This is a genomic window from Candidatus Pelagibacter sp. HIMB1715 (genome assembly GCF_052047595.1).
GTDB lineage: Bacteria > Pseudomonadota > Alphaproteobacteria > Pelagibacterales > Pelagibacteraceae > Pelagibacter.
In genome coordinates, this window is the sequence record NZ_JBNAJY010000003.1 from 1 (window position 1) to 115,343 (window position 115,343).

Sequence of the window (115,343 nt, forward strand, 5' to 3'; positions counted from 1 at the left end):
TATTCTAAAATTATCTATTCCAATATTTTTTGCTAATCTTGCAATTCCATTAGTTGCAATTATTGATACATCTTTAATGGGTAATTTAGGAAATGTTTCCTATTTATCTGCAACTTCTGTTGCAGCAAATTTATTTTCAATGATTTTTTGGAGCTTTGGATTTTTAAGAATGGGGACCGTCGGTATGGTTTCTCAAGCAAATGGAGCAGAAAATTATAAAGAAATTCTAAATATTATTTTAAGAAATTTGTTATTTGTAATTATTCTTTCTATTGTCTTATTTTTTGCTCAGAATTTGATTCTTAAGATAAGTCTTCAAATATTTGATCTAAATTCACAAACTACTACTTTTTATAAAGAATATTTTAAAATTAGAATTTATTCAGCTCCTGGAGAACTTACTCTTTATATAATAACAGGTCTTTTTGTTGGATTACAAAAAACAAAAATTTCAAGTATTGCAGTAGGTTTTTTTTCAATATTAAATATTATACTTAGTATAATTCTCGTAACTCAATACAATTTAAATATTAAAGGTGTTGCTTATGGAACTCTTTTTTCTGGGATAATTACCTCTACTGTATTTTTAATTTATACTTTTTTTTATTTAAACAAGCTTACAAAAATTAATTTTATAATAAGGGAAATTGTTGATCTAAATAAATTAAAAAATATTTTTGATATTAATTTTAATATTTTTATTCGAACTATATTGCTTACTTTTTCTTTTTTGTGGTTTACATATCTCGGATCAAAAATTGGAGAAGAGTACATCGCTGCTAACGCGATTTTAATTAATCTTGTTTTTCTATCCGCATTTATTTTAGATGCTTATGCATTTTCAACTGAAGGCATTATTGGTTATTCTTTGGGCAAAAAAGATAAAAATTTATTTAGTTCTATTGTAAAAAATTCATTTATTTTAAGTTCAGTAACAGGCTTAGGTATTTCTATTGTCTATTATTTTATTCATAAGAATGTGATTTATATGATGTCTGATATTGATTTAATAAGATCTTTAAGTTTAGATTATTCAATTTGGATGATTATTTTGCCTTTTTTTGCATCTTTTTGTTATCAATTTGACGGTATTTTTATTGGAGCCTCTCAAACAAAAGAAATTAGAAATGCTATGTTTTTTTCTGTTTCTTTATATTTATTAATTTCTTTAGTTCTCACAAATTACATTTCTAATGATGGGGTATGGATATCGTTAACGATATTTATGATCTTGAGAGCTTTGTCTTTATATTTTTATTTAAACAGGATTTATTTAAGATTTAATGGCAACTAATACCAAATTTCTTTAATCTCCAATAATTATAAGGCCATGGAGTTAAAAAACCAACAATAAGCATTATTGGCACTACCCACCACGTTAACATTGCTCCGCCAGTTAGAAGATAATCTGTTAAATTCATTGCAACTTCCATGCTTACCATAGAAATAAAACTCATTCCAAAGGCGGTTTTTAATGCATCTTTAAAAGTAAAGTTCTGTTTAAGTAAAATAATTGTCTCTAAAATTATACTTGTAATTAGTCCATTTATAATTGCTAAAGTCATTATTGCAAAAACAGGCCACGGAATTCCAGTCAATTGAAAATACAAAATTGTACCAAAGTCACCAATCGCACATCCTAATAAACACCATGCAGTATTTTTTGCACTTCTTCTCCAAGTGTGCTTACATGACCAATTCAATGTTGCAACTGCGCTCATTACTTATTCATATTAATTTGAAATTCATACAGATCAAGTGGCCAGTAAGATTTAATATAAGCTAAGACGCTATCTATATCTTTATCTGACAATTTATCTCCAAAACCCATCATTTTTCCCTCATAATTTTTAACCAATTTAGCCAACCCATACTTTATTATAGCATGCAACGTTTTATCGTCATGATGCCAGGTATGACCAGTACCATTTAATGGAGGTGCTTTTCTATGTCCATCATCATCTAAATCTTTCCAATTTTTTGCTCCTGATAAATCTATCATATGACATGAAACACAGTTTTGGTTATAAACTAGTTCTCCTCTTTTAATCATAAGTGAAGAGTCTGTTGTAATTGGAAAATGATTATGAGCAAGTGAAACGTTATTAAAAAACAATAATAGGAAAATTATTTTTACAAGATTCAAAATATTTATTTTCATCATATTAATTAATTTCTAATCCTTTTTTTTTCCATTTTTCTAAACCACCAATTAAGTGAAAGCAGTTAACAAAATTATATGATTTAGAAATCTGAACTGCCAAAGTAGATCTGTGTCCATGAGCACAGTAAAAAAGAATTTTTTTATTTTTTAAACTATCTTTATTTTTCTCGATGTAATCATGCATGGAAGGAAATGGGACTATATTACTGTTATCTAGTTTACCTTCTTTATCTATTTCATTTTGTTCTCTTAAATCTATCAGAACTGTGTTCTCCTCTTTTTTAATCTTGTTAAACTCCTCTGGCTCAATTCCATTGTTTACTTTTTGACGGTTTAAATCAATGCCCAACTTAAGATTACTTGGAACTGCAACATCCATCATTTTGGGATCTGGTAAATTTAAATTGTTCATAATATCTACATACTCTTCAACTGATTTTACCTGTAATCTTGGATTAAATTGTCTCTCTTCTAAAATGGTGCTTACCATTTCTCCTTTATAATCATGTGCTGGATAAACTAGAGTTTGATCAGGTAGTTTTAATAATTTGTTAAATATTGAATTATAAGAGTCTTTAGGATCACCGTTTTGAAAATCTGTTCTACCTGTACCTCTAATTAATAATGTATCTCCTGTAAAAACTCTATCACCCATCAAAAAACTAAAGCTCTCAGAAGTATGACCCGGAGTGTATAAAGCTTTTAGATCGATTCCATCTATTTTGATTATCTCTTCATCTGATACTCTCATTGCTACTACATCAGCAGGTGTTTTATTGCCCATAACAGTTACACAATTAGTTTTATCTCTTAGTTCGGCAATTCCAGAGATATGATCTGCGTGAATATGGGTATCTATCACCTTTACTAATTTTAAATCTAATTGATTTAACAAATTAATATACTGATCAACTTTTTCTAATACTGGATCAATTATTAAAGCTTCGCGTCCTCTTCCGGATGCAATTAAATATGTATAAGTGCTAGAAACACTATCGAATATCTGTCTAAAAATCATTTTATATAAATATCAAAAACCAATAAGAAATTAAACCAGACAAAATAGTTGCGATTATATTTCTTGAAAAATAACCAACAATTACAGCAACAATTGCAGCAAATATTTTAGGGTCATCCATTTCAATGAATTCACCATAATCATTAATAAAAATTCCTGGAAATATTATTGCAGGAAACACTGCTGATGGAACATAAGCTAATACAGCTTTTATTTTATCTCCCAACATGTCTCTACTCACTAAAGCTACCATCGTCATTCTAGTGAAGTAAGTTAATATTCCTGCAACAATAATTGACAACCAAGTCATTTTATTTTTTTAACCTCAATATTAAAGCTGCAACAAACAAAGCAAGTATAGGTGAAATAATTATATAGGATCTAAATGGAGCATCATAAAATAATAATGAACTCAACCCACACACAATCATTACAATTAGGTGATCAATTTTTTTTAAATCTTGTATTACGATAGCTATAAACGTAAGTGGTATTGCAAATTTTAATCCAAGTTCCTCTGGTACAAATGAACCTAAAATGATTCCTGACAATGTAGCAATTTGCCAACAAACCCACATTGTACAGCCTGTACCAATCAAATGATAATGTAAGTACTGCTCTGATTTATTTTTTTTAAAAAATTTATTAGACTCAGCAAATCCTTGATCAACTATGATATATGAAATTAATAATTTTTTTATTAATGATAATTTTTCTAAGTACTCTGATAAAACTGCTCCATACAAAAGATGTCTTGAATTAATAACACCAACAGATGTTGCTGCCACTAATCCAGATGCACCACCTGATAATAATTGTAAAAAAACAATTTGTGACGCACCGCCAAAAATTATTATAGACATTGCGTAAACTAATAATGGGTCAAATCCTAATTCAACACCGATAGCCCCACAAATTATTCCAAATGGAACTACAGACAACATATGAGGAGAAATATCTATCATTCCTCGGGTAAATAATTGTTTTTTAGTAAGCATTTAATTTGGTTCTATTAAAAACAAACTATGTGATCAATGTTAATTGGACGTTTAATTCCAAATTTTTCATCAATTTCATGTTGATGAACATGATGTGAGTGAACAAAAACAGGGATTAATAAATCACTATTTGTCTTTAAAGTATAAATAAAATTAGTTCCTCTAAATTTTCTATCTACCACTTCTAATTTTAAATTACTTTTATCATCATGTTCAAGGTCTTCTGGCTGTAACAATAATTGAACTTTAGAACCCTTTGGGTAATGTTTAGTAAAATTGCCTTTAATAGTTCCTAAATCTTCATTTTCTAAAGTATTTTCATCTGTAACTTTTGCCGGAATTAGAATACCTCTATTTAAAAAGTTGACTACATCAATGGAGCTTGGGAAGTGATATACATTATAAGGATCATCAAATTGTTTGAGTTCACCATCTAAAATAATTCCACATTTATTACCCAGATAAAAAGCTTCATAAGAATCGTGCGTAACAATTATTGTTGTAATTTTTAAATCTTTTAAAATTTGCTTTAATTTTACTTGTATTTCCTCCTTAAAACTTTGATCAATATTCGATAATGGTTCATCTAATAACAATAAGTCTGGATTTGAAAGCAAAGATCTGGCTAAAGAGGCTCTTTGCGCTTCACCAGAACTAATTTCATGAGGATATTTATCTAAAATTTTTTCTAAATGAAGAAATTTAACAATTTCTTTTAAATTTAAACCTTTTTTCTTCTTTTTATTTCTCTCAGCACCAAAATTAATATTTTCCAATACATTATAATGAGGAAATAGAGAGTTATCTTGAAACGCTAAAGATATATTTCTATCTTCAGGCTCAGTGTGGTAATCCTTGGATGAAATAATTTTATTTTTTAAAATAATTTTACCTGATTGAATCTTTTCAAGTCCAGCAATAGTTCTTAAAATTGTAGTTTTCCCAATTCCTGAAGGACCAAGTAGACAAACTACGTCACCTTCATTTTCAATATTAAATGAAACATTGGTTACTTTATTTTTAGAGCTTGCCGCAAAAGTAACGTTTTCAATTTCTAAAAAATTATTCTTCATATTTAATTATCCCTAACCATATACTTCGATGTAATTAAAATAAAAACGCTTGCAATAACAATTAAAATTATAGAAGGTGCTGCAGCAGCTTCTAATAAATCTTGAGATGCAAATATATGCGCTTGAGTAGCAAATGTTTCAAAATTAAATGGTCTCATAATCAGTGTCATTGGTAATTCTTTTATTATTTCTATAGATAACAATATGCCAATTAATAATACAGAATTTTTAAGATAAGGAACATGAATATTTAAAAATGTTTTCAATTTTGAATAACCTAATAGATATGCACTTTCATCTATTGAATAATTTATCTTTAAATATCCAGATTTAATTCCATTATTAGCTAAAGAATAAAATCTTACAAAATAAACAATGACTAATCCTAATATTGATCCAATAAAAATAGGTTTTATTTCAAAAAAATAAATTATATTTTTATCAAACCAAGATATGAATGTAATGAAAGCTACAGCTAAAATTATACCTGGTACAGCATAACCAGTAATTGAAAATGTTGTTAGAGCATTTAAAAACTTATTCTTGCTAATTCTATTTCCATAATTTGAAACAAAAGATAGAAAAATTAAAAGAAATCCAGATAAAAAAACTAGTATTAGGGTATTTGAAAGTAATTCAGCAATATTTAAATCTATAAAATGTTTTGGAAATTTTATTGTCCAATAAAACATTTGTAACACTGGAAATAAAAAGCTTAAAAAAAATATTAATGAGCAAAAAATTATTGCTATTAAAGATTTATTTCCATTTAATTTTTTTAAAGTTTTTCTTTTAAAATTTCCTTTAGCTGGGGAATGATATTGTGCTTTTTTTCTAGAAAAATTTTCTAAAAAAAATAATCCAAAAATAAATATTAAAAGAAAAAATGATATTCTATTCGCTAGAGCCAGATCATCAAAAGAAATCCATGCATCATAAATACCCGTGGTTAAAGTTGATATTCCAAAAAATGATACAGCTCCAAAATCAGATAGAGTTTCCATTGCAACTAAAGACAAACCTGCAATAATTGCTGGTCTTGCTGAAGGTAAAATAATATTAAAAAACGTTTTTTTGTCTGAAAATCCAAGGTTTTTACCTAATTCAATTAAATTTTGAGATTGATACTGAAATGAAGCTCTTGTTAAAACATAAACATAGCCAAATAAAGAGAAGGAAATTGAAATTATAGCACCCAACATTCCATCAAATTTAGGAATAATTTCGTTAAAATTACCATCTCCAAATAAATTTTCTAAAATTGAAAAAGCTGTTCCATAATTTTCAAAAAAAGCAGTGAGTGAATACGCGTATATATAAGCTGGAACAGCAAATGATAATATTAATGCCCATTTAAAGAAACTTACCCCTGGAAAATCATAAAATGAAACTAAGTATGCACAACCAACTCCAATTACCAATGTAACCAAGATTACTCCCAATAAAAGAAATAATGAATTAAAAATATATTCAAATAAGAAAGTGTCTTTTATTATTGAAAAATATTCTCCCGTTGGTTTAAAAAAACTACTAAATACAGTTACGATTGGTATAGCAACAATTATAGAAATAAATAAGGAAGTTAAAAACCAAATATTAATTTTATGACTCATTTATTTCCAGCCAGCTTTCAACATTATCTCTAAGGCATCAGCTTGGTTTTTTTGATAATCATCTACTTTAGTTGTTAAATCTTGTTTAAAATTCATTCCCATTTTTTGAACTATTGGATGAGGCTTAACACTTTCTAGCATTGGATATTCAAATGTATTATTTACAATGTGCTCTTGTGCTTCTTTTGTTAAAAGAAACTCTAATAATTTTTTGGCATTCTGAGGGTTGGGAGAGTTTTTTAGGATGCCACCACCACTTACATTCATGTGTGCTCCTCTATCATTTTGATTTGGGAAAAAAGGTAATACTTTTAAAGCAGCTTTTTTTTGATCCTCTCCTTTTTGGCCTGATAACATTAATGCATAATAATATGTGTTTGCTATAGCTAGTTCAGCCTCTCCTGCTGCAACAGCTAAAATTTGTGCTCTATCATTTCCTTTAGGTTTTCTTGCAAAATTTGAAACTAAATTTTTAGCCCATAGTTGTGTTTGATCTTTTCCATTATTTTTTATCAAAGATGCTACGAGGGATTGGTTGTATATATTGTTTGATTTTCTTATAACAATTTTTCCTTTCCATTTTTTATCAGCTAAATCTTCATATTTAATTCCATTTAAATCTTCCAAACTGATTTTATTTGGATCATAATAAAAAATTCTTGCTCTCTTTGAAATTCCTGTCCAATTTTGTGACCTAAAGTTTGAAGGTACTGCTAATTCAATAGCTGGTGTCATTGAGTTTTGAAAAAAACCTTTAGAGTCTAAATCACCCAATCTTCCTGCGTCTGACGTTATATACAAATCTGCTTTGGAGCTCTCTGCTTCCTCAATTATCCTTTTTTCAAGTGCTTTGTCTTTTCCAGAAACAACATTTACTTTAATTCCAGTTTTAGCAGTAAACTGCTCATATAATTGTAAGTCAGAATCATAATGCCTTGCGCTAAAAACATTTACCTCAGCCGCATAAGAGAATTTTGCAATAAATATAAAAATTATTGTAAATAAATTTAATTTTTTAATCATAATTTTGCGAATGAGAATTATTCTCAATGAGAATGATTATCAATCGCATAATTTATGAAATTATGCAAGAAAATTAGTTAAATTTAGAAAAAATAAGGGAAATTTATTTCCAATCACCAATCTTGCTGAATAAGAAATTTCTAAATGCTTGAACTCTAGCAGTATTTTTTAATGACTGAGGATAAACAAAGTGTGCTTCTGTTATAGGCCCTTCTACTTTCGGAAGTACTTTAATTACGTTGTTCGAATTTGTTACCAAATATTCAGGAAGTGCAGCCAATCCTACCCCTGACTCTACTGCTAACAAAAGCCCCATTACACTATTTACCTTCATGATTGATTTTCTTTTTTTACCATCATGCATTCCAATTTTTAATGCCCAATCTGGATTATAAACTGGAGAAGGTGCTCCTTTTCCAAACGAAATAAATTTATGTTTATTTAGATCATTTATTGTCTTTGGCATTCCATTTTTTTCTAAGTACTTATTTGATCCATAAATATAATATTTAATATCAACTAGCTTTTTTTGAATATAGTTAAGCTGTTTTGGTCTTCTCATGAAAATTCCAATATCAGCCTGTCTTGTGCTTAAATCTAGTTCTTTATCATCAAATACTAATTCAATTTCAATCTCTGGATTAAGTCTCATAAATTCTTGAATTCTAGGCGTTAACCAGTGAGTACCAAAACTTCTTACTGTTGTTATAGTTAATTTTCCTGTTGGTTTATTTTTTTGATCACCTAGAGATGTTTCGACTTCTTTTAACTTGCTTATTACTTCGTGTGCAGTTTTAAAAACATACTCGCCATTTTCTGTAAGAGTTAATCCTCTTGCATGTCTTTCAAATAGTTGTACTTTCAAATCTTGCTCTAGTGACTGTATCTGTCTACTGATTGCAGATTGGCTAAGATTTAAATTTACAGTAGCATTTGTAAAACTTCCAGCTTCTGCGACTGCATGAAAAATTTTTAATTTATCCCAATCCATTATTTATTTACATCCACTAATACTCTTCCAGAAATTTCACCTTTTAAAATTTTAGGATAAGTTTCAATTAGCTCCTCTAAACCCACTGTTAAAACTGATTTTTCAAGCAATTCAAAATCAATTAATTTTGAGGCTTCACCCCACATAAATTCTCTTCTTTTTATACTGCAATTTGCAGAATCCATTCCCCAAACCTTAATTCCTCTTAACATAAATGGAAGTAAATTTGTGTTAAGTTCATTGCTATTTGCATTTCCACATACTGCTATAATTCCATTAGGCTTTGTTTGTGCAATTGCGTTTGCTAAAATTTTTCCTCCGACAGTGTCTACTACTCCATCCCACAACCCTTTATCTATTGGTCTTGGATCTTTATCAAATTCAGCTCTATTTATAATGTTTTTTGCTCCTAAAGATTTTAAATAATCTGACTTACTCTCTTTTCCAGATACTGCAGTTACATTGTATCCTAATTTTGTTAAAACCATTATTGCAACACTTCCAACTCCTCCCGTTGCCCCTGTTACCAAAACATCATTAACTTTTTCTCCAAGCAAAATACTTTCTCTTGCTTGAATTGCAAAAGCACTCATTAAAGAAGTTAAGCCTGCAGTACCTAAAATCATTGCCTGCTTACTGCTTAAGTCTTCAGGTTTTTTCACCAAAAAATCTGCATTGACTTTTGCTATCTGAGAATAACCACCAAAAAATACTTCTCCAACTCTAAAACCAGTTAATATTACTTCATCACCTGATTTAAATTTTGAATTTTCACTTTCAATTACTTTTCCTGAAAAATCTATTCCTGGTATGTGCGGATACTCTTTTACTAGTCTTCCACCATTCTTTAGAATCATTCCATCTTTAAAATTTAAATCAGAATATTCTACCTGAACAGTTACATCCCCATGTTTTAAAAAACTTCTATCTAAAGATTTTACTTCTCTAGAAAAATTTTCACCTTCTTGATTAAGAACTATTGCTTTGAATTGATCAGACACTTTAATCTTTTAGCGTAGTGCTAATAAATCGTAAATATCTATTTTGAAAACTTAAATCTTCTTTAAATTGACCTAAATAATAATTTGTTACCGTAGTTGCTTGTTCTTTTTTAATTCCTCTCATAGTCATACACTGATGAGTTGAATCAATTGTTACTGCAACACCTTTTGCATCTAATGATTCCATTAAAGTATTTGCAATTTGCATTGTAAGTCTTTCTTGAGTTTGAAGTCTTTTAGAAAATACCTCAACTACTCTTGCGAGTTTACTTAAGCCTACAACTCTTTCTTTCGGAATATAAGCAACATGAGCTTTTCCAATAATTGGTGCCATATGATGTTCGCAATGACTTTGCACAGAAATATTTTTTTGAACAACCATGTCATCATATCCCTCTACATCACCAAAAGTTTTATCCAAAATTTTATCTGGATCTTCTTTGTAACCTTTAAAATATTCTTTAAATGCTTTAACAACTCTTTTTGGAGTTTCTAATAAACCTTCTCTATTTGGGTCTTCACCCATCCATGTTAAAATTGTTTTAAAAGCTTCTTCAGCATCTTTGTCTGAAATTTGCTTATTTTCATTTAACTTGCTATCAGTGTCTTTTACTAATTTCATAGCGCCTTTTTATACAGTAATTACCTAATTTTAAAATATTTATTATATCTAGATATGTGCTACATAATCACATTCTATGTTCAAAAAAAGAGAAAATATCTACGATATCGAGGAAGGAAATCTTCTTTCACCAAAATTTGATAATGATGGCTTAATACCTGTCATTACAATGTGTTCAAAAACCAAAGATATTTTAATGCACGGCTATATGAATGTTGAAGCATTAAAAAAAACAATTGAAACCAAAGAAGCTCACTACTTTAGTAGATCTAGAAAAGCAATCTGGCACAAAGGTAAAACAAGTGGCTTTACTCAAAAAGTAACTGAAATCAGAATTGATGATGATCAAGACTCAATTTGGTTAACAGTTGATATAGGAGACGGTGCTAGTTGCCATGTTGGATACAGATCATGCTTTTATAGATCTATTCCTATGGGACCAATTGATAATGGACGTAAAGTAGAAATGGAATTTCTTGAAAAAGAAAAAAAATTTGATCCTGAAGAAGTTTATAAAGGACAACCAAATCCTACTAAGATTTAATGAGTGAAAAACAAAAAAATGTTCTAGGCGAAGATCTAGAAGAATGCTCCAATGATCCATTAACAGGTTGGTTTCGTGATGGTTGTTGTAACACTGACGAGAATGACCATGGACTTCATACAGTTTGTGCTAAAGTTACTACCGAATGCTTAGAGTGGATGAAAGAAGCAGGTAACGATTTAATTACTCCACATCCTGAATTTGGGTTTCCAGGTTTAAAAGATGGAGATGGATGGTGTTTGTGTGCTAGTTGGTATGCAAGAGCAGTTGAAGCTGGTAAAGGATGTCCAATATTTCTAAAAAGAACCCACGAAAACACTCTTAAATATGTACCTATTGAAACTTTAAAAAAGTTTGCAATAGATTTGTCCTAATTTACATATTTCCATATCTTGGTCCACCACCACCTTCTGGTGTCACCCAATTTATGTTTTGTGAAGGTTCTTTAATATCGCAAGTTTTACAGTGAATACAATTTTGCGAATTAATTACAAACTTATTAACATCATTTTCTTTCTGCACTTCGTATACTCCAGCAGGACAATATCTTTGTGCAGGTTCATCAAATTTTTCTAAAGTGTATTTGATTGGTAAATCAGGATCTTTAAGTTGTAAGTGGACAGGTTGATTGTCAGCATGGTTAGTTCCTGTAAGATAAACTGAACTAGTTTTATCAAAAGTTATTACATTATCGTACTTTGGATAATCAATTTTGGGCATTTGACTTGCAGGTTTTAATGTTTCATGATCTGCATGTTTATGTTTAAGAGTGAACGGAAGTTTTCCTCTGAACAAAATTTGATCAATACCTGTAAAGATAATCCCCAAAATTAGTCCCCAACTAAAACTAGGTTTTACATTTCGAGCCTCAAATAATTCTTTATATAACCAACTTTTTTTAAATTTATCTTCATAATTAGATAAATCTTTATTTTCTTTTAAGTGTTCATTAATAGTTTCAGCTGCTATCATTCCACTTTTCATTGCGGTATGAGAGCCTTTAATTTTAGGCATATTTAATGTACCGGCATCACATCCTACTAATAATGCACCTGGCATAAACATTTTAGGTAAACTTTGAAATCCTCCCTCAATTAATGCTCTTGCGCCATATGAAATTCTTTTTCCTCCCTCTATTATTTTTTTAATTGCTGGATGAGTTTTAAATCTTTGAAATTCATCATATGGAGATAAATGTGGATTTTTGTAATCCAATCCTATTACATAGCCTAAAAACACTTGTTTATTTTCAGCGTGATACATAAAGCTTCCACCGTAAGTATTGTTATCAAGTGGCCATCCAGCTGTATGCATTACTAGTCCTTCTTCATGATTTTTTTCCTCTATTTCCCAAATTTCCTTAAAACCAATTCCATATTGCTGGGGATCTTTTCCTTTACTCAGTTCAAATTTTTGAATTAATTGTTTTCCTAGATGACCTCTGCAACCTTCAGCAAATACTGTTACTTTTCCTAAAAGCTCAATGCCTGGTTCAAAACTATCTTTTTTGTTGCCCTCTTTATCTATACCCATATCTTGGGTAGCTACTCCTTTAACAGAACCGTCATCGTTATATAAAATTTCACTTGCTGGGAAACCTGGAAAAATTTCTACACCCAAAGCTTCTGCTTGTTCAGCTAACCATCTACATAAGTTAGCTAAACTAATAATATAATTTTTATGATTTTGTTGAACTGCTGGCAAAAGCCAAGTTGGCCAACTTAAAGATTTTGTTTTTCCTAAAAATAAAAATTTTTCTTTTGTTACTTTTGTTTTAATTGGCGAGTTAAGTTCTCTCCAATTAGGTAATAACTCATCTAGAGCTCTTGTTTCAAAAACATTCCCACTCAAAATATGAGCTCCTATTTCTGAAGCTTTTTCAAGCAAACAAACATTCAAATTTGAATCTAATTGTTTTAATTTAATTGCAGTCGCTAATCCTGATGGGCCACCACCAATGATTACAACATCATATTCCATAGATTCTCTAGACATAATCTAATTTTTAACTGTAAGGATTATTTTTGTATAGTGTTTAATTTGTTCAGCTCTTCCATGAACTGAGGCAAAGCTTCAAAGAGATCTGCTTCAAGACCATAATCAGCAACGCTAAAAATTGGGGCCTCACCATCTTTATTAATTGCAACTATAACTTTACTTTCTTTCATGCCTGCTAAATGCTGAATTGCTCCTGATATTCCAACAGCTATGTATAAATCTGGCACAACAACTTTTCCGGTTTGTCCAACTTGGTGATCATTACTTATATAACCTGCATCAACTGCTGCTCTCGATGCTCCAATTGCTGCACCTAGTTTGTCAGCAATCTCTGTAATTAATTTAAAGTTATCTCCACTTTGCATTCCTCTTCCACCTGATACAACAATTCTTGCAGTTCCAAGCTCAGGTCTGTCAGATTTAATTTCTTCTCTTTTTATAAATTTTGTATTTGAAAATTCCTCAGCAGCATCAATTTTCTCAATTGGCGCTGAACCCCCTGAACTTTCACAAGGATCAAATGAAGTAGGTCTTATTGTAACACATTTTTTAGCATCATTACTTTTGACTGTTGCAAAAGCATTTCCGGCATAAATTGGTCTAACAAAAGTATCAGATGATAATACTTTTATAATGTCGCTAACTTGTGAAGTATCAAGATGAGCTGCAATCCTTGGCATTAAATTTTTACCAAATGTATTTGCTGAACAAATAATATGGGAATAATTTTCTGCTAACTTAACCACAACTGGAGCAAAATTTTCTGCTGTAAAATTTTCATAGTGTGGTGCTTCAACGCTTAATACTTTTTTAATTACTGGAAGTTCTGATAATTGTTTTGATGCCTCTGCACTATCATTTCCAATTATCACAGCATGAACTTCACTATCAATTTGTGAAGCAGCTGTAGCCGCATTTAATGTAAATGGTCTTAACTCTTTATTATTATGCTCTGCTATAAGTAAAACTGCCATTATATTACCTTTGCCTCATTTTTTAATTTTTGAACTAATTCTGCTACATTAGCCACTTTAATGCCCGCTTTTCTTTTTGGTGGCTCTTCTACTTTAATTTGCTCTACTCTTGGAGAAGTATCAATACCTAGATCAGATGCAGAAATTTCTTCAATTGGTTTTTTCTTTGCCTTCATAATGTTTGGAAGAGAAGCGTATCTTGGTTCATTTAATCTTAAATCACAAGTTACAATAGCAGGAACATTTATTTCAATTGTTTCAAGTCCCTCATCAATTTCTCTAGTAACTTCTAGTTTATTTTCTTTTACATCAATCTTTGATGCAAAAGTTGCTTGTGGCCAATTTAATAATGCGCTCAACATTTGACCTGTTTGATTACAATCATCATCAATTGCTTGTTTTCCCATAAAAACTAAATCTGGTTTTTCTTTTTCAACAACTTTTTGTAAAATTTTTGAAACAGCTAATGGCTCTAGTATTCCATCTGCTTTCACATGAATTCCTCTATCTGCACCAACTGCTAAAGCCTTTCTAACAGTTTCTTGAGCTTTTTCTTCACCTACAGTTATTGCAACCACTTCAGTTGCCTTTCCTGCTTCTTTAATTTTTACTGCCTCTTCGATTGCATTATCATCTGGTGGATTGGTTGACATTTTTACATTGTCTGTAACTACACCAGTGCCATCCTCTTTGACTCTGATTTGAACGTTGTAATCAATAACTCTTTTTACTGCTACTAAGATTTTCATTAAGCTCTCAACAAATTATTTTCTGAATCGTATGGACTTTCATCTAAAACGGTAGCGTCATACATTTCACCCAATATATCAACTTGTAATTTGTCACCCACATTAGAACAATCAGGTTTTACCATTGCAAGAGCAATTGATTTATCTAATCTAAATCCAAACTCGCCGCCTGTTGCTCTTCCAACAACTTTACCGTCTTTAAATATAGGATTATTTCCTAGAACATCTGCATCTTTAGTATTGTGAACTTCTAAAGTTACTAATTTGTTATCAAAACCTTTTTCTCTCCATTTATTAAGTGCCTCTAAACCAATAAAGTTTCCTTTATTTGGATGAATAAATCTATCTAGTCCAGATTCGTATGGAGAATATTCAATCGACAATTCTGTTCCAACCAACTTGTAAGATTTTTCAACTCTTAAACTATTCATTGCTCTGATACCGAATGGTTTAATTCCTAAATCTTTACCAGCTTCCATTAATTTATCAAAAATATGATTTTGATACTCGATTGGATGATGAAGTTCCCATCCAAGTTCACCAACAAAATTTACTCTCATGGCATTAACTGGTGCATATCCTATATTTACATTTTTTGCTGTAAGCCATTTAAAGTTTTCATTAGAAAAATCATCTGTTGAAACTTTTTGCATTAGTTGTCTTGCTTTAGGGCCAGCAACTACCAATACACCTGTGCTATTTGTTAAATCTTCAAAAATTACAGATCCATCATCTGGCATCCATTTTTGGATCCAATCATGATCTAATCTTAAATTTGCTCCAGCTGATACTAAATAGTAACTATTTTCAGCTTCTTTCATAATTGTAAATTCTGAATGCACACCACCTTTGGTATTTAATGCGTGGCATAGATTTATTCTTCCAATTTTTTTTGGAAGTTTGTTTGCAACTAAATAATCTAAAAATTCCTCTGCTTTAGGTCCTCTTATTCTGCATTTTGCAAAAGCAGTCATATCTAAAAGACCAACATTTTCTTTTACGTTTTGACATTCCTTTTTAATTGCATCAAACCATTTTGATCTTCTAAACGACCAATCATCTTTTTGTTCCATCCCATCTGTTGCAAAAAAATTAGGTCTTTCCCATCCAAATTTTTGTCCAAAAACTGCTCCTAAATTTTTCATTCTTTCATAACATGGAGCTGTTCTTAAAGGTCTTGCTGCAGGTCTTTCTTCGTCTGGATAGTGAACTATAAATACATGGCTATAAGCTTCTTCATTTTTAGCCTTTAAATAAGATTTTGTTGCATAGTTTCCATATCGTCTTGGCTCAACACCCAACATATCAATTGTTGGCTCACCATCAACAATCCATTCAGCAAGTTGCCAACCAGCACCACCTGCTGCAGTTATTCCAAAACTGTGACCTTCATTAATCCAAAAATTCTTAAGTCCCCAGGCAGGTCCAACAATTGGATTTCCATCAGGTGTATAACAAATTGCTCCATTATAAACTTTCTTAACTCCAACTTCTCCAAAAGCTGGAACTCTATGTATTGCTCCTTCAATATGTGGAGCTAATCTATCTAAATCTTCTTGAAATAATTCGTATTCAGAATTCTTTGATGGTCCTTCTACATAACATGCTGGTGCACCGTCTTCATAAGGTCCTAAAATTAATCCACCCGCTTCTTCTCTCATATACCATCTACTATCGCTATCTCTTAAAACTCCCATTTCTGGTAAACCGTCTTTTTTTCTTTGTTGAATTAAAGGATGAGGTTCAGTCACGATATATTGATGTTCAACAGGAATAACTGGGATATCTAATCCAACCATTTCACCAGTTTGTCTTGCAAAATTTCCAGAACAAGAAATTACATGTTCACACTCTATTGATCCTTTATCTGTTTCAACAATCCATCCATCTTTTGTTTGTCTCATTGATAGAACAGTTGTGTTTCTATAAATCTCTGCTCCCCTATTTCTTGCACCGGTAGCTAAAGCTTGTGTTAAATCTGCTGGTTGGATGTATCCATCTTCTGGGTGTTGAATTGCTCCAACTAAATCATCTGTATGACATAGAGGCCAAATTTCTTTTACCTGTTGTGGAGTTAAAAATTTTACATCTACTCCAATCGTTCGAGCGACACCTGCGTACTGATGGTACTCATCCATTCTATCTTTAGTACTTGCTAAACGAATATTTGAAACAACACTAAAGCCAACATTTTTTCCAGTTTCTTCTTCTAAAGTTTTATATAGATTTACTGCATACTTATGTAGCTGACCTACAGAGTAACTCATATTAAATAACGGCAATAAACCTGCTGCATGCCAAGTTGAACCTGAGGTTAATTCTTTTCTCTCAACAAGGACTACATCAGACCAACCTTTTTTTGCTAAATGATAAAGAGCACTGACACCAACCACTCCACCACCAACTACTACGACTTTAGTTTTTGTTTTCATTTCGTGATTCCTACTAAATTTTTATTAGTAACGAAACAAAAATGTATCTGTGGATAATCAAATTGAGCTACCAAGTGGAATTGGACTTGAGACCATTGTGGTCAACCAGCAATCTTTTAAAACTCCTTCGTCTGTATATCTTTCAACCTGCCAATTGAACTTATGATAAATTTTGTCCTTATCTAAAATGATGACCTCAAATTGGGCCCATTTGTCACTACTACCAAGCTCAGTGACAGTGTGGCTTAGATGATTAATCATCATTTTATAGGAGGCTCCTTTGATCATTCGCTTAAAATTACCTAGGGGACCTGTTACTCTTTTATTATTCGGGTGAGCAAAGGTCCAGGTTTGCTCTATCCCTCTATCTTTATATTCTACATCATTTTGTTTGAGACCATTAAGTTGAATTTCAACAACTTCTTTTGGAGTAATATTTTTATTTGGGTTTATCAACTCTGAATATGAATAAACAGTAGTTAACAATAAAATTAATAAAGAGCTAAATATTATTCGCAGTTTTTCTAACATCTTCTAAGAACTCTTGTCTTTTTGAGTCGCTTACAAAAGGTACTGCAAAATATCTTCGATAGGTAATGTTATATATGCCACACATATGAAATACCCCTCTTTTAAGTCTTCTAATCGGTAAATTTAAAAAAAATGTAGTGATAGCTAGTCTCGGTGAACCATATGTGCAAAAAATTACAGCTTTCTTTTTTCTTAAATTACCAATTGGATAACCATAGTTTCCAACTAGTTGCTTAAATCTAAATGCCCATGGTGGTGCTAACACTTTATCAATCCATCCTTCAACAATTGCCGGCATTCTAAAATTCCATATTGGTGCAACTAATACAATTGTATCACTCTCTTCTATTCTCTTACGATGATCTAAGACTTCAGCGCTTGGGTCCTCGCCAGCAAATACAGGATCAAACTTTTCTTTGTATAAATCCACAACGTCTACTTTGTTACCTTTTAATTCAGAGTGTTTGATAAATTCATTTTTAATTGCTGCATTAAATGAATTGTCATTATAATGACCGTAAACTAGGAAAATTTTTTTCATGATTTTTAATTAACAAAAAAATTTAAAAAAACTATAAAATTATTCTTTATTCTGAAGTTTTGTACTTACTGTTGTTAATTATATAGACAAATAAAATAGGTAAAATTAGTGTTAATAAAGTTACAACAATTAATAATATCCCAAGTTCTGAATAATCAGCAGTAGTTTGAATTTCACCAGATACTTTATCTTTTACTTCTCTGGTTACTGTAAAAATTTGATTTAAATATTTTGTTCCTAAAGCACTTGCTGAAAGAGCTAAATTTGTAAAAGAAGCAAATACTGCAAAAAAAGTTGCTTTAAGATGTGAAGGGGCATTTTTAGCAATCCAAGCCAATAAAGGAATCATTGATACCTGACCTAATGGAGACTCTAAAGCAGTATTAAGTATCGCTATAAATTTAGCATCAACCACCCCTCCAGTTATTGAAGCAGTCCAATTATGAAATCCATAATACATTCCTACACTTGGTAAAAATAAAACCGCTCCAGCTATACTTAATACGACAATAATTTTTGCAATTGAGTTATTGGCCATAAATGGTCTCAATAAAACAATTCCAGCCAATGTTAAAATTGATGCTAGTAAAGATAAAATTGAAAAGAACTGCTCATTAAAACCAAGTTCATCAATTTCAAACCACGTCAGACCAGGACCTGGACCAGGCATTGCTCTAAATATAAATATAATTACTGCAGTACCAACAATTGTTAACCTTAAATTCTCTGGCAACTCTTTGATGAGTTTAAACATCAAAAATAAAATTATGACAACTGAACCAATAAAGACTATCTCTTGTGCAAAAGGAACTTTGAAGGATCCTATAGATAAAGTGAAAATAACAAATATTAAGCTTCCGCCAAGGATCCACCAATTAATTTTAGTTTTTTCAGATCCTCTTTCCTCTTTAAATTCAAGTCCTTTAGATTTTAAATTTTGAATTTTCTTATTCCTTAAATATTTTGCTAAAAATACTCCTAAGATTGAAACAACAGGAATAACTAACGCATACAAATAAATTTTACCGTATAGAGCAATTTTAGCAGCCTGTTCTAGGCTGTCTACATCTCTAAATAAAATTACATTCACCAACGCAACTAAAACAGTGCCTCCAATAATTGCAAAACGACCAAGGGTTTGCATTGTTGTATGCATAATTTTAACTTGATCTTTACTGTAATCATTTCCACTCTCATCAGTTAATGGCACAGCTTCAACAGTCATAGCATCAGCAACAACATCTTGAATTACATAACCAACAGGTGCTAAAATTACGCTAATCACAAACCAAGTCTCAACTGTGAAAATTTCAGACATGTCCTCTGTATGAATTATAAGTCCATACATAATCAGCAAACTTAAAGCGATTAAAGAAGCGCCAAAGTAAACCATATAATTTTTTCTATCCCATATAAGATCAACCAAATGTCCTAAGGGCATTTTTAATGCCCATGGAATTCCAGCCCAAAACCCAAGTCCAGCTAAAAAGGCTGCAGATAAATTTAAGTAGTCTTTAACAAAAAAAGTTCCAACTATTCCAGTTAATCCAGAAATACCAGCTGCAACATAAACCATCAAAGGGGGCAAATAAGTCCATTTAAATTGTCGACCTAAATCTAAAAAAGTGCTGTCTAAAAATTTTAAAACTTTATTCATAAAAATTATTTCTACTTATTATAAACAATTAAGAAAAATTATAAATTTATCTTGAGGAGCTTAAATTGAATGATTTAACTAAGTAAAATCCTACAAACATTGAAACAACAAAAGTTATTGAGTAAATATTCAATAAAGCAACAGAAGTTATAGCTGGACCAGGACATAATCCTCCTAAACCCCATCCAGCACCAAATAAAGCTGAACCTAATATTAATTGATTATTAATTGTTTTGTTATTTGAATAATTAAATTTCTCTGCAAGTAGTGGTTTTTCTTTTTTCTTAATTATATGAAACAAAGGAGATGAAACAGCCAAAGCTCCCATCATCACAAATGCAAGAGAAGGATCCCAATTTCCAAATAAATCCAAAAAGCCTAATACTTTTGCTGGATTAACCATTTCAGATATCACTAAACCGATACCAAATATTATACCTGAAATAAGGGAAGCTAATTTGTTCATAATAAATTTTTTATAAATACAGTTAATATTCCAATAATCATAAATGTAATTGTTGCAATAATTGATCTTAAAGAAAATCTTCCAATACCACTTATACCGTGGCCACTTGTACAGCCACCACTGATCCGTGTTCCGATTCCAACCAACAAACCTGCTGCTATCATCAAGACATAAGAATTAGAAATACTAATGTTAATTCCTCCATTAGAAAATAAGGAGTAAATAAATGGTGCAATAATTAAACCTAATAAGAATAATAAATTATCAAATTTATTTTCTTTCTCTGTTAACGCATTACTTGCGATACCACTAATTCCAACTAAACGACCGTTCAGTAAAAAAAATACCACTACTGCTAATCCAATTATCAATCCGCCAGTAAAGGCTGGAATTGGTGTAAAGTTTACTATGTTCATAAAATTAATTACTCAAAACAGGAAAAGCCTGTCTTACTTTTAAAAAAAATTTTTGATATTCCATTTTGGTACATTTGTTCTCTACATATTCTATATTATTTTTTTCTACAAGTGACTTAGCATTTTCGTCTCTTATTCCAAGTTGTAGCCATAATACTTTAGCGCCAATTTTCACAGTATCTTCAGCTATTCCAAAAGCTTCTTTTGAAGGTCTAAAAACATCTACAATGTCTATAGGATCTTTAATCTCTGTTATCGAAGCATACACTTCTTCACCTAAAATTTTTTTACCCTTAGCTGATGGGTTAACTGGATAAACTTTATAACCATACTCTTGCATATATTTCATAACAATAGTTGAGGGTTTTTTTAAATCATTACTTACACCAATCATTGCTATAGATTTAGAATTTTCTAAAATCCTCTTTATGTCACTCATTTTATTATTTGTTTTCTTTTTTAATTTGTTCCTCGCAGAATTTTCTTGCTTCTTCCAAATCAGTAATTTTAGTCTCAGATAATTTTTGACTTCCAGCAATACAAGCATCCACTGCTCTTTTAAAATTATGATCTTTAAAATTTAATACAAAGTACATTCCAAAAATAATAAATAAAATAATGAGTATATTTTTTTTATTCTTCATTATTATTTATGTTTCCAATTTGGTTTTCTTTTTTCTAAGAAGGCCGAGATACCTTCTTTGGCATCCATTGCCATCATATTAATAGTCATCATTTTGCTAGTGTACGCATAGGCTTTTCTTAAAGGCATTTCTAATTGTTTATAAAAAGCTTGTTTTCCAATTTTAATGGTCAAATTTGATTTAGATGCAATTTTTTTTGCTACTTTTAAAACTTCATCGTTTAATTTTGATTTAGAAAAATGATCATTTATTAAACCAATTTCTTTTGCATAATTTGCTTTGATAGGTTCTCCTGTTAAAAGCATCTCCATCATTGGTTTACGATTAATTTTTCTACTAACCGCCACCATTGGTGTGCTGCAAAACAATCCAATATTTACACCAGGTGTCGCGAATAAAGCGTCTTTGGTGCTATATGCAAGATCACAACTTGCAACTAACTGACAGCCTGCTGCAAAAGCTGCGCCATGAACCTTGGCAATAACTGGTTTTTTTCCCTCAACAATTTGCAACATAACCTTTGAGCAAAGATTAAATAACTTTTGATATTTATCTTTATTCTTAAGACTTCTAACTTCTTTTAGATTGTGACCAGCGCTAAATCCTTTACCTGCACCCTCTATAATTATTACTTTAGTTTTTTTATCAGCATCTAATTTTTTTAATGATTTTAATAAATCGGAAAGATTTTTAAATGAAAGAGAATTATATGTTTTTGGTTCATCAATTATAATTGATGAAATCTCAGAATTAATTTTCTTTATTTTAATATTACTAGTCATTTAATCAGTTAATCCATCGGATCGAGCCTGATTTCTTTCTATATGAATTGGTAAAACTTTACCATAAATTGCTTTTGAGTGTTCTGGGGTATTTACTCTATAAGGATCTAAGACATAAGCAGGAATACACATATACCTAGATTTTTGACCTTCTACTTTTGTTACTCTGTGCAAAGTAAATCTTCCTTTAAAAATTTGAAGATCTCCTGGTTCTAACTTAAGCTGCCTTACTCTTGATCGATCTCCTTCTAAAACTTTTTTAACCTTATCAAAATTTTCATTTCCTGGTGCTCTAATATTTGGACAATATTCAAAAACACCTCCTTTTTCGGGTTTCTGAATCATTAAGCTTAGAGTGAATTCACAACTATCAAAATGCCAAGGAAGAATTCCATCTGGTTTCATAACATTGTACGCATGACAAGCCAAAGGGTCTGCCCATCTATAAATAGGAGAAATACCTAAACATGCAGAAACAAATTTTAAAAGTTCTTCAGTTTCATAAAGATATTTCATTTCTGAATTTTTTGGAAAACAATCTGAATTTAAATATCCATTATACCTTTCCATAAAATTTCTCTTTGGATGTTTTTCAGGTAAACTTGGATCATCTTTAGCATAAAGATATGCATTGATGCTTTCTTTAGACATATAAACTTCATCGAGTTGTTTTTCCAATTCTGTATTCATTACCTCTAAAGATTTAGGTAAAATAAAATTTGGAATAGTTGAACAACTATATTGGTCTAATTCTTCCTTACATTTTTTTACTAAATTTTTAATGATTGGAGAATTTAAATCGTGAATAGGATATTTTTTTAAATCGACAATAGTTTTTAATCTATCGTTCATTAAATGTTATTTTAATTTACCCTCTTCTCTCATTTGAGCTCTAATTTTAGTAGCTGAAATTTTTTGAGTTTCTTCATCTAAAACTATTTCCTCAATTTTGTAACCAACACCTCTTCCGTAACAAATATTTGTAATATTAGGAACCAACATAATTTTAAATTGACCTTCAAATTCAGGATTTAATCTTTCTTCAATATTTTTTTTTACAGTTTCAAAATCAAATGGATTATCATCAACACCTTGTACGTCTCTTATTTGGATGCAAACTTGTCCCGTTTTTTTTATTATCTCTTTAAACAGTTTATAGTGTCCATCATGAAAGGGTTGCCATCTTCCCAACATTTGCGCTGTCGGTTTTTTATTATCCCATTGATATGTCATTTTTTAATCTCCTTAATTATTAACGGTGCCCATTTCTTAGCATCCTGAGTTGTTACATGGTAGTCAAAGTTTTTTGGATTAACAAACATTTGGTTTGTATCTTCAAATCTACCTTTCTTTATTGTATCTACCCAAATTCTAAAATCTGCTGGAAACAAGCTTCTTGCCTCTGGTGTAGGAGCAACAAAGTCTGCAATTACATAATGACCCTCAGCTTTTAATTTTAGAGCAAATTCAGCCATTCTTTTAGCTTGCCTTACTCTACCTTCCTCTGAAAAATCCCAATCATCAGCTGCTTTTCTAACTTCATCAGCATTTAATCTTTTAGCATTTAAATGAGGTGCCATTTCATTTGCTAAAGTTGTTTTACCTGCACCAGGTAATCCCATTACTAAAATAATTTTCATTAAATATCTTCTAACGGATGATGGGACATTAATTCAAGTCCATTTTCACCAATTAGGTATTGTTGCTCAAGCTTAACACCTTCTTTGCCACCTACTTTACCTATATAGCTCTCAACTGTTATTGTCATATTTTTTTGAAACGTTCCACTACGTTCACCACCATCTGTTGGATATCTAATTGCAGGCCACTCATCACAAAGACCTATTCCATGTACCATTACAGAGTATCTATTTGGGTAGTAATCTTCAGGTAAAACCCATGATTTATCTGTGAATTCTTTAAAAGATAAACCATCTTTAATTAGTCTTGAATTGTAATCTATTTGTTCAACAGCCATTGAATATAATTTTTTTTGTTCCTCATTAAATTTATTACCAACTACAAATGCTCTAGAAATATCTGCACAGTATCCATAAGTTCCTACCATGTCTGTGTCAAAAGCAACTAGTTCACCATCTTGAATAACTTTGTTTCCACATTCTTGCATCCAGGGATTTGTTCTTTCTCCTGATGCTAATAATCTACACTCAATCCATTCACCATAATTTTCTATATTTGTTTGATGAAGAATTGACCATAATTCATTTTCTGTCATTCCTGGTTTTAATTGTTCTCTCATTTTAACAATGCCCATTTCAGCAACATCTATTGCTGATCTCATACATTTAATTTCTTCAGATGATTTAATTACCCTTGCTTGTTCTAAAATTAATTTAGCATCAACCACTTGAATTTGTTCTTTATTTAACGCTGAAACTGCAGGACCATTTAAAACATCAATGGCAATTTTTTTTGATTTAAAATATGATTTAGACAAATCTTTAACTTCATTAATCCATTTTTTTAATTGCTCTTCAGATTGATCACCGTTACTAAAATAATCCCAAGTTATTGCAGGTCTCAATTCATCTATAAGATTAAGATGTTCAGATAACTTTTCACAATTAAAATATTCGTAAAGAATTACAGGACCATTAACAGGAACAAAACAGTATCGAGTTAAATTATGCATATTATAAACACTCATATTTACTGTGTCTAATGCATATCGAACATTTACTGGATCAAATAAAAAGCAAGCTTCTAAATTATTTTTTTCTAATTCTTTTCTAACTCTATCTAAACGATATGATCTAAGTTTATCAAAATCTATTTCATCTTCTCTTAATCTTTTTTTGGTAATAAAATTCTGTTTTGGTTTAAATTCTGGAGCTATTTTTCTACTAAATCTCATTTTGTAACTTTATAAATTCCTAACCATGCGTTTACATTTTTACTAGCAATGTAATCTGATTTAAAGAAATCTTTTTCTTCCCACAATTTGTTCTGTTTAAATTGATCTATTTTAGTATTAAAACTATATTTCTTAAAAATACCCTCATTTATAGTGAAACCTATATAGCCACCTGATTTTGTAATTCTTAAAAACTCATCTAAAGCATTATTTTTGACATGACCAAATGTGAAGGTTCCAACACATAATACACTGTCATAAGTATTATCTGCTTCAGGAATCTCTTTGTTTAAATCTAATTTACTTAATTTTTTGTAAAGATTTTTTGGAACTGAATTTAAAAGATCTTGAGACAAATCTATTCCATGAAAATTATTAAATCCAAATTTCTCTAATTCTTGAGCAACTAACCCAGTACCACAACCCGCATCGAGTATTAATGCATCTTTATTTTGCTGATGTTTTTTAAATGCTGCAGCTGTTTCTTTTGGACCTGTATAGTTCCAATCAATCATGTCTTTATTATATCTGTTATTTTCAGCCCAATCTGCGTAATAACTCATCACGTCTTCTGTTTTGTCTAATTTATAAATGTTTAAATTTTTAGATACGTCTTTATCTTGATCAGACATTAACTTCTCATTTTTTGACCACTTGGATCATAAAGTGGTTCTTTAATTATTGAGCAATTAAACAAATCTCCATTTATTTCTACTTGAACTTTATTTTCAGATTTAATTTTATCCTGATCAACAAAAGTAAAAGCGACACTCTTATTTACAAAATGTGCAAAACCACCTGAAGTAACATAACCTATACTTTGATCTCCATTCATAACAGCTTCATTATTTGTTACATCAATATCATTAGTTTCAACAATTAAAGGTATAAGTTTGTTTGAAGAGTTTTCCTTTTGTGCACTTTCTTTACCTATAAATTCTTTATCCCAATTGATAAAAACATCTAATCCTGTTTCTTTAGCAGTAAAATCTGGTCTATAATCTAATGTCCAAGCTCCCCAATTTTTCTCAAGTCTCATCGACATTAATGCTCTTCCACCAAAGGGTTTAATATTAAATTCTTTTCCAGCTTCAACTAGTTCTTCGTATAATTTTAATTGATAATGAGGTGCTACATATATTTCGTAACCAAGTTCTCCAGTAAATGAAATTCTATTTACTAATGCAGGAACTCCTCCAACAAACATTCTTCTAGAATCTCTAAATTTAAATTTTTCATTTGAAACATCATCTCTTACTATTTTTTCTAAAACTTTCCTTGAGTTAGGTCCTGCAATTGATAATCCATGAAACTCATCAGATCTATTTTTATAATTTAAATTAAATTTATCTAAGTGACTTTCAAACCAACGTCTATGCATTTCTTGAGCAGCACCAGATCCAAATACCATAAATTCATTTTCGTCTAAACAAGCAACTGTTAAATCTCCACACAATTTTCCTCTATAAGACAACATTGGTGATAAAGATATTCTTCCAGGTTTAGGAAGTCTTCCAGCCATTATGTGATCTAAAAATTTTCTCGCATCAGGTCCTTTGAATTCATGTTTTGAAAAATTTGCAACTTCAATCAAGCCAACATTTTCTCTTACATTAATAACTTCTTTTGAAACATAATCATGCGATCTTGATCTTTTTATCGTTGGTTCTTCATGAGCATCTTCTTTATTATTTGCAAACCACAAAACATTTTCTAATCCAAAACTATCTCCCATGACAGCTCCTTGATTAACAAAACGATCATAAAGTGCTGTTGTTTTTTGTTTTCTTCCTTTTGGTAAAGTTTCATTAGGAAATGTCATAATAAATCTTCTTTCATAATTTTCTGAAGATTTTATTGTTCCATATTGAGGAGATGCATAATCTCCAAATCTTGCAACATCCATTGCCCAAACATCAATTGAAGGTTCACCGTCAATAATCCATTCAGCAATACATTTTCCAACACCACCCCCTTGGCAAAACCCAGCCATCACACCAACTGCAACCCAATAATTTTTCATTCCAGGTACCGGACCAATCAATGGACTTCCGTCTGGACCAAAAGTAAATGGTCCATTAACTATATTTTTTATTCCTGCCCGCTCTAATGCTGGCATTCTCTCAAACCCAATTGCTAATCGATCTTCAATATTATCTAATTTTGGCTCCAATAACTCATGTCCAAAATTCATTGGTGTGCCTTCAACTTTCCAAGGAGTTGATTTTGGCTCATAAGTTCCAAGCAACATTCCCTTACCTTCTTGTCTAAAATAAATATTTCCTTCAAAATCTGTTCCGATAGGCAGTCTTTGATCACCCATCGCTTCAATTTCTGGAATAGGTTCAGTGATTAAATAATGATGCTCCATGGGCTGAACTGGAAGATTTAATCCTGCTAATTGACCAACTTCTCTTGCCCATAAACCACCTGCATTAATTACTATTTCAGCATTAATGTTTCCTTTTTCAGTAAATACATCCCAGGTTCCATCTTCTTTTTGTTTTGTGTCTTTTACAACAGTGTGAGTGTAATATTTTCCACCATGAACTTTTGCGGCTTTTGCAAAAGCATAAGTAACTCCTGATGGATCAACTTCACCATCAATAGGATCCCATAATGCTAGCAAGTATCTAGACGGATCAATTAACGGATGTTTCTTTTTTACTTCTTCTAAAGAAATAAACTCTTGATCAAGCCCCATGTATCTTGCTTTTGATCTTTCTCTCTTTAAATAATCAGCCCATACTTCGTTTGATGCTAAGTAAAAACCTCCACTAGGTTTAAATCCTGTTGAATGACCAGACTCTTTTTCAATCTCTTTATATAAACCAATTGTGTAAGCCATCATCCGAGAGATATTTGGATCAGAAGAAATAACATGAACATTTCCAGCAGCATGCCACGAAGAACCTGATGTTAATTCATTTCTTTCAAGTAAAATACAATCTTTTAATCCAAATTTTGATAAATGATAAAGAATAGAACATCCTACTACACCACCACCTATGATTACAACTTTGGCATGCTTTTCCATTAATATTTAATTTCCTTATTTACTTTTTTTAAAGATTTATCTGTACCATGATGAAAATGTTTACTCATGTCTGGCATGTATTTCATTGAAATTGGTTTTTTTCCAATTGCAACAGACATTTCTCTGACATGATGAGCTTCGGCACCACAACATATACCAATAAAATTTATTTTATTTTCAACACACTCTTTTGCAAATTCTGCCATTTCAAATCTGTTACAAAATAAATTATCTAAAGCTACGGGAAATGCATTCCCACCAGGAATACAATCACAACCATGATCAGTAATATTTAAAAAACCAGGTTCTTCCTCAGTGGTTCTGTAAGGAACTGGAAGCCCTGACACATGACAAGAAACTTTGTCTCTAACTTTTTTTAAAAGTTTCATTGTCATCTCTGGTCCTCTGTAACAATTTAATCCAACTACATCAGCACCTAGATCTTCCATCATCTTACATGCATCTTCAGCACTGTGTCCTTCTCTAGTTTTATCACCTCTTGGAATTGCAAAATTACAAACTGCAATTAGCCCAGCGTCCTTAATTGCTTTTAATGCAATTTTCATTTCATCAGTCCAACTAATTGTTTCAGCAATAACAAAATCAACTCCAGCTTCTTTTGCCCAAGCAACTTGCTCCTCATACATTTGTTGGCACTGCTTATGAGTGTTTGCATCACCAGGATCAAATACGTTTGTGTTTGCAACATCTCCACAAACCATCAAATCTAAATCTTTAAATTCAGCTGCAGCATCTTTTGCAATTTTAAGAGCGCCTTTTTGCATTGGCTCTAACAAGTGTTCTTTGCCAATTATTCTTAGTTTTTCTCTATGACCATAATAAGTAAATGCTTGGACAACATCTGATCCAGCTCTGATAAATTCTCTATGTAATTGGGTTACTACCTCTGGATGCTCTAAAACAACTTCAGGAACAAATGGACCTGCTGAAAGATAACCTCTTCTTTCCATTGCAAAAAGGTATCCTTCTGCACACATGATAGGACCCTCATTTAACCTTGTAATTAAATCTTTTTTCATAATTTATCCTTTCATTTTGTTAAATTTGTTGCAACCCATTTGTGAAACATCAAAGTAGGTGTATCCATTACAGGTGAAAAATTTCCACCATTGTAAGCTGGTGAACTTCGCCCTTTTTGCATTCCTTCAATTGCAGTTACATCTTCGTTCATAACTTCTTGCCAAAATGCAAAATTTTTTTCTCTAATCCCTTTAAACTCATCGCTCGAAGCGCTTTCGTCTCCAATATAATATAATTCAAAATGCTCTTTTGTCTGATTATTTGAAATTGGTTCTAACCAAAATGCATAAAAATGATCTATATGAATTCCTAGCATTACATTTGGGTATAATGATACATATTCAGATTTTTCAGATACATCACTTGGCCAATTTGGAAAACATTTAAATTTTATATTCCCATCAAACTGTTGTGAATATTTATCACTTCCTTGTCCTGAAAAATTAAAATTTTCATCCTCTATGTGGTAATGATCTGAAATATTTGAAACTCTATTCAGCTCTGGATGTATCCAGGGCAAATGATAGCTTTCGCAATAATTTTCAATAGCAAATTTCCAATTACTATTTACGGTCATATTAAAGTAACCATTGTCAGAAGCATGTCTTATTAGTTGTTGATCTTTTTTAGAAATAAACTTAGACCATCTATCTTCTAAAGGTTTAATAAATTCCTCAAATGGTTTTGCGTTAGAATTTATGTTGATGAAAATTAAATCCATCCAAACTTTTGATTTTATTTCTTTTAGGTTGCTATTATTTTTATGAAATCCTTCTACTTCATGTTTTCCTAATCCTCCTATATGAGGTGTAACAGTTAATTTACCATTAAAATCATATGACCAGGAATGATAAGGACATCTTATTACATTTTTTAATTTACATTCTTGGTCAACTAATTTGAAACCTCTGTGACTACAAACGTTATGAAAAACTTTTATCTCATTATCTTTGTTTCTGACTATTAATATTGGAATATCTAAAAGATTAAATGGCTTTGCATCACCAGGATTTGGAACCGAGCTTGCAACACCAACCATCGTCCAATTATTTTTAAAAACTTTTTCTTTTTCAAATTCTAAATAATCGTAATTCAAATAACACTCATTAGGTAATCCATGAGCTTTCTCTATAGGATTTTTAACAACTTCTATTTTTTTAGGATCTAAGATGTCTGATAATTTTTTATTTAAATTCATAAACCTCCTTTAATTAATTAATTAAAAAATTAATTTAGGGTTTAAAAATTACGACTCTCTAATAATGATTTGCTGAAAAACTGTTTTACAATTTAAAATATAAACAAACTCTTTGAAAAAAAAATTTGCTGAAAATTTCATATAAAAACCATAACTAAATTTAATACATAATTAAAGACAATTTGACTTCAACTTATAATTGAATTTAATTTGCAATATTTCTCTCAATATGTTCAATTTGATTTTTAAATGAATCAAATATTGGGAGATATAATGAAAATTAAAAGAATACTTCTTTCCCTAGCCGTTGTTTTTGGTCTTACTTCTTTTGGAAGTGTAGCTAATGCTGCTTGTGGAAATATAACTATCGCTAATATGAACTGGGCCTCAGCAAACTTTATGGCTGAAGTTGATAAAATTATATTAGAAGAAGGTTATGGATGTTCTGTAGAATTGGTTCCAGGTGCAACAATGCCTACATTTACATCTATGCAAGAAAAAGGTGAGCCAGATGTTGCTCCAGAATTTTGGGCTAACGCTGCAATAGTTGCTTTGAACAAAGCTGTTGATGAAGGCAAAATGCATTCAATCAACAAAGCTCCAATCACTGGTTTAGGTGAAGGTTGGTGGGTATTACCTGCAACTCTAGAAAAGCATCCTGAACTAACAACTGCTGCTGCAATTTTAGAAAGACCTGATCTATTTCCTCACCCAGAGGACCCTTCAAAAGGTGGCTTCCACATTTGCCCTCCTGGATGGAACTGTGAATTAAGTAACAGAAATCATTTTAGAGCCTGGGGCATGGAAGAAAAAGGTTGGGCAATTGTTGAAACTGGTTCTGCTGCAGGACTTGATGGTTCAATTGCTAAAGCTGCTGAAAGAGGAGAAAATTGGTTTGGTTACTATTGGTCACCAACAGCTTTAATCGGAAAATATGATATGAGAGCTGTAGACATGGGTGAATGGGGTGGTAAAGACAACTGGGACAACTGTATAGTTTTACCAGAACAAGAATGTGCTGACCCTAAAAAAACTTCATGGGTTAAATCAGAAGTTTTCACTATCGTAACAGATAACTTCAAAAACACAGCTGGAAGTTCTGGTATGGATTATTTCAAAAAAAGAACTTATCCTGGTCCAGTGATGAACGGTATGTTGGTTTGGATGGGTGAAAACCAAGCAGAAGGTGCTGATGCTGCAATTGAATTCCTAAAAACACAAGAGAGTGTTTGGTCTAAGTGGGTTTCAAGTGACGCTGCTGCAAAAATTAAAAAAGCACTTTAATAAATAAAATTATCGAACCCGTTTAAAAACGGGTTCGATTTTAAAAAAAATTTATGGATTTCTTTACTAAAATTCCAGTAATGGATAGGACAGCCTTAAGAGAGTTAAAAAAAGGTATTGATTTTAGCTTTAAAGAATTTTCACGAGCGTATGGTGATGGGATAGAAGGTTTTTTTGATCCCCTATTATATTTTTTAATTTGGCTAGAAAAACTTTTAGTAAATAGTCCTTGGCCAATCGTTATTGCAGTCTTTGCAATATTAGCATGGATAGGTTCAAGAAGTATAAAATTAACTATTGGAACGATTGTTTGCTTTTTGATAATTGGTTATTTTGGTATGTGGAAAAACTGTATGGCTACAGTTGCCATTATATCAGTTTCGACTTTAGTTTGTATTGTAGTTGGGATTCCAATTGGAATTTTAATGTCTAAATCTTCAAGAGCAGAAAAAGCAATTTTACCTATATTGGATATGATGCAAACTATTCCAAGTTTTGTTTATTTAATTCCAATTATTATGTTGCTCGGTATAGGAAAAGTTCCAGGGCTTTTAGCTGTTTGTATTTATGCTTTACCTCCAATTGTAAGACTAACTAATCTGGGGATTAGAGAAGTAGATAAAGAAACTCTTGAAGCAAGTGAGGCATTTGGAGCAACTCCAATGCAGAAACTTAAATCTGTTCAAATTCCATTGTCACTTCCAACAATTTTTGCTGGGATTAACCAAACAATTATGATGGCCTTAGCAATGGTTGTGATTGCATCTATGATAGGTGTAAAAGGTCTTGGAGTGCCTATTTTACAAGCAATTTCTAACCAATATTTAGCATTAGGAATGATGAATGGTTTAGCAATTGTAGCCTTAGCAATTATCTTCGACAGGGTCACTCAGCAGTACGGGCAAAGAATTCAAAAGCACAGAGGTCAGCTTAAGAAGTAACTTTGGCTCAAACGAATTTTCTAGACTCATATTTCAAAATCAATAAAGATCCGAATTATGAATTTTTCTTTGGAGATAGGTCCTAAAACAGATCTTGAAACTGTACCTCCATTAAGTGATGTCTATATCACTATGCTTCCAGGAGGAGATTATAAAGAAACTGCAGATAAAGCAGCAGAGCTTGTAAAAAAAGGATTTAATCCAGTTCCACATTTTCCAGCAAGATCTATGGGAGATGAAAATGAGCTTAAGGATTATGTTACACGATGTAAAGATGCAGGAGTTAAACAAGCTTTAATTATTGGAGGAGGAAGAGAACCTCTTGGAAAATTTGATAGTTCATTTCAACTTTTAGAAACAGGTTATTTTGAAAAAATGAAAATAGGAATAGCTGGACATCCTGAAGGGAGTCCTGATATATCCGACACAGATTTAGAAAAAGCAATGATAGATAAAAAGCCTTACGCTGATTATATAGTAACTCAATGGTTATTAGATCCTCAGCCTATTATTGATTTTATTTCTAAACAAAGCGTACCAGTGCATGTTGGAATCACTGGGCCCTTAAAAATATCTAGCTTAATTAAATTTGCTAATATTGTTGGGGCAAAAAATTCCTTAAACTTTCTTAAATCTAATTTTAGTAAGGCGTTAGATTTATTGAAACCTAAAGACCCTAATGATTTAATTGGGAAAGTTAAATTGCACACTGATAACTTCCACATTTATACATTCGGCGGCTTGAAGGAAACTAACAAGTGGTTGAGGGAGAATAGTTATGTCTAATGAATTTGACTATACTAAATTAAAACATGTTACTTCTGTTGATCAGTCAGACAGAGAAGTACCATACAACTTAAGACAAAGTGGGCCAACAAAAGTTGAAATGTTAATTTCAACAAGGGTAAGAAAATCACCTTATTGGCATTTATCAATGCAGGCAGGTTGTTGGAGAGCAACTGTATACAATCGTATTTATCACCCAAGAGGTTATGTAAAACCTGAAGATGGTGGTGCTATGGTTGAATACGATGCTATCGTAAACCATGTAACTATGTGGAACGTTGCTGTTGAAAGACAAATAAGAGTTAAGGGTCCAGATGCAGAAAAATTTACTGATTATGTGATCACTAGAGATGCAACTAAAATTTCACCAATGAGAGCAAGATATGTAATTCTATGTAATGCATATGGTGGAGTTTTGAATGATCCAATTCTTTTAAGAATTTCTGAAGATGAATTTTGGTTTTCATTATCAGACTCTGATATTGGTTTATATCTTCAAGGTGTAAACGCAGATGGAAGATTTGATTGTAAAATTGAAGAAATTGATGTGAGCCCAGTTCAAATTCAAGGTCCTAAATCAAAAGCATTAATGAAAGATTTATGTGGAGATCAAGTAGATTTCGATAATATGCCTTTCTACGGATTAGCTGAAGCAAAAGTTGGTGGAAGAGATGTTGTGATTTCACAATCTGGTTTCTCAGGAGAAGCTGGTTATGAAATTTATCTAAGAAACTCTACTTTATATGCTGAGGATATGTGGAATGCTGTACTTGAAGCTGGAAAAAAACACAGCTTAATGGTTATTGCTCCTGCTCACCACAGAAGAATTCAAGCAGGAATTCTTTCATGGGGACAAGACATGGATCAACAACACAATCCGTTTCAATGTAATTTAGGTTATCAAGTTTCTTTGTCTGGAAAAGGAGAATGGAACAAAACTGCTGATTATGTTGGTAAGGCTGCATTAGAAAAGATGAAAGAGGAATTAAAAGCAGGTAAAAAACCATACAAACTCCAACTAGTTGGTATGGAATTAGGTGGTAAACCTATTGATAATTATGCACCTGACTTTTGGTTAGTTTCTCCTGAAAGTGGTGGAGACCCAGTAGGGTTCTTAACGTCACCATGGTGGCATCCTGAAAAGAAAACAAACATTGCAATGGGATATGTTCCTTTTGATGGAACATTAAATGCAAATGGTTTTCCAAAAGGAAAAGTAGGAACTAAATTCAAAGTTCATCTACCTGCAGAATATTCAGAAACTCCAGGAACACCTGTTGATGCTGTGGTAGTGGATATTCCATTCAAAGAGTCTTTCAACGCAAACACAAGAGAAGTTGTAAAAGGCTAAATTTATTTAGGGGGAGTTATTTAAACTCCCCCAAATTTCAATGACAAAAGGGTTTTTAATAGCAATTTGCATTATTATTGCGATTGCTTTAATAGTATTTCCATTAATTGTTTCATATAAAGCTCAAAAAAATAAAAGAGATAAAAATTAATGTTTGGTGAATTTTTAAATATAGTTTTCAAATCAATAAAATTAGATAAAACACTTTATTCTGATAACAGAAATTTTGGTGAAGCTTCCATATATTTTGCAGGCTTAATAATGATTTTAGATGGAGTTGCTGGCGCAGTAGCAGCTAACACTGTCATTAAAACAGCAATAGGAATGTCGGGTTTAACAGCAATAGTTACTTGGTTAATATGGGCGATCTTTATTTTTGTGATAGGTGTTAAACTTTTTCCAGATAAACAAACAAAAGTGTCATTTAAAAAAGTTTTAACTGCAGTTGGTTTTGCTCATGCTCCTGGTTTATTAAGATTTTTTGCAGTTACTCCAGATTTAATGATACCTATAATTTTTCTCACTCAATTTTGGATTTTTGCAGGTTTAATCATTTCAACAAAAGAAATTTTAAATTTAAAATCTAATTTTAAATCTTTTGGTATAGTCTTATTATCTTTTTTGATAATAGCTTTTCTATCACTCACGTTCGTAATGAGTAGAATGAATATGCTTCCAACCAATCAGATTAGCTAGATTGGGAAAATAGTTTTAGAAACTCTACACGATTTACAAATTTTAAAGCCAGTTAAAATTAAATTTTGAGATACACTCTCATCCTCTTCTTTACACTCATCACAAATATTATTTAAATCTTCACTGTTATCTTGATCCTTAATTTCATCAAAATTATCAGTCATTATCTGTTAGGCCTGCACCTGCCCCACCTTGTTTTAAACTCTCAGACTCTTCAACAAAAGTATCTTCAGATAATTTGTACAAATTCTTCCACTCTTCCTCAGAAAAGTTATCAATATTTTCTAGAAAACTGATCTCTAAATGATTTGCAATAGACGGAAATTCGTTATTAGGAATATTAGAATAGATATTTAAATTCAGATTTAAAATAAGTTCTTTTTTATCAAGATTTATATGAATTTTTTTACCAATAATTTCTGATGCTCTACTTACAAAAGCTAAAAATATTGAAGGATAAGCAACATTATTTAATTCAATTTTTTTTAAGAATTCTAGAGATTTTGATTGATCTAAAAAACTAACTCCAAGAATAATTGGACAATAAGATTTTGCTGGAGGTTGATTTTTTTCTAATATTAAATTTAAATTTTGAAAACTATTTTCTTTCCTTTGAGAAAAATATTTATTTATATGCTTAATACCTGGAAGACCAAAGGACTCTAATAGTCTTACGCACTTTGCTGTTTCTTCAGCAACTCCCCATGAATATCCGCTAGCTTTAGTTGCTCTTTTAACAGTGGTTTCGATTTCACTTAATGATTTCATGTTAAATTTTAGTTTTATAAACCCACTGCTCATCATAATTTTTTAATTCATGAGGTAATGGTGCTCCTTGAAACATACAAATTCTTAACCACTTGTCAGATCTTGGGTCAAATTTTAATGCCCCAAAGAAAGATAACTTCAATCTCAACATATCAATAGGCATTATGTTTTTACCAATTGTATTATCTTGAATTTCTGAATAAGGAAATTTTTCAACTATAAAAACCCGTCTAATAACATGTCTTAAATCAGAGTTTTTTATTAAAAAGTCAGATACGGTTTGACTATTTTTAGAAACCAATAATATTTCGTAAAGTTTTTTTATATCCCTAGCTATGGCTAAAGGTTGTTCTAATTCTGAACCATGTTCTTCAAATCTATCAGCTAATCTTGGCTCTTCTTTATTTTTTGAGATAAACCAAAAATTTTGATTATTTTCTTTTTTTTCAAAATTTATTTCTAATATATTTGGATATTTTTTCTCAATTATATTTCTTAAATCTTCAACAGTCCTATGAGTTGGTATGTTAAAATATTTTTCTTCATCAGAGCTCATTTCTTTTACTAAAGGTTCGGTTATTTCACTATATGGTTCCATCATAATGGATACTATGTATTCAATACATTCTTCACATGTTTCTTTCTCAAGCCACTTATAAATACTGTTGAAAGGATATTCTCTTGTAAAATCAAAATCATTCTCAATAAATTTCAAAAATTTTTGAACATCTTTTAGTAAATTATTAATTTTATTTTTTTGATATTCACTATCAGTGTTCCAACTTGTAATGTTTGTTAGTGATTTTTTTACACAATCAATAAAAAGTTCACTATCCTTTTTATTTACATTTTGAATTTCTCTAATTTTTTTTAAAGCTATTTCTCTACTTAAGATCCAGTTATTTAAAAGTGTTGGATGATTAACAATAAAAGGTGCCATTCCTAATCCAGTAGAATTTCCAATACCTAGATTTTTAGAGATTCGCTCGTCTAGTTTGACTGCTTTTTTCGGATTTTTATGATAAGCGACATGATTTACTTGGTCAAAAGTAAACTGTCTTACAAGATAAACCAGCATCATTTCTAATCTAAATGGTCCGTTAATTTCCTCACGATTTTTTATTCTAAACCTATCTGCTAAACCAAATTTACCAGATCCATAAACAGCAGTAGTTCTGTATAAATAACCAACTTTTGACAATAAATTTAAATCTGGTTGTAACCCTTGACTTAAACTTTGTGTTACATGATTAAATAATCGTACAGATTTATTCGCTCTTGATAATGTAAGTTCTTTATAAGAAAGTCTTCCAACTTCTTGTTTGGGAACTTCATTTTTCAATCTTTCAATATCTTTTTTACCTGGTACTCCATCATGAAGAGTAAAAGCCGCATCCCATTTAGTAGCTATAACTCTGTCTGATCTTTCCTCATCTTTAATATGATTTGCAAAACAAACTAAAGAATAAACTCTTTTGTCTTTTTTAAACGAATATACTGCCTCACCATAACCATTTTCATCTAAATTAAACAAATCTTGTTTATACTCCCAGTCTTTAAATTCATTCAAAAAACTTCTTAAAAAAGATAATTTAGATTGATGAAAAGATCCCAAACGAGATAATTTCATAATAGTATTTGGATCTCTTAGTTCTACTTGCATAACTTAAATTGATTTATAAAAATTGTACCAATTATTTCCTAGTATCCCATGTGTCTCATCATCTGAAAATCCAATCTTTTTGAGACCTTTTTCTATATTTGCAAATCCTCTTGTGTCTTCAAACCAGTCAGGTTGTTTTGGAAAGCCTGGTTTATTTTTTGATCCTTCTCCGTAATTTTTAGTTTTGGTCCAAGTACCATTTCTCATCCACTCAACTACACTGTCAGGTTGATCAAGACAAAGATCAGACCCTATACCAATTTTACTTGCTCCCATAATTTCTGCAGTCTTTGCTACCATTTCACAAAAACTATCAAGAGTGCAATTAGTATTATCTTTCAAGTGATGTGGATATAATGATAAACCTAACATTCCTCCACTATCACTTAGCATCTTAAGTAAATCTGAAGACTTGTTTCTTTTTGCAGCATGCCAAAAAGAAGGGTTTGCGTGAGTAATCGCAATTGGTTTATCACTTATTTCAATAGCATCCATTGTGCTTTTTTCTGCAGAATGAGACATATCAACAACGATGCCTACTCTATTCATTTCTTTTATTGCTTCTCTTCCAAAATTAGTTACTCCGCTATCAATTTTTTCATAGCAACCAGTAGCAAGAAGAGATTGATTGTTGTAAGTTAGTTGCATAAATCTGCATCCAAGTTCATGAACTTTTTCAACCAAACCTATGTCATCCTCAATTGGTGAACAATTTTGAAAACCAAAAAATATTGCAGTTTTGTTTTCAAGCTTTGCTTTTTCAATATCTTTAAAATCTTTTCCCAGAAATATAAGATCAGAATTTGCTTCGAAAATTTTTTCCCACTTATTTAATTCTATTAGTAGTTCATCATAATCTTCATGATAAACTATGGTTACATGAACTGCATCTAAACCTGCAGCTCTGTTTGTTTCAAAAATTTTTCTAGACCAATTGCAATATTGCAAATTATCGATTTTAAAATTCATAACGAAATAAGATTAATCAATCTAAATTGAAATACTATTAATTTTATTGAAATTTTTGATTAATTTTGAAATAAACAAGAGAGCCATTTTCATGAAAAAAAATACTAATAAAAAAGTTTCAATAGTTATGGGTAGTCAATCAGACTACAAAACTATGCAATTAGCAGAAAAAACTCTTAAACAATTAGGTGTCTCGTTTGAAACTAAAATTGTTTCTGCTCATCGTACCCCAAAGAGAATGTACGATTTTGCATTAAAGGCAGAAAAAAATAATATTGGGGTAATTATTGCTGGAGCTGGTGGATCAGCACATTTGCCGGGAATGATTTCTGCATTAACTCAAATTCCAGTTTTGGGTGTACCGATTGAAAGTAAAAAATTAAAAGGTTTAGATAGTTTACTTTCGATTGCTCAAATGCCAAAAGGGATTCCTGTCGGTACTTTAGCAATTGGAGAAGATGGCGCTATTAATGCTGCATTACTTGCAGCTGAAATAATGGCTATTAATAATTCTTCGATCAAAAATAAGTTAAAAAGTTGGAGATCAAACCAAACTAAATCTGTTAAAAGAGCTCCAAAATAAAATGTCTAATATTACTCTTGGGATTATTGGTGGCGGCCAATTAGGAAGTATGCTTGCAATTGCTGCAAAAAAATTAGGGATAAAGATAATAATTTTTTGTGATGATTTGGAAGCACCAGCTCAAAATTTTTGTGACGAATTTATTGGTGCAAAATATGACGATAAAGAAAAAATAAATGAATTTGTAAACAAAGTTGATATCGTAACTTATGAATTCGAAAACATTCCATATGAAACATTAAATGATATCAACAAGTTAAAACCAGTTTTACCAAAACCTTCGGTAAATAGATTAATTCAACATCGATTAGCAGAAAAAGATTTTGTAAATAAATTAAATATAAGAACAACTAGATACGTCTCAGTTGAAAATCAATCTGATATTGATGTCCTTGAAGATTTTTTACCAGGTATAATTAAAACTACAACATTAGGTTATGACGGTAAAGGGCAACACCCTGTCTCATCATCAGAAGAATTAAAAAATCTTAAATTAGATTTATCAAGAGGATATATTTTAGAAAAATTGGTCAAACTTAAAAAAGAGATATCAATTATCATAACTAGGTTTAGTAATAATAAATATGAAATCTATGAACCTATAGAAAATACCCATGAAGATCAGATCTTAAAACATTCTAAAATACCTGCAGATATAAATGAAAAAATATTTAATCAATCTAAAGATTGGGCAATACTTATTGCTGAAGAACTTAAATATGTTGGTACTCTATGTGTAGAATTTTTTATAGATAGAAATGATAATCTTTATGTAAATGAAATTGCTCCAAGGGTTCATAATTCTGGACATTTAACAATTAATGCTTTTAATGTAAGTCAATTTGAAAATCACATCAGAGCTGTTTGTGGACTTGAACAGATACCTTTAAAAAAATTATCAAATGCAAAAATGATAAATTTACTAGGAGATCAAATATCTCACTATAGAAATTCTCCAAAACTTAAAGATAATGAATTCTTTTTTGATTATTTAAAAAAAGAAATTAAAGATAAAAGAAAAATGGGTCATATCACTATTCTGGAATAATATGTTAAAATCAATTGAGGGAAATTTTGATGATCCAGAAGTTCACAAGCTTTTAACTAAGCATTTTGTTGAGCTTAGAGCTGCCTCACCAGAGGGAAGTGCTCATGTTTTAGACATCCCTGGTCTTAAAGTTCCATCGATTAAATTCTGGAGTTTATATAACAACGATCAATTAATGGGATGTGGTGCATTAAAATTTTTAGATGAGGGTCACGGAGAATTTAAATCAATTAGAATTCATGACAATTTTAGAAAAAAAGGACACGGTGTTATTGTTATTAATCATTTAATAAGTGAGGCAAAAAAATTAGATATTAAAAGATTAAGTATTGAAACAGGTGCTGGAAATTTTTTTATTCCTGCTAGAAAACTCTTTAAATCTTGTGGTTTTGAGCCTTGTGAACCTTTTGCTCATTATAAAGAAGATGTTAATTCTGTTTATTTGACTAAATTGATTGCTACAGATTGACAATAAGATCGAATAATTTCTCTATTTTGTTGACAAAACCCATTAAAATCTAAAGAAAGCCAAGATTACTTAATTATAAATTTTAAGTAATAATTAATATAACAAAAAGTAAGAAGAAATAATATGAGTCTAACAGGTAAAGTAAAATGGTTCAATCCAACCAAAGGTTTTGGTTTTATTGAAAGAGAAGACAAAGAAAAAGATGTGTTTGTACATGTTTCAGCAGTTAGAGATGCTGGTATGAACGGTTTAGATGAGGGTCAAGCTTTGACTTTCGATGTTGAAGATGGTCCTAAAGGTCCTTCAGCAGTTAACTTAAAAACTGCATAATTTCACACTTCCTATTGGCTGAAAAAATTTTATTTTTTAATAAACAATTTTATTCAGCCAGTACCAAATCTTATAAAAAACAACTTTTAGTCAAAAAATTTAATTATATAAGTTGTATTTAAAATAATAAAAAATTTATGATCGGAATTTTAGGTGGAATGGGTACTCAAGCTGGTCTTGATTTTTGCAATAAGCTTGCAGTACTTAATAGAGGTAAAATTGATCAAGAATATCCTTTATTTGTTCTGTATAACAAATCAAATATTCCGGGAAGGCCAGAGTCTATAGGTACTCAAACAAAAAACTTATCAAATCTAAATTCAAATAAATCTAATAAAACAAAATATAATAAAGTTTTAAAAAGTCTTCTTGAAGGCTGTAAGTTATTAGAAAAGAATAAATGCAAATTTATTGTTATCCCATGTAACACAGCACATTATTGGTTTGATGATCTACAAAAAAAAATCGGTATTCCAATTATAAATATGCCAAAAGAAGTTTTTAAATTTACAAAAAAGAACTGTAAAAAAAATTCAAAAGTTGGTTTATTGGCCACTGAAGGTACTTTAAAAACTGGAGTGTATAATAAATTTTTTGACGAGACCTATCAATTGGTTAATCCATCTGAAAATCTTCAAAAAAATTCAGTAAATAAAGCAATCAAGTTTGTAAAAATGGGCAATGTTAGAGCTGCTGAAAAAGCTATTAAACCAGCTATAAAATATTTGCTAAAAATGAAGTGTAAAAAAATAATTTTAGGTTGTACTGAGTTACCAATTGCAATATTTGCCTTTAAATCATTCAAGAATATTAAATCTTCAAAAATATTTTTAGATCCAAATTTAATTCTTGCTCACTCTGCAATGCAGAAACACAAAAGATAAACAGTGACATCTAAAATTGATAAGCCCTACGTTTTAAGAGTTGCTGAACTAATATATTCTAAAATAATTGAGATAAAAAACCAAAATCCTAAAGTTAATAACATCCAAGCATTCGAGATTTTCATGACAACAAAAGATTATGATTTTATTAGCTCAGGAGAATTTCATGAAAATTGGATATCTGAATTAAAAGATAACAATTTTATTGATAAAATTACTGGTAAGAAAATTAATGAAGAAACATTAAGACTTTTAGACATTCAAAAAGATTCTATGGTTAAATTTTTGCTTAAAATACCAAAATTGTATTATACAAAAACTCATTTCCCTTTGGAATTGTCTCAAAGAGCCTTTAATCATCTTTGGAGAGTGTGTGAAAGTTACGAAATGTGGTGCAAAGAAACTAAGCAAAAAAATTTGATTAAATTAAATTTAATTGATTAAATTTAAATTTATTAATTACAGTGATTAAGGTATTCCCATTTATATTTATTTTACTTTGGTCATCCGCATTTATAACTACAAAACCAATCATTGATTACAGCGATCCTTTTGCTGCATTAGCCTTTCGATTTGCACTCGTAGCATTTGGTTTTTTAATTTTTTCTATCTACTCAAGGCAGAAAATAATTGTAAGTAAGAAAAATTTTTTACAATCTTTTTTCAGTGGAGTTCTTTTTCATGGATTTTATTTAGGAGGTGTTTTTTATTCAATTTCTATTGGAATGCCTACTGGCCTTGCTGCTTTAATTGTAACTCTTCAGCCAATACTAACTAACGTATTAAGTGGACCAATACTTAAAGAGAAGGTTTCTATTAAACAATGGATAGGTGTTTTATTGGGATTTGTTGGGGCATCATTGGTTCTCGGTTTTGAAATTGGGTCAAAAATTCCAACTGCTGGATTAATTGCAACCATTATAGCTTTGATAGCAATAACAAGTTCAACTCTTTGGCAAAAAACAATAAGCAACAACCTGCCCTTATCAGTAAGTAATATGAACCAAGCACTTGGGGGTTTTTCGTTTCATTTATTAATTATAATTTTTTTTGCTGATCCTTACATTGAATTTTCAAAAACATTTATAATTGCAATGAGTCATCAAATTTTTTTAGTGTCCTTTGGAGCATTCACAATACTTATGTTCTTAATTAAAAAAAATTCCGCAAGCAAAACAGTTTCGATATTTTTTTTAATTCCTCCAACATCTGCGTTCATGGCATGGTTATTTTTAAATGAGAAATTATCTAATTTAGATCTTTTAGGATTTTTTATAGCTACTATTGGTGTTTATATTGCTACTAGAGATAAATAATTACTTTGCAATATATCCAAATTCTAAAGATGCGTCTGTTATTGAGTGATAAAGAGATTCGCCAAAACTTCTTAATCCAAATATTCTAAATTTATCTGGATCATCATTAAGCATATCAATAGTTACTGACATTCCGTTATAAGTAGAATTTAAACATTGATTTTTTTCTAGCTCACCAAAATTAAATGGGCATCCTTTTTTTAAAACTTCCTTAGCCTCCTTACCTTCAATTTCAATTATTGCTTTTGAATGAGATACGTCTGTTATTGCAAATTCATTATCATTAAATTTTTGCTCTATTTCATTTAAAGTGTCCTTTTTCTTAGAAACTAAAATCCAATTTCTTGGACCGTTCCAAAGTATTCTTGTGTTATCATTGGAGGTAACTATAGATGGATTATCTCTTAAATTTAGGCCATCTACCTGCATATTGTCTAATGATGATTTTGAACTTTTATACTGAACTATCTGTACTATTAATAAATTAGTAGTTTCAGATATTGAAAGTAAATTTTTATCATCTTTACCTTCAAAATCTCCAAATTGACCTTTTGCATGCACATTATTTAAAGCTGAAATTAAACTCATGATCTAACTCTTTCTCCTTTTGGATCAACATAATGTGATGAAACTATTTCTACTGGAATAACTTTGTTTTTTAATGGAGACATTACAAATAATTTTTCTCCAATCATATTTTTTCCATCTTTTAATATTGCTAGTGAAAATGGATTATCATGCTCAACACTCCAACAAGAGGCTGAGATATGACCTAATTTTTTATTCGGCAAAGGAGCGTTAGCGTCTTTAACTAAGTGTGAACCTTCTGGAATACTAGTTTTTTTATCCAATGGAACAACGCCTACAATTCGCTGTCTATCTTCAGCTACAAAAGCTGCTCTCTGTAATGATCTTTTTCCAATAAAGTCTTTCTTTTTACTCAATAACCCTTCTAATGCATTGTCGTAAGGAATTGTTCTTCCATCTAATTCAGAACCTGCAACATGCCCCATTTCAATTCTAAGTGTAGACAGTGCTTCAGTTCCATATGGTTGAATTTGAAACTCTTCTCCAAGTTCAATTATTTTTTCCCACATAAATCTTCCGTTATCAGACTCAACATTAACTTCGTAAGCTAATTCACCTGAGAATGAAATTCTGAATATTCTAGCTTTAACACCAAATAAATCACCCTCGACATACCCCATAAATGGAAGACCTTCATTAGATACATCTGTTTTAGGAAACAATTTCTGTAATAAATCTCTTGATTTAGGACCAGCTATGGCAGCTCCCGCCCATTGCTCAGTTGTTGAAACTACATTTACATTAAGTTCAGGCCAAACAAGTTGCAAATAATACTCTAAATGCGAAAGCACATTCGCTGCTTGAGCAGTAGTTGTTGTCATGTGATAGTGGTTTTCTGAAATTCTAGTAGTTGTACCATCATCCATCACTATCCCATCTTCTCTTAACATCACTCCATATCTTGCTTTTCCAACAGGTAACTTCAACCATGCATTTGTGTATACTCTGTTTAAAAATTCAGCAGCATCAGGACCTTTAACGTCGATCTTACCAAGAGTTGTTACATCACAAACACCAACATTTGTTCTTACATTTTTCGCTTCTCTCTTTGAAGCTTCGAACAAAGTTTCGTTTCCTCTTTTATAGTATCTTGGTCTTAACCAAACTCCTGCATCAACAAAAACAGCGTTATGCTCTTCATGCCAATTGTGAATTGGAGATTTTCTTGTTGGTTTTGAATGCTTTCCTACTTCTCTACCAACAATAGCACCTATTGAAATAGGTGTATAAGGAGGTCTAAAAGTTGTGTGGCCAACAGACGGAACAACTTTATTTTCAATCTCAGATACTAATTGTAATCCATTTAAATTACTTGTTTTTCCTTGGTCTGTTGCCATACCTAAAGTGGTATATCTTTTTACATGTTCAATTGATCTATAACCTTCTCTTAATGCAATCTCTACATCAGAAACAGCAACATCATTTTGAAAATCTAAAAATCTTTTATAACTTTTACCTTTTGGTAATGGAACACACCAAAACTTATCATGTTTAGAATATTTTTTTTCAACTACATTTGGAATAGATATTTCGTTATCTTTCTCAGTAATTTTTTTTGATAATTCTTTTCCTTTTTCAAATGATGTTTTTAAAGTTTCTTCTAGTGTAAATACACCATTAGCAGCTCCCAAAGTTGTTTCATTTTGTTTTGAAACTCCTGGAACAAACGCGTCTATCTCTTCATTAAATTTAGTTTTATTTCCTGATTGTGATGCCAAATGAATTGTAGGTGTCCAAAATCCAGAAACACATATACAATCACAATTTATATTCTCTATTTTACTAAGTGTTTTCTTGTCTTCAGAAATAGTTGCCACATCAGCTGATTTTACTTTTTTATAACCTTGTGCTGCAACTACTACATATGAATTTTTAATATTAATTCCTAAATTTTTTGCTTCATCAATAATTTCTGATTGTGGATTTGATCTTGAATCTAAAACTATAGGCTCAACTCCATGTTTTTTAAATTCAATTGCAGTTTCATAGCCACTATCATTGTTTGTAAATACTAAAGGTTTTTTTCCAACTAAGACGCCATAAACTTTTAAATATTCTTTAGCTGCAGATGAAAGCATTACTCCAGGAGTATCATTGTTTCCAAAAACAATTGGTCTTTCGATTGATCCAGATGAAATTAGAACTTCTTTTGCTCTAATGTACCAAAGTCTTTTGTTTGGATGGTATTTTTTAGTTTTAGGTAAATGATCACTAACTTTTTCAGACATTACCAACATATTGTGATCATAGTATCCAAAAACTTGAGATCTATTTTTTACGGTTACATTAGGCATCTCTTTTAATTCTGAAATAATACCGTCCGCCCAATCTTTTCCAGATTGGTTACCGATATTCACATCACTCGTTAATAATGAACCGCCATATCTTGGTTTATCTTCAGCTAAAATAACTTTGGCTCCATTTTTGGCTGCAGAATAGGCGCTCGCTAAACCTGATGGTCCAGACCCAGCAATTAAAAGATCACAGTACTCGTATTTATGTTCGTATCTCTCTTTATCGTGTTTTGTTGAAGCTACACCTAATCCAGCTGCTTTTCTTATAAATGGCTCATAAATTTTGTACCAAAAGCTTTTTGGCCACATAAAAGTTTTATAATAAAATCCAGCAGGTAAAAATATTTTTAAAAAATTGTTTATAGCTCCAATATCAAAGTTAACACTTGGCCAACAATTAACACTGTTTGCCTCTAATCCTTCAAATAATTCTTGTTCAGTTGCTTTAATATTTGGCTCCGTTTCACCATTTCTATAAAGTTGAACAACTGCATAAGGTTCATCAACTCCTGCACCAAAAAACCCTCTGGGTCTGTGATATTTAAAACTTCTACCAACTAAATGAACACCATTTGCGAGTAAAGCTGAAGCTAATGTATCACCCTCATAACCAAAATAAGATGTACCGTTGAACTTAAAAGAAATTTTTTTATTTCTATTAATTAAGCCACCTGTTTCTATTCGATAACTCTGAGTCATTAAGCAATTTCTTCGTTAGCTTTATAAGTTTTAAAAATTTCATGTGTTGCAGTATCTCTTTCAACTTTTATCCACTGTCTGCAACCAGATAAATGCTGCCAAAGTTCTAAATGTTTTCCTCTAGGACTAACTCTATTGTATACGAAGTTATCCCATTCTTGATCTGTAACTTCTTTATTTAGTTCTGGTCTTTTAACAGTAGCATCTCCACCATAAGAAAATTCATTTTGAGATCTCATTCCACAATGTGGGCATTTAATATGTAACATTTATGAAATCCAAGTTTTTGTACCAAGACCTTTTTCATCAATAAGATGACCAGTACTAAATCTGTTCAAACTGTATCCTGCATTTAATTCATGAACTCTATCTTGAGCAATAGTATGTGCAAATGTCCATCCTGATGCTGGAGTTGCTTTAAAGCCTCCATAACACCATCCACAATTTAAATACAAACCATCAATATGAGTTTTATCAATTATTGGTGAACCGTCCATTGACATGTCCATAATCCCACCCCAAGTTCTTAGCATTTTTAATTTACTTAAAAATGGCATCATCGCAATTCCTTCAGTTAAAACATGTTGTAATGTTGGAAGATTACCTCTTTGAGCGTAACTATTGTAACCATCAAGGTCTCCACCCATTACCATTTCACCTTTGTCTGATTGACTAATATAAAAATGACCTGCACCAAAAGTTACAACTTTGTCTAAAATTGGTTTCACTGGTTCAGAAACACAAGCTTGTAAAAGATGAGTTTCAATTGGCAAAGTCATATTTAATTTTTCTGCTAAAATATTTGTGCTACCAGCAACGCATAGACCAACTTTCTTTGCCTTAATATTTCCTCTCGATGTTCTTATCCCTTTTATTTTTCCTGCAGAAACATCAAAACCTGTAACTTCACAATTTTGAATTATATCTACCCCCATAGAGTCTGCTTGACGTGCATACCCCCAAGCAACTGCATCATGACGAGCAGTTCCAGCACTTGGTTGCATCAATCCACCAAAGATAGGAAATCTTACGTTGTCTGAAAAGTCAGCCATTGGGATTAATTCTTTTACTTCTTCTCTGTTTAAAAGAACTGCATCAATTCCGTTTAATCTCATCGAATTTCCTCTTCTTGCATATGCATTCATTTGTGCATCTGAGTGTGCAAGATTAATAATTCCTCTTGGAGAAAACATTACGTTGTAATTTAAGTCCTGACTCATCTTTCTCCATAGATCCATTCCAAACTCACTGAAAAGACCATTTTCATCATGCATGTAGTTTGATCTAATAATTGTAGTGTTACGTCCAACATTTCCACCGCCAATCCATCCTTTTTCAATGATGGCTACTTTTGTAATTTGATGTTCTTTAGCTAGATAATATGCGGTAGCTAAACCATGACCACCACCCCCAATGATAACAACATCGTACTCTTCTTTAGGATTTGGATCTTTCCAAGCTAAATCCCAATTTTGATGACCTGTTAATGCATTTTTAACCAAGCTAAAAATAGAATACTTTTGCATATTTGAATTTTATATTAATGAATTTAAATAGTTCTTATTTTTTTTATATATATATTTTAGAAGTTTCGAAAAATCTCAAATAAGATAATTATTATGCAAAAAAATTTATAATAAAGGATAACGAATGAGCGAAGTAAAATCAGATATACAGATAGCTAGAGAAGCTAAAATGCAACCAATAAATGATATTTTAGCAAAGATAAATGTACCTGATGAAAGCTCTGCGTTTAGTCCTATGGGCAGACATATTGCAAAAATAAATTTAGAATATTTAGAGCAACTAAAAGACAAGCCAGATGGAAAATTAATTTTAGTAACTGCTATTACTCCAACTCCAGCAGGAGAAGGAAAAACTACAACTTCGGTTGGATTAAATGATGGTTTAAATAAAATTGGAAAAAAATCTATCGTATGTCTTAGAGAACCAAGCTTAGGTCCTTCTTTTGGTATGAAAGGTGGTGCAGCTGGTGGAGGTTATGCTCAAGTCGTTCCAATGGAACAAATAAATTTACATTTCACAGGTGACTTTCATGCAATTACTTCAGCTCATAATTTATTATCAGCGTTAATCGATAATCATATTTATTGGGGAAATAAACTGGATATCGATGTTAGAAGAATTGTTTGGAAAAGAGTTATGGACATGAATGATAGATCGTTAAGATCCATAAATATAAATTTAGGTGGTGTAGCAAATGGTTTTCCTAGAGAAGATGGTTTTGATATCACAGTTGCATCAGAGATAATGGCAATCTTTTGCTTATCAAATGATTTGGAAGATTTAGAAAAAAGAATTGGAAATATCACTATTGGGTACACTAGAGATAAAAAACCAGTTTATGCGAAAGACTTAAATGCTCAAGGTCCTATGACAGTTCTTTTAAAAGAAGCTATCAGACCTAATGTTACACAAACTTTAGAAAACAATCCTGCAATTATTCATGGTGGTCCATTTGCGAATATTGCTCATGGTTGTAACTCAGTTATTGCAACAAAGACTGGTTTAAAATTAGCAGACTATGTTGTAACCGAAGCAGGATTTGGTGCTGACCTTGGTGCAGAAAAGTTTTTAGATATTAAATGTAGAAAATCAAATTTAAAACCGAGCTGTGTAGTAATTGTTGCAACTATAAGAGCTTTAAAAATGCACGGTGGTGTTGCTAAAGATGATTTAAAGAATGAAAATGTTGAAGCTTTAAAAAAAGGGTTGGTAAATTTAGAAAGACATATTCAAAATGTTAAAAAGTTTGGTTTACCGGTAGCAGTAGCAGTTAATCATTTTATAAAAGATACTGATAATGAAGTAAAAGCACTTATAGATTTTTGTGATAATTTAGGTGTTAAAGCAAGTCTATGTACTCATTGGGCAAATGGTGGTGAAGGTACAAAAGAATTAGCAGCTCATGTTTCAGAATTGTGTGAAAAAGATGAAGCTAAATTTCAATTTTTATACGAAAGTAAAACACCTTTGTTTAAAAAAATAGAGACTATTGCAAAAGAAATTTATAGAGCAGATGAGGTGATCGCTGATACAAAAATTAGAGATCAACTTAAAAACTTTGAAGAAGCTGGATATGGTGATTTACCAATTTGCGTTGCTAAAACTCAATACAGTTTTTCAACAGATCCAAATCTTAAAGGAGCACCGACAGGTCATGCGTTACCAGTGAGAGAAGTAAGGCTATCATCAGGAGCAGAATTTATTGTGGTTATTTGCGGTGCCATCATGACTATGCCTGGATTACCAAGAGTCCCAGCAGCTGACTCTATTAAACTTAATGAAAAAGGTGAAATTGAAGGGTTATTCTAAGTTAAGATAATTTAACCAATTCTCTAATTCCCTCATTCTGGAAATTTTATCTAATTTTTTGTTTTCTATTTCTATATTTTTAATGTGATCATCAATATGATTTTGGTCTTCAAAAGCACCACGTTCAATAAGTCTATCTTTTCTAAAAATAATTAAGTTTATCATTTTATTGTAAGTAATTTCTGGATGATACTGAAGGCCCCACACATCACAATTTCCAATTTTAAAATTTAAACCTTGAACTTTATTTATTGGGTTCGAAGCTAGCAGTTTCGAATTTTCCGGAAGAGTTACAACTTCATCAAAATTAAATGCTGGAGTATTAAACTTTTTATTTTTGTTTTTATATAATGGATGATTTAAACCATTTTCATTAATTTCAATATCTCTTGCAATCCCTCGGTGTGACCCCTTCTCAGCTTTTTTTACTTCACCACCAGCGGCAGTTACTGCAACTTGCATCCCCCAACAAATCGCTAGAACTTTTTTAATTTTTTTCTGACACTCTTTCATAAATTCTATTTGTCTTAAAATTTCAGGTGTCTTGTTATAAATATTTAAACTACTTCCACCCCAAATAAGACCATCATAACTTTCTAATGGATCAATATTCTCGCTTATATTTTCATCTGAAGATGGATTAACTACATCTATATTTAGTTGATCAGTAAAATGAGAAAGACTATGTTTTAAGCTTTCAGTATGAGTTTGAATACCTGCTTCTGTAAAACTTTGATTTTCCTCTTGTAAATTACCTTCTACTACCAAAATTTTCTTCATTAAAATAATTCTCCTGAAATACTTTTTTTATACATCTCTTTTAAATCATCTTGTGTTATTTTTTTTGGATTGCCTCCTGTAGATGGATCTTCAAATGCCATTAAAGAAAGTTTTTCTAAATCAATTTCATTACAATCCATAACATCTGAAAGTTTATGAGGTATGTTTAATTCTTTACGCAAATTTAATATCCATTCTAAAAAGCTTTCAAATGTACTATTTAGATTAAGATAATTACAAATAGATATAATTCTGTTTTCAATAATTGATTTATTGAAAGTTAAAACATAAGGCATAAATATCGCGTTACTTAAACCATGATGTACATCAAACTGTGCATTTATCGGATGACTTAGAGAATGTATTGCACCAAGACCCTTTTGAAAAGCAGTAGAGCCCATGCTAGATGCCGCTAACATTTCAGATCTAGCTTCTATGTTCTTACCATTTTTATAAACTTCTATTAAAGAATTTTTAATTAATCTCATACCCTCAAGTGCAATTCCATCTGCCATTGGATGAAATCCAGGTGCACAAAAAGCCTCAAGATTGTGAGCAAGTGCATCCATTCCTGTTGCAGCTGTTATTCTTGGTGGAAGATCTTTGGTTAAATTTGGATCTAAGATTACAATAGAAGGTAAAATTTTTGGATGAAAAATTATTTTTTTTATTCCTGTTTCTTCATTAATGATGGCTGAAGCTCTTCCTGTTTCTGAGCCTGTTCCTGCAGTAGTTGGAACCGCTATAATTGGAGAAATTTTATTTCCATCAGCTCTTGTCCAATAATCACCTATATCTTCAAAATCCCATATAGGTCTTTTTTGACCGCACATAAAAGCTATCCCCTTTCCAACATCTAATGCACTACCTCCACCAAAGGCAATTACTCCATCGCAGTTTTTTTCTATATATAAAGAGACCCCTTCCATTACGTTTTTTCCAGTTGGGTTTCCTGAAAATTGTGAAAATACTTGTAAATGATCAAAGTCATTTTTTAATTTTTCAATTACTTTTGAAGTCATTGGAAGATTTAAGAGATCTTTATCGGTTACAAAAAGTGGACTTTTAATTTTTAAGCTCAAAGAGGCGTTTGCAAGATCTTCTATTTTACCTGCTCCAAACCAAATAGTAGTGGGATAATTCCAATTCATATTATTTATAAAGAATATATTTATTTGATTAATTAATCACTTAAAAATTAATTATTTATTAAATCTAAATATAATGCAGCAGACCAAGAAAAATTATTAGCTCCATAAGGAGTTCCTGATTTACAACTGTAGTATTCATGAAAATCTTTTTCATGTATTAAATCCAAAGTGTGTAATTTTATTTTATTGGCAAATTCAGGATCTTTTTCTAATAATCCTTTGTATAAGATCCAATTACAATTAATCCAAACAGGTCCTCTCCAATATCTTATCTCCTCAAAATATTTGCTATCAGGCTTTATTGACGAAAAGAAATATTTTTCATTCGAATTATACTTTTTTAAACTTTGAATTATCGAATTATTAATTTCTTTATTTTGAATATCTGCAAACAAAATAAAATAATTTGTAATAGAGGGGATTTCTAACGATTGATTATTTAAAATATCAAATGAGAAAAATGAATTATCACCTTTGTTATATAAACTAATTAATTTATTCTCTGTTTGTATTATTTTTTTTTGTATTGATGTGCAGTCAATATTATTATTTTTTGCAATATAGACTAGATCTTTGCAAGCTTTCAAAAATAAAGAATTAAAACCTATATCAGCGACATTAAACATTGAAATATCATAGAGTTTTTCAGGATTATATTTTTCATTTCTAAACTGATTTAAAAGAGTAATGTAACAATCATAGTCCCTTTTAAGTGGTCGTACATCACTACTTGAAACATCCAAATCTCTTCTTTTGTATTCAAGATTTTCCTCAATTAAAATTTTACTTAAAGGAAAATCCCATAAAGGTGAATTATCTGTACCACTTTCCCAAGGATGCAATATTGACACTAAACCAGTATCATTTGGGTCTCTATATTTATAAAACCATTCTAAATATTTTTTTGTTTTTTTTATTAAGTTCAAAATTCTTTCCATTTCACTCGAACTAAATTCATTCTTATCTAAAATTAATTTTAAAATACTTGAGACTATAGGAGGTTGAGTTATACCAGATGATGGAATTTTGTTACCACACTGCCAAGTATTGTGATTAGGAAAATAATTTTCATCCTTTTGATGAAATAAAATATGAGGAACCATACCATCTGACCATTGTCCTTCGAACAACTTTTCTAACTCAACTATTGCGTATTCTTTATTAAAATAAGAATAACCGAGTGCTATATATGCTGAGTCCCAATTCCATTGAGCTGGGTATAACTTATTATTTGTAGGCAGAGTATATCCCTCACGCCTATTATTTAATAAAATATTTTCAGCTTCTTTTTTTAACAAACTCATTAACCCTTAACACTCCCTGATGTTAATCCACTAACTAAATATTTTTCAAAATAAACAAAAATAAATAAAATTGGTAAAGTTACAACTACTGAACCAGCCATTAAATATTGTCTTGGCGTTTCAGCTCCTACATTTAAGAACTGTATTGCTCTTGATAATGTAAATGAGCTAGGACTGTCCAAAAACATTAGTGAAAATAAAAATTCATTCCAAGCAATCATAAATACATATAACGCTACAGAGGCAATTGCTGGTAAACTTAAAGGTAAAATGATTTTAACAATTATTCCAAACCAATTTTGTCCATCCATTATACCTGCTTCTTCAAGTTCTTTTGGTATACTTTTGAAATAACCTTGGAGCATATAAATTGCCACTGGCAGTGTTGTGGCCGTATAAATAATCAATAATCCAAATACAGAATTTCTTAAACCTAACTGACTAAAAACAGTGTAGAGAGGAATTACGAGCACTATCGCAGGAAACATATATATAATTAGAATAGATGTAGACAAAAAATGTTTTCCAAAAAAGTTCAATCTTGCAACGGCATAAGCTGCTGGAATCCCAAGTAATAAAGTAATTATAACCGTACCTACTGACACAATTGAACTGTTAAGCATGTACCTGCCAAAATTATATTCAGTAAAAACTACAATATAGGATTTGAATAAGGTTTTTATATCTTGTGTTAAATCAACACTGAAATCTAAAGGATTAATTAATAAAAGAGCTTGAGTTTTGAAACTTGTTACTAACATCAAGTAAAATGGGAATAAAATTACAAAAGAAAAAAAAATTATTCCAAATAAAGTTAAAAAATCAAAAAATATAATTTGTGCTGAAAAATCATAACTAAAATGTTTTTTGTTATAGCTAGATAGCTTATTAACAAAAAATAATAGGATCAAAAATGTACCTATATAATGCCAAATAGGCAAAGAACTATTATTAAAATAATCAATCAATACAAACACAGATGCTAATAAAATCACTTTAGATAATTTGTTTAACTTTTCGCTTAACAAAATTGAAATAATAGAAATTATAATTCCACTTAAAAAATAAAAATTGAAATTTAAAGTTTTAAGTTCAATTCCTTGTAATGTAGAAAGAATTTTCCAAATAGAAATTAGAGAAAATAAAAAAAATGAGGAAATTGTACTGAAAGTGATAATTGATTTAACTCTCATTGGCTCTCTTTCCTATAAGTTTAAAATAAATTAACATGAAAAATAAAAGCAACATTACAATCACCATCGATACAGCTGATCCCATCCCAATATTTCCTATCGAAAATCCCTGTTCATAAACATTAATTGGAAGTGTTCTAGTGCCTGATGCACCACCTGTTAAAAGAAAAATATCTTCAAACTTATTAAAATTCCAAATAAATCTAATCATAAATAAAATAGAAATAACTGCTGTAATCTGTGGCAATGTTATATTTATAAATTTACTGTAAGGCCCAGCTCCATCAATATCTGCTGCCTCATAAAGTTCTTTAGGAACTGCTTGAAGTCTTGCTAATATAAAAAGAAACGCTAAAGGAAAATATCTCCAGATTTCAAAGATAATAACAGTTGTTAGAGCTAATCTTAATTTAAATTCAAAACCGAAAACAAAAATTGATAAATATTTTTGACCTAACAAATTTATTGGCTTATCTATAATATTATAATTCAGTAGCAGGTTGTTTAAAGTACCACTATTAGGATCTAATAAAAGTTCCCATGTAAAAGCTAAGGCCACAACAGGAGCTACGTAGGGAAAAAGTAATGTGCTTCGTACAAAGCTTCGACCTCTAAACTTTTGATTTACCATTTGGGCTGACAAAATTCCAAAAACAATTGCACCCACTGTTCCAAAAAAAGTATAATAAAATGTTGTTAATAATAAATCTTTAAATTCATAGTTTGTGATTACTTTTTTAAAATTTGATAAAGTAAAATCACTTGTTAGAAGAATATTATCTGCTTTTCCTTTTAAATTAGGTTTATTTAATTTAAATTGTTTTTTATCAATTTTTTCACCATTTTTTGTCTCAAAAAAAATTACAAATTGCTCTCTGTATTTTTTTGACCAGTCGCCGAAATCACACTGAACTTTATTTGATGCGAACTTACATCTCTCATCTAAATCAATTGATTTAACATTGCTTGGGAATTTATCCTGAAATTTAACATCTCTAATGTCTTGAATTAATGAGCTATTTCTTAATTTATAGATAATCTTAATTTTTGAATCTTCGTTTTTAATAGATTTAACTATTTTTTTGGCTCGTGGCTCTGGAATTCTTATATCTTTTAATTGAACTTCTTTAAAACTAATCCAAACGTTTGAAAATATTGGAAATAATACTATTGCAAATACAATTAGAACTGCTGGCAAAGTTAAAGCATAGGCAGTCCTTTTTTCTATTTTTGAAAGTGAATTACTCATAAAAAAAGCGGATAATTAATATTATCCGCTTTTTTAAAAAATTAAAATTAATTGAACTGTTTTAGTGCTTTGTTAATCATATCAACTGCTTCATCAACATCAATTTGATCATCAATATACAATCTTGTGATACGGTTTAAGAATTGAGAATTGATTATTTTAGATGCTTTTGAAAGTTCACCTTCTTTAACTCCCCATCTACTCGCTGTATCTAAACCAGCAACAATATTATTGATAACATCTGCTGAGTACAAATCTGTCAAAGCAGCTTTTCTATCAACACCAACTGGTAATTTACTCCAAGCTTTAGTGAAAGCCTCAGGATCAGTTGAGTTACCTCTTCTTACAGGAAACTTACCTTCTGGTGCAATTGATAATGTACTCGTATAACCTTCATCCATTGAATACATTATAAATTGTTTTGCTTCATCAGTGTCAGCATCTGCTGTTATTCCAAAGTATCTAATATCTGCCCAAGCAGCACCACTTTTATTACCTGGTCCACTAAAATTAGTTATAAAACCAGTTCTAGATGCAAGTTCAGATGATGTTGGGTCATCATTAATTGTTGGTGGTGCTGAATCTCTTAAGCCAGCAAGTTCATCCATAATAAATGGAGACCAAATAATCATTGGAGTTTTTCCAGCAAAGTAAAGTTCTCTTGACTGTTTCCAGTACAATTCACCTTCAGGACTTGCTTTAGCGATTGTTTTATAAAACTCTAAAGCTCTTTTTAATTTCCAGCCTTGATTACCTTTTTTTACTATATTCACTCCGTTAGCCAATAAAACATGCTCTAAAACTTGACTCATAAAGTTTTCATCTGTTTTAGTTGCAGCAACAAAACCAAACATATCGTCAGACGATAATGCCTCTACTGCTTTAATAATGTTTTCATAACTTGTTGGTGGTTCTAAACCAGCTTTTTTAAATAAATCTTTTCTATAAACGATCATTTGTGTCCAACCATCTACAGGAACAGCGGCTATCTTAGTTCCTTTTTTAGCCATGTTCAAAGCACCTGGTGCAAATGTTTTCTTGCCTAACTCTTTAACTACATCATTGTTAGCATCAACATCTAAAATTCCTGCTTCAGCCCATGGCAAAACATATTGCAGTGTATGATAAATTACATCAGGTAAATCACCTGCTGCAGCTGCAGCTGTTGCTCTTTTACCTAATTCTTTTTCATCGATTGGAATAACCTCAACTGCAATACCAGTTTTTGCTTCGAATGCTTTAGCCATATCTTCTTGCTTAGCCATTCTTGCTGGTTGAGTTTCAGTTGTCCAAAACTTAATATCTGCAAAAGCAACATTGTTTACAAAAAATGCTACAGCAGATAATAGTATTAAAGTTTTTTTAAACATAATTACCTCTTGTTAATTAATTTTTTTAAACCTTAATATTTTTTAGAAAAAATTTCTTATGCAATAGTGTCATCCCTGTTATGAGGTAATTTCAAAAACTATAAAAAAAACCTTTATTTAAAGGCTAAATTATTGCTGTCGAATAAATGACATTTGCTTAGATCGAATCCTAAACTAAGACTATCTCCAACGTTGACTTTGCTAGCACCATCAGTTTGGACTACTAATGGCTCTCCCTCTTTTTCTAGATATAAAAAAGTAGATGAACCTAATTTTTCAATCACAAATACCTTACTCTCCCAACATTTTTCACCACTATTTATTAAGATATGCTCAGGTCTGATACCAATCTTTACATTATCTCCAGGTGAAACTTTATCTGAAGTTTTTGTAACGATAATTTTTCCTTGTCCTGAAATTTCAACTTCTGTTCCAGAATTATTAGAGCTTATAACTTTAGAATTAATAAAGTTCATCTTTGGTGAACCAATAAAACCCCCAACGAATAAATTTTCAGGCTCATTGTATAATTTTAAAGGTGATCCTTTTTGAGAAACAATACCTTGATCCAATACAACTATATCATCTGCAAGTGTCATTGCTTCAGTTTGATCGTGTGTAACATAAATCATTGTTGCATTTAATTGATCATGCAATTTAGCAAGTTCGACTCTCATCTGAACTCTTAAAGCCGCATCTAAGTTAGACAATGGTTCATCAAATAAAAATACTTTTGGTTTTCTTGTAATGGCTCTACCAATTGCAACTCTTTGTCTTTGTCCTCCTGACAATTGTTTTGGTTTTCTCTCTAAGTATTCTTCAATTTGAAGAATTTTAGCAGCCTCCATAACTCTCTCGGTAATCTCCTCTTTAGATTTTTTTTCAATCTTTAAACCAAAAGCCATGTTGTCAAAAACTGTCATATGTGGATACAATGCATAAGATTGAAAGACCATTGCTATATTTCTTTCTTTTGGTGGAAGATCATTTACAACTTGTCCGTCTATTGAAATTGTTCCTGAGTTGATCTCCTCTAAACCAGCTATCATTCTTAACATTGTTGATTTACCACATCCGCTTGGTCCAACTAATACAGTGAAAGATTCACTTTTAATATCTAGAGATACATCTTTAATGACATGTGTAGATCCAAAAGATTTATTTATGTTCGAAATATTTATCTCTGCCATCTTAAATTAATATTTATATTGTATTTTGAGTTTATATTTGATTATATTTATTTAGCATATTTATAAACTGGAGAAAACACAATGAGCAAAATTGCAATTATTGGAGCAGGACCTTGCGGTCTATCAATGTTAAGAGCATTTGAACACTTAGAAAATAAAGGTGAAAAAATTCCCGAAATAGTTTGTTTTGAAAAACAGGAAGATTGGGGAGGTTTGTGGAATTATAATTGGAGAACAGGTAGTGACCAATATGGAGACCCAGTTCATAATAGTATGTATAGATATCTGTGGTCAAATGGCCCTAAAGAATGTTTAGAGTTTGCAGATTATTCTTTTGATGAACATTTTGGACAACCAATTCCTTCTTTTCCGCCAAGAGAAGTTTTGCAAGATTATATTCTTGGAAGAGTAAGCAAAGGCAAAATTAAAAATAAAATAAAACTAAACACAAGAGTTACAAATGTAACTTTCAGCAATGAAAAATTTGAAATAACCTATCAAGACAAAGTTAAAGATGAAATTTCAAAAGATACATTTGATTATTTAGTTGTTTCTACTGGTCATTTCTCAGTTCCTTTTATTCCTGAATATAAAGGAATGAATTCTTTTCCAGGAAGAATAATGCACTCACATGATTTTAGAGATGCCGAGGAATTTAGAGGAAAAGATGTGATTGTTTTAGGAAGTAGTTATTCAGCTGAAGATGTTGCTCTACAGTGTAATAAATATGGGGCTAAAAGTGTAACTATTGGATATCGAAATGCACCTATGGGATTTAAATGGCCTAAAGGTATGAAAGAAGTTCATTATCTGGATAGATTGGAAGGAAAAAAAGCAATTTTTAAAGATGGTACTGAACAAGATGCAGATGCAATAATCTTGTGCACAGGTTACTTGCATCACTTTCCATTTTTAGATGAAAGCATAAAGTTAAAAACACATAACAGATTATATCCGCCAAAATTGTATAAAGGAGTTGTTTGGCAAGATAATCACAAACTTTTATATCTTGGTATGCAAGACCAATTCCATACTTTTAATATGTTTGATTGCCAAGCTTGGTTTGCAAGAGATGTGATCATGGGAAAAATTAAAATGCCAAGTGCTGATGAAATCAATAAAGATATCAATAAATGGGTTGCTATGGAGGAAAAATTAGAAAACCCAGATCAAATGATTGATTTTCAAACTGAGTACACAAAAGAACTTCATGATATGTCTGATTATCCAAAAATAGATTTTGAATTAATCAGAAAACATTTCAAAGAATGGGAACATCATAAAGTAGAAGATATCTTAACTTACAGAAACAAATCGTTTTCATCGCCTGTTACAGGTTCTGTTGCACCTATACACCATACTCCATGGGAAACTGCGATGGACGACTCGATGAAGACTTTTTTAAATAAATAATTAATAGTTAAGTTTTAATTTTTTATTTTTTGTGATTGCACTTAATAGTGCATGCATAAGTGGTATTTTATTTTTATTAATTTTTTTCAATATGTAGGGTGCAATCTCTTTAGCTAGATCTGCGCCCTCTACTGTGTCATTTTTCATAAATTTATTTTTTGCAAATTTAAAAGTAAAACCTTCTCCTAAATATTCACCCATTTTGCTGTTTCTTCCCCCAACTGCACTAACATATAAGTCACCCACTCCAGCTAACCCATGAACTGTTTCTTTTTTACCTCTGAAATATTTTATTAAATATTCCATTTCATCCAATGATTTTCTAAATAAAGCTGAAGCAGTATTTTCACCTTCACCCGATCCAATAATCATTGAATATATGTTTTTAATTGCAGATGAAAATTCAATGCCTTTTACATCACTTGAATATTCTGTTTTGTAATATTTAGTTGAGATTAATTTTCCTATATTTTTTGCAATATTAATATTCTTGTTTGCTATCACGGTATAACTTTTGATTTTTTTTGCTAACTCTTTTGCCAAACAAGGTCCTTTTAAAACTGAAATATTTAAATTTTGATTTCCTTTGTTTAGCTGCTCAGACATAGTAATAATTTTTTTATTATTTCGATCATATTTAAGACCTTTGGTCAAAACGAGAATAGAAACTTTTCTTTTTATATTTTTTAAATGCTGTCTAACCATTTCAATTCCAATAGAACTTACTCCAACAATAACTAAGTCCCATTTTTCATTAAGTAATTCTGATGAAAATTTTTTGATAGAAACTTTTTTTGATAATTTAAGTTTTAATGCTGGATGAAATTTTTTTTTTGTTATTAATTTATTTAAGAGATCTTTGCTGTAAGGCTCGGTTAAAGTTACTTTATGATTGTTGTCAGCAAGGGGAAAAGTAAATGCAGCACCCATTGCGCCCGCTCCTATTATTAAAACTTTTTTCATAAGAATTGTTACGCTAAAGTTTTTTTAATTGCTAGTTTCCACCCCGCTAAAAGTTCGTTTCTTAATGTTTTTTTAATATTTGGAGAGAAAACACGATCTTTTTTCCACATATTTTTGATTTGATTTAAAGATTTATATTCTCCTATTTGAAGTCCAGCTAACAAAGCTACACCCAAAGCAGTTGTCTCTAATATTTTTGGTCTAACTACTTTTAAATTAATAATGTCAGCTAAAAATTGTGTGAACCAATTATTTGCAACCATTCCACCATCTACCTTAACTATTCTTGGTTTCAAACCATCCTTGTTCATTGAATCAAACAAATCAAAACTTTGATAACCAACAGATTCTACGGTTGCTCTTACTATACTTTTCCAATCACTGTCTCTTGTTAGTCCTGTGATTACTCCTCTTGCATCTGGTCTCCAATAAGGTGCTCCCATTCCGCTAAAAGCTGGTACAACAAAAACACCATCATTAATTTTAGATGATTTTGAAATTTTTTCAGTTTCAGGTGCTTTTTTGATCAATTTTACTTTATCTCTTAGCCATTGTACTCCTGCGCCAGCTATAAAAATTGAACCTTCTAAGGCGTAAGTATTTTTATTATTCAATCGATAGCAAATAGTAGTCAGTAATTTGTTTTTCGAATTAATTTTTTTTGGACCAGTATTCATAATAACAAATGCACCAGTACCATATGTACTTTTTATAGATCCTTTTTCAAAACAAGTTTGTCCAAATGCTGCAGCCTGCTGATCACCAAGAACTGCGGAAATTGAAATTTCGACCCCTGTAATTTTTTTATCTGTTTTTCCAAAATTATCTGCTGAGTTTTTGACTTCTGGTAAAATCTTAAGTGGAATATTTAGTTTTTTTAAAATTTCTTTGTCCCATTTATTGTTATTAATATTATACAGCATTGTTCGGCTTGCATTAGATGCTTCAGTTAAATGCTGCTTACCTTTTGTTAATTTCCAAATTAAAAATGTATCTACAGTCCCAAACAATAAATCATTTGAATTAAGAAGTTTTTTTGAAATTTTAACATTATCTAAAATCCATTTAATTTTTGTTGCTGAAAAATATGGATCTATAAATAATCCAGTTTTATTTCTAAATAGATTTTCATAATTTTTTTTCTTAAGCAATTTACAGTAATCTTGGGTTCTTCTATCTTGCCATACAATTGCATTATAAATTGGCTTTCCTGTTTTTTTATTCCATAGAATTGTTGTTTCCCTTTGATTTGTAATTCCAATTGTAAGTATGTGACCTTTTAATTTTTTGGCTTTATTTATTACTTGTTTTAAAGCTTTAAGTGTTGTGGACCAGATCTCATTTGGATTATGTTCTACCCATCCATTTTTTGGAAAATATTGTTTAAACTCATATTGTGAAACAAAAACAATATTACCTTTTGTGTCAAATAAAATTACTCTTGAAGATGTTGTTCCTTGATCAATAGAAATAATAAATTTTTTCAATGGACTAAGCTATGCCTAAGTGTTTTTTTCTTTTCTCAACCCAAGTTCTGATTAAATTATCAAAAATCAATCCTATGAAAGCAACACAGATACCTAGAGTTAATCCTATTCCAGCTCCATTTTTATCTGACAATGCCTTTAAAATGTACTGGCCTAGATCTTCTGTTCCAATAAAGGCTCCAATAATGACCATAAATAAAGCAAATACGATTGTTTGATTTATTCCAAGCATCATATGTGGGAAAGCTAATGGAAATTCAATCTTAGTTAATCTTTGAAATTTATTAACACCAGACATAGTTGCTGCCTCATGCAAACCAGCAGGTACACTTCTTAACCCTTCAATAGTATATCTGGTTGCTGGAATTGTTGCGTAAACAATTACTGCAATTAAAACTGAAGTATCTGTAATTCCAAATAGCATCATTACTGGAATTAAGTATACAAACGATGGGAATGTTTGAAAAATATCACAAACCCCTAACATAAATGCTGCAGACTTTTTGTTTTGAAAACATAAAGTTCCAACTGTAAAGCCTATTAAACAAGAAACAACTACTCCAAAAGTTGCCATGTACAATGTAACCAATGCTCTATCCCACCATGGACTTAATGCTATAAATAAAGTTAAAGCGGCAACAACTAACGCTGATCTAATTCCTCCAATTAAATAACCAGCACCTACAGCTAACACTAAAGTAGCAACAGCTGGCATTCTTAGATACATAGCTCTCATTGGTTGAAGCACTTCTGTAATTAACCATGTATTAAATGCTTTTATATAAACAAAAAATGTATCAAAAATCCAATCTACACCTTTGTTCCAAAAATCAGCTGTTGAAAATCCTTTGTTATGTGGAACTTCAAATAAATAATTAAATGTATCTTTAAAAATAAATGTTCCGATATATGCAAGAATAGCTCCAACAAATACTGATCCACCAAAAAATATAATATTTTTATTTCTTTGGAAGAAAGTAAGATTGCCGAAATAATCTTGTTGTTGATTTGCCCACGCTAATGACATTTTATCTAATAGAATTGCAATCAAACTAATACATAAACCTGCTTCAAGAGCTAACCCGATGTTAAGTTGATTTAAAGCAAGCAATAGATTAAATCCTAATCCTTTAGCACCAATAAACGCAGAGATCACTGCCATAGAAAAACAAACCATAATAACTTGGTTAACACCAATTAAAATATCTCTTCTTGCGGTTGGGATAAGAACTTTGGTCATTAACTGCCAGTTTGTGCAACCACTCATTCTTCCTGCTTCAATGACTTCTGGAGGAACTGCTCGTAGTCCAAGTATGGTTAATAAAATCATTGGAGGAACTGCTACTACCATTGTAATTATTACAGCTGCATGATCACCAACACCAAATAAAACAAGCGCAGGAACTAATACTGCATATTGAGGCATGGTTTGCATCACTAAAAGAATTGGATACAAAGCATTTTCTACTCTTTTGCTTTTGTAAGCAGCAATACCTAAACTGATACCGAATGCAAATGACAGAGGAACAGCCACTAATATAAAAGAAAGTGTTTGCATTGAAGGTTTCCACTGACCAAAGATTGAAATATAGACCATTGTTAAACCTGCAAATAAAGCAAGTCCTATACCACTCAGTTTATATGCAAGTATTGTTGCTCCTGCTGCAACGATAGTCCAAGGTAAACCTGGTAATTCTAACCAAGGATAAGCATCAATAAAATCCCAGCTAGTGAATGCAACTATAGTTTCTAACCCTCCAAGCAAAATTTCTCTAATTAACTCAATCAAAAACGTCATAAAAGATGTTAAATTTCTACTAATCTCTAATAACAGTGGTCTCGTTTTAAACTCTTGAGTATCTTCATTCCAAAACTCCATTGGCATCCACTCATTCATTAAGAAAAATAACGTGTCGTTTATCCAAATAGGCAACCATCCAAGTAAAGGCGGTAATCTCCAAAACACATCAAACGCATAATATCTGACTTCTTTACCTAGAAAAAAATAAACACTTTGGTTAGGATCTTTTACAAATTCTGCTTGGCCTCTTATAAATTTATAAGTTTCAGGAACATCTATTGCAAAACATAGAGCAAAAAATACAACCAGCAAAAATATCCATTGAAACAACTTTGGGTATTTTTTTAAATATTCCATGGTCTAGCTATTATTTTTTCTTCCTCCAAAAACTGTATCAATAATTGTTGAAGGTTTTATTGAACCAATAATATTGTTATTGGAGTCCACCACTCCTACAATTTTTTCTTGGGTAAGAATTTTTTCTGCAACATTTTCGATAATGTCATCTTTTGAAACTTTTATATCTCCTAAATTATCTTTATTTGAACTATCCATTACATCTTCAATGACTAAAACTTTTTCTCTCGGAACTTCTTCAGTAAATTTTCTTACATATTCTGTAGCTGGATTTAAAACAATATTGGCAGGTGTATCTAGCTGTTCTATAATACCATCTTTCATGATCGCAATTCGATCCGCTAATTTTAAAGCCTCGTCAAAATCATGAGTAATAAACATAATTGTTTTTTGTAATTTTTCTTGCAATCTTAAAAACTCGTCTTGCATTTCTTTTCTTATTAATGGGTCTAATGCTGAAAAAGGTTCATCTAAAAACCAAATATCAGGTTCTACTGCTAAAGACCGAGCAATCCCAACTCTTTGTTGTTGACCTCCTGAAAGTTCTCTTGGAAAATAATTTTCTCTTCCATCAAGTCCAACTAGTTTAACCATTTCCATTGCTCTACTAATACTGTCTTCAGTCTTAATACCCTTTATCTGAAGCGGGAAAGCAATATTTTCTACAACCGTTTTGTGAGGCAACAAGGCAAAGCTTTGGAAAACCATTCCCATTTTGTTTCTTCTAAGCTCAATTAATTCTTTATTATTCAATTGAAGTAGATCTTGACCTTCTATAAAAATTTTTCCACCAGTTGCGTCTGTCAATCTTGAAATACATCTTAGTAATGTTGATTTACCTGAACCAGATAAACCCATTACTACTAGCATTTCTCCTTTTACAACTTCAAACGAAGCGTTGTTAACTCCAACTATGCAGCCGTTTTCTTGAAATGTTTTTGCATCTACATTACCGTTAGACTCTTCAAGCATTTTTTTGGCATTCTCACCAAAAATTTTATAAACTGACTCACACTTAATAACGGTCTCAGACATAAATCTTCTTAAAGTTATATGAAATTCAATAAAATTTAAATGTTAATTATTGTAACCTTTCATCATTAAAAATTCTTAATATAGTAAACTCTAGTATCAATACCTGTACTTAAAAAACTCAAAGCTTCTCCACTAACAGTAATAGTTTCATCTACCCCAACATTGTTTCCACTTACTGTAAAACCTGCATAACACTTACCTTTTTCTTGATCCCATTTAACAAAAGTTTCATCAATTTTATTTCCGTTGATTGTGTAAATCTCGTGTGCTCTAAAATTTAAAAAATTAGCACCCATAATTGCTCGTTGTGGAATTAATTTCGTAGCTTTACATACTTGCTCATATACCTCATCAGTTAATCTATAGTGGTCAGTTCCATCAAAGGATACCAGTATTCCTGAAGGTAATTTAGATATTAATTCACTTAGTTTTCTTTCTTCAGCAATTCTTTGTTCTTCCAATTTCATTTTTTCTACAAGCTCGTCTCCCCCTCCAAATATTCCATTTAAAACAGCAAAAAAAGCTATCACTATTGCTGTAACAATAACTAAACCAATAAATTGCTTTGTTGAGTTTGAATTGTCTTCAGTTTTATTTAAACTATTTTCTTTTGACATTACTCTTGTAACTTTCCGTTTACCCAAGTGCCTGATTTTTGTTTTCCATCTGCCCAAGTAAATGTTCCTTGTCCATTCATAAAACCTTTGGACCATTCACCTTCATAAGTAGATCCATCTGGAAAAGTTAAAACTCCTTTTCCGCTCCATTGGCTATTTTTAAATTCACCTTTGTAAATATATCCGTTTGGCCATGTCTCAACTCCTTGACCTTCTTTTTTTGTTGCAACCCACTCACCTTCATAAGTTGTCTTATCGGTATAAATCCATTTACCAAAACCATTTTCACAGTTCCCTTCTTTACATCCTGTGCTTCGAGCTAATGCAGATGAGTTAATTAAAGAAATTAAAAATATGAAAATTAGAAATTTTTTCATTTTGTCACTTTACACAAATTAGAATAAAAAAAAATCCCCCCCAAACAAGTTGGGGGAGATTTTAATTTTTTTAACTTTTACCCTTATTTAGTAAAAGGTTTCCAAACTGACTCGTTGTCAGCTAACCATTTTTTAGCTGCATCTTCGTGAGTCATTTTATCAACATCAACTAAAGCTGCCATTGCACCAATATGACTTGTTGAGAATGACATCTTTTTAAATGCTGCTGCTGCATCTGGGTGAGTTTTTGGGAAATCCTCATGAACAGCTTTTTTCAAGTATCCATCAGGAGAACCACATTTACCATCACCACCATCTTCTGGTCTGCAACCTGCTGTGTATGGAGGGAAGTCAATAAATGTAAAACCAGCACCATCTGTAAAGTTTGGTGTCCAGTTAAAGATTATAGTTCCTCTTCCTTCTTTTTCAGCCGCTGCTAATTCAGCCCAAAGTGCATCTGCACCTCCAGCAAATTTAACCCACCAAAGATCACCTAAGCCTAAAGCTTCAACTCTTTGAGGAATTAAATCACCATGCCAACTTTGAGGTCCTTCCAACATTCTTCCTTTTCCATCTGGAGAGTCAGGTGTTGTAAAGTTTTTAGCACAGTCTGGATTTTTTAAAGCTGTCCAATCTGGTAAACCTGGGCACAAACCTTTTTCAACAACCCAGTTCGGGTAACCCATATCTTCAAGAGTTCTTGCCTCATGATCACCCCAGTCAAGTAAACCACCTTTGTCTAAAGCAGTAGTAAATGACTTACCGAATGCAGACTCCCATACTTCGTGAGAAATAGTTACGTCTCCAATTCTGATTGATTCATAAACCGCTTGTGAGTCAGCGTTTACATATTTTACGTTGTTACCCATGCTTTCAAAAATTCCACCAATAACGTAAGCCATTACAATTTGAGATGACCAGTTATGAGTTGGGATTACGATGGGCTTTTTGCTATCAGCGTTAGAAATTCCTGAGAAACTTACTACAGAAATAACTAGAGCAGATAATAATGACATTATTTTTTTCATTTTTTTCCCCTCTATTAATATTAATAACAACACTCTATGTTAAAACGAATAGCTAGGTAAAGAATTATTAGTTCTAAAAAATATATATATTTTTAATCAATAAAAATGATGATAAAAAATATATCAATATTAAAAAATTTTAAAAATGTTTGGAACAAGTAAAGACATTAAAAATCCTGGACTAAATATTTTACCACCTGGGGTTGAACGACATATTGTAAATGGCGGCGCTCTTACTGCTTTTCAAATTTTTCCAGATGATGAATTAGAAATAATCAACGATGAAGGAAATCAAATTTGTGAAATAATTTGTTTTAATAAAGATGGAAAGTCAGAATTAGGAATTTTAAATTTAAAAGAAAACAGTCAAAAAAATTTTATAAGAGACATTTTAAATAGAAAAGATGAAACAATCTTAGCAACAAATTATCAATTAAAAAAAAGAAACTTAAATATAAAAGAGTCTAAATCATCAATAGTTTTTGATCTTGATACAAAAGCTGAAGAAAAGATTAAACTTAAATCAAAAGATAAATGTTATGCAATCTTTGCTGCACCTGGCGAAGATATGGATGTTACCAAACAAAATCCACCGACAGATTTAACTATATTTATTAAAAGAGCAAAAATTACAAATGATAAAGAGCTAAGCGTTATACCTGATCCAGTTTTTGAACCACTTTATGAAGAAAACATAGATAAAGAAACCTCAATATCTTACCAAGTTAAAGAAGGAGATTACATTCAAGTCATAAGTCCAACTGGGAGACAATGTTCAGACTTTGTAGCATTTGATACAAAAAAATTAGAAAAAGGAATTGAAAAAGGATTGGATTGGCAAACTACTAGAACTTTTATGGGAAACACTTTTCCTGGTCCTGGATTACATTCAAAATTTTATGATACTGATCACGAACCCTTAGTAGAGGTAATAAGAGATACAGTTGGTAAACATGATACTTTTAATCTTGCATGTACTTCAAAATATTATGAAGATGCTGGTTACTTTGGTCATCCTAATTGCTCAGATAATTTAACTGAGAGTATGTCTAAATATGGAGTGCAAAAACAAAAAGGATGGCATGCAATTAATTTATTTTTTAATACATCAGCTGCTGGATTAAATTCAGTAATATCTGATGAATCTTATTCTAGACCTGGTGATTATGTAATGTTTAGAGCATTAAAAGATTTAACAATTGGGACTACAGCTTGTCCTAGCGATATTGATGCTTGTAATTCATGGAATCCTACTGAAATTTTTGTTAGAACTTATGACAAAAATAAAGAATTTAGAAAGTCATTTGCTTTTCGAATGAAAACAGATTCAGAAAAAAAATTAACAAGAAATTCAGGTTTCCACGAACGCACATCTCAACTTACTAGAAATTTTGTTGATGCAAGAGGTTTTTGGCTTCCAAATGATTATACGAAACACGGAATAGTAAATGAATATAATGCCTGTAGAAACGATGCTGTATTAATTGATTTATCTTCACTTAGAAAATTTGAAATAATAGGTCCAGATGCTGAGGAATTATTAAACTACACACTTACAAGAAACATCAAAAAATTATCAGTTGGCCAAGTTGTATATTCTGCAATGTGTTATGAAAATGGAATGATGTTTGATGATGGAACATTATTAAGATTAAGCGAAACAGGATTTAGATGGATATGTGGTGATGAGTATGCTGGAGAATGGTTAAAAGAAATAGCGAAGAAAAGAAATTTTAATGCAAATGTTAAAAATTCAACAGACCAAATCAGTAATGTTTCTATACAAGGTCCAAAAAGTAGAGAAATTTTAAAAAAGATAATTTTTACACCGCCTACCCAACCATCTATTGATGAGCTTGGTTGGTTTAGATTTACAATTTGTAGAATAGAAGAATTACAAGGTATTCCACTAGTTGTTTCTAGAACTGGTTATACAGGTGAGCTTGGTTATGAGGTATGGTGTCATCCAAACCACGCTCCTGAAGTTTGGGATAAATTAATGGAAGCAGGAAAAGATGACGGTTTAATTCCTGCTGGTTTTGCTGCTCTTGATAAACTTAGAATAGAAGCTGGATTAATTTTATTTGGAAATGAATTTGATGGTCAACAAGATCCCTTTGAAGCAGGGATAGGTTTTGCGGTTCCTTTGAAAACTAAAGAAGAAGACTTCATTGGTAAAGAAGAATTAATTAAAAGAAAAAACAATCCTCAAAAAAAATTAGTTGGCTTAGAATTGATTGGAAAAGAAATTGCAGGTCATGGTGATTGTGTTCATATTGGTAGAGCTCAAGTGGGTGTTGTAACAAGTGGATGTCTATCATCAACTCTAAATAAAAATGTAGCTCTTTGTAGAATAGATGCTCAATATTCAGAAATTGGAACTGAAGTTGAAGTTGGAAAAATTGATGGTCACCAAAAAAGAATTAGTGCAAAAGTTGTTGGCTTCCCATTCTACGATCCAACTAAGTCTAGAGTAAGATCTTAAAAAAATGCCGAAAGAAAAAAAAACCCTACTAGATTTCTGGGAAGAACAAATGAAACAATCCCATACTTCTAGTAATTATTTTTTCAGAAAGTCACCTTCTCACTATCACATGATGTTATTAGTTATGTCAGCTTTTAAAGAAGGAACAAAACTATCTGTTGAAGAATTAAAAACAAAATTATTTAAAACATCTAGGCCTAAATCAGCTTTAATAATTACAGAGGCCTGTGAAAAAGGATTCTTTAAACTGGAAAAAACTTCAACTGATCAGCGAATTAAAAATATAGTCCCAAGCGAGTCATTTATAAAAGAATTTAATAACTATTTAGAAACACTAAAAAACATCAGTTATTAATTAATTTTTTGACTAATATAAAAAGTATCAAATTTATATATATAATTATTACTTCTATAAATAAGTATATTAATTAACATTATCAAAAAATAATGTTTTGATATGACGACATTACCTTCAAAAGCAAAAGTAGTGATAATCGGCGGTGGAATACACGGTTTAAGTACTGCATGGAAACTTTCAGAAACTTACAAAAATCCTGGCGACATAGTTGTATTAGAAAAAAAAGATACAGCTGCTGGTGCAAGTGGAATTGCATGTGGAGTTGTAAGAAATAATTATTTTCAGCCAGCAATGAGAGAATTAATGGCTCATTCAGTTTCAGTTTGGGAGAGTGATCCTAAAGCATTTAAATATAATCCAGTTGGATACTTACAAATATCTCCAGAAGTAATGCATGAAGATGTTGCAAGTATTTATGAACAACAAAAAGCAATTGGATATGAATCAGTTTTTATTGAAGGTGAAAAAGATTGCACAAATTACATGAAGGGAATTTTTGATGATTGGCAAGCTCAAGGTATTACTTCTGTACTTCATGAAAAAAAAGGTGGGTACGCTTTTAATAAAGATTCAATTAAAGCCCTAGAGAATAAATCTACATCTAATGGTGTCCAAGTCATGAAAGGTGTAAGAGTAACTGGTTTTAAAAAAGGAAGTAACAGTCAAGCAGTAACTGGTGTTGAAACCGACAAAGGAACTATTGAGTGTGAACAAGTAGTTGTTGGAGCAGGACCATGGGCAAGAGATTTTTGGAATATGTTAGAGTTACCAAAGACAGCTCACATAAAAGGTAAAGATGGTAAGATGCATGAAACTGATATGTGGACTTACTGGATGCTTCAAGAAGGAGTTATCGGTGTTGAGCCAGATTTCTTAAAAACAAATGATGGTAAACAACCACCTGTAGTTCACGTTGACTCGACAGCACCTTTATACTCTGACAAAACAAAAAAATTGTTAACAGATAAAATTTGGGGAATTTATTATAAACCTGATATTGAAGGCTTAGGTGTTCAAGGTGGAACTTCTCCTTACATTGTTAAAAAACATTTTGATCAAGTAAATGTTGATCCTTATGGAATTGAATCTCCAGAGTATCAAACAACAGACGCTTTTAGTGAAATGTGGTGTTCAGCACTTGCGCATTGCCAAAAAAGATTTGAAGGAAAATCAGACTTATACAGAAAAGGACCTTCAGGTGGTTTAGGATGTATGACACCTGACTCTTTTCCTATCTTCGATAGATTTTTTGAAAACGTTTACATGATTGCTGATGCTAATCACGGATATAAAATGATTGGTGTTGGTGAACTAGTTGCAAAAGAAATTCTTGGTACTGAAAGTGATTTATTGAAGCCGTTTAGATTCAACCGTTACGAGAAGGGTGAACTTCATCCTACTTCTAACAGTCCGTTCCCTTGGAGTTAAACTCTAAGCCTAGACACGAATAAAGTTTTCAGCTACGCTTGAATAATTAATAATTCATTGAGGGGTGAAAATGACGGATCTAGAAAAACATGTTAACCAGCCAGGTAGAGCTAAACTAGTAAAAAAAGTTCGAGAAAAAATTAACGAACTTGGAATAACTTATATTTATTATCAATTTATTTCTGTAACAGGAAGAGTCGTAGGTAAAGGTATACCTGCAGATCACTGGGAAAGAACAGCAGAAAAAGGATTTCAATTAGTTTACGGAGCAACAGCAAACTTATTTTTAGATCGTCATAATAACTACATTGGTTATGGTCCAGAGGCTATGGAGCTTGTTGGAATACCTGATCCAGAAACTTTTGTGCAATTACCTTGGGACAAAAGAGTTGGAAGAGTCTTTGTAACATGTTTTAGAAACAGAGAAGAAAGAGAAAATCCAGGTGGTCACTTAACTTCAGACTGCAGAGGAAATCTAAGAATTTTCATGGATGAATTTAAGAAAAAACATGGTCTAGAATTAAGAGTTGGTACTGAGCCTGAAATGATGTGGTTAACAAAAAATGAAGATGGCACCCCTACAGGTAAAGGTTTTTCTAAGCCATTCTGTTATCACATTGATCAATTTGAGTCGTTGAGACCTGTATTTATGAAGGTAATTGAATACGCAAAAGCAATGGGACTTGATATGATTCAAGGAGACCACGAAGATGCACCAGGTCAATTAGAATTAAACTGGACTTATGATAACGTCTTAAGAAACGCAGATAGATTATCAACATACAGACAAATTTGTGCTCAAGTTGCAAGGGAACATAACTTGATAGCTTGCTTTATGACTAAACCTTTTATGGGAGTTTCTGCAAGTGGATGTCATACAAATATGTCTTTATGGAAAGGTGGAAAAGTTAAAGTAAACAAACTTGGAAACAAAAATCTTCCAGGTGTTGAAGAAGTGTTTAGTTACGTTGAAGGTGGAACGAATACTTTTATGCCTGATACTAAAGACATGCAGTTACCAGGTAAAATTGGTTTACAATCAATTGCAGGTATTATGGAACACTTGCCAGCACTAACAGCATTAGGATCTTCTACAGTTAACTCTTATAGAAGATTATGGGATCAAGGTTTCTGGGCGCCAGTTTATGCTGACTGGGGATACCAAAATAGAACATGTGGATTAAGGGTTTCTGCACCAGGTAGATTTGAATACCGATCTGTAGACTCTATGCATAATCCATACTTATTAGGTGCAGCGTTACTAAAAGCATGTGATCATGGAATTAGTAAAAAATTAAAACCAGCTGCTCCTGAGTCTAGAAATATTTACGAAGCTCAAAAGGCTGGTAAAGATGTTAAGAAACTTCCATTAAGTCTTGGTGAAGCTTTGGCTAGACTTGCAGAGGATGAGGTAATTAAATCTGCAATGCCGGATGAAATGTATAAAGTTTTCCATTGGTACAAAAACGATGAGTGGGAAAGATTCTTGGGTGCTACAACTCAATGGGATCTGGATACTTATCTTGATTGCTTACCGTAGGTCATAAAATAATAGAAAGGGTATAAAAATATGTGTGGGATAGCAGGATTAATTCACAGAGGAAAATCCTCAAATGTTGGAAGCGAATTACAAGGAATGCTTCAGGCGTTAAAACATAGAGGCGAAGACTCAACTGGATATGCTTTGTATGGAGATACAGATGGCAAAAATTTCATCATGCGTTTTAAAGTTGGTGAGAACGTTGGAGAAGGAAGCTCATCGGTTATGGAAGATGTTTCTGTATACGATGAAAGAAAAAAAGTTGTAGATCAAACTCTAGCTGAAATGGGAGCTAAAGTTGTTAAAGAAGAAAGAACACTTCCCTACTCTTTAAGATATGAGATTGATTACAACACAAAAGATCTGTTAGATTTTTCTCAAAGAATAGAAAGTATTCCAGGTGTAGAAATTTTATCTATGGGTAAATCATTAGAAGTTATTAAAGATTTAGGTAATGCAAAAATGGTTTGTGACAGATATAGTCTAGATAAAGTTGTTGGAACTCATGCAATAGGTCATGCTAGAATGGCGACTGAGTCTGGTGTTGATATCAAATCTGCCCACCCTTTCTGGGGCTATCCTTTTAGTGACGTTTCTGTAGTTCACAATGGTCAATTAACGAACTATTGGAACAACAGAAGAGTGTTGGAAAATAAAGGAATGAGATTTATGTCTGAGTGTGACTCAGAATTAATCGCAGTTTATCTTGCAGAAAAAATGAGAGATGGTGCAACTTTAGAAGAAGGCATGAAAGAGAGTTTAACTGGTTTAGACGGTGTATTTACTTACTTTGTGGCTACAAAAGACTCTTTGGGAATGGCTAAAGACACTATGGCTGCAAAACCTTTAGTTTTATATGAGTCAGATGATTTAGTTGCAATGGGATCAGAGGAGATAGCTATTAGATCTGTGTTACCACAAGAAATAGATACATATGATCCATTTGATGGGGAGGTTAAAGTATGGCAAATTTAAAAACAGTATCAAAAAAATCTAAAGCCCAATCAATGGGTATGCATACCGAAGTTCTAACAGGAAGAACTCAACAAAAATTCTTTAACCCAGATGAGGCAGAGAATTTTTATTACTTCGGTACTTATGACGTAGACTTTAATAAAAGAACTGATCTTGATGTTAAAGATATGACTGCTGCAGAGGCTAATAAAGAAATTGATAATTTAATGAGCCAAGGTTACGGAACAATTGTAATCAAAAACCCCCAAGGAAAACATAGTTTGGGTGTCGGTATCCTTAATAAATTAAACTTAATTTTTGAAGGAAGTTTGGGGTATTTTGGAATTGGTTCGTGTGATGGACCAATTGTTAGAATCAATGGAAGAGTTGGCTGGTCTTGTGCAGAAAACTTGATGGCTGGAAAAGTTGTAATTGAGAAAAACGCTGGCTCTTGTTTTGGTGCAGCTATCAGAGGTGGAGATTTGATCTGCAAAGGTAGCGTTGGTGCTAGAACTGGTATTGATATGAAAGGTGGGACTATCATTATTGGTGGTGACGCAGGTGCTTTCACTGGTTTTATGATGCAAAGAGGAAGAATAATAATTCTTGGAGATGTTGGAATTAACCTGGGCGACTCAATGTACGATGGGACAATATTTGTAGGAGGAGAAATTGGATCTTATGGTAGTGATGCTGTAGATGCTGAATTAACAGCAAGCGACCAAGATTGGCTAAAAAGAAAATTAAAAGTTGCTGAAATTGGTGAAAATTTTGACGTTAGTAAAATGAAAAAAATTGTAGCTGGTAAAAAACTTTGGAATTACGATAATTTAGAACCTACAGAGAAGAAGGGAGCAATTTAATGCCTAAGAAAAAAAGTAAAAAGAACGGTAAAGGAGTTGGTGGAAAAGCCGACGTTCATGTTCATGAAGAAGGTAAAAGAAATAAAAGTCTACTAGGACACAATGCTATTTTTACTCCTGAAGTAATAGACGACATTCACATCAAATCTCAATTAGGAAGATACAGAATGCGTGGAATGGCATTAATGAAAAAAATTCCAACATTCGATGATTTGGTATTTTTGCCTGGAACGCTTACAAGATTTGTAATCGAAGGTTACAGAGAAAAATGTGAAACTAAAACAGTAATTGGTCCAAGATGTGAAAACCCAATTGAATTAGATATACCTGTTTACATTACAGGGATGAGTTTTGGTGCACTTTCCTATGAAGCAAAAACTGCTTTAGCAAGAGGAGCTACTATGGCAGGAAGCGCTACTTGTTCAGGTGAAGGTGGAATGATACCAGATGAGAGAAGATATTCAGAGAAATGGTATTACCAGTGTATTCAATCAAGATATGGTTTTAATCCTCATCACGCTCAATTGGCTGATGGAATTGAAGTATTTATTGGACAAGGACAAAAAGTTGGTATGGGTGGACACTTAATGGGTCAAAAAGTAACCGACCAAGTTGCAGAAATGAGATCACTACCATCTGGTATTGACCAAAGATCACCTGCAAGACACCCTGACTGGTTAGGTCCAGATGATTTAGCTCTAAAAGTTGAAGAGTTAAGACAATTAACGAAAAATAAAGTTCCAATTCAGTTAAAACTTGGTGCATCTAAAGTTTATGATGATGTGCGTATGGCTGCAAAATGTGACCCAGACTCTATTTATTTAGATGGTATGGAAGGATCTACTGGAGCAGGACCACACATTGCTGCTGCAAATACGGGAATTCCAGGAATTGCTGCTATTAGAGAAGCGAGAAGAGCAATTGATGATGTGGGAAAAACTGGAAAAGTAACGTTAATCTACGCAGGTGGTGTAAGAGATGGTGCTGATATGGCTAAAGCTTTAGCTCTTGGAGCTGATGCAATTGCTATAGGTACTGGATCAATGATTGCACTTAACTGCAACAAAGATATTCCAGAAGCTGATTTCGAAAAAGAAATGGGTGTAAAAGCTGGAGAGTGTTATCACTGCCATACTGGAAGATGTCCAGTTGGTGTTGCTACTCAGGATCCAAAATTAAGAGCAAGATTAAATCCTGATGATGCAGCGTTGAGAGTATATAACTATCTACACTCAATGACTTTGGAAGCTCAATTATTAGCTAGAGCTTGTGGTAAGACGAATATTCATTCGTTAGAACCAGAAGATTTAGCGGCTTTAACTTCTGAAGCTTCTGCATTAGCGAAAGTTCCACTTGCAGGTACAAATTACACTGTTGGTGTTGATAACTATCATAAAATATAAGAGGTAACGATGGCTAAAAAGAAAACTAAAAAAACTAAATCGAAAGCTAAAGTTTCAAAAGTTAAGTTTGGAGTAAAAAAACAAACTGCTAGAGAAAAAATGATAGGCCAGTCGATTGGTTATAGATACGACGTCAACCTGTTGCCTGATTATAAAAAAATAACTCCATTCTTAAAAAAATATATTGAGGCAATGGGATGGGATGATTTAAATTGGTTGGAAGATGTACACATGGGTTACGAAGAAGGAAGACCTGCAGTGTTTTGCAGAAATGCAAATGGATGGGTAACAATTCCAAAATCAATTAAACTTCCTAACAATCAACAAGACAGAGATATGATTGCAAGAGAGCTTTTAGTTAAATTTCAAATGTCTCCAAAACATCCTCTTGTTGATTTGAAAAAAGCATATCTAAAATTTTAAATAACAATCAATAGTTGATTTCAATTCTAAAAACCTAGTGACCACACTAGGTTTTTAGTCTCTCTTTATATTTGTAACTAACCTAATTATTTTATAGGGTTTAGAATAACAAATATGGAGAGAGAAAATGACTGATCAGTTAGCTGCTCTTACTACCATATTTACAGAGTTCTACTACTGGGTAACAGTGGTGCTGATGTTCTTAATTCACGTTGGATTCTGTATGTATGAAGTTGGAGCTTCTCGATACAAACACCATCAACATACTCTTATGAAAAACACAATGCTGATACCTTTGGTAACAGTAACTTGGTTTTTATTTGGTTGGTGGATTTACTGGGCTTTTCCAACAGGACCTGGATTAGCACCTTCAATAATGAATGAGAGTACTGCTCTAATCACAGACGAGTCTGCGTTTAGTGCTACTTGGTATACAGCTACAAGTGAACTTATGGCTATCAATCTAGGAGATCACATTTCTGGTGTCTTCTGGGCTGCTTTCCTTCTGTTTTCTTGGACAGCTGCTTCTATCGTTTCAGGAGCAATCATTGAAAGAATTACAACTTTTGCATTTGGTATTCTAGCAATTGCAATCGGATCTGTATTTTGGACAATTGATGCTGCTTGGGGATGGCACTTTGATGGGTGGATGTTAAAACTTTTAGGATATCATGATGCATATGCATCAGGAGTAATTCACGCAATTGCAGGTGGATTTGCTTTAGGTGTTCTTGTGGTTTTAGGTCCAAGAATTGGAAAATTCTCATCAAGTGGTGAACCTAGAAACATAGGGCCTAGAAATCCTTGGTTAGTAACAGTTGGATTATTTTTAATTTATACTGGTTTCTGGGGATTTTATGCTGCATGTAACATTCCAATTTTCGACTTAGGTCCAGAATATGGAATGGAAGGTATATCTTATTGGACAGCTACAAACATTTACGTAACTCCTACTACACTTAGTGGTATTACCTTTAACTTCTTGATGTCATTATCAGGAGGATTACTGGCCGGATATTGGATTGCTAAAGGTGATCCTTTCTGGACATACTCTAGTGGACTAGCAGGTGTTATCTGTGCTTCAGCTGGAAATGACTTATATCATCCAATTCAATCAATGATCATTGGTATGATCGGTGTTGTGATTGCATACAAACTACATTACTGGGTTGAACGTAAGTTCAAAATCGATGATGCGGTTGGTGCAGTAGCAGTTCACGGTTATGCAGGATTTGTTGGTCTTGTAATTTGTGGTTTTGTTTTATGGGGATACCCTTCATCTGGTTACAGTGTAGGTGCTATGTGGGATGGAACTACTTATGCAACAATCAATCCTCTTGGACAGTTCATCGGAGCAATAATTATGTTTGTTGTTCTTGGACTAATACCAGGCTATGTCATAGCTAAAGTGCTTCACGGTATGGGTAAATTAAGAATCCCTCGAGAAGTAGAAATAGCTGGACTAGATTATGAAATGATGGAGGCTGCTAAAGAAGATGAGAAAGCAGTTTCATCTGCAACCAGGTAAAGGAGAAATATATGGCTACAGTAACAAACTGGATAGATCACCTTAACAAGCCAGCTGAAGAGGTAGTTGGGGCTGTTTACCCTGGTGCTGGATCTAGTGAAGGTATACTGGTAATCATTGCTATAATTTTATGGATTGGTTGGCACGTGTTAACTGCAAAATCTGAAAGTGATGAACTTTCAAGATTAGCAAAGAAGAGACATGGTGCTAATGATCATAAAAGCAATATTACCGATTGGTAATTAAAATAAAAATTTGGGCGCTGTTTTAATTAATAGCGCCCTTTTTAATCTAAATTTTTTATGACAGATGAAAATGAAGAATTAAGACCCTCAAAAATGAGAGGAGTTGCATTTCCTAAAGCTAAATACGGTGTAATTTTAGCAATAATAATTATCATAGTTGTAAATTTGATTTATTATAAAGAAACTATCTTATCTTTTTTTAAATAATTATGTTAAGTTAGTTAATGGCTAAAAACTTATTTAAAATTGCAAAACAAAAAAAAATTAAATATTTTTTAATTAGCTTTGTAGATCTTTTTGGAGTTTTAAGATCAAAACTTGTTCCAGCTCATGCAATCAAAGAAATGCAAACTGCAGGTGCGGGTTTTGCTGGTTTTGCAGCATGGCTAGATATGACGCCAGCAGACTCTGATATGTTTGGGATCCCTGATCCTGATAGCTTGATTCAATTGCCATGGAATAAAGAAGTTGGATGGTTAGCATCTGATTTATGGATGAACGGTAAACCAGTGGAAGCATCGCCAAGAGTAATGTTAAAAAATCAAATTAAAAAACTTAAAAAACAAAATTTAACAATGAAGTCAGGTGTTGAATGTGAATATTTTTTAATATCACCTGATGGAGAGTCAATTGCAGATCCAAGAGATACTCAATCAAAACCTTGTTATGATCAATCTGCATTGATGAGAAGATATGATTTAATTAAAGAAATTTGTGACTGTATGATTGAAATGGGATGGGGTCCTTATCAAAATGACCATGAGGACGCAAACGGACAGTTTGAAATGAATTGGGATTACTCTGATTGCTTAGAAACTGCAGACAGACATACCTTTTTTAAATACATGGTAAAAACAATTGCTGAAAAACATGGATTAAGAGCAACATTCATGCCTAAACCATTTAATAATTTAACAGGTAATGGGTGTCATGCTCATGTATCAGTTTGGCAAGGTAAGAAAAATAAGTTTCTAGATAAATCTGATAAACTTGGATTGAGTAAAATTGCATATAATTTCTTAGGTGGAGTAATTAAAAACGCATCTTCGTTGTCGGCATTTTTTAATCCAACAATTAATAGCTACAGAAGAATTAATGCACCACCTACAAAATCTGGAGCATCATGGTCACCAAGCAGTATTTCTTACACTGGAAATAACCGAACACATATGATTAGAATTCCTGATCCAGGAAGGTTTGAATTAAGGTTAATGGATGGATCTGCTAATCCATATTTATTACAAGCTAGTATTTTGGCTGCTGGCTTAGATGGTATCAAAAATAAAATCAATCCCGGCAATCCTTTACATTGCAATATGTACGAAGACTTTGCAAAATATCCTGACTTACCAAAATTACCAGATGAGTTAGATCAATCACTTTCTAAATTAAAAGATAATAAAAGTATGAATGAAGCTTTTGGATCAGATATTATTTCAAGTTATATAAAATTAAGAGATACAGAAATTAAAGAATTTAAATCAAAAGAAAGTTTTGATAAGGCTAAAGCAGTCACTAAATGGGAAAAAGATAACACATTAGATTGTTAGTTTATGAGTATTTTATCTAACGGTCATCAATGGAAATTGACTGAATTTGCTGATAATAAAAAATATTCATTTGATAGAGATCAAATCTTAAGCTCATTAAACTCAACAGATATAGATGATGCTTACAATTCTATCTCAAAATGGAAAGGATACTCCCCTACGCCCCTAGTTAAATTAAACAAATTATCTAAAGAATTAAATTTAAAAAATATTTTTTATAAAGACGAAAATAAAAGATTTAATTTAAAATCCTTCAAAGCCCTAGGAGGAGCTTATGCTGTTGAAAAAGTTACCAAAGGAAATAAAGAAATAGTCGTAGCGACTGCTACAGCTGGAAACCATGGTAGGTCTGTTGCTTGGGGTGCAAAAAGATTAGGTTTAAAATGTAAAATTTTTATAAGTGAATTTGTAAGTGATGCAAGAGGCAAAGCTATGGAAGCACTTGGTGCAGAAGTTATAAAAGTTAAAGGCAATTACGAAAATTCTTTGATTGAATGCATAAAACAATCTACAGAAAATAATTGGCAAATTGTTCAGGATGTTGCTTGGAAAGATTATATGCTAGTGCCTAAGTATACAATGGCTGGTTATTCAGTAATGATGAAGGAAATAGCTGAACAAATTAAAAATGAAAAAATTTCTCATATTATTCTACAAGCTGGTGTTGGTGGTATGGCTGGTGCAATGGTAGCTGGGATAGCGAGGTACCTAAATAATATTCCTACGATAATTGTCGTAGAACCAGATAGTGCAGCTTGCGTAATGGAAAGTATTAAAACTGGAAAAATTGAAAAAATTGATATTAAACGAGAAAGTTTAATGGGTGGGATGTCGTGTGGAGAAGTGTCACTTGTGCCATGGGAAATCTTAAAAAACTCAGTTAAACACTGTATAAGTTTACCTGACGATGATATTGCAAAAACTATGAAATTACTTGGAAATGCAAGCTTTAGTGAAGAGCGTATAATTGCAGGTGAAAATGCTGCACCAGGTGTAATTAGTTTAATTGCAAGCTGTGAAGATGAAACAATTAAGACAAAAATTGATCTTAATGAAAATTCTAATGTATTAATTTTTGGTTGCGAGGGTGATACCGATCAAGAAATGTATCAAAAATTAGTAAATCAAAAATAATTATAATGAAAAGCACTGGAATATTTTGGATTAGAGAAGATTTTAGAATTGATAATAATCCAGCTCTTTCCTTTGCAACTAATAATCATGAGAATGTGATTGCGTTATATATTTATAACAATAATGAATTTGACAACAAAAGAGAAGCTCAGAAATGGTGGTTATTTAAATCATTAGAGTCAATAAAAACAGAACTTTCAAAATTTAAAATCAATCTAGAAATTTTAAAAGGTGATGAGTTAGATATTTTTTCAAAGCTTAAAAAAAAAGATAATGTATGTATCTATTGGAATAAAATTTATGAACCAGATGTTATATCTAAAGGAAAAAAAATAAGAGATCTATTTATAAAAAACGAAATAGAATACAAATATTTTAAAGGAAATATTTTAAATGAATTTCAAGAAGTAACTAAAAATGATGGTACACCATTTAAAGTATTTACACCTTTCTGGAGAACTGCTGAACAAATTTATCTAAATCAACCTCCAAGTAAAAATTATACTGTAAAAAAGAAAACTAAAGACATCAATTTTTTTAAGAATTCTTTAGATCTCAAAAATATTTTACCAAATAAAAAATGGTATGAAAAATTTGATAAATATTGGAAAGTTTCAGAAAAAGATTCTCAAAAGATTCTAAAAGATTTATTAGAAAATAAAATTAAAGATTATGGAACTAATAGAGATATCCCTTCCATAAACGGTACTTCTAGGTTATCCCCATATTTAAAATTTGGTCAAATTCATGTGAATACAATTTGGAAAAAGTGTAGTGATCTAAAATCAAAAGGAATAGGATATAGAAAATATATAAACGAACTTGGTTGGCGAGAATTTTCTCATAGTCTAATTAATTATTTTCCTGAATTCTTAAAAGGTAACTTTCGAAAAGAATTTGACAAATTCCCATGGGTTAAAAATGAAAAATTTTTGAAAGCATGGAAAAAAGGTATGACAGGGTATCCAATAGTTGATGCCGGTATGAGAGAATTAAACGAAACTGGATGGATGCATAATAGAATTAGAATGGTTGTAGGATCCTTTTTAGTAAAACATTTGAGAATTAATTGGATAGAGGGAGAGAAGCATTTTAGAAACTGCTTACTTGACTTTAATAAAGCTAATAACGTTGCACAATGGCAATGGGTTGCTGGTTGTGGAGCTGATGCTGCGCCATACTTTAGAATTTTTAATCCTATTCTTCAGGGAGAAAAATTTGATAAGGAGGGAATTTATGTAAAAAAATGGGTTCCTGAATTAAATAAAGTTCCTGCAAAATTTATTCACAAACCTTGGGAAATGGAAGTCAAATATCAAGAGGCTATTAAAACAATTATAGGTAAAAACTATCCACAACCAATAGTTATTCATGAAAAAGCAAGAGCTGCTGCATTGGATGCATTTCAATCTCTGAAGAAAAAATAACTTATTCTCCTAAAAAATGATGAATTATAGATCTTTTTTGAGACTCTAATCTATGTTCAAATAGATAGAGACCTTGCCAAGTACCCAGTAATAATTCTTTATTTTTAATACTAAGAGAAATTTGATTATTCGTTAATGCAGATTTAATATGAGCTGGCATATCATCTTCACCTTCAGTTGTATGAATATAAAGCGAATTATCCATTGGTGCTAACTTGTCAAAATATTTAATCAAATCAGTTTGTACATCTGGGTCTGCATTCTCTTGTACAATTAAAGACGCACTTGTATGCTGAATACTTAAATTTAAAATTCCATTCTTAAAATTATTTTCATTTATCCAATTAAGAGTTTGATCTGTAAATTCATATAACTTTTGACCATTGGTTTTTATTTGAAGATTAAAAAATTCTTGTTTCATGAATTCATCGCTTTAGATGTTAATTCGTATAATCTACTTATTGTTCTTTCAAATGGTTTTTCTAATAGTTTTGATGATGAAAATTTATCTAAACTTTGATCAGCTGTTACTGCAATAGGAACATCGTTATCATAAATTATGTCTAATAAAGTTATAAATCTTTGCTGTTGGTTAGAATTAAAATTATTAAACTGTGGTATTTGATCGATTACTATAAAAACACAATTTTTAATAATTTCTAAATAATCTTCTGCACCTAAATTCTGGTCACATAATGTTTTAAAATCAAATCTAGCCACTCCTTCATAAAAATTTTCTATTTTAAAATTTCTTCCTTTTACATTAATTATTTTCTCAGTTTTATTTTTATCTTTAGTAATAGTTCTAAAAAATTTATTTATTTTAAAATTAGTTTCTTCATGAAGTGGAAAAAAGTATCTATCTTGAGAATAATTTGATTTTCTGTAGTCATCTTCAATTACAAGTTCGTATTGAAAAGATTGATCCTCCATTATTTTTATAAATGGTTTGAATTGATCTCTTTGAAGACCATCTTTGTAAAGCTCAGAGATTTTAGTATTTGACGTTACGATTATTTTTATATCTTCTTTGAAAATTTGATCAAATAATTTTCCTAAAATCATAGCATCAACAATGTTAGTTACTTGAAACTCATCAAAGTAAATTATCAACGCTTTTGATTTTAAATCTTTAACAAATTCATTAATAATATTTTCTTGATTACTACCTTTTCGCTTATGAACAAAATTATGAAAACTCAACATAAACTCATTAAAATGTAATCTTAATTTCTTGTGATCTAATTGATCAAAAAAGAAATCTAAAATCATTGTTTTGCCTACACCAACATCTCCGTATAAATAAAACCCCTTTTTAAAAGATTGGCTTTGAAATATTTTTGATATTAATGATTGGAAATTACCCTCGTAGTATTCTTGTAATTTTTTTACTAAATCTATCTGACTAGGATTAATTTCTAAATTTTTTTTTTTACAGTGAGATATAAATTCTTTTTCAAAAGGTAGGGTCATCAACTTCTTTTAGTTTTAAAATCGATACCATATTCTGATCGTGGTCCTTTTCGTAAACCAAATGGTCCTGGAATAAATATTGTCATTGGTTTTGTGCCTGGTTGTAAATCAACTCTATGAAAAGCATTCGCTGATCTAAAACCAATGTATCCTGGCTTTCTCCAAAATCTTCCATTTTTTGTTGTTTCCCAGTACCCTCCTCTTAATATTATAGTAATGTATGGGCATAAATGATTATGCACACCATCACCATGATCATCATCTAACATTTCATGAATCAATATATTAAATGGAAACCATTTTGGTCTATTTCTGAATATCACATAATATCTATTCATCCACGGTTTTGCTTGATCAAATTTGGGGTGTGATGGTCCTCTATCTAGAACTACTTTTTTTCTTCCGATCTTTTCTAAAAATTTCAAGATCATATTTAATTGTATTGTACGATAGAACCGTTTCTAACTACATACAAATTATTATTAAATATAAATGGTTCTGAAACAATATCTCCAGAAACTTTTTCTACATTTAAAACTTTTCCTTCACTTAAATCAGCAATTATTATTTTTCCATCAGTATTTGTTAAATACAAATTAGTATTACCTATCACAAAACCAACTGGTTCAATTTCTTTTCTTTTTTTAATTTTATAATTAATAAAAAGATCTGTAATTCTAAGTATATTGCCTTTGTTTTTTTCAACTACATACAAATATCCATCATTAGAAACTGTAAAAATCAAATTGCCAGTAAATATTGGTGTAATATTTGAATTTAAATCATTTATCCAGTTAACTACTCCTGTTTTAACATCTACTGAATAAAATTCATTTTTATTATTAGAAAAAAAGATGGAATTTCCATCTGAGACTAGTTTTGATATTTTAAAGTTATAAGTTTCATTAATAATGCTACTGCTTTGAGTTGGTAACTGCCAAGTGATTAATCCAGTTTCAATATCAACAGCTGTGATATCTCCGATTGAGTTACTAAACACCACCATTTCATCAATTAAAATTAATGAATATTTTGCATTTGATATTGTAAAAGAATCTTCTGTTTGCAAATTCCAACATTCAGATCCATCTTCAATTTTATAGCATCTCAAAGTATTTTTATAATCAACAACAAAAATTTTGTTTCTAAAACTTTTGATATCTGAATTAAATGGATAGGTATTATTTTTTGTCCAATTCAATTCACCTGTTTCAAGATTAATCGAATAATATTTAGCAATACTGTCCGTGATAAATATACTATTTTCTTTAATTGCAAAATTTAACTTTGGTCTTAATTTTTTTTCTGACTTGGTGTAATGATTTTTTTTCCATAACACTTTTTTATTATTATCGTATCTAATAATTGTACCCTTTTTATCGAAGAAAATTAATCCATCTGATAGGAAAATTGGTTTGTAATTAAGATTATTTATTTCATCTAACTTTGAAAATTTAAAATTACCTATTTTTTCTAATTGGCCATCATAGCTTTGAGCGCCATAGTTATTAGTATTATCAATTATTTTATTAGATGTTCTTAATCCAGATAAATCAAGTTTAACTTCTTGATTAAATTCAGAGGCTTTTACTTCTTCCTCTGCAAATATTTTTTTTACATTTTCTTTTTCTGATAAATCTTTTTCCTTGTCTTTCCAAATTCTTGAATTTTCATTGAAAGAACAATTATTTATAAAAAAAAATGTAATAAATAATGCTAATAGTCTAATCACTCAAATCTCTGTTTAATCTTTTCTCTGATTCTATTCTTATATCTGGATTTGGATTTTCTAAAGTCGATATTTGTTGAAAAAATTCTTTTGCTTTTTGTTTTTGATCTTGTGCATAAAAATATTCTGCCATTAAGTATAATGCATGTGATTTCCATACACTTTCTGAATTAATTAATGGATTTAGCATCTTTAGTAAATCAGCTTCATTTGCCTGATCTGCATTAAAAAGTGCCTTTTTATAGATAACTAAATTTTTAATTTCTTTATCTAGTGATGTTTCATCGATTATGACATCAAATAATTTATTAACTTCACTTTGATCAGAAAGGAGATTGTTATCAATTATAAAATAAAGAGAAAGTGGAGAATAAGTTGGATCTTTTTGATTAATTATGTCCAATAATTTATTTAAAGTTATGTCTTTAGAACTTTCAGAATGATCAATAGTAATTGCATTAAAATTATCAGATATCTGTCTTTTTTTATCAGTTGTATATTTATCATAACTGTAAACACCTATTACAACCAAAACTAAAACAATAACTGAAGAAATTAGAAGTTTTTTGTTATTAACAAAAAAGTTCTTAATTTTTTCGTTTCTAGTATTCGTATTTATTATTGATAAATCTTCATCCATATCAAATCATGTTCCTTAGCACATATTGGAGAATTCCTCCATTTTTATAATATTCCAACTCATTTTTAGTATCTATTCTAGATAAAGTCTTCACTTTTTTAATTTCTCCAGAGATATATTTGATTTCTATAGTAACTTCATCAGAAGGATTTATGCCTTTTTCAATATCAACTACACTTATCAGTTCTGAACCAACTAAATTTAAGCTTTTTCTGTTTTCTCCATCTTTAAATTGCAGTGGTAAAATTCCCATTCCAATTAAATTTGATCTATGAATTCTTTCAAAGCTTTCAGCAATAACTGCTTTTACTCCTAAAAGTTTAGTTCCTTTAGCAGCCCAATCTCTCGAAGAGCCAGTTCCATATTCTTTACCACCTATTACTACTAAATCAGTTCCTCTCTTTTTATACTCAACAACTGCATCATAAACAGGCATTACTTTTTCTTCAGGATATAATTTTGTAAATCCACCTTCAGTTCCTGGTGCCATTTCATTTCTAATTCTAATATTTGCAAAAGTTCCTCTCATCATAACTTCATGATTCCCTCTTCTTGAACCATAAGAATTATAATCTTTAGGTAAAATTTGATGTTCCATAAAATATTCTCCAGTCGGACTATCTTTTTGTATGCTTCCAGCTGGTGAAATGTGATCTGTTGTTATCATATCACCTAATATTAATAACGGTCTTGCATCTTTAATTTCCTTAAATCCTTCTGGTTCATCAGACAAACCTTCAAAAAATGGAGGTTTTTTTACATAAGTTGAACCTTCATCCCATTGGTAAATACTGCTTTTTTCAGTTTTAATTTGTTGCCATTGAGTAGGACCATCAGAAACATTTGAGTATCTTTGAATAAACATATCAGCATTCAAAGATTGTTTTAAAGTATCTTCTATTTCTTGATTTGATGGCCAAATATCTTTTAAATATATATCTTTCCCATCTATACTTTTTCCAAGTGGATCTTTGTATAAATCAAACTCCATATGTCCTGCTATTGCGTAAGCAACCACCAATGGTGGAGAAGCTAAATAGTTTGCTTTAATATGTGGGGAAATTCTTCCTTCAAAATTTCTATTTCCTGATAGTACAGAAACGGCGTGAATATTTTCTTTTTGAATCGCTTCTACTATATTTTCAGGTAATGGTCCTGAGTTTCCAATACAAGTAGTGCATCCGTATCCAACTAAATTAAAACCTAATTGATCTAAATAAGTATTTAAACCAGCTTTTTCTAAATAGTCAGTCACTACTTGAGATCCAGGTGCTAATGATGTTTTAACCCATGGTTTAACTTCTAATCCATACTCAACAGCTTTTTTTGCAAGCAAACCTGCTCCAATTAAAACATTTGGATTTGAAGTATTGGTACATGAAGTTATAGCAGCAATTAAAATTGAACCATCTTGAATTTCATAATCAGTATTTGAAACTTTTGATATTGATTTTTTATCTTTATTAGTTGCTTCAGACAAAACTCTTTTAAATGAAGTCGGTGCATCAGTTAACAAAACTTTATCTTGAGGTCTTTTTGGCCCAGAAATAGTTGGTACAACCGTAGACATGTCTAATGAAATTACATCAGTAAATTCTAAATTATTACTTGCCCATAACCCTTGTTCTTTCGCATATTTTTCAACTACTTCGACAGTGTGCTGATCTCTTCCTGAAAATTTTAGATATTTTAAAGTTTCATCATCTATTGGAAAAAAACCACAAGTAGCACCGTATTCTGGAGCCATATTTGCAATAGTTGCTCTATCTGCAAGAGTTAGATTTTTTAATCCATCTCCATAAAATTCTACAAATTTTCCAACAACACCTTTGTCTCTTAACATTTTAACCACTGTTAAAACAAGATCTGTTGCCGTTGTACCTTCGGGCATTTTATTTTTAACTTCAAAACCAATCACTTCAGGTATCAACATAGATATAGGTTGGCCTAACATTCCAGCTTCTGCTTCAATACCACCTACTCCCCAGCCTAAAACAGAAAGTCCATTAACCATCGTTGTATGGCTGTCTGTGCCGACAAGTGTATCTGGAAATATATATTTCTCACCTTTAAATTCTTCAGACCAAACTACTTTAGATAAGTATTCTAAATTTACCTGATGACAAATTCCTGTTCCTGGAGGGACAATTCTAAAATTATCAAAAGCTTGTTGTCCCCATTTTAAAAATGAATATCTCTCACCATTTCTATTAAACTCTATATCTACGTTTTTTTCAAATGAATCTGCTTTTGCAGATTGATCAACTTGAACAGAATGATCAATTACAAGATCAACTGCTGATAATGGATTGATTGTATTTGGATCTTTATTTTTTTCTTTAACAGCCTCTCTCATTGCAGCTAAATCTGCAACAGCAGGAATTCCTGTATAATCTTGAAGCAAAACTCTTGCAGGTCTATATGCAATTTCAGTTTTTGATTTTTTTGTTTCCAGCCAATTTTTAATTGCTTCTATTTGAGATTTTGTAACACTCAAATCATCTTCGTATCTTAATAAATTTTCTAATAAAACTTTTAGAGATTTTGGAAGTTTATTAATTCCATCTAGCCCATTTTTTTCTGCTTCGCTTAATGAATAATAATTGTACTCTTTGTTATCAATGCTAATTTTTTTTAGTGAGTTGTAAGAATTTTTGTTTCCTGGTGTCATATTTTATAAATAAAAAGTTATTATGCTTGTTAAAAGAAGCAGTGACATAGCATAATTAAAATAATTAATAAATTTCTGATTTGTCGCAAATTTCCTAAAGAATTTACCCAAAAATGTCCAAAGAGTTATACTCGTTACCGAAACTAGTAAAGCCATAACAAGAATTTGAGTCGTATAACTCACAAATGTTTCTCCTGGATTTATATAAGTAGATACAAGAATTATAGATGCAATTACACCTTTTGGATTTAGAAACTGAAAGATAAAAGTTTCATGAAATTTAATTGGATTTTTATTTTTATTTTCTTGATTTGATGGACCTGAAAAAGAAATTTTATAAGCTAAATAAATCAAAAATAAAGTTCCTAAATATTTTAATATTTCTTGAATTAAAGGATAAAGCTTAAATATATTTATCAAACCTAAAGCTAGGCATAATAATAAAAACGGAAAACCAAGAGTGACCCCAATTATATGTGGAAGTGTTCTAACTATACCAAAGTTAAAACCAGAGTAAAAAGCAACAAAGTTGTTAGGACCAGGTGTAAATGCAGCAACAATTCCAAATAAAGTTATCGAAAGAATTTCAGGATGCATTACTAAGCAATTGGTAAACCATTCTCAGCTTTTTGTGATGGGTGTACTAAAGTAACTTTCCCTTCAGCATCTATTGCTCCTAAAACTAATACTTGTGAAACTACACCAGCAATATTTTTCTCAGGAAAATTACAAACTGCAATGACTTGCTTTCCTTTTAAATTCTCCTCATTATAATAATGAGTAATTTGAGCTGATGATTGTTTGACGCCAATTTCACTTCCAAAATCTACTTCAACCACTAAAGATGGTTTTCTTGCCTTTTCATTTTTTTTAACTGAAATTACAGTACCAACTCTAATATCTACTTTGTCAAAAATGTCATAGGTAATTTGCTCTTTAATCATAATATAATATAGTGTTTTAAGTTTATGAGTATAGATAACAATTTATATGAAAAATCAATCAAGATTTTAACTGACTTAATTGCATTTAAAACTGTCTCAGGCCAAGATAATAGTAGTTTAATTGATTATTGTGAAAACATTTTAAATAACATCGGAATAGATACTTTTAAAGTTTACGATGATGATAAAAAAAGAGTTAATCTCTTTGGGACTTTAAAAGCAAAAAATCAAAGCTCAAAAAAACCAATCATATTATCTGGACATACAGATGTGGTACCAGTTTCTAAAGGTTGGAGCAGTGATCCATTTGTTGCAACAATTAAAAATGATAAACTTTATGGAAGAGGATCATGTGACATGAAAGGTTTTATTGCATGTACACTTGCTTATGCACCAATCTTTAAAGAAAGTAATTTAGATAGAGACTTACATTTCTGTTACACATTTGATGAAGAGACTGCATGTATTGGCGCTCCTTTATTAATAGAGGAATTGAAAAAAAGAGATATCAAAAATGGAATTTGTATAATTGGTGAACCAACTACAATGAAAATTATAGATGCTCACAAAGGTATGAATGAATACACAGTTCACTTTGGAGGGCTAGCAGGACATAGTTCAAAACCACATTTAGGAGTAAATGCTGCAGAATATGCAACTAGATATGTTGGAAAACTTTTAGAAATAAGAGAAGAACTAAAAAAAAGAGTTAAAGAAAATAGTATTTTTGATCCTCCACATTCAACTTTATCAATTGGAGGTATTAAAGGTGGTATTGCTCACAATGTTATTGCAGACAAATGTAGTGTTGAATGGGAAACAAGGCCAGTTGTTAAAGAGGATGGAGAATTTGTAACAAATGAAATTGATAAATATGCAAATGAAGTACTTTTACCAGAAATGAAAAAAGTGTTTCCAGACTCTTATATAAAAAAAGAAGTGATAGGTGAAGTTGTTGGGTTTAATAGATTAGATGAGTCTGAAGCATGTGAATTTGTATCAAATATAACTGGTGATAATTCAAGGGAAGTAGTTTCTTTTGGAACAGAGGCTGGTTTATTTCAAGAACTAGGAATTAGTACAGTTGTTTGTGGACCTGGATCTATAGAACAAGCTCACAAAATTGATGAGTTCATAGAATTAAATGAAATGAAAAAATGCCTTAAATTTTTAGAAGGTGTAAAAGATAAATCGGTAAATTAACTCCAACCACCAACAGCTTTTACCTCTAAAAATTCTTCTAAACCGTGTTCACCTGCTTCTCTACCAATACCAGAATGTTTAAAACCTCCAAATGGTGCATCAACAGCAATACCAGCTCCGTTAACATCCACCATTCCAGATCTTAATTTTCTAGCAACTCTTTGAACTTTTTCAGAATCTTGAGTTTGAATATAGTTTGTTAATCCATAAGAAGTATCATTTGCAATTTTAATTGCTTCTTCCTCTGTTTCAAATGGAATAACAGATAAAACAGGTCCAAAAATTTCAGTTCTTGCAACATCCATATCGTTATTTACATCTGCAAAAACAGTTGGTTTAACAAAGTAACCTTTATCTAATCCGTCAGGTTTACCTGTTCCTCCAGCAACTAATTTTGCACCTTCATCAATACCTTTTTGGATTAAAGTTTGAATTTTATTGTATTGAGTCTCTGAAATAACAGGGCCTATATGTTCTCCTTCTTTTTTAGGATCACCCACCTCAAAGTTATCAGTGTATTTTTTTAATCTCTCTATAGCTTCTTCATACATTGATTTTTCAACCAACATTCTTGTTGGAGCATTACAAGATTGTCCAGAATTTCTAAAACATCTTAAAGCACCTCTTTCAATTGCTTCTGGATCAGCATCTTTAAAAATTATATTTGCGCCTTTACCACCTAATTCTAAGCTTACTCTTTTAAAATCTTTAGCAGCATTTTGAGAAATCAAAGCTCCAGCTCTTGTTGAACCTGTGAAAGAAATCATATTAATATCTGGATGGCTTGTAAGAGCATCACCTGTTGTTGCTCCATCACCATTAACTAAATTAAACACACCTTTTGGGAATTTTACTTCATCAATAATTTCAGCAAGTATCATTGATGAAAGTGGTGCTAATTCTGATGGCTTTAAAACCATTGTGCAGCCTGCCGCAATTGCTGGCATTACTTTTAAACAAACTTGGTTCATTGGCCAATTCCATGGTGTTATTAATGCACAAACACCTTTAGGTTCATAAATTAATCTTTGGTTAGGAGCGTGTTCTCCCAATGGTTTTTCAAATTCAAAATTTTTCAAATATCTGATAAATGATTTAATATGACTTGCTCCTGTTCCTGCTTGTAATTTTGTTGCAAAATCTTTTGGTGCACCCATTTCAAGAGTTATAGCTTCTGCAATATCTGCCCATCTTTTTTTATAGTTTTCATAAAGTTTTTCTAAAAGTGCAATCCTCTCTTCCTTAGAAGAAAAAGCCCAAGACTCATAAGCATCTTTTGCTGCAGTAACTGCTAAATCAACGTCTGCTTTATTTCCTAAAGTAATTACAGCACAGTTTTCTTCTGTAGCTGGATCAATTACATTAATTTCTTCAGCACTATTTGGTTTAACCCAAGCACCATTAATATAAAAATTTTTTTTATCTAACATGTTTTGACGTTATCCTTTCTTTATGTTTTTGCAAATAAATTTGTTAATTCATACACTATTGTTGCAGCTGCAAGAGATGTAACTTCAGCATGATCATATGCTGGTGAAACTTCTACTACATCAGCTGAAACTAAATTTAATCCAGATAACCCTCTTAAAACATTTACCATTTCTCTAGTTGTCATTCCTGCAATTTCTGGTGTTCCTGTACCAGGTGCAAATGCAGGATCCAAAACATCAATATCTATAGATAGATAAAGTGGATTATCTCCTACTCTCTTTCTAATTCTTTCTGCAATTTTATCTGTTCCTTCAGTTTGAAATTCATCACAGTGAATTATTTTAAAACCAAAACTTTCATCATTTTTAATATCATCTCTACTATAAAGAGGTCCTCTTATTCCAACATGCATTGAAGCATCATCTAAAAACAAACCTTCTTCTCTAGCTCTTCTAAAAGGAGTTCCGTGCGTATATGGGGCGCCGAAATAAGTATCCCAAGTATCTAAATGTGCATCAAAATGAACTAAAGAAACTGGTCCTTTATTTTTTTTATTAATCGCTCTTAACAATGGCACTGCAATTGTATGGTCGCCCCCTAAACTAATTATTCCACCTACTTTACTTAACAAATCAGTTGCTCCATCTTCTATTTGTTTAATAGCTTCATCAATACTAAATGGATTGCATGAAATATCTCCAGCATCAGCAACTTGTTGAATTTTAAAGGGTTCCACATCATAACTTGGATGATAATTTGTTCTTAAATGTCTAGATGCTTGTCTTATGCTCTGAGGACCAAATCTAGCTCCTGGTCTATAACTGGTTCCAGCATCAAACGGAACACCAACAATCGCCACATCACAGCTCTCGACATCTCTTAATTCTGGTAATCTTGCAAAAGTACTTGGACCAGCATATCGAGGTACTTTTGTTCCACTTACTGGTTGAATAGGATTTTTGTTTCTTTCTTTTGTCATTTTTTAATAATCTAAGATAATATTATCTAATCTAATTCGTCTATAATAAATTAATGAAAATTATTATTTTATTCATCTTAATATTTCAGTTTTCACAGGTAAATGCTGATGAAATATACAATCTAATCAAAATTCCGAACTTGGAAATCTATAAACTAAAAAATGAGAACAATATCCGTTATCTAAATGCAAAAGTAGATTTTAAAATAGGAGTAGATGACAACATTACTTGTAATAAAACAAATCAAGAAAATCTTAATACAAAATTTCCAATCATTGAGAGAAATATTAAAAGATACAATTCTAAATTTCTTAAAAAAATAGATTTAAAATACGTTGTATTTTGTGAAGATTTATTTATTTCAAACATTAATACTGGCGGAATACCAGATAATAAAAATAGAACTTTAATATTAGACATAAACTTTAACGAAAAATATTTTGAAAGAATGATTCATCATGAAATTTTTCACATGATTCAAAATAGTTATGAGAATGATTTTAATGATAAAAAATTTTCTTTATTCAATAATTCTGATTTTAAATACGCTGAATGTTCCACTTGCTCAGATAGATTAAATTTAGATTTATATGAAAATACTAATGGTTTTTTAACAGAATACTCTAAATCAATTCCATCAGAAGATATGGCTGAAATCTTTTCTTTTTTAATGGTTAATAAAAATTTGATTGAAGAAAAAATAAAAAACGACCCCATATTAAATAATAAGGTTAATTTTATTAAGACCAATATATTTAAAATCGATGAAAATATTTTATGATTAAAACAATTAAAGCTTCAAAATCAGAAAAAATTTTATTTATTTTTTTAATAGTTTTAGCCGTTTCTGCTTTTTCGTCTTTTTTTTTATTAAAAAATAAATGTCTATTTATAGACAATAATGATTTAAAAAAATTAAACTTTAAAAACTCGAATAATATTGCTGTAATGAATTTAGAATGTGGAAACGTTATTATTGAGTTATATCCTGAAATTTCTCCAAAAGCTGTTGAAAGATTTAAAATATTAATTGAAAAAAAAATGTATGATGGTTCAGCTTTCTATAAGGTAGTTGAAAATACTTTAGTGCAAGCTGGTGATCTTGAATTTGGAAATATTGAATATTTAGATTACTCAAAAATTGGAAGTGGAAAATCAGGATTAGGATTATTAAAATCAGAACTTAGTGATGATTTTGAATTTACTGAAGGTAGTGTTGGTTTTGCAAGATCAACAGAATTTGACTCTGAAGATAGTGAATTTTTTATTACCTTGAAAGATATCCCAATTTATCAAGGAGAATACACTCCAATTGGAAAGGTGAAGTATGGACTGGAAATACTTAAGAAAATAAAAACAGGGAATAAAGCAATCTATGTACTAAGACCTGATTATATAAACACTTTTAGAATGTTAGAGACTAATTAACTAAAGGTTTTCCAGTTGAAAGAGTGTGTTTAATTCTTTCTTGAGTTTGTTTGGTTTCTATCAATCTCATAAAAGAATCTAACTCTAATTTATATAGATCATCCTCTGATAAAGTTTTATCTAAATTTGTATCACCACCACTTAACACATTTGCAAGTTCTGTTCCAACATGCATTCCATGATCTAATATAATTTTTTCATTATATAATTTCTCTAAAACTTTAATCATCTTCTCTTTCAAAGGTTTTCCAGATAAATTAAATTTGCATTCTTCTGGAGGAACAAAATCGTTATTTTGATGAATAAGTTTTCTAGCCTCCTCAAAAAGACTGTTTCTATTCATGATTTTTTTATCCTCAGGTTTTAAGTATTTTAAAGGCTCTGCTTCTACAGGAGAAGTTGCAGTTTTTGCGTATCCAATAATATCAAATACTTTTAAAGGAGCATAATCAGGATCAGATTTTGCTTCTTCTGTTTGCGACCATCTCCATAACATTTCTTTACATCCACCTCCAGCTGGCACCAATCCAACAATTGTCTCTACAAGACCAACCACAATATTTGTGTGTGATGCAACAAAGTTACTTTGAACTAAAACTTCAAAACCACCACCTAAAGTAAGACCTGAAGGTGCAGAAACTACTGGGTGCTTAGAATACTTTAATGTTTTGCAAGTATCCTGAAAGTATTTAATAAATTTTTCTATAGATTTGAAATCATTCTTGTCTGCAAAATTCATAGTATAACTCAAATTCACACCTGCAGAAAATTGCATACTTTCATTCATAACAATAAGCGGTTTGTCAGTTGCATTTTTTAATGCATCCATTGAATCATAATCTAATGCACAAGCTTTTGTAGTAAATTCTACAATATTAAAATCTTTAAAACGGTGAATTTCAGCAGAATTATTTTTATCTAATTTTATTGCTGTTGGTCTTATTTTTCCTAATGTTTCAATATCAGTATATAATTGTCTTTCTCCATAAAAGTTTTCATCTTTTGACTTAGATAAATTTTCTAAAAATTTATTATTTTCAAAATTATCTATTCTTGAAAAAAAGTTTTCTACTCCAATTGATTTTAACATTTCAAAAGGACCCATTGCCCAATTGAAACCAAGTCTCATTGCTTCATCAATATCATTGAACTTATCTGTAATTCCTGGAACTAGAGAAGACGCATATTTAATTATTTTAGAAATTACTTCCCAAGCATATTCTCCATATTTATCTTTTCGATTAATTAAATTATTAATATCTACAGTCTCAACTCCTAAATCTATTTTTTTTGAGTTTGTGTATTCACCTGTTTCTAAATTGATAGCTTCTAATACTTTTTGGTTTCCACTTTTATTCATTCTGTAAAAACCACCTTTTCCTTTTCGTCCAGTGTAGCCAGTATCAATCAATTTTTTTACTAACGGAATTTCTTTTGCAACAATTTGAAATTCGTCATTATCAGAAAGTTCTTTAATAAAGCTTTTTAAAACATCAGCCATCAAATCAATTCCAATTAGGTCATATAATCCAAAAACTCCTGTTTTAGGTATTCCCATTGGTCTTCCAAAAACTGCATCAGCTTCTTCTATAGATAGTTTCATTCTAAATGCCTCTGTCATTGCTACCTGCATTGCATAAACACCTATTCTATTTCCTAAAAAACCAGGAGTGTCATTGCAAACAATAGCTCCTTTACCTAATTCAATTTCACAAAATTTTTTAAGAGAATTAATTTTATTTAAATCATTATTTTCGTTTTTTACAATTTCAAGTAACCCCATGTATCTGACTGGATTAAAGAAATGAGTAATACAAAAATCTTTTTTTTCTTCTTCAGTTAATTTTTCCGATAAAACTTTAATTGGGATAGATGATGTGTTTGACGAAACAATTGCCCCCTGTTTTCTATTCTTAAATATTTTTTCATAAATATTGTGCTTTATATCAATTCTTTCAACAACAGCCTCAACAACCCAATCAGCTTCTTTTACTACATCAAAATTATCATTAATATTTCCAACTTTAATATTTTCAATTTTGGTTTTATCTAAAAGTAATGGAGGTCTTGATTTATGAATTCTATCCCTAGCTTTTTCAGATATTTCTGTTGTTAAATCTAAAAGAGTTACAGGTACATTTGCGTTACACAGGTGCGCTGCAATTCCACTACCCATCGTACCGGATCCAATAACAACTACTTTTTTTATATCCATAAATAAAAAACTTTTATTGAATTAATCAAAAACTTGAAATAAGACAAATTTCCTGATTAATTAAATTGGTAAGCTATATAAATTAACACAATATTAAAGAGAAAAATGTATAATTCAGTAATAGCTGGTTACTCCAGGTCACCATTTGCAATGGCAAATAAAGGGAATTTAATAGATGTAAAACCAGTTAATCTACTAGCTGAAGTAATTAAAAATCTTCTTTCACAATCAAAAATTAATCCAAAAGAAATTGATGATGTTGTTATTGGGTGCGCTTTTCAGGTTGGTGAACAGTGTTTTAATATTGGAAGATTAGTAACTTTTTTATCAGATTTAGATATGAGAGTTCCTGGTATGTCTGTAGATAGATGGTGTGGATCTTCTATGGAGGCAATTCATATTGCTGCTGGGAAAATAGCAATGGGATCAGGTAAGATATTTATCTGTGGAGGAGTAGAAAGTATGACAAGGGTTAGAACTGGATTTGATCCTTTGCCCTACCCTTATTCTGATGAAGAAAAACAAAATCCACATTTGTATTTATCCATGGGAATTACTGCTGAGAATGTTGCAAAAAAATATAATATTTCAAGAACAGAGCAACAAAAATTCTCTTTAGAAAGTCATAGAAAAGCAAATGAAGCACAACAAAAAGATAATTTTAAAAATGAAATTACTAAGATAGGTAATTGTGAATTAGATGAAAATATCAGACCTAATAGTACAATGGAAAAATTAGATAGTTTAAAGTTAGTATTTGATCAAAATGGAACTGTAACAGCTGCAACTTCATCTCCACTAACTGATGGGGCTGCTGCAACTCTGATATGTGAAGAAAATTTTGCTATAGAGAATGGTTTAGAAATTCTTGGGAGAATAAAATCTACTGCTGTTGAAGGATGTGATCCAAATTTTATGGGATTAGGACCAATTTCAGCGACTAAAAAAGCTTTGGACAGAGCTAAACTTTCAATAAAAGACATTGATATTGTGGAGTTAAATGAAGCCTTCGCATCTCAATCACTAGCTTGTATCAAAGATTTAGAAATAGATATTAATAAAGTAAATTTAGATGGAGGTGCAATTGCTTTAGGACATCCTTTAGGGGCAACAGGTGCAAGGATAACTGGAAAAGCTGCACAACTTTTAAAAAGAGAAAATAAAAAATATGCTCTTGCTACTCAATGTATTGGCTTAGGAATGGGGATTGCAACAATAATAGAAGCAGTTTAACTATCTATTAATTCCTCTTAATCTCTCAGATCTTCTTCTTAATAATTCTGCACTAATTAAAATTAAAGTTGAAAGAATAATTAAACACGTTGCAACAGCTAAGATTGTTGGACTTAACTGTTCTCTTAAACCAGTCCACATTTGAACTGGGATAGTAGTATTTTCTAAACCAGCAAGAAATAAAACAACAACTACTTCATCAAATGAAGTTACAAATGCAAATAAACCTCCTGAAATTACACCTGGCAATATTAATGGAAGAGTAATTTTCATAAAAGTGTTTACGGGGTTACTACCTAAGCTAGCGGCAGCTCTTGTTACACTATGATCAAATCCTGATAATGTTGCGGTTACTGTAATTACAACAAATGGAGTTCCTAGTATTATATGAGCAAAAACTATCCCTGTATGTGTTGCTGCCAAACCAACTTTTGCCATGAAAAAAAATATTGCAACACCTGATATAATTAACGGAACAATCATTGGTGAAATTAAAGTAGCCATTATAATTCCCTTATAAGGCATGTGCCTACTGCTTAAACCTAACGCGGCCAATGTCCCAAGTATTATCGATCCTATTGTTGCAAATATTGCAATTATAAAACTATTTTTTGCAGCTAATCCCCATGGGTTTTTAGTTCCATAAACCATATCCTTGTACCATCTTAGAGAAAAGGCATCAGGATCAAGATTTTTCATACCCTCAGAAAATACTAAAAATTCTTCAGCATTAAATGATAATGGAAATATTACGAATAAAGGTGCAACTAAAAAGAAAAATACAAAAGCACAAATGGCTAAATAAACATAATGCCAAATTCTATAACGCGTTTCTGTATAACTTGGTAATGCCATCTTTATCCTAATTTAATATTATCAACTCCAACTAATTTATTATAAATCCAATACACAACTAAAACTCCAGTTAGCAACATTAATCCCATTGCAGAAGCAAAACTCCAATCTAAAGTTGTTTTCATATGATATGCGATCTGGTTACTAATCAAAGTTCCAGAGGCACCTCCTACTAATGCTGGAGTAATGTAATATCCAATTGCCAATATAAATACTAATAAACATCCTGCTCCTATACCTGGTATAGTTAACGGGAAATAAACTTTCCAAAAGGCAACGAAAGGTGTTCCTCCTAAAGATTTCCCTGCTCGCATTAAACTTGGAGAGATTGTTTTCATAACACTATAAAGTGGAAGAACCATGAAAGGTAATAATATTTGTGTCATTGCCACATAAGTTCCAACTTTATTATACATCATCTCTGGTCTGTTATCGTCAGCAACCAACCCTATCATGACAAAAAAATCATTAACGACTCCTTGTTGCTGTAACAAAATCATCCAACTTGCAGTTCGAACTAGCAGTGAAGTCCAGAATGGAAGAAGAACACAAATCATCAAAAGATTTGAATACTTCATTGGCAATGTTGCTAATAAATGAGCAATGGGATAACCCATTAAAAAACAGAATAGAGTTACAAAAAAGGCAATTTCTAAAGTTCTTAACCATAAGATCCTATGAATTCTTCTATCTTCATCAACCTGAGCAATACTTCCATCAGCGGCAAAATACATATCCATACCCTTTAGATATTTAGCTAATGTATAAGGTGGCGCTGTTCTTTTTATAGCCTGCCAATACTCAACGTTACCCCAGTTCTTATGAACCTTTATCATTTGTTCTTTGAAACTAGCGGTTTCGTCTATTTTTTTTCTTTTAATATTTCTGAAAAGTCTTTTCGTTGTTGAGTTAAAACCATTTTTCTCTTTATTTAATCTTTGCCCAAGTTTTCCATGCTGCTGGTTTTCAACTAAAACCTTATAATCATAATAAAAACTCTCAAACACTTCCTCTGATGGTAATTCTTTTCCATCCCATTTTTCCATAGATTTAAATGTTTTGGGAAGCATATTGGTGATCATTTTGTCATCAATACTTCTGGTAAACATTTCACCAATTGGAAAAATGTAAGTAATTATTAAAAATAAAAGTAGAGGAGCTACTAGAAGAAAAGCTTTAATCTTATTCTTCCGTTCAGCTTTTTTTAAACTGACCTCGAGTGGTATTCCGTCAGTTGTTAAAATTTGTTTTGCCTCAGAGCTCATAAAAAAATAGGGCGGTTAGTTAATAACCGCCCTAAATATATTATATAAATTCAGTGATTAAAACTGAAATTATAGGCCTGCTTTAAAAGCTTCCCACTTCTCACCAATCTCTGTTCCATAGTCAGCCCAGAAGAATGGGTCTACTAAGAAATAGTTTTTAGTATTTTGTGGAGCAGTTGGCATTTGAGGCATCATTTCTGTTTTACCATCTTTGTACCATGGCTCACCAGCAGTGATTACATCAAGAGAAGATTTTCTCCATGGAGCGTATGCAATGTACTTCGCGCTACCAGCTAACATCTCAGTGTTAGTCATCATAGCTAAAGCTTTCATAGCATTCTCTTGGTCTGGACCACCATCAACAAGTGCGAAATATTCATAGTCAAGTCCTTGACCATCCCATACTTGTTTAATTGGAGCACCTTCACCAACTTCAGCATTGAAGAATCTTCCGTTCCAACCAGTTGCCATTACAACTTCACCAGCAACTAATAATTCAGGTGGTTGAGCACCTGCAGACCAGAATACACATCCACCATTTGGATCTGTACATAGTTCTTTAATTTTATTTAACGCTCTGTCGATTCCACCGTCTTCTAAAAGTTTTCTGTAAACTCTAGTTCCGCCGTCACCTAACTTCACGCCATCCGCAGCTAAAGCAATTTCTAAATTAGTTAAAGCACTAGTATAGATTGCTCTTTTTCCTGGGAATTTTTTAGTGTTAAAGAAATCCTTAATTGATTTAGGCTCTTTACCACCAAATGCTCTTGTATCAAAAGCATAGTTCCAAGAATATAAGATGTTTCCTACAGCACATTCACTTGGCATTCCTGTGAAGAAATCTTCACTTGCAGGAGTTCCATCTGGTGCAGCTGGGAAGTCTTTGTCAAAATCAAATTTAACAAATAAACCTTCATCACATCCGTTAATTGTATCGAATGCAAATAAGTCTATGATATCCCAAGTAATAGCACCTGCTTCTTTTTGTGCTTTAATTTCTGATAAACCACCAGAGTAATCAACCCAATTGATTTCTACTCCTAGTGCCTTAGCAGTTGGATCACCATACCCTAACTTTTGAGACTCTGTATAAGCTCCACCCCAAGATGCAACAGTAACTGCAAATGCTGATGAAGTTATTGAAAGAGCAAAAGAAAGAGCAAGTAATAATTTACTTAATTTTTTCATTATTCCTCCGTTTAAACGTTAATATAAATTAATTTATATAATGAAAGTACACCAAAATGAGCAAGTGAAGTCAACAGCTCATTTTATCTAATGTTATTTTGGATATTTAATTAAAATTATTTAGGATCTAAAGCTCTAGCATCAACACTGTTCCAACCAATATTGATATCCTCTTTTACTTTTAGCTCAAGATTTGAGGTGCTATTTGGTACTTTTAAAATAAACTCAGAACTACCAAGTAAGTCCAGTCTAACTCGTGTGTGGTCACCATGATAGATAACTTCTTCAATTTTTCCAGTAAACATATTATCCATTTTATCTTTTGGATTTATTAAAGCTCTTTCTGGTCTTAAAGATACTGTAGTTTTTTCACCTTTTGATTTTACAGAAATAGGATTAGCTAATATTTCTGCATTACCTAATTTTACTTTACATGTATCCTTATCAATATCAGATACTTCGCCATTAAAAGTATTATTTTCACCTATAAACTCAGCAACGAAAGAGTTTACTGGTTTCTCATATAATTCTGCTGGATCGGATAACTGTTGAACTTTTCCATCGTTAAATACAGCTATTCTGTTTGACATAGTAAGAGCTTCACTTTGATCATGAGTAACGTAAACAACAGTAACACCAATACTTTCGTGGATATGTTTAATTTCATACTGCATACTCTCTCTTAAATTTTTATCTAAAGCACCAAGTGGCTCATCCATTAAAACAACGGCTGGATCAAACACAAGTGCTCTTGCAACAGCAACCCTTTGTTGTTGTCCACCAGAAAGTTGTGCTGGCATTCTAGACTCAAATCCATTTAAAGAAACCATCGACAAAGCTTTATCTACTTTTTTATCAATTTCATCTTTTTCAACTTTTCTTACTCTTAAAGGAAAGGCTAAATTTTCATAAACTGTCATGTGTGGAAATAGTGCATAATTTTGGAACACCATTCCAATTCCTCTTTTGTGAGGTGGGATGTTGGAAATAATATTTCCGTCTAATAAAATTTCTCCATTAGTTGGAGTTTCAAATCCAGCTAACATCATTAAACAAGTTGTTTTACCTGAACCAGATGGTCCAAGCATCGTTATAAATTCACCTTCAGCAATATCTAATTGTAGGTCTTTAACGACAAGTACTTTCCCGTCATAACTTTTATCTACTTTATCAAATTTTACGAATTCTGGATTTTTAGACATAAAGTTGATTATTAAACATTTGTGAAAGTAGATTTCAATAGTAAATTAACTCTTGATATGAAGCTCTTTTGGAAAATTACAAAATAACTCTGACCCGTTTTCTGTAACCCTAATAGCCTCAGATGCCTCAACACCCCAGTCACCAAACTGCATCACAGCAATCATATGAAAACAAACATTAGGCTCAAGAACTGTCTTGTCTCCTTTATATATATTAAGAGTGTGCTCTCCCCAATCAGGAGGATAACCAATCCCTATTGAATAACCAGTTCTTGATCTTTTTTCGATACCGTATTTATCAAGTATTTTCCAAAAAGCTTGAGCAACATCATCTACAGTGTTTCCTGCTTTAATTGCGCTAATACCAGAGTTTAGGGCTTCAATAGTTTTATTCATTGTATCAATTTTTAATTGATTAGGTTTTCCAAGTAAAACTGTTCTAGCCATTGGTGCATGATACCTTTTATAAACTCCAGAAAGTTCAATAATTGTTGCTTCTCCTTCAACGAATTTATCTTGTGTAGCTGTTAAATGTGAAGCAGAAGTACCTTTTCCTGTTGGAAGAAGAGTTGCAATACTTGAATATTCACCGCCAAATTCTTCAGTTCCATAAAATAGTGCTTTTTGAATTTCACCAACTGCATCACACTGTCTAACACCTGGTTTAATAACTTCCATTGCAGTTTTCATTCCTTTTTCAGAAATTTTTGCTGCAGATTTCATGTAATTTATTTCTGCATCAGATTTTGTAAATCTTGCCCAATTCACCAATCGATCACTGTCTTTTATTTTGGCATTTGGCAAACCTTGTTTTATTTTTTCATAACAAAAAGCAGTAAAATAGTGAGCATCCATCTCTAACCCGATTGATAGATTGTCCCATTTTCTCTCTTTAATTATTTCAACTAATCTATCGTAAGGATGTTTTGGCCAAGTATGAATGTATTCTTCATCATACACTAAAATATTTTCATCTTTTAAATAAGTTTTTATATAAGCCCCACCTGCGTCTTGAGCTCTAACAAAACATAATGGCTCATCAGCATTTACATGAACGATTGCACATTGAGCATAATAGAATGACCATGCGTCATAACCAGTTAGATAATATAAATTATTAGTGTCATGAGAAATTAAAAGTTCGATGCCTTTTTCTTGCATCATTTTTTGAACTTTTTTTAATCTTTGTTTGTATTCTTCTTTAGTAAATGACATTAGTTTGCCTCAAATAGTTTTCCAAATCCCTCAACAGAGTTATTTTTATTTATTTTTACAAGTGTATCCCAAATTAATGCTTGATTGCTAGATAAAACTATTGTGTTTAATTTTTTTTCAAGTTTATCAATAATTGGTAACACAGGTAATGCTGTACACGAAACAAACAAAGCCTCTGCCCCATTTAAATCAATTTTAGATAATACTTCATATAAATAATCTTGATCTACTTTGCCAATGTCATAATCAGCTTCGATATCAAAGTAAGAATTAGAAGTAATTTCAAAACCCTCTGTTTTAAAATAATTTAAAACCTCATCATTTAGTTTTTTACTATATGGTGTGAACAAAGAAATTTTATTTATATTTAGTTTTTTTAAAGCTTTAATTGCCGCAGTGCTAGGCGTTGTAACATCAGCCATTGGTTTTGCTGCTTTTACTTTTTGTTCAATAGAATTATATCCAGCTGCAATGGTTCCAGAAGTGCAACCATAAACAACACAATCAATATCTTGATCTGGTAAAATATCTTTTGCAACCTCAGTTACTTTATTAGACATTTTAATCAGGTTTTCTCGAGTTAATGGATTGTAGCACTCAATACGGTTTACAAAAAAATCAATTTCCCTATCTTTTATGACATTAATGAAATCTCTCTCAATCATAAAATCACTTGCAAGAGCTATTAAGCCAATTCTTGGATTTGATTTACTAATGTATTTTGGATCTATTTTTGTTGAATTCATATTTTAAAAGATGAATATACCAGAAGTTCTTTAATAATCATTAATATTAAATTAACGAAATGAATTTAAAAGATACCTTCATCGCATCGCTGGTTCCAATTTTTTTAGGCTTTGGTTTTGTCATTGCAAAACCAGCATTCGAGTCTTTTCCACCAATTTTATTAATGGGTTTAAGATTTATATTTGCAGCTTCAATTTTAATTTGGTGGTTTCCAATACCAAGAGGCTACTTGCTAAAAATCTTCATAGCTTCTTTAATAGCTAATACTTTGCAGTACAGTATTACTTACTCTGGTTTGGACTTAATTGATGCATCTTCTGCAGTTTTATTAGTTCAAATGGAAGTACCTTTTGGAGTTATTTTTGCTTACTTTATGCTTAAAGAGAAACCAACAATTAGAGCATTAATTGGTATTGGTATAGCATTTATCGGCGTTTATGTTTTAACTGGCTCACCAAATTTAGATGGAAAAATTATCGGTATTGGATTGACGATATTAGGCTCTGCTATTTGGGCTCTTGGGCAAGTAATGGTGAAACCTTTAAGTAAAGAAATTAATCCTTTAGCATTGGTTGCTTGGATGGCATTATTTTCTGGTCCAATTTTAATTTTATTATCAGCAATCATTGATGGAAATACTATTGAATATTTTGCTAATGCAGAAATTAATCATTGGATAATTGCAATCTACATTGGTTTTATAATGCAGCCAGTTACATATGGTTGCTTTTATTATGTCATAAAAAATAATCCAATTTATAAAGTTCTACCCATTGTAACCATGGGAATTCCCCCAACAGGATTATTGGCTGCGATTTTTCTTTTAGGAGAAGAGCCAACCAAAGAACTATTCATTGGTGGAGTAATAATAATTATTGGTGTCATATTAATAGTTTTTACAAAAAATAAAAAAGAAGAGGTAAAATAATGAAGATAGGTTTTATTGGTCTAGGAAATGTAGGTGCTAAACTTGCAGGAAGTTTATTGAGAAATGGATTTGACTTAACAGTAAGAGATGTAGACCAAAATTTAACAGATCAATTTAAAAGTTCTGGTGCAAAAGTTGCAAACTCTGGAAAAGAACTTGCAGATCAAGTTGATCTTGTAATTACTTCTTTGCCATCTCTAAAAGTAAGCGCAGAAGTTATGGAAGCTGAAGATGGAGTACTTCAAGGCCTTTCTGAAAATAAAATCTGGCTTGAAATGAGCACTACTGATGAAGCTGAAGTAAAGAGAATTGGAGAAAAAGTAATTGCAAAAAATGCTATACCTTTAGATGGCCCAGTAAGTGGTGGTTGTCATAGAGCTGCAACTGGAAATATTGCAATTTTTGTAGGTGGTGAGAGAAAAGCATTTGAAAAAATTTTACCTGTCTTAACAGTCATGGGTAGAAAGGTGTTACATACTGGTGAATTGGGTACAGCAAGTACTCTAAAAGTAATTACAAATTATTTAGCTTCAGTACATTTGGTTGCTTTAGGAGAAGCTTGGACAGTTGCAAAAAAATCTAACCTAGATCTTGAAAAAACATTCAAAGGAATTGCTGCATCATCAGGAAATTCATTTGTTCACGAAACAGAAAGTCAAGTAATCTTAAATGGATCTTATAATATAAATTTTACAATGGACTTAGTTTTAAAAGATACAGGTTTATTTGATGATCTGGCCAAAAAATTAAATGCTCCACTAGAGATATCTCCAAAAGTTGTTGAAATATTTAAAGATGGACAAAAAAAATATGGATCTAGAGCGTGGTCTTCTATGATCGTAAAAAGGATGGAAGATTTAAATAATATTGATTTTAGAGCTAAAGGGTTTCCAGAAGAATTAGTTGATAATGAGCCCGAGGAAAAAGGATATGAAATCTAAATAGTATGCTAAAATAAAATCATGTTAGATAAAAGAAAATTTTATATTGATGGTGAATGGGTAGATCCAATTAAAAAAAATGACTTTGATGTTATCAATCCATGTAATGAAGATTCTTGTGCAGTAATTTCTCTAGGGTCTACAGAAGATACAAATAGAGCAGTAAAAGCTGCAAAAACAGCATTTGAAACTTGGAAAGAAACCTCAAAAGAGGAACGAATTAAATTATTAGAAAAATTATTAACTATTTATAAAAAAAGATTTAATGAAATGGCAGAAGCTATTTCATTAGAAATGGGTGCTCCAATGGATTGGTCAACTGATGTTCAAACAGCATCAGGAAGAGATCATTTAGAGGATTTTATATTAAGACTTAAAAATTTTAACTTCGAAGAACATTTTGATGAAAAATCAAATAACCATATTTGTTATGAACCAATTGGAGTTTGTGGATTAATTACTCCTTGGAATTGGCCAATAAATCAAATCGCTCTTAAAGTTGCTCCAGCATTTGCAACTGGTTGTACAATGATTTTAAAACCCTCAGAAATTGCTCCGTTATCAGGAATGCTATTTGCTGAAATGATTGATGAAGCTGGATTTCCAAAAGGAGTTTTTAATTTAGTAAATGGTGATGGTGCTGGAGTTGGATCAGATATTTCAAGCCATCCTGATATTGATATGGTTTCTTTTACAGGCTCAACAAGAGCTGGAAAGTTAATTTCTAAAAATGCCGCTGATACAATTAAAAGAGTTTGTCTTGAACTAGGTGGTAAAGGTGGAAATATTGTTTTTGCTGATAGTTATAAAGATGCAGTGAGAGATGGTATCAGAAATGTAATGAGTAATTCAGGACAATCTTGTGATGCACCTACAAGAATGTTGGTTGAAAAATCTATTTATGAAAGAGCAGTAAAAGAAGCGGTTGATGAAGCTAATAAAATTAAAGTTGATCAAGCAACTAAAAAAGGAGATCACATTGGTCCTGTAATTTCAAAAGTTCAGTACGATAAAATTATAAATCTTATTGAAAGTGGAATTTCCGAGGGAGCAACTTTGGCTGCTGGAGGACCAGAATTGCCAAATGGTTTAAATAAAGGATATTTTATTAAACCAACTATTTTCACAGATGTTACTAATGAGATGAGAATCGCAAAGGAAGAAATCTTTGGGCCTGTTTTATCAATTATTCCGTTTGATACTGAAGACGAAGCAGTAAAAATTGTAAACGATACTTCTTATGGTTTAGGAAATTATCTTCAAACTGATAATAAAGAAAAAGCACATAGAGTTGCAAAAAAATTAAGATCAGGATGTGTCTACATAAACGGTAATGCAGCTGATGTTGGAACTCCTTTTGGTGGTTATAGACAATCTGGAAATGGTAGAGAAGGAGGAGTTTGGGGATTGGAAGAATTTTTAGAAGTAAAAAATGTAACTGGATGGAATTAATTTGAATTTCTTAAATACCTCAATCTTCCAATAATTTCATCACGATCCATGTAATATCCTTGAAGGTGTCTATGACCAGAATTTGGATCAAATTCTGTTCTCCCATGAAGCAACCTTCTATTGTTGAAAGTAAATATATCTCCTGGCCCTAATCTAAATTTAATTTGAAATTTATCATCGTGTAATAAATTTCCAAATCGATGGTGAGCTTTGTAAACTTTGTCCATTAAATCAGGATGGCAATCTAGGGCATCCATAGTTGCAACACTAAATCTAATGTCATGATAATCATTATCTTTAGTCAAAGAAATTGCTGGTGCATAATAACTTCTTACCGATTCTTGAGTATAGTCCATGTCTCTAAATTTAAGGTGAACATTAACTAGTGTATCAAAAATTTCCTTTTCATTTTTTTTTAAATAATCTGCTACCGCAAATCCATCTACAGCTGAGGAATCTCCTCCACTTGCAGAATTAACTAAACAGTGAAGAAATTGATATCCTGGAGGTGTTTCAAACCAAGGTAAATCCATATGATTTCTCAAAGCATGTGCTGTGTAAGCAGAATTATTTGGTTTTGGAATATTAATTACCTCAAATGGAGTTTTAAAAAAAGTTTCTCTAGTATGACTAATTCTATTTAAAACTTTAAACCCAGAGTTCTCATCTGTCGGTGCATTTTTTACAATTGCAATTCCAGTATGATGCAAAAGTTCCAACCATTTTATCAAGCCTTCATCTGAATTAACGATTTCATCATGATCAATTTCTACAGATTTTAAATGATCTTGAAGAGAATTGTCCCAAAGCTTGTAGGGTGATTTGTATTCTAAATTGTTCTTAATTGTATAACAATTGTCTCTCAACCATTTTTGATCATAATAACTAACATGATCTCCTTCACTCCATTCAATTTGAAGTTTACCATCATTGTTCAAAGAAAATTTTTTAGGATTTATATCTTTAGATACTTTGAGAATGTTAAACATTCTATGACGAGAATCTTTATCGTGTGCTGTAGGACAATTATCTCTTAACCATAAATAATTAAACTTGCTTTTTTTTCCATCACTCCAATCAACTTCTAAATTAGTAGAATTTTTAGTTATATTTTCAATTTTATAATTTTGTTCCATCAACTTTTATAATTTGAATTTTCACGATCTAATTTTCTTAATAATGCAGCCCACTCTGTTTTTCCATCATAATTATAGTCATCTGAACTACTCATATTGTCCCAAAAATAAGCAGCTTTTTGTTTGTCTATTTCATGTTTAGTTTGTCCCATAGATAAGTTTTTAACCTGAACAGTGCATGCTTGTTCTAAATAATAAGCTCTAAAAAATGCTTCTGCAGCAGTTTTACCTACCGTGTAGTATCCATGATTTCTTGTAATTAAAATATCGTGCTTCCCTATAAGATTTTCAAATTTTTTTCCAAAATCTTTATCCTCAACAAATTCGTAATCGATATATCCAATTAAATGATTTAAATAGACTGCTGCTTGTGAAAGATGCATCAAACCTTCTTTAGTTCCTCCAACTGCCATAACATCATTAGCATGTCCGTGAACATAAAAGTTAACATCAGAACGTGAATTAAAAATCCATTGAGCAAGATTGATACAACCATCATTTAACCATGGTCCATCTGAATTTATTTTTCTACCATCTTTATCAATCTTTACTAAAGATGATGCTGTAATCTCTTCATAAAACATTCCATAAGGATGAACAAAAGAACAATCTTTATCTTCAGCTGATCTAGCTCCAGCACATTGATTAGCTAAATCTGTCATCCCATACATGTGTAAAATTCTATAAAGAGCTGATAGTTCACATCGAACATCATGATCTGATTTGGTCATAAATTAAATGATTATTTAAATGACTAACAAAATCAAACAAAATCGAATTTTTAAAAATCAATTATAAGTTGTATAGAAATTGTTTTACATTATGCTCTATGAACTGTTAGAACTTAATTGATGTCAAAAATCGAAATCAACAACGTATATAAAATCTTTGGTAATAATCCAAAATCAGTACTTCCAATGGTCAAGGAAGGTTCAACTAAAGATGAAATATTAGAAAAAACTGGGCACACAGTTGGATTAGATAATGTTTCTCTTAAGATTGAAGAAGGTGAAACGTTTGTTTGCATGGGTCTTTCGGGCTCAGGAAAATCTACATTAATTAGACATTTAAATAGACTTATAGATCCAACTGATGGTGAAATTTTGGTTGAGGGCACAAATGTGATGTCGCTTGATAAAGAAAAGCTAATTGAGTTTAGAAGACACAAAATGAGTATGGTCTTCCAAAGGTTTGGTTTATTCCCGCACAAAACAGTCTTGCAAAATGTTGGATATGGTTTGGAAATGCAAGGTAAGTCCGAAGATGAGAGAAATAAAATCTCAATGGAAAAAATTGATGCTGTTGGATTAAATGGATTTGAAAATCAATATCCAAATCAATTATCTGGAGGAATGCAACAGCGAGTTGGTTTGGCAAGAGCATTAGCAACAGATACGGATATAATGTTGATGGATGAAGCTTTTAGTGCTCTAGATCCACTAATAAGAAGTGATATGCAAAAACAACTTATTGATCTTCAATCAGAATTAAAAAAAACAATTGTATTTATTACTCATGATCTTGATGAGTCATTGAGATTAGGTGACCATATTGGAATTTTAAATTCAGGAAAATTAGTACAAGTTGGAACGCCAGAACAAATTATAATGAAGCCTGCAGATGATTACGTAAAAGCTTTTGTTAAAGATGTGAATAGAGCAAAAGTAATCAAAGCAAAAATAATTATGAAAAATTTAAATGATTCTGAAAATATAGATAAATCAAACGTTATTAAAGTAAATGAAGATCAATTTATTGAAGAATTTTTACCTCAAATAGTTTGTTCAGACTCAAATTGTGAAGTAGTTGATAAGAACGGTAATATTAAGGGTTATATTACTAATCAAGAATTACAGTCTTCTTTAACTAAATCTTAAAATAATATTATTTAGCAAATCTTTTATATTTTGGAAGTTTGTCATTGATTTGATAAAAATCTGACTTTGAACCTACAAATATATTTCTAAAAGTTTTTAGTTTTGTTTTACCATCAAACATTCCTGCGGAAATTGAAACATTGTCAGATTTATCAACTTTAAAAAATATACTTGCCCCACATTTATTGCAAAAACCTCTCTTGGAATTCTTAGATGAATTAAACCACTTTAAAGTGGTTTTGTTTAAAAATTTAAGTTCTTTGTCTTTAATATTTGTATAGGCTCCAAATACACCATGAGTTTTTCTGCATTGCACACAATGGCAATTAGATACACTTCTTAGTTTATTAAGTGTTTTAAACTTTACACCTTTGCATAAACAACTGGCTGTTAATACTTTTTTCATAAAAATCTTATTATATGATATTAATATTAAATTAAAAAATTAAATGTCAGTTTTTCTTAAAAGCTTCAATATCACAAAGAACTGGGTTGATTATAACAAACATATGAACATGGCTTATTATGTTTTGATATTTGATGAAGCATGGGAAGTGGCACTTGAAAAATTTAAAATGGGAGCAAGTGCAGCAAAAAATCTTAATAGAAGCACTATGGTTGTCGAGACAAACACTAAATATCTTAATGAGGTCAAAGAAGGTGAATCAGTTGATATAAACCTTACTTATTTTGACCATGATAAAAAAAGATTACACTTAAAAATGGAAATGATTGCAAGAGAGACAAAAAAAATCTCAGCATCAATGGAATGGATATCTCTATATATTGATCTCAGCAAAAGAAAGGTAACAGAATTCGAAGAAGAAAAGTTGAAGTTGATGGCTGCTTTTGTAAAGGAAAATGAAGCTAAATTTTCAAGTGAAAATCTTTTGTTCTCTTCAAAACTGAAGAAATAATTAAATATTATTCATTATCTTATTTTGGTATAGGTGCGAAATGAGTACCGATAATAACTCTAAAGGAATTGTTCTTATTATTATTGCAATGACTTTATTTGCAATGCAGGACTCACTAATCAAATTTATATTTGAAAAAGCAGCATTATATGAAATTTTTTTTGGCAGATACTTTGTTGCTGCAATTTTACTGTTTTGCTACATCAAATTTAAAAAGCAAAAGGTTAGTTTAAAAACCCACTATCCAATATTAACTTTGGTAAGGGTAGTTTTACACTTTTTGGCTTTTTCAGCGTTTTTTATTTCTCTTACTTACATGCCATTAGCAACAGCTAATGCACTTTTTTTCTCCTGCCCTTTTTTTGTATCAATCTTTGCCAAATTTTTTTTAAAGGAATTTATTGGTATTAGAAGATGGTCTGCAATTGTATTTGGTTTTATAGGGGTGTTTATAGTTTTAGATCCAAATTTTTCAGATTTTGAATACAAAAGTCTACTTCCAGTTGGATGTGCATTTTTTTATGCAGCCTCTATGACAATAACAAAATATACCTCTGACAAAGATGATGTAAACACTCAACTATTTTATTTCTATTTAATTGCGCTCATATTATGTGGAGCTATTTATCTCTTTATGGGCAATGGTCAGTTTAACAATTCTAATTTTGATCCAACAACTCAATTTATTTTTAGAGAATGGTTTTCTAACTTTGATTACACATGGAAATTTATATTATTTTTTGGTGTAGCGGCATCAATTGCTTTTCTTTGTATATTTTCTGCATACATAGTTGCATCTCCATCAGTTGTTTCTTTATTTGAATACTCTCTAATTATAATGTCGATGATACCAGGGTATTTCCTATTTAACGAGATTCCATCTGGAAGAACATTTCTAGGTGTTGCGTGTATAATAGCAGCTGGAATATACATATATTTAAGAGAGAAAGTCAGAGAGCAATACATTGCTACAGAAACACCTGTTAGAAGATGACCAAAAATTATATACCCACAATTAACATATCATCACTTATCAAAAATAATTTTGAGACCCGGAGTGCGTTAAAAACAATTAAAGAAATTGAGAAAGCTTGTGTATATATAGGTTTTTTTCAAGTGACTGGACATGGTCTTAATTTGAAAGAAATTAATAAAATATGTGGAATAGGAAACAAGTTCTTCAATTTGTCAGACAGCAAAAAAAAGAAACTATCACCAAAAAAATGGAATAAAAAAAATAAAAATCTCTATAGAGGATATTTTCCAAGTGACGTAAATGGTAAAGAAGGATTGGATATAGGAGATTTAAAAGTTACCAAGAAATATTCAACAAAAACCAAAAACCAATACATTGAATATTTAGATCTAAATACATGTTTTAACAAAAATTCTATTGAGGCCTTAAATAAATATTTCGAAAATATTTATAATTTAAGTGAAACTTTGTTTAAAAGTGTCATTAAATTAAACAAACTTAATCCAGATCTTTCAAGAAAAGCATTTTCAAGATTAAAAACACTAAGCACTTTAAGGTTTAATTATTATCCAAATCAAACAAAGCCAGTAGAAATTTCAAAACAAGATGGAGTTGCACTTGGATGTGAAACGCATGTAGATAGTGGAATATTTACAGTTCTATACCAAGATAAAAAAGGTGGTCTTCAAGTACAGAATAGAAAAACGAAAAAATGGTATGATGTGCCATTTAATAAAAAAGCTTTGGTAGTAAATACAGGAAGAGCTTTAGAGTTTTTAAGTAAAGGTAAATTTAAAGCTACAAATCACAGAGTACTATGGAATAAAAGCAAGAGACTTTCCGTTCCATTCTTCTTTGAGCCCTCTTATGACTTTAAAATGAATAAATCTTTCCTTAATTCAAAAAAATATTCTAACACAGGTAAGATTTATGAAAAATTTTTAAATCAATCTTTAAAAAAATTTATCGAATACCAGCGTTAAAATAATTTAAGTCGTTGAAAAATTATTATTACATTTTATAAACAATTCAGTTTGATGTCTAAAGTATTTGATTTATTCATAATAGGTGGCGGTATAAATGGAGCTGGTATAGCAAGGGATGCTGCTGGAAGAGGTTTGTCGGTATGTTTAGCTGATAAAGGTGAAATAGGAGGCGCAACCTCTTCTTGGTCAACAAAGTTAATTCATGGTGGCCTTCGTTATTTAGAAAATTATGAATTTAAATTAGTAAGAGAGTCTCTTAAAGAAAGAGAAATTGTTTACAAAATTGCAAGACACATCTCAAAACCAATTCCATTTATTATTCCTCATACTGATAAAATTAGATCAGCTTGGTTAATTAAATTTGGTTTGCTTTTGTATGATAATTTGGGTGGGAAAACTAGAATTCCAAAATCAAAAACATTAGATCTTAATAAAAAATTTCCTAATATTCTTAAAGAAAAATACAAAACTGGTTTTCAATATTACGATATTCAAATTGATGATAAAAAACTAACAAAACTAAATGCTAAAGATGCAAAAAGAAATAATGCCAAAATTCTAGAATACAACAAGGTTAAAAAAGCTGAAATTATTAATAATGAATGGGTCATTAGTCTTCAAAATAGAAAAAAAATAAAATCGAAAGTTTTAATAAATGCGTCTGG

Annotated in this window: 116 protein-coding genes (1 of these 116 running past the window's edge); 43 read left to right on the top strand and 73 right to left on the bottom strand. The window is 31.1% G+C overall.

All coding sequences use genetic code 11. The annotated features are described in order from the left end of the window. The first annotated feature begins 1 nt into the window (after position 1). Positions 2 to 1,294 carry an MATE family efflux transporter gene (locus ACTTAY_RS00620; protein WP_440671986.1) on the top strand — a complete coding sequence of 431 codons (1,293 nt, stop codon included), beginning with the start codon at positions 2 to 4 and terminating at the stop codon, positions 1,292 to 1,294. Here the strand turns inward: ACTTAY_RS00620 and ACTTAY_RS00625 are convergent. The 11 genes from ACTTAY_RS00625 to folE form a co-directional block, all read right to left on the bottom strand. After that, entirely contained in the window at positions 1,281 to 1,721 is a 441-nt protein-coding gene (locus ACTTAY_RS00625) for a DUF4396 domain-containing protein (RefSeq protein ID WP_440671987.1), read from the bottom strand. The genes ACTTAY_RS00620 and ACTTAY_RS00625 overlap by 14 nt on opposite strands. After that, positions 1,721 to 2,161 carry a c-type cytochrome gene (locus ACTTAY_RS00630; protein WP_440671988.1) on the bottom strand — a complete coding sequence of 147 codons (441 nt, stop codon included), beginning with the start codon at positions 2,159 to 2,161 and terminating at the stop codon, positions 1,721 to 1,723. Before ACTTAY_RS00630 ends, ACTTAY_RS00625 begins: the two co-directional genes overlap by 1 nt. 4 nt (positions 2,162 to 2,165) lie before the next feature. Beyond that, on the bottom strand, positions 2,166 to 3,182 hold the full coding sequence (locus tag ACTTAY_RS00635) for an MBL fold metallo-hydrolase (protein WP_440671989.1): 1,017 nt from the start codon (positions 3,180 to 3,182) through the stop codon (positions 2,166 to 2,168). A 1-nt stretch (position 3,183) separates the two neighbouring features. Then, positions 3,184 to 3,492, bottom strand: coding sequence for an AzlD domain-containing protein (locus ACTTAY_RS00640; protein WP_440671990.1), 309 nt, complete (start codon positions 3,490 to 3,492; stop codon positions 3,184 to 3,186). A 1-nt stretch (position 3,493) separates the two neighbouring features. After that, positions 3,494 to 4,180: an AzlC family ABC transporter permease gene (locus ACTTAY_RS00645; protein WP_440671991.1), complete on the bottom strand. Its 687-nt coding sequence runs from the start codon at positions 4,178 to 4,180 to the stop codon at positions 3,494 to 3,496. Between the two features lie 14 nt (positions 4,181 to 4,194). Further along, positions 4,195 to 5,253: an ABC transporter ATP-binding protein gene (locus tag ACTTAY_RS00650; protein ID WP_428079810.1), complete on the bottom strand. Its 1,059-nt coding sequence runs from the start codon at positions 5,251 to 5,253 to the stop codon at positions 4,195 to 4,197. Positions 5,254 to 5,255: 2 nt separating this feature from the next. Beyond that, positions 5,256 to 6,866 carry an ABC transporter permease gene (locus ACTTAY_RS00655; RefSeq protein WP_440671992.1) on the bottom strand — a complete coding sequence of 537 codons (1,611 nt, stop codon included), beginning with the start codon at positions 6,864 to 6,866 and terminating at the stop codon, positions 5,256 to 5,258. Continuing rightward, positions 6,867 to 7,889, bottom strand: a complete 1,023-nt coding sequence (locus ACTTAY_RS00660) for an extracellular solute-binding protein (protein WP_440671993.1) — start codon at positions 7,887 to 7,889, stop codon at positions 6,867 to 6,869. A gap of 103 nt (positions 7,890 to 7,992) precedes the next feature. Then, positions 7,993 to 8,880 (bottom strand): LysR family transcriptional regulator, encoded by an 888-nt coding sequence (locus tag ACTTAY_RS00665; RefSeq protein ID WP_075506134.1) that lies wholly within the window; start codon positions 8,878 to 8,880, stop codon positions 7,993 to 7,995. Then, positions 8,880 to 9,881, bottom strand: a complete 1,002-nt coding sequence (locus ACTTAY_RS00670; protein WP_440671994.1) for an MDR family oxidoreductase — start codon at positions 9,879 to 9,881, stop codon at positions 8,880 to 8,882. The genes ACTTAY_RS00665 and ACTTAY_RS00670 overlap by 1 nt, the downstream gene beginning before the upstream one ends. Before the next feature lies 1 nt (position 9,882). Next, a complete protein-coding gene (gene folE / locus ACTTAY_RS00675) occupies positions 9,883 to 10,503 on the bottom strand; it encodes a GTP cyclohydrolase I FolE (protein ID WP_440671995.1) in 621 nt (206 codons plus the stop codon). Between the two features lie 76 nt (positions 10,504 to 10,579). Between folE and hisI the strand changes: the two genes are divergently transcribed. Together hisI and ACTTAY_RS00685 are read left to right on the top strand one after the other, a co-directional pair. After that, on the top strand, positions 10,580 to 11,047 hold the full coding sequence (gene hisI / locus ACTTAY_RS00680) for a phosphoribosyl-AMP cyclohydrolase (RefSeq protein ID WP_075506137.1): 468 nt from the start codon (positions 10,580 to 10,582) through the stop codon (positions 11,045 to 11,047). After that, positions 11,047 to 11,421 carry a DUF2237 family protein gene (locus ACTTAY_RS00685; RefSeq protein WP_072090395.1) on the top strand — a complete coding sequence of 125 codons (375 nt, stop codon included), beginning with the start codon at positions 11,047 to 11,049 and terminating at the stop codon, positions 11,419 to 11,421. Before hisI ends, ACTTAY_RS00685 begins: the two co-directional genes overlap by 1 nt. Position 11,422: 1 nt before the next feature. Here the strand turns inward: ACTTAY_RS00685 and ACTTAY_RS00690 are convergent, their stop codons facing one another. Genes ACTTAY_RS00690 through ACTTAY_RS00785 form a run of 20 tightly spaced genes read right to left on the bottom strand, consistent with a single transcriptional unit; the run spans position 11,423 to position 30,388 of the window. Next, positions 11,423 to 13,042 carry an electron transfer flavoprotein-ubiquinone oxidoreductase gene (locus ACTTAY_RS00690; protein WP_075506138.1) on the bottom strand — a complete coding sequence of 540 codons (1,620 nt, stop codon included), beginning with the start codon at positions 13,040 to 13,042 and terminating at the stop codon, positions 11,423 to 11,425. Between the two features lie 23 nt (positions 13,043 to 13,065). Further along, positions 13,066 to 14,019, bottom strand: a complete 954-nt coding sequence (locus tag ACTTAY_RS00695) for an electron transfer flavoprotein subunit alpha/FixB family protein (RefSeq protein WP_440671996.1) — start codon at positions 14,017 to 14,019, stop codon at positions 13,066 to 13,068. Beyond that, on the bottom strand, positions 14,019 to 14,768 hold the full coding sequence (locus ACTTAY_RS00700) for an electron transfer flavoprotein subunit beta/FixA family protein (RefSeq protein ID WP_440656905.1): 750 nt from the start codon (positions 14,766 to 14,768) through the stop codon (positions 14,019 to 14,021). The genes ACTTAY_RS00695 and ACTTAY_RS00700 overlap by 1 nt, the downstream gene beginning before the upstream one ends. Continuing rightward, positions 14,768 to 17,200, bottom strand: coding sequence for a GcvT family protein (locus tag ACTTAY_RS00705; RefSeq protein WP_440671997.1), 2,433 nt, complete (start codon positions 17,198 to 17,200; stop codon positions 14,768 to 14,770). Before ACTTAY_RS00705 ends, ACTTAY_RS00700 begins: the two co-directional genes overlap by 1 nt. Positions 17,201 to 17,257: 57 nt before the next feature. Then, complete coding sequence (locus tag ACTTAY_RS00710; RefSeq protein WP_440671998.1) at positions 17,258 to 17,731, bottom strand: hypothetical protein; 474 nt, start codon at positions 17,729 to 17,731, stop codon at positions 17,258 to 17,260. Continuing rightward, positions 17,703 to 18,272 (bottom strand): NAD(P)H-dependent oxidoreductase, encoded by a 570-nt coding sequence (locus tag ACTTAY_RS00715; RefSeq protein WP_262590444.1) that lies wholly within the window; start codon positions 18,270 to 18,272, stop codon positions 17,703 to 17,705. Before ACTTAY_RS00715 ends, ACTTAY_RS00710 begins: the two co-directional genes overlap by 29 nt. A 46-nt stretch (positions 18,273 to 18,318) precedes the next feature. Then, on the bottom strand, positions 18,319 to 19,929 hold the full coding sequence (locus tag ACTTAY_RS00720) for a hypothetical protein (protein WP_440671999.1): 1,611 nt from the start codon (positions 19,927 to 19,929) through the stop codon (positions 18,319 to 18,321). Between the two features lie 46 nt (positions 19,930 to 19,975). Then, entirely contained in the window at positions 19,976 to 20,395 is a 420-nt protein-coding gene (locus ACTTAY_RS00725) for a DUF6691 family protein (RefSeq protein ID WP_440653906.1), read from the bottom strand. Further along, complete coding sequence (locus ACTTAY_RS00730; RefSeq protein WP_440672000.1) at positions 20,392 to 20,811, bottom strand: YeeE/YedE family protein; 420 nt, start codon at positions 20,809 to 20,811, stop codon at positions 20,392 to 20,394. Before ACTTAY_RS00730 ends, ACTTAY_RS00725 begins: the two co-directional genes overlap by 4 nt. A 4-nt stretch (positions 20,812 to 20,815) precedes the next feature. Continuing rightward, entirely contained in the window at positions 20,816 to 21,250 is a 435-nt protein-coding gene (locus tag ACTTAY_RS00735; protein ID WP_440618200.1) for a CoA-binding protein, read from the bottom strand. Between the two features lie 4 nt (positions 21,251 to 21,254). Then, the gene (locus tag ACTTAY_RS00740; RefSeq protein WP_262590438.1) at positions 21,255 to 21,455 is read right to left on the bottom strand and encodes a hypothetical protein; all 201 of its coding nucleotides are present in this window, start codon (positions 21,453 to 21,455) and stop codon (positions 21,255 to 21,257) included. 2 nt (positions 21,456 to 21,457) lie between these two features. Continuing rightward, positions 21,458 to 22,237 (bottom strand): enoyl-CoA hydratase, encoded by a 780-nt coding sequence (locus ACTTAY_RS00745; protein ID WP_440672001.1) that lies wholly within the window; start codon positions 22,235 to 22,237, stop codon positions 21,458 to 21,460. Then, complete coding sequence (locus ACTTAY_RS00750) at positions 22,238 to 23,089, bottom strand: HalD/BesD family halogenase (protein WP_440672002.1); 852 nt, start codon at positions 23,087 to 23,089, stop codon at positions 22,238 to 22,240. A 6-nt stretch (positions 23,090 to 23,095) separates the two neighbouring features. Then, a complete protein-coding gene (locus ACTTAY_RS00755) occupies positions 23,096 to 23,470 on the bottom strand; it encodes a cytidyltransferase (RefSeq protein ID WP_075506148.1) in 375 nt (124 codons plus the stop codon). After that, entirely contained in the window at positions 23,467 to 23,877 is a 411-nt protein-coding gene (locus ACTTAY_RS00760) for an AAA family ATPase (protein ID WP_440672003.1), read from the bottom strand. The genes ACTTAY_RS00755 and ACTTAY_RS00760 overlap by 4 nt, the downstream gene beginning before the upstream one ends. Next, positions 23,877 to 25,112 (bottom strand): M24 family metallopeptidase, encoded by a 1,236-nt coding sequence (locus ACTTAY_RS00765; RefSeq protein ID WP_440672004.1) that lies wholly within the window; start codon positions 25,110 to 25,112, stop codon positions 23,877 to 23,879. Before ACTTAY_RS00765 ends, ACTTAY_RS00760 begins: the two co-directional genes overlap by 1 nt. Next, positions 25,109 to 25,744, bottom strand: a complete 636-nt coding sequence (locus ACTTAY_RS00770; protein WP_440672005.1) for a class I SAM-dependent DNA methyltransferase — start codon at positions 25,742 to 25,744, stop codon at positions 25,109 to 25,111. The genes ACTTAY_RS00765 and ACTTAY_RS00770 overlap by 4 nt, the downstream gene beginning before the upstream one ends. Continuing rightward, positions 25,744 to 28,149 carry a GcvT family protein gene (locus tag ACTTAY_RS00775; protein WP_440672006.1) on the bottom strand — a complete coding sequence of 802 codons (2,406 nt, stop codon included), beginning with the start codon at positions 28,147 to 28,149 and terminating at the stop codon, positions 25,744 to 25,746. The genes ACTTAY_RS00770 and ACTTAY_RS00775 overlap by 1 nt, the downstream gene beginning before the upstream one ends. Beyond that, positions 28,149 to 29,189 (bottom strand): homocysteine S-methyltransferase family protein, encoded by a 1,041-nt coding sequence (locus tag ACTTAY_RS00780; protein WP_440672007.1) that lies wholly within the window; start codon positions 29,187 to 29,189, stop codon positions 28,149 to 28,151. Before ACTTAY_RS00780 ends, ACTTAY_RS00775 begins: the two co-directional genes overlap by 1 nt. Before the next feature lie 11 nt (positions 29,190 to 29,200). Further along, the gene (locus tag ACTTAY_RS00785) at positions 29,201 to 30,388 is read right to left on the bottom strand and encodes an aromatic ring-hydroxylating oxygenase subunit alpha (RefSeq protein ID WP_440672008.1); all 1,188 of its coding nucleotides are present in this window, start codon (positions 30,386 to 30,388) and stop codon (positions 29,201 to 29,203) included. 273 nt (positions 30,389 to 30,661) lie between these two features. On the opposite strand from ACTTAY_RS00785, the gene ACTTAY_RS00790 reads away from it, so the two are divergent. The 5 genes from ACTTAY_RS00790 to ACTTAY_RS00810 all read left to right on the top strand — a co-directional run bounded on the left by ACTTAY_RS00790 (position 30,662) and on the right by ACTTAY_RS00810 (position 35,446). Continuing rightward, positions 30,662 to 31,672 (top strand): glycine betaine ABC transporter substrate-binding protein, encoded by a 1,011-nt coding sequence (locus tag ACTTAY_RS00790; RefSeq protein WP_440672009.1) that lies wholly within the window; start codon positions 30,662 to 30,664, stop codon positions 31,670 to 31,672. 53 nt (positions 31,673 to 31,725) lie between these two features. After that, positions 31,726 to 32,613: an ABC transporter permease gene (locus ACTTAY_RS00795; protein WP_440614127.1), complete on the top strand. Its 888-nt coding sequence runs from the start codon at positions 31,726 to 31,728 to the stop codon at positions 32,611 to 32,613. A 57-nt stretch (positions 32,614 to 32,670) separates the two neighbouring features. Continuing rightward, entirely contained in the window at positions 32,671 to 33,399 is a 729-nt protein-coding gene (locus ACTTAY_RS00800) for a methylenetetrahydrofolate reductase (protein ID WP_440672010.1), read from the top strand. Next, complete coding sequence (locus tag ACTTAY_RS00805) at positions 33,392 to 34,750, top strand: aminomethyl transferase family protein (protein ID WP_440656920.1); 1,359 nt, start codon at positions 33,392 to 33,394, stop codon at positions 34,748 to 34,750. The genes ACTTAY_RS00800 and ACTTAY_RS00805 overlap by 8 nt, the downstream gene beginning before the upstream one ends. 150 nt (positions 34,751 to 34,900) lie before the next feature. Then, positions 34,901 to 35,446 (top strand): hypothetical protein, encoded by a 546-nt coding sequence (locus ACTTAY_RS00810; RefSeq protein WP_440672011.1) that lies wholly within the window; start codon positions 34,901 to 34,903, stop codon positions 35,444 to 35,446. Here ACTTAY_RS00810 and ACTTAY_RS00815 read toward each other — a convergent pair. The 4 genes from ACTTAY_RS00815 to ACTTAY_RS00830 are packed head-to-tail and all read right to left on the bottom strand — an operon-like array spanning position 35,443 to position 38,846. Next, on the bottom strand, positions 35,443 to 35,610 hold the full coding sequence (locus ACTTAY_RS00815) for a hypothetical protein (RefSeq protein ID WP_262590424.1): 168 nt from the start codon (positions 35,608 to 35,610) through the stop codon (positions 35,443 to 35,445). The genes ACTTAY_RS00810 and ACTTAY_RS00815 overlap by 4 nt on opposite strands. Then, entirely contained in the window at positions 35,603 to 36,214 is a 612-nt protein-coding gene (locus tag ACTTAY_RS00820; protein WP_440672012.1) for a DUF3726 domain-containing protein, read from the bottom strand. Before ACTTAY_RS00820 ends, ACTTAY_RS00815 begins: the two co-directional genes overlap by 8 nt. 1 nt (position 36,215) lies before the next feature. Next, positions 36,216 to 37,877, bottom strand: a complete 1,662-nt coding sequence (locus tag ACTTAY_RS00825) for a hypothetical protein (RefSeq protein ID WP_440672013.1) — start codon at positions 37,875 to 37,877, stop codon at positions 36,216 to 36,218. A gap of 3 nt (positions 37,878 to 37,880) precedes the next feature. Then, on the bottom strand, positions 37,881 to 38,846 hold the full coding sequence (locus ACTTAY_RS00830) for a membrane dipeptidase (RefSeq protein WP_440672014.1): 966 nt from the start codon (positions 38,844 to 38,846) through the stop codon (positions 37,881 to 37,883). A 91-nt stretch (positions 38,847 to 38,937) separates the two neighbouring features. Here ACTTAY_RS00830 and purE point away from each other — a divergent pair, with 91 nt between their 5' ends. From purE to ACTTAY_RS00865, 7 genes are all read left to right on the top strand, one after another. Beyond that, a complete protein-coding gene (purE, locus tag ACTTAY_RS00835) occupies positions 38,938 to 39,429 on the top strand; it encodes a 5-(carboxyamino)imidazole ribonucleotide mutase (protein WP_262590420.1) in 492 nt (163 codons plus the stop codon). Position 39,430: 1 nt separating this feature from the next. Then, on the top strand, positions 39,431 to 40,477 hold the full coding sequence (locus ACTTAY_RS00840) for a 5-(carboxyamino)imidazole ribonucleotide synthase (protein ID WP_440634380.1): 1,047 nt from the start codon (positions 39,431 to 39,433) through the stop codon (positions 40,475 to 40,477). Position 40,478: 1 nt separating this feature from the next. Then, entirely contained in the window at positions 40,479 to 40,946 is a 468-nt protein-coding gene (locus tag ACTTAY_RS00845; RefSeq protein WP_440614119.1) for a GNAT family N-acetyltransferase, read from the top strand. 123 nt (positions 40,947 to 41,069) lie between these two features. Continuing rightward, positions 41,070 to 41,276 (top strand): cold-shock protein, encoded by a 207-nt coding sequence (locus ACTTAY_RS00850; protein ID WP_075506166.1) that lies wholly within the window; start codon positions 41,070 to 41,072, stop codon positions 41,274 to 41,276. A gap of 137 nt (positions 41,277 to 41,413) precedes the next feature. Beyond that, a complete protein-coding gene (locus tag ACTTAY_RS00855) occupies positions 41,414 to 42,160 on the top strand; it encodes an aspartate/glutamate racemase family protein (protein ID WP_440672015.1) in 747 nt (248 codons plus the stop codon). 3 nt (positions 42,161 to 42,163) lie between these two features. Next, positions 42,164 to 42,604 carry a hypothetical protein gene (locus tag ACTTAY_RS00860; protein WP_440672016.1) on the top strand — a complete coding sequence of 147 codons (441 nt, stop codon included), beginning with the start codon at positions 42,164 to 42,166 and terminating at the stop codon, positions 42,602 to 42,604. Between the two features lie 20 nt (positions 42,605 to 42,624). Beyond that, entirely contained in the window at positions 42,625 to 43,476 is an 852-nt protein-coding gene (locus tag ACTTAY_RS00865) for a DMT family transporter (protein WP_440672017.1), read from the top strand. Here ACTTAY_RS00865 and ACTTAY_RS00870 read toward each other — a convergent pair whose 3' ends face one another. The 4 genes from ACTTAY_RS00870 to ACTTAY_RS00885 are packed head-to-tail and all read right to left on the bottom strand — an operon-like array spanning position 43,477 to position 48,583. Further along, positions 43,477 to 44,064, bottom strand: a complete 588-nt coding sequence (locus ACTTAY_RS00870; protein ID WP_440672018.1) for a sarcosine oxidase — start codon at positions 44,062 to 44,064, stop codon at positions 43,477 to 43,479. Beyond that, complete coding sequence (locus ACTTAY_RS00875; protein WP_440672019.1) at positions 44,061 to 47,057, bottom strand: sarcosine oxidase subunit alpha family protein; 2,997 nt, start codon at positions 47,055 to 47,057, stop codon at positions 44,061 to 44,063. The genes ACTTAY_RS00870 and ACTTAY_RS00875 overlap by 4 nt, the downstream gene beginning before the upstream one ends. After that, on the bottom strand, positions 47,057 to 47,326 hold the full coding sequence (locus ACTTAY_RS00880; RefSeq protein WP_075506172.1) for a sarcosine oxidase subunit delta: 270 nt from the start codon (positions 47,324 to 47,326) through the stop codon (positions 47,057 to 47,059). The genes ACTTAY_RS00875 and ACTTAY_RS00880 overlap by 1 nt, the downstream gene beginning before the upstream one ends. Next, positions 47,327 to 48,583: a sarcosine oxidase subunit beta family protein gene (locus tag ACTTAY_RS00885; RefSeq protein ID WP_440672020.1), complete on the bottom strand. Its 1,257-nt coding sequence runs from the start codon at positions 48,581 to 48,583 to the stop codon at positions 47,327 to 47,329. 124 nt (positions 48,584 to 48,707) lie between these two features. On the opposite strand from ACTTAY_RS00885, the gene ACTTAY_RS00890 reads away from it, so the two are divergent. Beyond that, entirely contained in the window at positions 48,708 to 50,393 is a 1,686-nt protein-coding gene (locus ACTTAY_RS00890) for a formate--tetrahydrofolate ligase (RefSeq protein ID WP_440614111.1), read from the top strand. On the opposite strand, the gene ACTTAY_RS00895 is transcribed toward ACTTAY_RS00890, so the two are convergent. From ACTTAY_RS00895 to ACTTAY_RS00925, 7 genes are all read right to left on the bottom strand, one after another. Beyond that, positions 50,385 to 51,173, bottom strand: a complete 789-nt coding sequence (locus ACTTAY_RS00895; RefSeq protein WP_440672021.1) for a type 1 glutamine amidotransferase — start codon at positions 51,171 to 51,173, stop codon at positions 50,385 to 50,387. The genes ACTTAY_RS00890 and ACTTAY_RS00895 overlap by 9 nt on opposite strands. Beyond that, positions 51,173 to 52,324 (bottom strand): iron-containing alcohol dehydrogenase, encoded by a 1,152-nt coding sequence (locus ACTTAY_RS00900; RefSeq protein ID WP_440672022.1) that lies wholly within the window; start codon positions 52,322 to 52,324, stop codon positions 51,173 to 51,175. Before ACTTAY_RS00900 ends, ACTTAY_RS00895 begins: the two co-directional genes overlap by 1 nt. Positions 52,325 to 52,371: 47 nt before the next feature. Beyond that, positions 52,372 to 53,628, bottom strand: coding sequence for an MGH1-like glycoside hydrolase domain-containing protein (locus tag ACTTAY_RS00905; protein ID WP_440672023.1), 1,257 nt, complete (start codon positions 53,626 to 53,628; stop codon positions 52,372 to 52,374). Beyond that, entirely contained in the window at positions 53,628 to 54,821 is a 1,194-nt protein-coding gene (locus ACTTAY_RS00910; protein WP_440672024.1) for a carbohydrate ABC transporter permease, read from the bottom strand. Before ACTTAY_RS00910 ends, ACTTAY_RS00905 begins: the two co-directional genes overlap by 1 nt. Continuing rightward, on the bottom strand, positions 54,811 to 56,070 hold the full coding sequence (locus ACTTAY_RS00915) for a carbohydrate ABC transporter permease (protein WP_440672025.1): 1,260 nt from the start codon (positions 56,068 to 56,070) through the stop codon (positions 54,811 to 54,813). The genes ACTTAY_RS00910 and ACTTAY_RS00915 overlap by 11 nt, the downstream gene beginning before the upstream one ends. A gap of 47 nt (positions 56,071 to 56,117) precedes the next feature. Further along, entirely contained in the window at positions 56,118 to 57,440 is a 1,323-nt protein-coding gene (locus tag ACTTAY_RS00920) for an ABC transporter substrate-binding protein (RefSeq protein ID WP_440672026.1), read from the bottom strand. Positions 57,441 to 57,553: 113 nt separating this feature from the next. Continuing rightward, positions 57,554 to 58,630, bottom strand: coding sequence for an ABC transporter ATP-binding protein (locus ACTTAY_RS00925; RefSeq protein ID WP_440672027.1), 1,077 nt, complete (start codon positions 58,628 to 58,630; stop codon positions 57,554 to 57,556). A gap of 81 nt (positions 58,631 to 58,711) precedes the next feature. On the opposite strand from ACTTAY_RS00925, the gene ACTTAY_RS00930 reads away from it, so the two are divergent. Beyond that, positions 58,712 to 60,043: an NAD(P)-binding domain-containing protein gene (locus tag ACTTAY_RS00930; protein WP_440672028.1), complete on the top strand. Its 1,332-nt coding sequence runs from the start codon at positions 58,712 to 58,714 to the stop codon at positions 60,041 to 60,043. On the opposite strand, the gene ACTTAY_RS00935 is transcribed toward ACTTAY_RS00930, so the two are convergent. The 7 genes from ACTTAY_RS00935 to ACTTAY_RS00965 all read right to left on the bottom strand — a co-directional run bounded on the left by ACTTAY_RS00935 (position 60,044) and on the right by ACTTAY_RS00965 (position 67,708). Continuing rightward, positions 60,044 to 61,006 carry a 2-dehydropantoate 2-reductase N-terminal domain-containing protein gene (locus tag ACTTAY_RS00935; RefSeq protein ID WP_440672029.1) on the bottom strand — a complete coding sequence of 321 codons (963 nt, stop codon included), beginning with the start codon at positions 61,004 to 61,006 and terminating at the stop codon, positions 60,044 to 60,046. Between the two features lie 8 nt (positions 61,007 to 61,014). Further along, entirely contained in the window at positions 61,015 to 62,493 is a 1,479-nt protein-coding gene (gene glpK / locus ACTTAY_RS00940) for a glycerol kinase GlpK (RefSeq protein WP_440672030.1), read from the bottom strand. A 4-nt stretch (positions 62,494 to 62,497) separates the two neighbouring features. Further along, the gene (locus ACTTAY_RS00945) at positions 62,498 to 64,651 is read right to left on the bottom strand and encodes an ABC transporter permease (protein WP_440672031.1); all 2,154 of its coding nucleotides are present in this window, start codon (positions 64,649 to 64,651) and stop codon (positions 62,498 to 62,500) included. A 3-nt stretch (positions 64,652 to 64,654) separates the two neighbouring features. Continuing rightward, entirely contained in the window at positions 64,655 to 65,686 is a 1,032-nt protein-coding gene (locus ACTTAY_RS00950) for a quaternary amine ABC transporter ATP-binding protein (RefSeq protein WP_440672032.1), read from the bottom strand. A 65-nt stretch (positions 65,687 to 65,751) separates the two neighbouring features. Continuing rightward, on the bottom strand, positions 65,752 to 66,303 hold the full coding sequence (locus tag ACTTAY_RS00955) for a hypothetical protein (RefSeq protein ID WP_262590399.1): 552 nt from the start codon (positions 66,301 to 66,303) through the stop codon (positions 65,752 to 65,754). Continuing rightward, positions 66,303 to 66,680, bottom strand: a complete 378-nt coding sequence (locus ACTTAY_RS00960) for an MORN repeat-containing protein (protein WP_440672033.1) — start codon at positions 66,678 to 66,680, stop codon at positions 66,303 to 66,305. The genes ACTTAY_RS00955 and ACTTAY_RS00960 overlap by 1 nt, the downstream gene beginning before the upstream one ends. Positions 66,681 to 66,763: 83 nt before the next feature. Beyond that, on the bottom strand, positions 66,764 to 67,708 hold the full coding sequence (locus tag ACTTAY_RS00965; protein WP_262590397.1) for an ABC transporter substrate-binding protein: 945 nt from the start codon (positions 67,706 to 67,708) through the stop codon (positions 66,764 to 66,766). 145 nt (positions 67,709 to 67,853) lie between these two features. On the opposite strand from ACTTAY_RS00965, the gene gcvT reads away from it, so the two are divergent. The 14 genes from gcvT to ACTTAY_RS01035 all read left to right on the top strand — a co-directional run bounded on the left by gcvT (position 67,854) and on the right by ACTTAY_RS01035 (position 83,046). Beyond that, positions 67,854 to 70,193, top strand: coding sequence for a glycine cleavage system aminomethyltransferase GcvT (gene gcvT, locus ACTTAY_RS00970; protein WP_440672034.1), 2,340 nt, complete (start codon positions 67,854 to 67,856; stop codon positions 70,191 to 70,193). Positions 70,194 to 70,197: 4 nt separating this feature from the next. Then, a complete protein-coding gene (locus tag ACTTAY_RS00975; protein ID WP_440647519.1) occupies positions 70,198 to 70,548 on the top strand; it encodes a hypothetical protein in 351 nt (116 codons plus the stop codon). A 102-nt stretch (positions 70,549 to 70,650) separates the two neighbouring features. Beyond that, the gene (locus ACTTAY_RS00980; protein ID WP_075506192.1) at positions 70,651 to 71,979 is read left to right on the top strand and encodes an NAD(P)/FAD-dependent oxidoreductase; all 1,329 of its coding nucleotides are present in this window, start codon (positions 70,651 to 70,653) and stop codon (positions 71,977 to 71,979) included. 70 nt (positions 71,980 to 72,049) lie between these two features. Continuing rightward, positions 72,050 to 73,519: a glutamine synthetase family protein gene (locus ACTTAY_RS00985; RefSeq protein WP_440653866.1), complete on the top strand. Its 1,470-nt coding sequence runs from the start codon at positions 72,050 to 72,052 to the stop codon at positions 73,517 to 73,519. Positions 73,520 to 73,549: 30 nt separating this feature from the next. Then, a complete protein-coding gene (locus ACTTAY_RS00990; RefSeq protein WP_075506194.1) occupies positions 73,550 to 74,494 on the top strand; it encodes a glutamine amidotransferase in 945 nt (314 codons plus the stop codon). Then, positions 74,482 to 75,336 carry a GXGXG motif-containing protein gene (locus ACTTAY_RS00995; RefSeq protein WP_262590392.1) on the top strand — a complete coding sequence of 285 codons (855 nt, stop codon included), beginning with the start codon at positions 74,482 to 74,484 and terminating at the stop codon, positions 75,334 to 75,336. The genes ACTTAY_RS00990 and ACTTAY_RS00995 overlap by 13 nt, the downstream gene beginning before the upstream one ends. Beyond that, positions 75,336 to 76,739 (top strand): FMN-binding glutamate synthase family protein, encoded by a 1,404-nt coding sequence (locus tag ACTTAY_RS01000; protein ID WP_262590391.1) that lies wholly within the window; start codon positions 75,336 to 75,338, stop codon positions 76,737 to 76,739. The genes ACTTAY_RS00995 and ACTTAY_RS01000 overlap by 1 nt, the downstream gene beginning before the upstream one ends. 9 nt (positions 76,740 to 76,748) lie before the next feature. Beyond that, on the top strand, positions 76,749 to 77,162 hold the full coding sequence (locus ACTTAY_RS01005) for a hypothetical protein (protein ID WP_075506197.1): 414 nt from the start codon (positions 76,749 to 76,751) through the stop codon (positions 77,160 to 77,162). Between the two features lie 127 nt (positions 77,163 to 77,289). After that, entirely contained in the window at positions 77,290 to 78,690 is a 1,401-nt protein-coding gene (locus ACTTAY_RS01010) for an ammonium transporter (RefSeq protein WP_262590390.1), read from the top strand. A gap of 11 nt (positions 78,691 to 78,701) precedes the next feature. Next, the gene (locus tag ACTTAY_RS01015; RefSeq protein WP_440614087.1) at positions 78,702 to 78,932 is read left to right on the top strand and encodes a hypothetical protein; all 231 of its coding nucleotides are present in this window, start codon (positions 78,702 to 78,704) and stop codon (positions 78,930 to 78,932) included. A gap of 60 nt (positions 78,933 to 78,992) precedes the next feature. Further along, positions 78,993 to 79,142, top strand: a complete 150-nt coding sequence (locus tag ACTTAY_RS01020; protein WP_262590388.1) for a hypothetical protein — start codon at positions 78,993 to 78,995, stop codon at positions 79,140 to 79,142. 17 nt (positions 79,143 to 79,159) lie between these two features. Further along, on the top strand, positions 79,160 to 80,485 hold the full coding sequence (gene glnT / locus ACTTAY_RS01025; protein ID WP_440672035.1) for a type III glutamate--ammonia ligase: 1,326 nt from the start codon (positions 79,160 to 79,162) through the stop codon (positions 80,483 to 80,485). Between the two features lie 3 nt (positions 80,486 to 80,488). Next, entirely contained in the window at positions 80,489 to 81,619 is a 1,131-nt protein-coding gene (locus ACTTAY_RS01030; RefSeq protein WP_440672036.1) for a diaminopropionate ammonia-lyase, read from the top strand. Positions 81,620 to 81,624: 5 nt separating this feature from the next. Continuing rightward, the gene (locus ACTTAY_RS01035; protein WP_440672037.1) at positions 81,625 to 83,046 is read left to right on the top strand and encodes a cryptochrome/photolyase family protein; all 1,422 of its coding nucleotides are present in this window, start codon (positions 81,625 to 81,627) and stop codon (positions 83,044 to 83,046) included. Between the two features lies 1 nt (position 83,047). On the opposite strand, the gene ACTTAY_RS01040 is transcribed toward ACTTAY_RS01035, so the two are convergent. Genes ACTTAY_RS01040 through ACTTAY_RS01075 form a run of 8 tightly spaced genes read right to left on the bottom strand, consistent with a single transcriptional unit; the run spans position 83,048 to position 90,500 of the window. After that, entirely contained in the window at positions 83,048 to 83,467 is a 420-nt protein-coding gene (locus ACTTAY_RS01040) for a secondary thiamine-phosphate synthase enzyme YjbQ (RefSeq protein ID WP_440672038.1), read from the bottom strand. Then, positions 83,464 to 84,519, bottom strand: coding sequence for a cell division protein ZapE (gene zapE / locus ACTTAY_RS01045; protein WP_440672039.1), 1,056 nt, complete (start codon positions 84,517 to 84,519; stop codon positions 83,464 to 83,466). Before zapE ends, ACTTAY_RS01040 begins: the two co-directional genes overlap by 4 nt. Beyond that, positions 84,519 to 84,950 (bottom strand): hypothetical protein, encoded by a 432-nt coding sequence (locus tag ACTTAY_RS01050; protein ID WP_440672040.1) that lies wholly within the window; start codon positions 84,948 to 84,950, stop codon positions 84,519 to 84,521. The genes zapE and ACTTAY_RS01050 overlap by 1 nt, the downstream gene beginning before the upstream one ends. A gap of 2 nt (positions 84,951 to 84,952) precedes the next feature. After that, complete coding sequence (locus ACTTAY_RS01055) at positions 84,953 to 86,251, bottom strand: PQQ-binding-like beta-propeller repeat protein (protein ID WP_440672041.1); 1,299 nt, start codon at positions 86,249 to 86,251, stop codon at positions 84,953 to 84,955. After that, the gene (locus ACTTAY_RS01060; protein WP_440672042.1) at positions 86,244 to 86,888 is read right to left on the bottom strand and encodes a tetratricopeptide repeat protein; all 645 of its coding nucleotides are present in this window, start codon (positions 86,886 to 86,888) and stop codon (positions 86,244 to 86,246) included. Before ACTTAY_RS01060 ends, ACTTAY_RS01055 begins: the two co-directional genes overlap by 8 nt. A gap of 1 nt (position 86,889) precedes the next feature. Further along, on the bottom strand, positions 86,890 to 89,559 hold the full coding sequence (gene acnA, locus ACTTAY_RS01065) for an aconitate hydratase AcnA (protein WP_440672043.1): 2,670 nt from the start codon (positions 89,557 to 89,559) through the stop codon (positions 86,890 to 86,892). A 3-nt stretch (positions 89,560 to 89,562) separates the two neighbouring features. Then, positions 89,563 to 90,156 (bottom strand): LysE family translocator, encoded by a 594-nt coding sequence (locus ACTTAY_RS01070; RefSeq protein ID WP_440614078.1) that lies wholly within the window; start codon positions 90,154 to 90,156, stop codon positions 89,563 to 89,565. 2 nt (positions 90,157 to 90,158) lie between these two features. Then, on the bottom strand, positions 90,159 to 90,500 hold the full coding sequence (locus ACTTAY_RS01075; RefSeq protein ID WP_440672106.1) for a tRNA-binding protein: 342 nt from the start codon (positions 90,498 to 90,500) through the stop codon (positions 90,159 to 90,161). Positions 90,501 to 90,527: 27 nt separating this feature from the next. Here ACTTAY_RS01075 and argE point away from each other — a divergent pair, with 27 nt between their 5' ends. Continuing rightward, entirely contained in the window at positions 90,528 to 91,706 is a 1,179-nt protein-coding gene (gene argE, locus ACTTAY_RS01080) for an acetylornithine deacetylase (protein ID WP_440672044.1), read from the top strand. Here argE and ACTTAY_RS01085 read toward each other — a convergent pair. Then, positions 91,703 to 93,136 carry an aldehyde dehydrogenase family protein gene (locus ACTTAY_RS01085; RefSeq protein WP_440672045.1) on the bottom strand — a complete coding sequence of 478 codons (1,434 nt, stop codon included), beginning with the start codon at positions 93,134 to 93,136 and terminating at the stop codon, positions 91,703 to 91,705. The two genes, argE and ACTTAY_RS01085, sit on opposite strands and share 4 nt — an antisense overlap. A 20-nt stretch (positions 93,137 to 93,156) precedes the next feature. Next, complete coding sequence (speB, locus tag ACTTAY_RS01090; RefSeq protein WP_440672046.1) at positions 93,157 to 94,116, bottom strand: agmatinase; 960 nt, start codon at positions 94,114 to 94,116, stop codon at positions 93,157 to 93,159. Between the two features lie 53 nt (positions 94,117 to 94,169). On the opposite strand from speB, the gene ACTTAY_RS01095 reads away from it, so the two are divergent. Both ACTTAY_RS01095 and ACTTAY_RS01100 read left to right on the top strand, forming a co-directional pair. Beyond that, positions 94,170 to 94,898: a putative zinc-binding metallopeptidase gene (locus ACTTAY_RS01095; protein ID WP_440672047.1), complete on the top strand. Its 729-nt coding sequence runs from the start codon at positions 94,170 to 94,172 to the stop codon at positions 94,896 to 94,898. Then, a complete protein-coding gene (locus ACTTAY_RS01100; protein WP_440672048.1) occupies positions 94,895 to 95,545 on the top strand; it encodes a peptidylprolyl isomerase in 651 nt (216 codons plus the stop codon). Before ACTTAY_RS01095 ends, ACTTAY_RS01100 begins: the two co-directional genes overlap by 4 nt. Here the strand turns inward: ACTTAY_RS01100 and ACTTAY_RS01105 are convergent. Next, the gene (locus tag ACTTAY_RS01105) at positions 95,538 to 97,760 is read right to left on the bottom strand and encodes a 3-hydroxyacyl-CoA dehydrogenase NAD-binding domain-containing protein (RefSeq protein WP_440672049.1); all 2,223 of its coding nucleotides are present in this window, start codon (positions 97,758 to 97,760) and stop codon (positions 95,538 to 95,540) included. The genes ACTTAY_RS01100 and ACTTAY_RS01105 overlap by 8 nt on opposite strands. 105 nt (positions 97,761 to 97,865) lie before the next feature. On the opposite strand from ACTTAY_RS01105, the gene ACTTAY_RS01110 reads away from it, so the two are divergent. Then, entirely contained in the window at positions 97,866 to 98,993 is a 1,128-nt protein-coding gene (locus ACTTAY_RS01110) for a thiolase family protein (protein WP_440672050.1), read from the top strand. On the opposite strand, the gene ACTTAY_RS01115 is transcribed toward ACTTAY_RS01110, so the two are convergent. The 6 genes from ACTTAY_RS01115 to ACTTAY_RS01140 all read right to left on the bottom strand — a co-directional run bounded on the left by ACTTAY_RS01115 (position 98,994) and on the right by ACTTAY_RS01140 (position 105,464). After that, positions 98,994 to 99,848: an ABC transporter permease gene (locus ACTTAY_RS01115; protein WP_440614070.1), complete on the bottom strand. Its 855-nt coding sequence runs from the start codon at positions 99,846 to 99,848 to the stop codon at positions 98,994 to 98,996. A gap of 2 nt (positions 99,849 to 99,850) precedes the next feature. Next, complete coding sequence (locus ACTTAY_RS01120) at positions 99,851 to 101,113, bottom strand: ABC transporter permease (protein WP_440672051.1); 1,263 nt, start codon at positions 101,111 to 101,113, stop codon at positions 99,851 to 99,853. A gap of 69 nt (positions 101,114 to 101,182) precedes the next feature. Beyond that, positions 101,183 to 102,301 carry an extracellular solute-binding protein gene (locus ACTTAY_RS01125; RefSeq protein WP_440672052.1) on the bottom strand — a complete coding sequence of 373 codons (1,119 nt, stop codon included), beginning with the start codon at positions 102,299 to 102,301 and terminating at the stop codon, positions 101,183 to 101,185. A 116-nt stretch (positions 102,302 to 102,417) separates the two neighbouring features. Continuing rightward, the gene (locus ACTTAY_RS01130; RefSeq protein ID WP_440672053.1) at positions 102,418 to 103,503 is read right to left on the bottom strand and encodes an ABC transporter ATP-binding protein; all 1,086 of its coding nucleotides are present in this window, start codon (positions 103,501 to 103,503) and stop codon (positions 102,418 to 102,420) included. A 45-nt stretch (positions 103,504 to 103,548) separates the two neighbouring features. Beyond that, positions 103,549 to 104,718: a M24 family metallopeptidase gene (locus ACTTAY_RS01135; protein ID WP_440672054.1), complete on the bottom strand. Its 1,170-nt coding sequence runs from the start codon at positions 104,716 to 104,718 to the stop codon at positions 103,549 to 103,551. Then, a complete protein-coding gene (locus tag ACTTAY_RS01140) occupies positions 104,718 to 105,464 on the bottom strand; it encodes a maleate cis-trans isomerase family protein (RefSeq protein ID WP_440672055.1) in 747 nt (248 codons plus the stop codon). Before ACTTAY_RS01140 ends, ACTTAY_RS01135 begins: the two co-directional genes overlap by 1 nt. A gap of 59 nt (positions 105,465 to 105,523) precedes the next feature. On the opposite strand from ACTTAY_RS01140, the gene ACTTAY_RS01145 reads away from it, so the two are divergent. The 3 genes from ACTTAY_RS01145 to ACTTAY_RS01155 are packed head-to-tail and all read left to right on the top strand — an operon-like array spanning position 105,524 to position 108,786. Beyond that, positions 105,524 to 106,393, top strand: a complete 870-nt coding sequence (locus tag ACTTAY_RS01145) for a DMT family transporter (RefSeq protein ID WP_440672056.1) — start codon at positions 105,524 to 105,526, stop codon at positions 106,391 to 106,393. After that, a complete protein-coding gene (locus tag ACTTAY_RS01150; RefSeq protein WP_440672057.1) occupies positions 106,393 to 107,334 on the top strand; it encodes an NAD(P)-dependent oxidoreductase in 942 nt (313 codons plus the stop codon). Before ACTTAY_RS01145 ends, ACTTAY_RS01150 begins: the two co-directional genes overlap by 1 nt. Positions 107,335 to 107,355: 21 nt before the next feature. Continuing rightward, positions 107,356 to 108,786 (top strand): aldehyde dehydrogenase family protein, encoded by a 1,431-nt coding sequence (locus ACTTAY_RS01155; protein ID WP_440672058.1) that lies wholly within the window; start codon positions 107,356 to 107,358, stop codon positions 108,784 to 108,786. Here ACTTAY_RS01155 and ACTTAY_RS01160 read toward each other — a convergent pair. Together ACTTAY_RS01160 and ACTTAY_RS01165 are read right to left on the bottom strand one after the other, a co-directional pair. Further along, positions 108,783 to 109,922 (bottom strand): TauD/TfdA family dioxygenase, encoded by a 1,140-nt coding sequence (locus tag ACTTAY_RS01160; protein ID WP_440672059.1) that lies wholly within the window; start codon positions 109,920 to 109,922, stop codon positions 108,783 to 108,785. The genes ACTTAY_RS01155 and ACTTAY_RS01160 overlap by 4 nt on opposite strands. Further along, positions 109,922 to 110,653 carry a class II aldolase/adducin family protein gene (locus ACTTAY_RS01165; RefSeq protein WP_440672060.1) on the bottom strand — a complete coding sequence of 244 codons (732 nt, stop codon included), beginning with the start codon at positions 110,651 to 110,653 and terminating at the stop codon, positions 109,922 to 109,924. The genes ACTTAY_RS01160 and ACTTAY_RS01165 overlap by 1 nt, the downstream gene beginning before the upstream one ends. A gap of 120 nt (positions 110,654 to 110,773) precedes the next feature. Between ACTTAY_RS01165 and ACTTAY_RS01170 the strand changes: the two genes are divergently transcribed. Next, entirely contained in the window at positions 110,774 to 111,799 is a 1,026-nt protein-coding gene (locus tag ACTTAY_RS01170; RefSeq protein ID WP_440672061.1) for a quaternary amine ABC transporter ATP-binding protein, read from the top strand. Positions 111,800 to 111,806: 7 nt separating this feature from the next. On the opposite strand, the gene ACTTAY_RS01175 is transcribed toward ACTTAY_RS01170, so the two are convergent. Further along, positions 111,807 to 112,205: a GFA family protein gene (locus ACTTAY_RS01175; RefSeq protein WP_440672062.1), complete on the bottom strand. Its 399-nt coding sequence runs from the start codon at positions 112,203 to 112,205 to the stop codon at positions 111,807 to 111,809. A gap of 43 nt (positions 112,206 to 112,248) precedes the next feature. Here ACTTAY_RS01175 and ACTTAY_RS01180 point away from each other — a divergent pair, with 43 nt between their 5' ends. The 4 genes in view from ACTTAY_RS01180 to glpD are tightly spaced (at most 54 nt apart) and all read left to right on the top strand, a layout consistent with a single transcriptional unit that may run on beyond the window. Continuing rightward, positions 112,249 to 112,716, top strand: coding sequence for a thioesterase family protein (locus tag ACTTAY_RS01180; protein WP_440672063.1), 468 nt, complete (start codon positions 112,249 to 112,251; stop codon positions 112,714 to 112,716). 40 nt (positions 112,717 to 112,756) lie between these two features. Continuing rightward, a complete protein-coding gene (locus ACTTAY_RS01185; RefSeq protein WP_440651754.1) occupies positions 112,757 to 113,710 on the top strand; it encodes a DMT family transporter in 954 nt (317 codons plus the stop codon). Further along, positions 113,707 to 114,675, top strand: coding sequence for a 2OG-Fe(II) oxygenase family protein (locus ACTTAY_RS01190; RefSeq protein ID WP_440672064.1), 969 nt, complete (start codon positions 113,707 to 113,709; stop codon positions 114,673 to 114,675). The genes ACTTAY_RS01185 and ACTTAY_RS01190 overlap by 4 nt, the downstream gene beginning before the upstream one ends. A gap of 54 nt (positions 114,676 to 114,729) precedes the next feature. After that, positions 114,730 to 115,343, top strand: partial view of a glycerol-3-phosphate dehydrogenase gene (gene glpD, locus ACTTAY_RS01195; protein WP_440672065.1) — the 5' portion only. Its footprint extends 538 nt past the window's final position; 614 of the gene's 1,152 nt are visible here — the first part of the coding sequence; its start codon is at positions 114,730 to 114,732; its stop codon lies off the right edge, out of view.

Bases quoted from the DNA above. Each gene is read 5' to 3' on its own strand.
- ACTTAY_RS00625 (WP_440671987.1), bottom strand. From the start codon at position 1,721: ATGAGCGCAGTTGCAACATTGAATTGGTCATGTAAGCACACTTGGAGA.
- ACTTAY_RS00630 (WP_440671988.1), bottom strand. From the start codon at position 2,161: ATGAAAATAAATATTTTGAATCTTGTAAAAATAATTTTCCTATTATTG.
- ACTTAY_RS00635 (WP_440671989.1), bottom strand. From the start codon at position 3,182: ATGATTTTTAGACAGATATTCGATAGTGTTTCTAGCACTTATACATAT.
- ACTTAY_RS00640 (WP_440671990.1), bottom strand. From the start codon at position 3,492: ATGACTTGGTTGTCAATTATTGTTGCAGGAATATTAACTTACTTCACT.
- ACTTAY_RS00645 (WP_440671991.1), bottom strand. From the start codon at position 4,180: ATGCTTACTAAAAAACAATTATTTACCCGAGGAATGATAGATATTTCT.
- ACTTAY_RS00650 (WP_428079810.1), bottom strand. From the start codon at position 5,253: ATGAAGAATAATTTTTTAGAAATTGAAAACGTTACTTTTGCGGCAAGC.
- ACTTAY_RS00655 (WP_440671992.1), bottom strand. From the start codon at position 6,866: ATGAGTCATAAAATTAATATTTGGTTTTTAACTTCCTTATTTATTTCT.
- ACTTAY_RS00660 (WP_440671993.1), bottom strand. From the start codon at position 7,889: ATGATTAAAAAATTAAATTTATTTACAATAATTTTTATATTTATTGCA.
- ACTTAY_RS00665 (WP_075506134.1), bottom strand. From the start codon at position 8,880: ATGGATTGGGATAAATTAAAAATTTTTCATGCAGTCGCAGAAGCTGGA.
- folE (WP_440671995.1), bottom strand. From the start codon at position 10,503: ATGAAATTAGTAAAAGACACTGATAGCAAGTTAAATGAAAATAAGCAA.
- hisI (WP_075506137.1), top strand. From the start codon at position 10,580: ATGTTCAAAAAAAGAGAAAATATCTACGATATCGAGGAAGGAAATCTT.
- ACTTAY_RS00685 (WP_072090395.1), top strand. From the start codon at position 11,047: ATGAGTGAAAAACAAAAAAATGTTCTAGGCGAAGATCTAGAAGAATGC.
- ACTTAY_RS00690 (WP_075506138.1), bottom strand. From the start codon at position 13,042: ATGTCTAGAGAATCTATGGAATATGATGTTGTAATCATTGGTGGTGGC.
- ACTTAY_RS00695 (WP_440671996.1), bottom strand. From the start codon at position 14,019: ATGGCAGTTTTACTTATAGCAGAGCATAATAATAAAGAGTTAAGACCA.
- ACTTAY_RS00700 (WP_440656905.1), bottom strand. From the start codon at position 14,768: ATGAAAATCTTAGTAGCAGTAAAAAGAGTTATTGATTACAACGTTCAA.
- ACTTAY_RS00705 (WP_440671997.1), bottom strand. From the start codon at position 17,200: ATGAAAACAAAAACTAAAGTCGTAGTAGTTGGTGGTGGAGTGGTTGGT.
- ACTTAY_RS00710 (WP_440671998.1), bottom strand. From the start codon at position 17,731: ATGTTAGAAAAACTGCGAATAATATTTAGCTCTTTATTAATTTTATTG.
- ACTTAY_RS00715 (WP_262590444.1), bottom strand. From the start codon at position 18,272: ATGAAAAAAATTTTCCTAGTTTACGGTCATTATAATGACAATTCATTT.
- ACTTAY_RS00720 (WP_440671999.1), bottom strand. From the start codon at position 19,929: ATGAATAAAGTTTTAAAATTTTTAGACAGCACTTTTTTAGATTTAGGT.
- ACTTAY_RS00725 (WP_440653906.1), bottom strand. From the start codon at position 20,395: ATGAACAAATTAGCTTCCCTTATTTCAGGTATAATATTTGGTATCGGT.
- ACTTAY_RS00730 (WP_440672000.1), bottom strand. From the start codon at position 20,811: ATGAACATAGTAAACTTTACACCAATTCCAGCCTTTACTGGCGGATTG.
- ACTTAY_RS00735 (WP_440618200.1), bottom strand. From the start codon at position 21,250: ATGAGTGACATAAAGAGGATTTTAGAAAATTCTAAATCTATAGCAATG.
- ACTTAY_RS00740 (WP_262590438.1), bottom strand. From the start codon at position 21,455: ATGAAGAATAAAAAAAATATACTCATTATTTTATTTATTATTTTTGGA.
- ACTTAY_RS00745 (WP_440672001.1), bottom strand. From the start codon at position 22,237: ATGACTAGTAATATTAAAATAAAGAAAATTAATTCTGAGATTTCATCA.
- ACTTAY_RS00750 (WP_440672002.1), bottom strand. From the start codon at position 23,089: ATGAACGATAGATTAAAAACTATTGTCGATTTAAAAAAATATCCTATT.
- ACTTAY_RS00755 (WP_075506148.1), bottom strand. From the start codon at position 23,470: ATGACATATCAATGGGATAATAAAAAACCGACAGCGCAAATGTTGGGA.
- ACTTAY_RS00760 (WP_440672003.1), bottom strand. From the start codon at position 23,877: ATGAAAATTATTTTAGTAATGGGATTACCTGGTGCAGGTAAAACAACT.
- ACTTAY_RS00765 (WP_440672004.1), bottom strand. From the start codon at position 25,112: ATGAGATTTAGTAGAAAAATAGCTCCAGAATTTAAACCAAAACAGAAT.
- ACTTAY_RS00770 (WP_440672005.1), bottom strand. From the start codon at position 25,744: ATGTCTGATCAAGATAAAGACGTATCTAAAAATTTAAACATTTATAAA.
- ACTTAY_RS00775 (WP_440672006.1), bottom strand. From the start codon at position 28,149: ATGGAAAAGCATGCCAAAGTTGTAATCATAGGTGGTGGTGTAGTAGGA.
- ACTTAY_RS00780 (WP_440672007.1), bottom strand. From the start codon at position 29,189: ATGAAAAAAGATTTAATTACAAGGTTAAATGAGGGTCCTATCATGTGT.
- ACTTAY_RS00785 (WP_440672008.1), bottom strand. From the start codon at position 30,388: ATGAATTTAAATAAAAAATTATCAGACATCTTAGATCCTAAAAAAATA.
- ACTTAY_RS00790 (WP_440672009.1), top strand. From the start codon at position 30,662: ATGAAAATTAAAAGAATACTTCTTTCCCTAGCCGTTGTTTTTGGTCTT.
- ACTTAY_RS00795 (WP_440614127.1), top strand. From the start codon at position 31,726: ATGGATTTCTTTACTAAAATTCCAGTAATGGATAGGACAGCCTTAAGA.
- ACTTAY_RS00800 (WP_440672010.1), top strand. From the start codon at position 32,671: ATGAATTTTTCTTTGGAGATAGGTCCTAAAACAGATCTTGAAACTGTA.
- ACTTAY_RS00805 (WP_440656920.1), top strand. From the start codon at position 33,392: ATGTCTAATGAATTTGACTATACTAAATTAAAACATGTTACTTCTGTT.
- ACTTAY_RS00810 (WP_440672011.1), top strand. From the start codon at position 34,901: ATGTTTGGTGAATTTTTAAATATAGTTTTCAAATCAATAAAATTAGAT.
- ACTTAY_RS00815 (WP_262590424.1), bottom strand. From the start codon at position 35,610: ATGACTGATAATTTTGATGAAATTAAGGATCAAGATAACAGTGAAGAT.
- ACTTAY_RS00820 (WP_440672012.1), bottom strand. From the start codon at position 36,214: ATGAAATCATTAAGTGAAATCGAAACCACTGTTAAAAGAGCAACTAAA.
- ACTTAY_RS00825 (WP_440672013.1), bottom strand. From the start codon at position 37,877: ATGCAAGTAGAACTAAGAGATCCAAATACTATTATGAAATTATCTCGT.
- ACTTAY_RS00830 (WP_440672014.1), bottom strand. From the start codon at position 38,846: ATGAATTTTAAAATCGATAATTTGCAATATTGCAATTGGTCTAGAAAA.
- purE (WP_262590420.1), top strand. From the start codon at position 38,938: ATGAAAAAAAATACTAATAAAAAAGTTTCAATAGTTATGGGTAGTCAA.
- ACTTAY_RS00840 (WP_440634380.1), top strand. From the start codon at position 39,431: ATGTCTAATATTACTCTTGGGATTATTGGTGGCGGCCAATTAGGAAGT.
- ACTTAY_RS00845 (WP_440614119.1), top strand. From the start codon at position 40,479: ATGTTAAAATCAATTGAGGGAAATTTTGATGATCCAGAAGTTCACAAG.
- ACTTAY_RS00850 (WP_075506166.1), top strand. From the start codon at position 41,070: ATGAGTCTAACAGGTAAAGTAAAATGGTTCAATCCAACCAAAGGTTTT.
- ACTTAY_RS00855 (WP_440672015.1), top strand. From the start codon at position 41,414: ATGATCGGAATTTTAGGTGGAATGGGTACTCAAGCTGGTCTTGATTTT.
- ACTTAY_RS00870 (WP_440672018.1), bottom strand. From the start codon at position 44,064: ATGAGTTTAATTTCAGCTTTAAATAATGTGCATGCAAAAGGTCAATTT.
- ACTTAY_RS00875 (WP_440672019.1), bottom strand. From the start codon at position 47,057: ATGACTCAGAGTTATCGAATAGAAACAGGTGGCTTAATTAATAGAAAT.
- ACTTAY_RS00880 (WP_075506172.1), bottom strand. From the start codon at position 47,326: ATGTTACATATTAAATGCCCACATTGTGGAATGAGATCTCAAAATGAA.
- ACTTAY_RS00885 (WP_440672020.1), bottom strand. From the start codon at position 48,583: ATGCAAAAGTATTCTATTTTTAGCTTGGTTAAAAATGCATTAACAGGT.
- ACTTAY_RS00890 (WP_440614111.1), top strand. From the start codon at position 48,708: ATGAGCGAAGTAAAATCAGATATACAGATAGCTAGAGAAGCTAAAATG.
- ACTTAY_RS00895 (WP_440672021.1), bottom strand. From the start codon at position 51,173: ATGAAGAAAATTTTGGTAGTAGAAGGTAATTTACAAGAGGAAAATCAA.
- ACTTAY_RS00900 (WP_440672022.1), bottom strand. From the start codon at position 52,324: ATGAATTGGAATTATCCCACTACTATTTGGTTTGGAGCAGGTAAAATA.
- ACTTAY_RS00905 (WP_440672023.1), bottom strand. From the start codon at position 53,628: ATGAGTTTGTTAAAAAAAGAAGCTGAAAATATTTTATTAAATAATAGG.
- ACTTAY_RS00910 (WP_440672024.1), bottom strand. From the start codon at position 54,821: ATGAGAGTTAAATCAATTATCACTTTCAGTACAATTTCCTCATTTTTT.
- ACTTAY_RS00915 (WP_440672025.1), bottom strand. From the start codon at position 56,070: ATGAGTAATTCACTTTCAAAAATAGAAAAAAGGACTGCCTATGCTTTA.
- ACTTAY_RS00920 (WP_440672026.1), bottom strand. From the start codon at position 57,440: ATGTTTAAAAAAACTTTAATACTATTATCTGCTGTAGCATTTTTTGTA.
- ACTTAY_RS00925 (WP_440672027.1), bottom strand. From the start codon at position 58,630: ATGGCAGAGATAAATATTTCGAACATAAATAAATCTTTTGGATCTACA.
- ACTTAY_RS00930 (WP_440672028.1), top strand. From the start codon at position 58,712: ATGAGCAAAATTGCAATTATTGGAGCAGGACCTTGCGGTCTATCAATG.
- ACTTAY_RS00935 (WP_440672029.1), bottom strand. From the start codon at position 61,006: ATGAAAAAAGTTTTAATAATAGGAGCGGGCGCAATGGGTGCTGCATTT.
- ACTTAY_RS00945 (WP_440672031.1), bottom strand. From the start codon at position 64,651: ATGGAATATTTAAAAAAATACCCAAAGTTGTTTCAATGGATATTTTTG.
- ACTTAY_RS00950 (WP_440672032.1), bottom strand. From the start codon at position 65,686: ATGTCTGAGACCGTTATTAAGTGTGAGTCAGTTTATAAAATTTTTGGT.
- ACTTAY_RS00955 (WP_262590399.1), bottom strand. From the start codon at position 66,303: ATGTCAAAAGAAAATAGTTTAAATAAAACTGAAGACAATTCAAACTCA.
- ACTTAY_RS00960 (WP_440672033.1), bottom strand. From the start codon at position 66,680: ATGAAAAAATTTCTAATTTTCATATTTTTAATTTCTTTAATTAACTCA.
- ACTTAY_RS00965 (WP_262590397.1), bottom strand. From the start codon at position 67,708: ATGAAAAAAATAATGTCATTATTATCTGCTCTAGTTATTTCTGTAGTA.
- gcvT (WP_440672034.1), top strand. From the start codon at position 67,854: ATGTTTGGAACAAGTAAAGACATTAAAAATCCTGGACTAAATATTTTA.
- ACTTAY_RS00975 (WP_440647519.1), top strand. From the start codon at position 70,198: ATGCCGAAAGAAAAAAAAACCCTACTAGATTTCTGGGAAGAACAAATG.
- ACTTAY_RS00980 (WP_075506192.1), top strand. From the start codon at position 70,651: ATGACGACATTACCTTCAAAAGCAAAAGTAGTGATAATCGGCGGTGGA.
- ACTTAY_RS00985 (WP_440653866.1), top strand. From the start codon at position 72,050: ATGACGGATCTAGAAAAACATGTTAACCAGCCAGGTAGAGCTAAACTA.
- ACTTAY_RS00990 (WP_075506194.1), top strand. From the start codon at position 73,550: ATGTGTGGGATAGCAGGATTAATTCACAGAGGAAAATCCTCAAATGTT.
- ACTTAY_RS00995 (WP_262590392.1), top strand. From the start codon at position 74,482: ATGGCAAATTTAAAAACAGTATCAAAAAAATCTAAAGCCCAATCAATG.
- ACTTAY_RS01000 (WP_262590391.1), top strand. From the start codon at position 75,336: ATGCCTAAGAAAAAAAGTAAAAAGAACGGTAAAGGAGTTGGTGGAAAA.
- ACTTAY_RS01005 (WP_075506197.1), top strand. From the start codon at position 76,749: ATGGCTAAAAAGAAAACTAAAAAAACTAAATCGAAAGCTAAAGTTTCA.
- ACTTAY_RS01010 (WP_262590390.1), top strand. From the start codon at position 77,290: ATGACTGATCAGTTAGCTGCTCTTACTACCATATTTACAGAGTTCTAC.
- ACTTAY_RS01015 (WP_440614087.1), top strand. From the start codon at position 78,702: ATGGCTACAGTAACAAACTGGATAGATCACCTTAACAAGCCAGCTGAA.
- ACTTAY_RS01020 (WP_262590388.1), top strand. From the start codon at position 78,993: ATGACAGATGAAAATGAAGAATTAAGACCCTCAAAAATGAGAGGAGTT.
- glnT (WP_440672035.1), top strand. From the start codon at position 79,160: ATGGCTAAAAACTTATTTAAAATTGCAAAACAAAAAAAAATTAAATAT.
- ACTTAY_RS01030 (WP_440672036.1), top strand. From the start codon at position 80,489: ATGAGTATTTTATCTAACGGTCATCAATGGAAATTGACTGAATTTGCT.
- ACTTAY_RS01035 (WP_440672037.1), top strand. From the start codon at position 81,625: ATGAAAAGCACTGGAATATTTTGGATTAGAGAAGATTTTAGAATTGAT.
- ACTTAY_RS01040 (WP_440672038.1), bottom strand. From the start codon at position 83,467: ATGAAACAAGAATTTTTTAATCTTCAAATAAAAACCAATGGTCAAAAG.
- zapE (WP_440672039.1), bottom strand. From the start codon at position 84,519: ATGACCCTACCTTTTGAAAAAGAATTTATATCTCACTGTAAAAAAAAA.
- ACTTAY_RS01050 (WP_440672040.1), bottom strand. From the start codon at position 84,950: ATGATCTTGAAATTTTTAGAAAAGATCGGAAGAAAAAAAGTAGTTCTA.
- ACTTAY_RS01060 (WP_440672042.1), bottom strand. From the start codon at position 86,888: ATGGATGAAGATTTATCAATAATAAATACGAATACTAGAAACGAAAAA.
- acnA (WP_440672043.1), bottom strand. From the start codon at position 89,559: ATGACACCAGGAAACAAAAATTCTTACAACTCACTAAAAAAAATTAGC.
- ACTTAY_RS01070 (WP_440614078.1), bottom strand. From the start codon at position 90,156: ATGCATCCTGAAATTCTTTCGATAACTTTATTTGGAATTGTTGCTGCA.
- argE (WP_440672044.1), top strand. From the start codon at position 90,528: ATGAGTATAGATAACAATTTATATGAAAAATCAATCAAGATTTTAACT.
- ACTTAY_RS01085 (WP_440672045.1), bottom strand. From the start codon at position 93,136: ATGTTAGATAAAAAAAATTTTTATATTAATGGTGCTTGGGTTAAACCA.
- speB (WP_440672046.1), bottom strand. From the start codon at position 94,116: ATGACAAAAGAAAGAAACAAAAATCCTATTCAACCAGTAAGTGGAACA.
- ACTTAY_RS01095 (WP_440672047.1), top strand. From the start codon at position 94,170: ATGAAAATTATTATTTTATTCATCTTAATATTTCAGTTTTCACAGGTA.
- ACTTAY_RS01100 (WP_440672048.1), top strand. From the start codon at position 94,895: ATGATTAAAACAATTAAAGCTTCAAAATCAGAAAAAATTTTATTTATT.
- ACTTAY_RS01105 (WP_440672049.1), bottom strand. From the start codon at position 97,760: ATGGATATAAAAAAAGTAGTTGTTATTGGATCCGGTACGATGGGTAGT.
- ACTTAY_RS01110 (WP_440672050.1), top strand. From the start codon at position 97,866: ATGTATAATTCAGTAATAGCTGGTTACTCCAGGTCACCATTTGCAATG.
- ACTTAY_RS01115 (WP_440614070.1), bottom strand. From the start codon at position 99,848: ATGGCATTACCAAGTTATACAGAAACGCGTTATAGAATTTGGCATTAT.
- ACTTAY_RS01120 (WP_440672051.1), bottom strand. From the start codon at position 101,113: ATGAGCTCTGAGGCAAAACAAATTTTAACAACTGACGGAATACCACTC.
- ACTTAY_RS01125 (WP_440672052.1), bottom strand. From the start codon at position 102,301: ATGAAAAAATTAAGTAAATTATTACTTGCTCTTTCTTTTGCTCTTTCA.
- ACTTAY_RS01130 (WP_440672053.1), bottom strand. From the start codon at position 103,503: ATGTCTAAAAATCCAGAATTCGTAAAATTTGATAAAGTAGATAAAAGT.
- ACTTAY_RS01135 (WP_440672054.1), bottom strand. From the start codon at position 104,718: ATGTCATTTACTAAAGAAGAATACAAACAAAGATTAAAAAAAGTTCAA.
- ACTTAY_RS01140 (WP_440672055.1), bottom strand. From the start codon at position 105,464: ATGAATTCAACAAAAATAGATCCAAAATACATTAGTAAATCAAATCCA.
- ACTTAY_RS01145 (WP_440672056.1), top strand. From the start codon at position 105,524: ATGAATTTAAAAGATACCTTCATCGCATCGCTGGTTCCAATTTTTTTA.
- ACTTAY_RS01150 (WP_440672057.1), top strand. From the start codon at position 106,393: ATGAAGATAGGTTTTATTGGTCTAGGAAATGTAGGTGCTAAACTTGCA.
- ACTTAY_RS01155 (WP_440672058.1), top strand. From the start codon at position 107,356: ATGTTAGATAAAAGAAAATTTTATATTGATGGTGAATGGGTAGATCCA.
- ACTTAY_RS01160 (WP_440672059.1), bottom strand. From the start codon at position 109,922: ATGGAACAAAATTATAAAATTGAAAATATAACTAAAAATTCTACTAAT.
- ACTTAY_RS01165 (WP_440672060.1), bottom strand. From the start codon at position 110,653: ATGACCAAATCAGATCATGATGTTCGATGTGAACTATCAGCTCTTTAT.
- ACTTAY_RS01170 (WP_440672061.1), top strand. From the start codon at position 110,774: ATGTCAAAAATCGAAATCAACAACGTATATAAAATCTTTGGTAATAAT.
- ACTTAY_RS01175 (WP_440672062.1), bottom strand. From the start codon at position 112,205: ATGAAAAAAGTATTAACAGCCAGTTGTTTATGCAAAGGTGTAAAGTTT.
- ACTTAY_RS01180 (WP_440672063.1), top strand. From the start codon at position 112,249: ATGTCAGTTTTTCTTAAAAGCTTCAATATCACAAAGAACTGGGTTGAT.
- ACTTAY_RS01185 (WP_440651754.1), top strand. From the start codon at position 112,757: ATGAGTACCGATAATAACTCTAAAGGAATTGTTCTTATTATTATTGCA.
- ACTTAY_RS01190 (WP_440672064.1), top strand. From the start codon at position 113,707: ATGACCAAAAATTATATACCCACAATTAACATATCATCACTTATCAAA.